71 protein-coding genes, 2 tRNA genes and 1 pseudogene are annotated in these 87,739 nt (G+C 61.7%); 54 read left to right on the top strand and 20 right to left on the bottom strand.

Annotated features, from left to right (window positions below; translation table 11 throughout):
- From COLINT_RS02540 to gltX, 8 genes are all read right to left on the bottom strand, one after another.
- A partial coding sequence (locus tag COLINT_RS02540; protein WP_006722769.1) for a biotin/lipoyl-binding protein occupies positions 1 to 594 on the bottom strand: 594 nt, incomplete at its 3' end.
- 96 nt (positions 595 to 690) lie between these two features.
- Complete coding sequence (locus tag COLINT_RS02535) at positions 691 to 3,858, bottom strand: ABC transporter permease (protein WP_006722768.1); 3,168 nt, start codon at positions 3,856 to 3,858, stop codon at positions 691 to 693.
- 1 nt (position 3,859) lies between these two features.
- Entirely contained in the window at positions 3,860 to 4,540 is a 681-nt protein-coding gene (locus COLINT_RS02530) for an ABC transporter ATP-binding protein (protein ID WP_006722767.1), read from the bottom strand.
- Positions 4,541 to 4,657: 117 nt separating this feature from the next.
- Complete coding sequence (locus tag COLINT_RS02525) at positions 4,658 to 5,812, bottom strand: sensor histidine kinase (RefSeq protein WP_006722766.1); 1,155 nt, start codon at positions 5,810 to 5,812, stop codon at positions 4,658 to 4,660.
- A gap of 3 nt (positions 5,813 to 5,815) precedes the next feature.
- Positions 5,816 to 6,505 carry a response regulator transcription factor gene (locus COLINT_RS08815; RefSeq protein WP_006722765.1) on the bottom strand — a complete coding sequence of 230 codons (690 nt, stop codon included), beginning with the start codon at positions 6,503 to 6,505 and terminating at the stop codon, positions 5,816 to 5,818.
- A 70-nt stretch (positions 6,506 to 6,575) separates the two neighbouring features.
- Positions 6,576 to 8,249, bottom strand: a complete 1,674-nt coding sequence (locus tag COLINT_RS02515; protein ID WP_006722764.1) for a L,D-transpeptidase family protein — start codon at positions 8,247 to 8,249, stop codon at positions 6,576 to 6,578.
- A 199-nt stretch (positions 8,250 to 8,448) separates the two neighbouring features.
- Positions 8,449 to 10,065, bottom strand: coding sequence for an L-serine ammonia-lyase, iron-sulfur-dependent, subunit alpha (sdaAA, locus tag COLINT_RS02510; protein WP_006722763.1), 1,617 nt, complete (start codon positions 10,063 to 10,065; stop codon positions 8,449 to 8,451).
- Positions 10,066 to 10,457: 392 nt separating this feature from the next.
- Positions 10,458 to 11,933, bottom strand: a complete 1,476-nt coding sequence (gltX, locus tag COLINT_RS02505) for a glutamate--tRNA ligase (protein ID WP_039910273.1) — start codon at positions 11,931 to 11,933, stop codon at positions 10,458 to 10,460.
- 233 nt (positions 11,934 to 12,166) lie between these two features.
- Here gltX and COLINT_RS02500 point away from each other — a divergent pair, with 233 nt between their 5' ends.
- The 8 genes from COLINT_RS02500 to COLINT_RS08765 all read left to right on the top strand — a co-directional run bounded on the left by COLINT_RS02500 (position 12,167) and on the right by COLINT_RS08765 (position 20,664).
- Complete coding sequence (locus COLINT_RS02500; protein ID WP_006722761.1) at positions 12,167 to 12,400, top strand: DUF2442 domain-containing protein; 234 nt, start codon at positions 12,167 to 12,169, stop codon at positions 12,398 to 12,400.
- 163 nt (positions 12,401 to 12,563) lie between these two features.
- Positions 12,564 to 13,871 (top strand): methionine adenosyltransferase, encoded by a 1,308-nt coding sequence (gene metK / locus COLINT_RS02495; protein ID WP_006722760.1) that lies wholly within the window; start codon positions 12,564 to 12,566, stop codon positions 13,869 to 13,871.
- Positions 13,872 to 13,881: 10 nt separating this feature from the next.
- Positions 13,882 to 16,407, top strand: coding sequence for a replication restart helicase PriA (gene priA / locus COLINT_RS02490; RefSeq protein WP_006722759.1), 2,526 nt, complete (start codon positions 13,882 to 13,884; stop codon positions 16,405 to 16,407).
- Between the two features lie 254 nt (positions 16,408 to 16,661).
- Positions 16,662 to 17,198: a peptide deformylase gene (gene def / locus COLINT_RS02485; protein WP_006722758.1), complete on the top strand. Its 537-nt coding sequence runs from the start codon at positions 16,662 to 16,664 to the stop codon at positions 17,196 to 17,198.
- Between the two features lie 2 nt (positions 17,199 to 17,200).
- Complete coding sequence (gene fmt, locus COLINT_RS02480; protein ID WP_006722757.1) at positions 17,201 to 18,127, top strand: methionyl-tRNA formyltransferase; 927 nt, start codon at positions 17,201 to 17,203, stop codon at positions 18,125 to 18,127.
- Complete coding sequence (locus COLINT_RS02475; protein WP_039910272.1) at positions 18,120 to 19,535, top strand: RsmB/NOP family class I SAM-dependent RNA methyltransferase; 1,416 nt, start codon at positions 18,120 to 18,122, stop codon at positions 19,533 to 19,535. Before fmt ends, COLINT_RS02475 begins: the two co-directional genes overlap by 8 nt.
- A 115-nt stretch (positions 19,536 to 19,650) precedes the next feature.
- On the top strand, positions 19,651 to 19,938 hold the full coding sequence (locus tag COLINT_RS08770; protein ID WP_006722755.1) for an IS3 family transposase: 288 nt from the start codon (positions 19,651 to 19,653) through the stop codon (positions 19,936 to 19,938).
- 216 nt (positions 19,939 to 20,154) lie between these two features.
- Positions 20,155 to 20,664 carry a DDE-type integrase/transposase/recombinase gene (locus COLINT_RS08765; RefSeq protein ID WP_006722753.1) on the top strand — a complete coding sequence of 170 codons (510 nt, stop codon included), beginning with the start codon at positions 20,155 to 20,157 and terminating at the stop codon, positions 20,662 to 20,664.
- A 66-nt stretch (positions 20,665 to 20,730) separates the two neighbouring features.
- Here the strand turns inward: COLINT_RS08765 and COLINT_RS08465 are convergent, their stop codons facing one another.
- Positions 20,731 to 20,880: a hypothetical protein gene (locus COLINT_RS08465; RefSeq protein ID WP_211203981.1), complete on the bottom strand. Its 150-nt coding sequence runs from the start codon at positions 20,878 to 20,880 to the stop codon at positions 20,731 to 20,733.
- Positions 20,881 to 22,013: 1,133 nt separating this feature from the next.
- Between COLINT_RS08465 and COLINT_RS02460 the strand changes: the two genes are divergently transcribed.
- On the top strand, positions 22,014 to 22,709 hold the full coding sequence (locus COLINT_RS02460) for an ATP-binding cassette domain-containing protein (protein ID WP_006722749.1): 696 nt from the start codon (positions 22,014 to 22,016) through the stop codon (positions 22,707 to 22,709).
- A complete protein-coding gene (locus tag COLINT_RS02455; protein WP_006722748.1) occupies positions 22,706 to 23,509 on the top strand; it encodes an ABC transporter permease in 804 nt (267 codons plus the stop codon). Before COLINT_RS02460 ends, COLINT_RS02455 begins: the two co-directional genes overlap by 4 nt.
- On the opposite strand, the gene COLINT_RS08700 is transcribed toward COLINT_RS02455, so the two are convergent.
- From COLINT_RS08700 to glgB, 8 genes are all read right to left on the bottom strand, one after another.
- On the bottom strand, positions 23,506 to 23,697 hold the full coding sequence (locus tag COLINT_RS08700; RefSeq protein WP_211203980.1) for a hypothetical protein: 192 nt from the start codon (positions 23,695 to 23,697) through the stop codon (positions 23,506 to 23,508). The two genes, COLINT_RS02455 and COLINT_RS08700, sit on opposite strands and share 4 nt — an antisense overlap.
- A 497-nt stretch (positions 23,698 to 24,194) precedes the next feature.
- On the bottom strand, positions 24,195 to 24,425 hold the full coding sequence (locus tag COLINT_RS02445) for an FmdB family zinc ribbon protein (protein WP_006722745.1): 231 nt from the start codon (positions 24,423 to 24,425) through the stop codon (positions 24,195 to 24,197).
- Positions 24,426 to 24,623: 198 nt separating this feature from the next.
- Positions 24,624 to 27,935, bottom strand: coding sequence for a 4-alpha-glucanotransferase (locus COLINT_RS02440; protein ID WP_039910271.1), 3,312 nt, complete (start codon positions 27,933 to 27,935; stop codon positions 24,624 to 24,626).
- A 172-nt stretch (positions 27,936 to 28,107) separates the two neighbouring features.
- Positions 28,108 to 29,997: a glycogen synthase GlgA gene (glgA, locus tag COLINT_RS02435; RefSeq protein ID WP_156780299.1), complete on the bottom strand. Its 1,890-nt coding sequence runs from the start codon at positions 29,995 to 29,997 to the stop codon at positions 28,108 to 28,110.
- Positions 29,998 to 30,147: 150 nt separating this feature from the next.
- Positions 30,148 to 31,257: a glucose-1-phosphate adenylyltransferase subunit GlgD gene (gene glgD, locus COLINT_RS02430; RefSeq protein WP_006722742.1), complete on the bottom strand. Its 1,110-nt coding sequence runs from the start codon at positions 31,255 to 31,257 to the stop codon at positions 30,148 to 30,150.
- A 4-nt stretch (positions 31,258 to 31,261) separates the two neighbouring features.
- A complete protein-coding gene (locus COLINT_RS02425) occupies positions 31,262 to 32,410 on the bottom strand; it encodes a glucose-1-phosphate adenylyltransferase (RefSeq protein WP_006722741.1) in 1,149 nt (382 codons plus the stop codon).
- Positions 32,411 to 32,546: 136 nt separating this feature from the next.
- Positions 32,547 to 34,973, bottom strand: coding sequence for a glycogen/starch/alpha-glucan phosphorylase (locus COLINT_RS02420; protein ID WP_006722740.1), 2,427 nt, complete (start codon positions 34,971 to 34,973; stop codon positions 32,547 to 32,549).
- A gap of 106 nt (positions 34,974 to 35,079) precedes the next feature.
- Complete coding sequence (gene glgB, locus COLINT_RS02415) at positions 35,080 to 37,101, bottom strand: 1,4-alpha-glucan branching protein GlgB (RefSeq protein ID WP_039910513.1); 2,022 nt, start codon at positions 37,099 to 37,101, stop codon at positions 35,080 to 35,082.
- A gap of 484 nt (positions 37,102 to 37,585) precedes the next feature.
- Here glgB and COLINT_RS02410 point away from each other — a divergent pair, with 484 nt between their 5' ends.
- Positions 37,586 to 38,278 (top strand): thiamine diphosphokinase, encoded by a 693-nt coding sequence (locus COLINT_RS02410; RefSeq protein WP_006722738.1) that lies wholly within the window; start codon positions 37,586 to 37,588, stop codon positions 38,276 to 38,278.
- Between the two features lie 95 nt (positions 38,279 to 38,373).
- Here the strand turns inward: COLINT_RS02410 and COLINT_RS02405 are convergent, their stop codons facing one another.
- From COLINT_RS02405 to rpmB, 3 genes are all read right to left on the bottom strand, one after another.
- The gene (locus tag COLINT_RS02405) at positions 38,374 to 39,141 is read right to left on the bottom strand and encodes a phosphotransferase family protein (RefSeq protein ID WP_006722737.1); all 768 of its coding nucleotides are present in this window, start codon (positions 39,139 to 39,141) and stop codon (positions 38,374 to 38,376) included.
- Between the two features lie 122 nt (positions 39,142 to 39,263).
- Entirely contained in the window at positions 39,264 to 41,912 is a 2,649-nt protein-coding gene (adhE, locus tag COLINT_RS02400; RefSeq protein ID WP_006722735.1) for a bifunctional acetaldehyde-CoA/alcohol dehydrogenase, read from the bottom strand.
- A 527-nt stretch (positions 41,913 to 42,439) separates the two neighbouring features.
- Positions 42,440 to 42,628, bottom strand: coding sequence for a 50S ribosomal protein L28 (rpmB, locus tag COLINT_RS02395; RefSeq protein WP_006721280.1), 189 nt, complete (start codon positions 42,626 to 42,628; stop codon positions 42,440 to 42,442).
- 434 nt (positions 42,629 to 43,062) lie between these two features.
- Between rpmB and COLINT_RS02390 the strand changes: the two genes are divergently transcribed.
- The 43 genes and pseudogenes from COLINT_RS02390 to COLINT_RS02185 all read left to right on the top strand — a co-directional run bounded on the left by COLINT_RS02390 (position 43,063) and on the right by COLINT_RS02185 (position 87,636).
- Positions 43,063 to 45,225, top strand: coding sequence for an ABC transporter ATP-binding protein (locus COLINT_RS02390; RefSeq protein WP_233418317.1), 2,163 nt, complete (start codon positions 43,063 to 43,065; stop codon positions 45,223 to 45,225).
- Between the two features lies 1 nt (position 45,226).
- On the top strand, positions 45,227 to 47,044 hold the full coding sequence (locus COLINT_RS02385; protein ID WP_233418316.1) for an ABC transporter ATP-binding protein: 1,818 nt from the start codon (positions 45,227 to 45,229) through the stop codon (positions 47,042 to 47,044).
- 109 nt (positions 47,045 to 47,153) lie between these two features.
- A complete protein-coding gene (locus COLINT_RS02380; protein WP_182281915.1) occupies positions 47,154 to 47,507 on the top strand; it encodes an Asp23/Gls24 family envelope stress response protein in 354 nt (117 codons plus the stop codon).
- A gap of 46 nt (positions 47,508 to 47,553) precedes the next feature.
- Positions 47,554 to 49,218, top strand: a complete 1,665-nt coding sequence (locus COLINT_RS02375; RefSeq protein ID WP_006722728.1) for a DAK2 domain-containing protein — start codon at positions 47,554 to 47,556, stop codon at positions 49,216 to 49,218.
- Between the two features lie 12 nt (positions 49,219 to 49,230).
- Positions 49,231 to 51,414: an ATP-dependent DNA helicase RecG gene (locus COLINT_RS02370; protein ID WP_006722727.1), complete on the top strand. Its 2,184-nt coding sequence runs from the start codon at positions 49,231 to 49,233 to the stop codon at positions 51,412 to 51,414.
- Positions 51,411 to 51,983 (top strand): 16S rRNA (guanine(966)-N(2))-methyltransferase RsmD, encoded by a 573-nt coding sequence (gene rsmD / locus COLINT_RS02365; RefSeq protein ID WP_006722726.1) that lies wholly within the window; start codon positions 51,411 to 51,413, stop codon positions 51,981 to 51,983. Before COLINT_RS02370 ends, rsmD begins: the two co-directional genes overlap by 4 nt.
- Before the next feature lie 8 nt (positions 51,984 to 51,991).
- Complete coding sequence (coaD, locus tag COLINT_RS02360) at positions 51,992 to 52,507, top strand: pantetheine-phosphate adenylyltransferase (RefSeq protein ID WP_006722725.1); 516 nt, start codon at positions 51,992 to 51,994, stop codon at positions 52,505 to 52,507.
- A 58-nt stretch (positions 52,508 to 52,565) separates the two neighbouring features.
- Positions 52,566 to 53,066: an ATP synthase subunit B family protein gene (locus tag COLINT_RS02355; protein WP_006722724.1), complete on the top strand. Its 501-nt coding sequence runs from the start codon at positions 52,566 to 52,568 to the stop codon at positions 53,064 to 53,066.
- A gap of 2 nt (positions 53,067 to 53,068) precedes the next feature.
- Positions 53,069 to 53,635: a YceD family protein gene (locus COLINT_RS02350; protein ID WP_006722723.1), complete on the top strand. Its 567-nt coding sequence runs from the start codon at positions 53,069 to 53,071 to the stop codon at positions 53,633 to 53,635.
- Positions 53,636 to 53,744: 109 nt separating this feature from the next.
- On the top strand, positions 53,745 to 53,924 hold the full coding sequence (gene rpmF, locus COLINT_RS02345; RefSeq protein WP_039910269.1) for a 50S ribosomal protein L32: 180 nt from the start codon (positions 53,745 to 53,747) through the stop codon (positions 53,922 to 53,924).
- Positions 53,925 to 54,000: 76 nt separating this feature from the next.
- The gene (plsX, locus tag COLINT_RS02340; RefSeq protein ID WP_006722722.1) at positions 54,001 to 55,017 is read left to right on the top strand and encodes a phosphate acyltransferase PlsX; all 1,017 of its coding nucleotides are present in this window, start codon (positions 54,001 to 54,003) and stop codon (positions 55,015 to 55,017) included.
- A 210-nt stretch (positions 55,018 to 55,227) separates the two neighbouring features.
- Complete coding sequence (locus tag COLINT_RS02335; protein WP_006722721.1) at positions 55,228 to 55,476, top strand: acyl carrier protein; 249 nt, start codon at positions 55,228 to 55,230, stop codon at positions 55,474 to 55,476.
- Positions 55,477 to 55,479: 3 nt separating this feature from the next.
- Complete coding sequence (gene rnc / locus COLINT_RS02330; RefSeq protein ID WP_006722720.1) at positions 55,480 to 56,205, top strand: ribonuclease III; 726 nt, start codon at positions 55,480 to 55,482, stop codon at positions 56,203 to 56,205.
- Positions 56,206 to 56,216: 11 nt separating this feature from the next.
- Entirely contained in the window at positions 56,217 to 59,753 is a 3,537-nt protein-coding gene (smc, locus tag COLINT_RS02325) for a chromosome segregation protein SMC (protein ID WP_006722719.1), read from the top strand.
- Positions 59,753 to 60,667: a signal recognition particle-docking protein FtsY gene (ftsY, locus tag COLINT_RS02320; protein ID WP_006722718.1), complete on the top strand. Its 915-nt coding sequence runs from the start codon at positions 59,753 to 59,755 to the stop codon at positions 60,665 to 60,667. The genes smc and ftsY overlap by 1 nt, the downstream gene beginning before the upstream one ends.
- A 121-nt stretch (positions 60,668 to 60,788) precedes the next feature.
- The gene (gene ffh, locus COLINT_RS02315) at positions 60,789 to 62,270 is read left to right on the top strand and encodes a signal recognition particle protein (protein WP_006722717.1); all 1,482 of its coding nucleotides are present in this window, start codon (positions 60,789 to 60,791) and stop codon (positions 62,268 to 62,270) included.
- A 6-nt stretch (positions 62,271 to 62,276) separates the two neighbouring features.
- Positions 62,277 to 63,125: a thymidylate synthase gene (gene thyA, locus COLINT_RS02310; RefSeq protein ID WP_006722716.1), complete on the top strand. Its 849-nt coding sequence runs from the start codon at positions 62,277 to 62,279 to the stop codon at positions 63,123 to 63,125.
- Positions 63,126 to 63,134: 9 nt separating this feature from the next.
- Complete coding sequence (locus tag COLINT_RS02305) at positions 63,135 to 63,653, top strand: dihydrofolate reductase (RefSeq protein WP_006722715.1); 519 nt, start codon at positions 63,135 to 63,137, stop codon at positions 63,651 to 63,653.
- On the top strand, positions 63,653 to 64,564 hold the full coding sequence (locus tag COLINT_RS02300; protein ID WP_006722714.1) for a TrmH family RNA methyltransferase: 912 nt from the start codon (positions 63,653 to 63,655) through the stop codon (positions 64,562 to 64,564). Before COLINT_RS02305 ends, COLINT_RS02300 begins: the two co-directional genes overlap by 1 nt.
- Before the next feature lie 143 nt (positions 64,565 to 64,707).
- On the top strand, positions 64,708 to 66,090 hold the full coding sequence (locus tag COLINT_RS02295) for an MATE family efflux transporter (protein ID WP_039910268.1): 1,383 nt from the start codon (positions 64,708 to 64,710) through the stop codon (positions 66,088 to 66,090).
- Positions 66,091 to 66,167: 77 nt separating this feature from the next.
- The gene (gene ftsH / locus COLINT_RS02290; protein WP_006722712.1) at positions 66,168 to 68,075 is read left to right on the top strand and encodes an ATP-dependent zinc metalloprotease FtsH; all 1,908 of its coding nucleotides are present in this window, start codon (positions 66,168 to 66,170) and stop codon (positions 68,073 to 68,075) included.
- A gap of 87 nt (positions 68,076 to 68,162) precedes the next feature.
- Positions 68,163 to 69,068, top strand: coding sequence for an NYN domain-containing protein (locus tag COLINT_RS02285; RefSeq protein ID WP_006722711.1), 906 nt, complete (start codon positions 68,163 to 68,165; stop codon positions 69,066 to 69,068).
- 205 nt (positions 69,069 to 69,273) lie between these two features.
- On the top strand, positions 69,274 to 69,615 hold the full coding sequence (gene rplS / locus COLINT_RS02280; protein ID WP_006721252.1) for a 50S ribosomal protein L19: 342 nt from the start codon (positions 69,274 to 69,276) through the stop codon (positions 69,613 to 69,615).
- A gap of 108 nt (positions 69,616 to 69,723) precedes the next feature.
- Positions 69,724 to 70,512: a ribonuclease HII gene (locus COLINT_RS02275; protein ID WP_006722709.1), complete on the top strand. Its 789-nt coding sequence runs from the start codon at positions 69,724 to 69,726 to the stop codon at positions 70,510 to 70,512.
- 159 nt (positions 70,513 to 70,671) lie between these two features.
- Positions 70,672 to 71,148 carry a YraN family protein gene (locus COLINT_RS02270; protein WP_006722708.1) on the top strand — a complete coding sequence of 159 codons (477 nt, stop codon included), beginning with the start codon at positions 70,672 to 70,674 and terminating at the stop codon, positions 71,146 to 71,148.
- A complete protein-coding gene (locus COLINT_RS02265; RefSeq protein WP_006722707.1) occupies positions 71,148 to 72,680 on the top strand; it encodes a YifB family Mg chelatase-like AAA ATPase in 1,533 nt (510 codons plus the stop codon). Before COLINT_RS02270 ends, COLINT_RS02265 begins: the two co-directional genes overlap by 1 nt.
- Positions 72,664 to 73,590 carry a DNA-processing protein DprA gene (locus COLINT_RS02260; RefSeq protein WP_006722706.1) on the top strand — a complete coding sequence of 309 codons (927 nt, stop codon included), beginning with the start codon at positions 72,664 to 72,666 and terminating at the stop codon, positions 73,588 to 73,590. The genes COLINT_RS02265 and COLINT_RS02260 overlap by 17 nt, the downstream gene beginning before the upstream one ends.
- A gap of 27 nt (positions 73,591 to 73,617) precedes the next feature.
- The gene (gene trmFO / locus COLINT_RS02255) at positions 73,618 to 74,958 is read left to right on the top strand and encodes a methylenetetrahydrofolate--tRNA-(uracil(54)-C(5))-methyltransferase (FADH(2)-oxidizing) TrmFO (RefSeq protein ID WP_039910266.1); all 1,341 of its coding nucleotides are present in this window, start codon (positions 73,618 to 73,620) and stop codon (positions 74,956 to 74,958) included.
- Positions 74,959 to 75,225 (top strand): annotated as a pseudogene (locus tag COLINT_RS08760) (site-specific integrase); the annotation flags it as partial. It lies immediately after the preceding gene.
- 84 nt (positions 75,226 to 75,309) lie between these two features.
- Entirely contained in the window at positions 75,310 to 75,885 is a 576-nt protein-coding gene (locus COLINT_RS08755) for a tyrosine-type recombinase/integrase (RefSeq protein WP_233418359.1), read from the top strand.
- Between the two features lie 178 nt (positions 75,886 to 76,063).
- Positions 76,064 to 76,810, top strand: coding sequence for a 30S ribosomal protein S2 (rpsB, locus tag COLINT_RS02245; RefSeq protein ID WP_039910265.1), 747 nt, complete (start codon positions 76,064 to 76,066; stop codon positions 76,808 to 76,810).
- Between the two features lie 43 nt (positions 76,811 to 76,853).
- Positions 76,854 to 77,723, top strand: coding sequence for a translation elongation factor Ts (gene tsf / locus COLINT_RS02240; protein ID WP_006722702.1), 870 nt, complete (start codon positions 76,854 to 76,856; stop codon positions 77,721 to 77,723).
- Positions 77,724 to 77,857: 134 nt separating this feature from the next.
- Positions 77,858 to 78,580 carry a UMP kinase gene (pyrH, locus tag COLINT_RS02235; protein WP_006722701.1) on the top strand — a complete coding sequence of 241 codons (723 nt, stop codon included), beginning with the start codon at positions 77,858 to 77,860 and terminating at the stop codon, positions 78,578 to 78,580.
- Between the two features lie 3 nt (positions 78,581 to 78,583).
- Positions 78,584 to 79,117, top strand: coding sequence for a ribosome recycling factor (frr, locus tag COLINT_RS02230; RefSeq protein ID WP_006722700.1), 534 nt, complete (start codon positions 78,584 to 78,586; stop codon positions 79,115 to 79,117).
- A gap of 2 nt (positions 79,118 to 79,119) precedes the next feature.
- Positions 79,120 to 79,905 (top strand): isoprenyl transferase, encoded by a 786-nt coding sequence (locus COLINT_RS02225; protein ID WP_006722699.1) that lies wholly within the window; start codon positions 79,120 to 79,122, stop codon positions 79,903 to 79,905.
- A 27-nt stretch (positions 79,906 to 79,932) separates the two neighbouring features.
- Positions 79,933 to 80,793 carry a phosphatidate cytidylyltransferase gene (locus COLINT_RS02220; RefSeq protein WP_233418314.1) on the top strand — a complete coding sequence of 287 codons (861 nt, stop codon included), beginning with the start codon at positions 79,933 to 79,935 and terminating at the stop codon, positions 80,791 to 80,793.
- Positions 80,793 to 81,968, top strand: coding sequence for a 1-deoxy-D-xylulose-5-phosphate reductoisomerase (gene dxr, locus COLINT_RS02215; protein WP_006722697.1), 1,176 nt, complete (start codon positions 80,793 to 80,795; stop codon positions 81,966 to 81,968). Before COLINT_RS02220 ends, dxr begins: the two co-directional genes overlap by 1 nt.
- Positions 81,968 to 83,425 (top strand): M50 family metallopeptidase, encoded by a 1,458-nt coding sequence (locus tag COLINT_RS02210; RefSeq protein WP_006722696.1) that lies wholly within the window; start codon positions 81,968 to 81,970, stop codon positions 83,423 to 83,425. The genes dxr and COLINT_RS02210 overlap by 1 nt, the downstream gene beginning before the upstream one ends.
- Positions 83,426 to 83,449: 24 nt before the next feature.
- A complete protein-coding gene (gene ispG, locus COLINT_RS02205; protein WP_039910263.1) occupies positions 83,450 to 84,511 on the top strand; it encodes a flavodoxin-dependent (E)-4-hydroxy-3-methylbut-2-enyl-diphosphate synthase in 1,062 nt (353 codons plus the stop codon).
- Positions 84,512 to 84,711: 200 nt separating this feature from the next.
- A complete protein-coding gene (locus COLINT_RS02200; protein ID WP_006722694.1) occupies positions 84,712 to 86,421 on the top strand; it encodes a proline--tRNA ligase in 1,710 nt (569 codons plus the stop codon).
- 162 nt (positions 86,422 to 86,583) lie between these two features.
- Positions 86,584 to 86,659 (top strand) — tRNA-Ala (locus COLINT_RS02195).
- 23 nt (positions 86,660 to 86,682) lie between these two features.
- Positions 86,683 to 86,758, top strand: a tRNA-Ala gene (locus COLINT_RS02190).
- Positions 86,759 to 87,141: 383 nt separating this feature from the next.
- A complete protein-coding gene (locus COLINT_RS02185; RefSeq protein WP_006722693.1) occupies positions 87,142 to 87,636 on the top strand; it encodes an RNA polymerase sigma factor in 495 nt (164 codons plus the stop codon).
- The last annotated feature ends 103 nt before the right edge of the window (positions 87,637 to 87,739 follow it).

Genomic DNA, 87,739 nt, shown 5'->3' with positions numbered 1-87,739 from the left:
CGCCTGCTGTGCGGCCGCGAGGTCGGCGCGGGCCTGGCGCAGCGCGCGATCGGCCTCCGCTACGGCGCGGTCAAGCTCGGGGTTCTTGATGGTCATGAGGACGTCGCCCTCTTTGACCGTTTGGCCAGCAACGACGTTGACGCTCTCGATTTGGCCGCCCACCTCGGGTGTGATGACGGTGGCGGAGAGCGGCTGCAACGTTCCCTTGGCGTCGACGATGGTCTCGAAATCTCCCTGGACGGCAAAATCGGTGACGGCCTCCATCGTCTGCTCGGGCTCTTTACCCAGGATGTTGATGGCAATGGCCCCGCCACCGATGACGGCGGCCGCCACGCCGATCACGATGCCGCGGCGCATGAGCTTCTTGCGGCGGCGCTCGGCGCGCTTCGCCTTGAGGGCGGCGTATGCCTCGGCGTCGGAACCCTCAAGCGGGGTTTGGCCGTCGGGCCCGGCGTTGGATTCCGTGTTCGTCGCGTCGCCTTGGATGGTGGGGATGACTTCGGGAACGCGAAGCACCTTTGTCTCCTGCGGTTCGTCGCCGAGCGTGCTCAGGAACTCGTCCATCGGGTCGTTCTCACGGTTGGTATCGGACATGGGTCTTCCTTTCGGGTGGGATGGACCTGATTCGGGAATCTCACCTCAATTTAGGGACTGTCCCTAAATTGAGGTGGGTGGTGAGTCGGATGGCGCCTAGATCGCGTCCTCGCGCAGGGTTTGCACGATGGAGCCGCTGGAGGACTTGCGAAGAGCATACGCGGTTGAGATGGCGAGCACGGCGATCACCACGCCGACGGCGGCGATGACCCAGCCGAACGGCACCACGAAGCCGAGGCCCTCGAAGCTCATCATCATCGCCTGGTAAATGAAGAAGGTGACGACGGCGCCGAGTCCCAGGCCGATGGCTAACCCCCTCCAGGCGTATGAGAAGCACTCGAGGGCGATCATGCGCCAGAACGCACGCTGTCCCATGCCGATGCTCTTGAGCATGGCGAACTCGCGACGGCGCAGGATGATCGAGTTCGTGAGCGTGTTGAACACGTTTGCGACGGCAATCGCACCGGTGATGAGGATGAAGCAGTTGATGAACAGCTGCACGGTCTCGCCTATGAGCCGCTCGGCGCGCGCGTTCTCAGCGTTGTTCGACAGATATGTGCGGTACCACTTGCTGCCGGTGATCTTGTCGGCGATGATCTCGTTCATGCCGATTTCGACGGCGCGTGCGTCTTCGGCGCCGAAGGATAGATACGCGTACATCGTGTTGCCGTATGTGCCCTCTTCGCTGTGGAAGGCGAATGGCGTGGCGAGGCTGCTCACATCCTTGTCATCGATGATGCCCTCGGAGCTCGCGGCGAGTGTGGGCAGCGCGCTTACGGGGAGGACGAGCGTCGGCCAGATGGATGCATATGCTTTGATGGGCGAGGGGAATGTCTTCACAATCGCCCCGACGGGCAGTTCGTACGAGTCCAGGAGCACCTCGTCGAGCGGACGCGCGACCTTGTCGTAGATGGGCTCGCCGTTCTCGTCGAATCGGGCTTCGTCCCCCTCTCCGTATCCCTCATATCGGGCGACGGGCTCCCCGTCATCGACGCCCGCCTCGACGAACATGGCGTTGTCGACGGATGCGATGTTGGTGAGGAGGTTCGCGGTGCCCGTGGAGGAGAACAGGTCGCGCACTGAATAGCGCTTCCCGTCGTTGGACTGGGTTCCGTTGAGCGCCACGGCGACAGGGTTCTTTGGGTCCCCGAAGCGCTTGCGGTCGAGGCCGTTCTCCTCAAGGATCTGATTCCACGATGCGTCATCGAGGAACAGGACGGAGGCGGGGGCGTAGACGGTGCCGTCGTCGGTCATGCCGCGGTCGGGCATGTCGTAGTGCTCGCTTTGGCTTGAGAGCTCGCCGTAATCGATCATGCCGGGCTCGAAGCTCGCGCAGAGGGATGTGAGGAGCATGTACCCCTCTCCAATCGCCCCATCGACTGTTGCGAGCGCCCGATATGCGTCGTCGATCTCCTTCAGTCCGTCGGATGCTGTCTCGTCGAGTTCCAGCCGCCTGTTGAGCGAGACCTCGATATCACTGCCGCCGTTGTCGACGGCCTGCGTGAGATAGTTCAGGTAATGCGAGATGCCGCCCGAGATGATGATGAGCGCGACCGATACGGCCAGGGAAGCGACGGCCACGCGGCCCTTCGCACTGGCGCGCGTGAGGTTGCGGTGGGCGAGAAGGCCGGGCACGCCCGCGGTGCGCAGGCGCAGGTTGTCAAAGATGCGCCCGAAGGACGTGCCGCTTGCTCCCGTGCGGCGGTTTTTCCGCATCTCGCGGCGCTCGCGTCGGGACAGGCGTACGTCGCGGCTTCCGCGGATGGCGTCCACGGCCGAGATGCGGCTCGCGCGCCAGGCGGGGAGCGTCGCGCTGATGAAGACGGTGATGATGGCGAGCATAGCCGATAGGGCGAGCACCGCGGGATTGATGGCGATTGTGCTGAAGCCGGTGTTCGCGAACGCCTCCTGGTCGATGAGCATTCCGACACCCTCGCCGGCGAAGGCGAACACGGCGAAGGTCCCGGCAAGGCCAACCAGGAGGCCGATGGGAATTCCGATGATTGCGAGCATGCTCGCCTCGGCGTATACGGTGCGGCGCAGCTGTCGCTTGCTGGCGCCGAGCGAGGAGAGCAAGCCGAATTGGCGGGTGCGCTCGGAGACGGCGATGGCGAACGAGTTGTATATGAGGGATATGGAGGCGCCGATGACGACGGCGGAGAGAATGAAGGCGAGCGTGTATAGGGTTCCCCAGATGGAACGGTCATCGGTCATGCCCTGATACCGCATGAGGGAATCATGCGAATATGCCGCGGTCTGGCCTTCCATATTCTCGATGTCACCTCGGTTGCCGCCGCCGTTGAAGACGGCGTGGGGGTTGCCGGTGTAGTCCTCGATGAGCCCATCGATCTCGGTGCGGCTCTTCAGGTTCGTGGTGAGGTAGATGCTCGTGGTGCGTACGGGGACATCGGGAGAAGAGACGAACCCGAGGTGCCCGGGCCCCGTTCGTCCCCACACGTCATCCTTCCTGACCCCCTCTGGGGCATAGAAGCCAACTACCTTGTAGGATTTCAACTCGCCGGGGTTCGCGAGGTACTCGCTGATGACGTCGCCCGTCGCGCTTTCCGTTGTGTACAGGGATTCATCGTACAGGCAGGGTGCCTCCTGGCCGGACTCGGCGTCGACAAAGGTTCGCTCGCCAAGCGCGAGGTCGATGACGCTACCGATCTCCAGGCTTCCGTCCCATGATGCGCGCGGGACGTCGTCGTCCTTGCCGCTCGTGGGGAGGCTGTCGTAGAGCCAGCTGCCGTCTTCGACGGTCAGGCCCTTGAGATTGTGGGTGAGCACAATCTCGTCAGGCGCCTGGGGGGCACGCCCTTCGGCGATGTGGGGGAGAGGCTTGAGGCCTTTCACCTTGTCGGCCGTGGGCCATTCCTGGACGCTGAGATAGCGTCCCCAATATCCCTCGAAGCTCTTCGGCATGATCGCGTCGCCGTAGGAGATGCGATCATAGCTGCGCGTGACGCGAGAATCGGCGTGCACGACATCGATTTCATCCTCGGGCACGTTCACGAGTTCGACTTGCCATGCGCCCTCGGTCACGATCTCGGCCTTGAGCAGGCCCTCATAGAGCGTGGCCACGCTCGTGAAGATCGCGGTGATGAGCGCGCAGGAGAGCGCGACGCCGATGATGGACACGATGGTGCGCGAGCGATTGAGTTTGAGGGAGCGTGCGGCGAAGTGCCAGAACACGCCCCTGCGGGGGAGGGCGCCCTGTGCGGCGTTTGCGCCTGCGGGCGTGGCGGTGCGGGTGTCCTCGGCCATCTTATGCCCTCCGCTCGTCACGGACGATGCGACCGTCCTCGATGGCGATCACGCGGTCGGCCATGAGGGCGACGTCCTCGTCGTGGGTGATGACGATGAGGGTCTGCTTGAACTTCTTATTGGATGCGCGCAGCAGGCCCATGATCTCCGCGGAGTTCTTGGAGTCGAGGTTGCCGGTGGGCTCGTCGGCGAGTACGACCGAGGGGGCGTTCATGAGTGCGCGGCCAATGGCGACGCGCTGCTGCTGGCCGCCGGAGAGCTGATTGGGCAGGCAGTGTTCGCGGCCCGTGAGGCCCAGCGCCCGCACGAGGGCCGATAGGCGCTGCTCGTTGACGGAGCGTCCGTCCATCAGGACCGGCAGGGTCATGTTCTCCACCACGTCAAGGACGGGGATGAGGTTGTAGAACTGGTAGATGAGGCCCACTTCGCGGCGGCGGAACACGGCGAGCTGCTCGTCGTTGCGGGCGAAGATGTCCTGCCCCTGCAGTCTTACGGTTCCCGATGTGGGGCGGTCGACACCTCCCATGAGATGCATGAGGGTCGATTTACCCGATCCCGAGCTGCCGATGATGGCGATGAATTCGCCGGCCTCGACGGTGAAGCTCACGTCGTTCAGCGCGGTTACCGCCGTGTCGCCCGTGCCGTACACGCGTGTGAGATGTTCGATGCTGAGGATGTTCATGGCCGTCCTTTCGCCAGCTAGATTCCTATCAACGATACTGGACGAATGACCTTGCCGTGTCATGACCGCAATGTGACAGATGCGTCACGAATCCTCGCGTCCCAGCCAGCGTAGCTGCTACACGACGGTCTTGAAGAACACCAGGTTGAAGGCTGCGCCAGTGATGTTGCCGTTCTCGTCGCGGGGGTTCTCGGCGGTGAGGGTGCCTCCCTGCGCTGTCACGAGGCTCTTGGAGAGGGCGAGCCCGATACCGACTCCGGCGGGGTTGACTTCGTTCGGCGTGGCGTTTGCATCGCGCGAACCGCGGTAGAAGCGCTCGAAGATGTGCGGGAGGTCGGATTCGGCAATGCCCGGTCCGGTGTCCTCGATGCGGATTCGACATGCCAGGACGTCTTCGGTGACGCGCACGCTCACGCATCCTCCGGCCGGGGTGTGCTCCATGCAGTTTTTCAAGATGTTCTCGAGAGCCTCGACGCTCCACGTGAGATCGCCCTCGTAGGAGGCCCCATCCTGCACGTCCGCGCTGAAGCGCACGTCGGCGATGTCGAAGGCGATGGCAAGCGGCTCGAAGCTCTTGCGCACGAGCTCGCGCGTGTCGACAGCTCCGCAAACGAGCTTGATCACGCCGGCGTCGATGCGGGCGAGTTTGAGCAGGGCGGCCACCAGGTCCTCAACGCGGGCCTGCAGCGTTTGGATGAGGCGCAGGCGCTCGACCAGATCTTCGGAATCGCCCCGTGCGGAAAGACGGTCGCGGATGAGCTCGGTGGAAATGGCGATCGAGGTGAGGGGCGTCTTGAGCTGATGGGAGATGTCGGCGAGTGCGTCTGAGAGCGCGAGCTTCTCCGCCTGCAGTTCGTCGACGGTGAGGTTGAGTCGCGCGATGACCTTGTCGATTTCGCTCGAGAGGATGGCGAGCTCGCCTTCGCTCATGTCGCGCAGGCGGATGTCGCGCTCGCCCGCCAGCACGCGGTCGAGGTTGGCTGCCATGTTTGCCAGGGCGCGGTAACGCCGGTTCGTGAGAATTATGAAGATAACGGTGACAATCAATCCGGTGACGAACGTGCATATGGCCGCGAACAGGGTGGCGCTTGCATCAGAGGCTCCCGATGTCACCATCGAAGCTGCCTCGTTGATGGAGGCGGTGACGATGCGCGCGCCGCCGAGAGCGTCGAGCATGATGGAGCGCGTGACCAGGTACGTGGCAACCGTCCCGAGAGCTGTGACGAGCAGGCATGCGATAAGCGCGCGTCGGATTTCGCGATTCCTCAGCATGGGCTATCTCATCGCCTTGTAGCCGAGGCCGCGGACGGTTTGGATGAGTTCGGGTCGGCTCGGGTCGTCTTCGATCTTGTCACGGAGCCGCTTGATGTAGACGGAGAGTGTGTTCTCCTCGATGTAGGTGCCCGCACTGTCCCACAGGGCGTCGCGGATCATATCGCGGGAGACGAGCTTGCCTGGATTTGTGGCAAACAACAGGAGCAAGCGGTATTCGAGCGCCGAGAGCGTGAGCTCGACGCCCTTGCGCTCGACGTAGGCGCGATCGGTGTCGATGCGGATATCGCCCAGGCTGACGATGCGCCTGCTCGGCTGCGAGCGGCGGATGGTCGCGGCGATGCGGGCGAGCAGCTCGCGTGGCCGGAAGGGCTTGGCAACGTAGTCGTCTGCACCCATCGTGAGGCCCGTCACGGTGTTGAATTCGTCATCGGAGGCGGTTAGGAAGATGACCGGGGTGCTCGGCGAAGTTTCCTTCACGGCGGCGCACACCGCGAAGCCGTTTCCCTCGCGCAGGGTGACGTCGAGCAGCACGAGCTGATAGGTGCCGGCAGACCCGGCGCCCGTGGCGAGTTCGATGGCACGCGTCTGGGTGTCGGCGGTGTCGACGCTGTAGCCCGAGCTCGTGAGAAGCTCGGTGAGGGCGTCGACGATGAGCGGATCGTCCTCGACGAGCAGGATGCGGGTGGTCATGTATGCCTCCAGATGGGGTTTCGCCTTGCATACCGGCGTGTGCGGCGCGGGCGGCGCGGGTGTTGCGCGGCTAGTTGTGGACGATCACGCAATCGCCCTTGGAGATGATGTCGAATAGCGCTGCAGCGCGGTCGGGGGGTAGGTTGACGCAGCCGTGGCTTCCCGTCCAGGTGTAGGCCTTGGGATTCGAGAAGCTTGCTGCGGACTGCCAGGTGGCGTCGTGCATGCCGACGGCGTTGCCCACGAACGGCATCCAGTAGGCGACCGGGGTCTTGTAGTCGGGCTCGCCGTCCTTGTCCTCGTCGAGTCCGATGAGGGTCGAGTTGCGTGTTTTGGCATTCAGGCTGAAGACGCCCGTTGGGGTTGCATTTCCGGTGTTCGGGTTGCCCGTGATGCAGCCGCTCTCCCAGACGAGGTTGCCCGCCGCGTCGTAGTAGCGCGCGTGTTGCTCGGTCAGGTCGATGTCGCAATAGGCGCCCCAATCGGGCTTGCCCATGCCGCTCCAGGTTGCGGCGGAACGCTTGAGCGGAATCTCGATATCGCCGACCTGCTTGTTGGATACGGCGTCTTGGAGCAATTGCACGAGTCGCGCCTCATCGCTCATCCAGCCGTAGGTGCCGCCGCTCACGGTGACGGTCTTGCCGTCGGGGCGGGTGTAGGTCCGCTCGCTGCCTACGGTGTCGATATGCGTCTTGGCGAGCTCGTGCACCCACTGCCCCACGGGTTCCGTGTTGAGCGTTGGGTTCAGCGCCTCGTCGAAGGTGATCCACTGAGCGAGTTGCGCGCCGTCGAGCGTGGAGACGACGGAGCCCCCCATCTTGAGGTTGACGTTCGTCCCAATGAGTTCGTTGGCACGGTCGATCGCATGTTGAAGTTCCTGCTCCGTGGCGCCGCCAGCAAGGGGAGTGAAGCTGCGCTCGGTCAACTCGACGCGCGCGGCGAGGGTCGACACGGCCACGAGAGCCGCGCGATCGATGGCGTCCTTGTCCAGCTTGCGGTTGGAGAGGGCCTTTGTGAGGGTGAACGAACCGGCCTCGGGATCGAAAGCGCCGGCCGCATCGAAGGTTCCCACGCGCGCCGAGTTGAACTCATCGATCGCCGCGTCGAGGCTGGCCAGGAAGGCATCGCGATCGAATGTCTTGGGAAGCTCGATTTTGTCGAGCTCCGGTAGTTTGCCGGATTGCGCGTTGGCCGATGTTGCGTTTGCGGGTTTTTCGGGAGAGGCCATGAGGGCTCGGGCCAGCCGCACGGGCCATAGAGCGGGCTCGTTATGGGCCATGACGTTATCGACCGCACGGGCGGCGTCGATCACCTCGTTTGCATGTTCGGCTTCGTAGGTCCAGGTAAAGCCGTCGCCAGAAACCTCGAGGACGTAGTCCTCAGCGGCGTCGCGCACGCGGGCGACCGAGCTGTCCCGGTCAAGCCAAGAGAGGTCGGCCCCCGCGACCTTGGTGTTTGGGTAGCACGTACGGGAGAACACGAAGACGCCGCCGCCATAGAGGGCGATGAGCAGGCAGCAGAGGACGCCGAGCGCCGCGGCGCCCTTGTGGCTGCGGGAGTGTTTGTCGTTATGCTTTTTTGCCGGCTCCTTGGCGTGCTTGGGAGCGTTGTGGGCAGCGTGGGATGACGCTCCGCGCTTTGCTCCGCTGGTCCCCGCCGTCCGACTACCGATGGGCAGGGGGGCGGTGACGTGTCCATTGTTGTTATGCGACTGACTTGCTGGCGTGTTCGGCATCTCCGTCATATGTTGCTCTTTCACAGGTAAATCGGCGTTTCGCCATTATAGCGCGCCGTGCGGACGCGCTGCAGCCCATGACAGATGTGTCATGTCTCAATTGGGGACAGGCACAAATTGAGGCCTTTTCGGCGAAACGCCTCAGGCCTCAAGGTGTGTCTCAATTTGTGCCTGTCCCCAATTGAGGCGAGTCCTCATTTGAGGTGCGCTAGGAGCACATGCCGCAACGTGCGCAGGCGGACAGGGCGCTGGGGGCGGTGGCGATGCCTCCCTTTGCCGTTTCGCGCAGGGTCGTGGGAAGCGCATGTCCTACCTGCAACATGACGGCGGCCATCTCATCGAAGGGAACGAGCGACCGTACTCCAGACAAAGCGAGCTGGGCACCCGTGAATGCGGCGGCAACACCCTGGGCGTTGCGAGCCTGGCAGGGGACCTCCACAAGGCCGCCCACCGGGTCGCATACCAGGCCGAGCATGTTGGAGATGGTTATGGTGGCGGCATCGAGTGCCTGCTCCGGCGTACCGCCGTGCATCTGCACGAGCGCGGCTGCGGCCATGGCTGCAGCGGAGCCGACCTCGGCCTGACAACCGCCCTCGGCGCCGGCGACGCATGCGGTTGTGGAGAGGATGAGGCCCACGGCAGCGGCGCAGTATAGCGCCTCGGCGATTATCTCGTCTATCTCATCCCTACCCTGGGCGAGCAAGGGTGCCACGGCGAGGACGCAGCCGGGGACGACGCCGGCGGAGCCCGCAGTGGGGGCTGCCACGATGACTCCCATGGTGGCGGAGCGCTCGAGAACGGCCATGGCGCGCGCCGCCGCCTCGGTGAGGGTGCAACCAAGAAGGCTCGGCGCATACAGCGCTCTATTTTGGTCCACTCGCCGCGCCTCGCCATTGAGGAATCCGCCGAGGGAGCGTTGCGGCTGGGCGAGCGTGGCGGTGGTCTCGTCGCGCATGACCTCGATTACGCGGCGCATATTCGCGGCGGCTCGTTCGGCACCGACCATCCGCTTCTCGCGCACGCGCATGACGCCGCCGATGTTCATGTTCAGCTCGCGGCATGCGGCGAGTAACTGCTCGGCGTCGTCGAAGAGGTCGGGGACCGAGATTCCGGGTCCGAGCGCGGTCAACGATCCGGGCAGCTCGATGAAGGTCGCGTAATTCACTAGATCGAGCGCGCGCACGATGGGTAGCACGTCGCGTTGGGGAGCACCGTCGGTCTCGAAGACGGAATACGCCTGGCCGCCCGCCTCCGTGCGGTACGTGCGGCAAAAGGCGATGTTCATCTGCGCCTGGGCGAGTGCGCCGGTAAGCGATGCGAGCGCTCCGGGGGCGTCGCGGTGCGCGACGAAGAGCGTGGTGTACAGGCCCGAGATCTCGACGTGTACGCCGTTGATGGCGCTGATACGCATCTTTCCGCCGCCGAGGCTCTCGCCGCGGACGTCCGCCATGGAGCCGGTCTCGCTCTCGAGGTGGATGTCGACGGTGTTGGGGTGGATTGACGCGTCATCTCCGCCGATGACGAACTCATAGGCGAGTCCGCGCTCCTCCGCCAGGGTGAACGCGTCTCGGATGCGCTCGTCGTCGGTGTCGAGTCCGAGCACGCCTGCAACGAGCGCGCGGTTGGTGCCGTGCCCTTTGTAGGTGTGGGCGAAGCTGTTCCACAGGGTGAAGGTGACGCGCATAATGCGCCCGTCGAGCAGCGATGCGGCGACCTGCGCGCAGCGCAGGGCCCCGGCGGTATGCGAGGACGAGGGTCCCACCATGATGGGGCCGAGCACCTCGAACGCGGAGGTGGTGGCAAACGATTGCGGCTTTGCGGGCATGTTGGGCTCCGTTCGAAGAGGCTCTATTCGTTTAAAGAGGCGCTGTTCGTTTACATGGTACCCACTCGTGTCACATGCGGGCCCATCACGAGGGGGTTCACCTGGCTGCCAGAGTCTCGTCGCCCTCACGCCAGGCGCGCCAAAGGCAACAAAGTCACACGACGCCCCCTGAGGGGCAACCAAAGTCACAAAATAGGCCCTCGGAATGTGACTTTGGTTATATCTCGGTGATAATCCGGTGGGATCTCAGTGCATGTTCAACACCGCGGCATCCGCGGCCGCTCGATGGCTTGGGCCGGATAAACGTTGGGCCGGCCCCCATTCCCCCTGAGCGATTTCTGAGCAGCGCAAGGCTGAGCGAAGGGGGATGGGAGCCGGCCCGGTCAGGTCGACTAGAGCGCCATCGGACGGGCGCGGTCGATGCGGGCGAGGCAGTCGTCGCGGCCGATGAGCGCCATGGTCTCGCCCAGCGGCGGGCTCACCATGTTGCCGCACTCGGCCACGCGCACGGCGCCGAAGACGAGACGCTTCTTCACGTCGAGCGCCTCGGGCAGCGGCTCGAGGGCGGCGTCGATGTTCTCTGGCGTCCAGTCCGTTACGGCTTCGAGCGCGGTCTTGGCGGCGTCGAGCACGGCGCCCAGACCCTCCTTGGCGAGGCCCTTGGCCACGGACTTCTCGTCGTACTCGAGCGTCTCGGCGGTCTTGAAGACGGGCGCTGCAACGGTGGCGGCGTCGGCGGGCATCTTGGTGCGCGGGCGAACGATGGCGGCGAGGGCATCCACCCAGGCCTCGTCAGCCTCGAAGCCCTCGTCGATCAGGCCGGCCTCGATGAGCTGGGGCAGCATGATCTCGTCGGCAAAGGTCTTGTCATCCATCGCGTTGATGTACTCGGCGTTCATCCAGTCGAGCTTCTTGGGGTCGAAGGTCGCCGGGTTCTTGGAGATGCGGTCCAGACTGAACTTGCTGGCGAGCACGTCGCGCGGGATGACCGTGGTCTCGCCGTCGAGCGACCAGCCGAGCAGCGCCAGGTAGTTCACAAAGGCGTCGGACAGGTAGCCGGCATCGCGATACTCCTCTACGGAGGTGGCGCCGTGGCGCTTGGAGAGCTTCTTGCCGTCGGCGCCCAAGATCATGGAGATGTGGGCGAAGGTGGGCACCGGCGCGCCCATGGCCTCGTAGACCATGACCTGGCGAGGGGTGTTGGAGAGGTGGTCGTCACCGCGGATGACGTGGGTGATGCCCATGAGCGCGTCGTCCACCACGGTGGCGAAGTTGTAGGTGGGGGTACCGTCGGAGCGGAAGAGGACGAAGTCGTCGAGCTCCTTGGCGTCGAAGGTGACCTCACCATGGACGGCGTCGTTGATCACAACGTTGCCGCGGTTCTCGGGCACCTTGATGCGCAGAACGTAGGGCTCGCCGGCGTCGATGCGGGCCTGGGCCTCCTCCGGCGTGAGGTCGCGGCAACGGCGCTGGTAACCCTGGAACGGGTCCTTGCGGGCCTGGGCGGCCTCGCGGTCGGCGGCCAGTTGCTCGGGCGTGCAGAAGCAGGGATAGGCCTTACCCTCTGCGAGCAGGCGCTCGGCGGTCTGCTTGTAAAGATCCAGTCGCTCGGTCTGGGAGTAGGGGCCAAAATCGCCGCCGACCTCGGGGCCCTCGTCCCAGTCGAGGCCAAGCCAGCGCATGGCGCGCAGGATGATCTGGGTGTTCTCGTCGGTGGAGCGGGTCGGGTCGGTGTCGTCGATGCGCAGGATGAAGGTGCCGCCGTTGGCACGGGCGAAGGCCCAGTTGTAGATGGCGGTGCGGGCGCCGCCGATGTGCAGCTTGCCGGTGGGCGAGGGCGCAAAGCGGACGCGGACGGAATCGCTCATACTCATGCTCCTTGTGATTTGGTCGGGTCAATTTGATTCATTATAGGACATGGCAAGTTGTCTTATCCGGAGCGCGCATTGCTTTCGAGGCGTCTAGGGATGTTGCCACATTCGGGCCTGGGGTCAGGTGTGACAGTGAGCTTCGAGCGAATTGGGAACTTTCGAGCAGGAGGGAGGAACTTTACCGCATTGACCCCCTTCGATAACATGAAGGTCCTGAAAGGAGGGCCATCATGTATTTCGACGTTGCATCGGTCGTCGCCAATAACGATTTCACCCTGAGCCTTGTGTTCGAGGATGGAAAGAGCGGCATCTACGACATGAAGCCTCTGATTGGCAAGGGGCCTTGGGAGCACCTTGCCTCGCTATCTTTTTTCAAGACTGTTTCGATTGACTGTGGTACCGCGGTGTGGCCCGGGGATATCGATATCGCTCCGGAGGAGCTGTACGAGAATTGCATCGCCTAGACGAGTTTCGGTGACGTAGGTGTTCAGGCGCTTGGACTTTCGTCAATTTACAGTGTGCTTTTTCGGCGCGTGGGCGCGATTTGGCACGGAGCGGTACAATCTATCAGCTACATGCCCGGCGGAATGGTAACGGTCGCCGGGTTCAATCATGAAAGGGGCACCTATGCCAACTGAGAATCGTTCCACCACGGAACCGGCTCGCGCCACCGACTTTGGCGCAGATTCCTTCGTCTTCACCTCCGAGTCGGTCACCGAGGGCCATCCCGACAAGATCGCGGACCAGATCTCCGACGCCGTGCTCGACGCCATTCTGGCCAAGGAGGCCGAGCTCGAGGCCAAGGGCTACGTGGCGCCCAACGGCCAGCCCGCCAAGCTCGAGAACGTCCGCTGCGCCTGCGAGACCTTTGTCACCACCGGCACCGTGATCGTTGCCGGCGAGATTCGCACCGAGGCCTATATCGACGTTCAGAACATCGCACGCGAGGTCATCCGCCGCATCGGGTACGACCGCGCCAAGTTCGGCTTTGACTGCGACACCTGCGGCGTGCTCAACCTCATTCACGAGCAGAGCCCCGACATCGCGCAGGGCGTGGACGAGTCCTTCGACGCCCAGGCCGGCCGCACCACCGACCCGCTCGACCTCATCGGCGCGGGCGACCAGGGCATGATGTTCGGCTACGCGTCCAACGAGACCCCCACGCTCATGCCCATGCCGCACTACCTGTCCAGCCGTCTGGCCGAGCGTCTCGCCGCGGTGCGCCACGATGGCACGTTGCCGTACCTGCGCCCCGACGGCAAGACCCAGGTCACCGTGCGCTACGAGGGCGGCAAGCCCGTCGCCGTCGAGACCATCGTCATCTCCACGCAGCATGCGCCCGAGATCGAGGACATGTCCATCATCGAGGCCGACATGCGCGAGCACGTGATTGCGCCCGTCATGGAGGCCGCCGGCATCTCCTGGGAGGGCGCGGACCTCTATGTGAACCCCACCGGTCGCTTCGTGGTAGGCGGCCCTATGGGCGACACCGGCCTCACCGGCCGCAAGATCATCGTCGACACCTACGGCGGCATGGGCCGCCACGGCGGCGGTGCCTTCTCGGGCAAGGACTGCACCAAGGTGGACCGTTCCGCCGCGTACGCCGCCCGTTGGGTGGCCAAAAACGTGGTCGCCGCCGGCTTGGCCGAGCGTTGCGAGATCGAGCTCGCCTACGCCATCGGCGTGAGCTATCCGCTGTCCATCATGGTCGATACGTTCGGCACCGGACGCGTCGATGAGGCCACGATCACCGAGGCCGTCAAGCGCGTGTTCGACCTGCGCCCGGGCGCGATCATCCGCGACCTGGACCTGCGCCGTCCCATCTACGAGAAGACGGCTGCCTACGGTCACTTTGGCCGTGAGGACGCGGACTTCACCTGGGAGCGCACCGACCGTGTGGCGGAGCTCCGCGCCGCCTGCGGGCTGGCCGAGTAGCCAATTTCGCATGAGGGGCCAGGATTCGCTCTTTCCCGAACTGAATACGGCCGATCAGGGGGCGTCTGCGCAAGCGGGCGCCCTTTGCCCCCTGGGAGGGGCGGCGCCCGGGGGAGACGGTGCGCCGGTAGTGTCCGGGCCCGTTTTAGGCTATGTCTCCGTGGTGATCGACATTCCGGCGCGGGCGCTGTCCGAGCCCTTTGCGTATGGGGTGCCCCTCGCTCTTGATGGGGTCTGCCAGGTGGGCGCCACAGTTCTCGTTCCGTTTGGTCGGCGCGTCGAGGCGGGGTACGTTGTCGCGCGCTCCGAGTCGCTGGGAAAGCTCCCGGGCGCGGAAGGTCTCGAGCCATTCCGCATCAAGCCTGTTCGCGAGGTCGTTGCCGCCCCGGCGTTCTCTGCCGCCTCTGCCGAGCTCGCGTTTTGGATGAGCCGCGAATATGTGGCACCGCTTTCCGAGTGCCTGCGCCTGCTGCTGCCCCCGGGCGGTGCCGGCAAGGTCGTGCGGCGGGAAGACGGCTCGTATGCGTATGAACCGCCGACCGTCACGTCCGTTACCGTGCGTTGGGTGAGTCTCACCGAGGAGGGACGGTCGTTCGAACCCGCCGAGCGTGCGGTGCGCCAGCGCCAGCTCATCGATGCGCTTTCCTGCGGTCCGGTCACCACGCGCGAACTCAATCTCATGAACGGCGACCTGTCCGCCACGATCCGCTCGCTCGAGAAGCGCGGCGTGGTGACGGTGGAGGAGCGCCGCAGCTGGCGCGGATGCGAGGGTTCCACCACGCTTTCCTCCGCGAACGCATCCGCGCCCAAAGAGCTCACGGCTGGGCAGCAAAACGCCCTCGACGCGATCGCGCGGGCGACCGAGGCCGCGTCCGGTGACGTGGTCCTGGTGGACGGCGTGACCGGTTCGGGCAAGACCGAGGTGTATCTGACCGCCATCGAGCGCGTTCTGGCACATGGTCGCTCGGCCTGCGTGCTCGTGCCCGAGATCTCGCTCACGGCGCAGACTGTTGGTCGCTTCCGCTCACGTTTCGGCGACGCGGTGGCGGTGTTTCACTCGCGCCTTTCCGCGGGTGAGCGCCTCGACCAGTGGGATATGGTTCGTTCGGGTGCGGCCCGCGTTGTGGTGGGCGCCCGCTCGGCGCTCTTCTGCCCGCTTGCCGATCTCGGCCTCATCGTCATCGATGAGGAGCATGAGCAGAGCTACAAACAAGGAAGTAGCCCGCGCTACCATGCGCGCGAGGTGGCTGCCAAGTTGGCGCAGCTCCATGGGTGCGCCTTGGTGCTGGGGTCCGCCACGCCGTCGGCCGAGGCGCTCGCCCGCTGTGAGGCCGGTGGCCACGGGGGTGCCCGCTGGACCCGGGTCGAGATGCCCGAGCGCCCCGGTACGGCGCGCCTTCCCGAGGTCATCGTTGCCGACCTGAGGCGCGAGTTCGCCTCCGGCAGCCGTTCGATTTTCTCGAAGCCCCTGCTCGATGCGCTCGACGAGGTCGTGGAGAGGCGCCAAAAGGCCGTGCTGCTCCATAACCGACGTGGGTTTGCGAGCTTCCTCATGTGCCGGGAGTGCGGGTGCGTTCCCACGTGCAAACACTGCTCCACGGCGCTCACCTACCATGAGCGCACCCACACGCTCGAGTGTCACACCTGCGGTTCCTCGTATCGCGTGCGGCCGTACCCCGAGTACGGCAGCGCTTGCCCCAAGTGTGGGAGTCGCTACCTCGCCAAAATGGGGCTGGGAACCCAGCAGGTTGAGGACGCCCTGCGAGCGCTGTTGCCCGAGGACGTGGCGGTGATTCGCATGGACGCCGATTCGACGCGCACCAAGGGCGCGCATCAAAAGCTGCTCGAGCAGTTCGACGCCGCCGAGTGCGCGGTTCTGCTCGGCACGCAGATGATCGCCAAGGGCCTTGATTTTCCCGAGGTGACGCTCGTGGGCGTGATCAACGCCGACTACGCCCTCAAGATGCCCGATTTTCGTGCGGGGGAGCGCGCGTTCGATCTGCTCGAACAGGTTGCCGGTCGCGCCGGTCGCGGAGAGGCCCCGGGTCGCGTGATCATCCAGACGTACCTGCCCGATGAGCCGGTCATCCGCGCGGTCAAGACGCACGACCGCTCTGTGTTCACGGAGCACGACCTTGGCATGCGCCGTGAGGCCCTGTACCCGCCGTATGTGCGGCTCGCCAACGTGCTGGTGTGGGGCAAAGATGAGCGCGCGGCTCGAGGTCTGGTCATGCGCATTGCAGAGGAACTGCGTGTCGAGTTTGGCTTGGACGCGGCGCCCATGCTGCGCCCGGTGGTCGAGACGGGGAGTGCCGGCGTTGAGTTTTCGTCTCGCGAGCTGCTGAGCCGCCCGCAGATTTTGGGCCCCACGCCGTGTGTGATCGAGCGGGCCAAGGACCGGTATCGTTTCCACATCGTCGTCAAGGCGCCGCTCAACTGCGACCTATCCGGGGCTCTTTCCGCGGCGGTCTCGCGCGCCGGCACGCGTCCCGGCGTGAGCATCGCCGTCGACGTCGACGCCTACGACCTCATGTAGCGTGTTCCAAATGGGGACAGGTACAAATTGAGACATTTCAAAACGCCGCTCGTCCACGGGGTAGACAGCTGAGCACCACTCGTAAACGGCAGAATGTCTCAATTTGTACCTGTCCCCATTTGCGCAATTCGCGCCTGCGGGGCCGGTGGAGATGCTTCGCGCGCACATATCGCCCATCACCTCGGCGGGCAATGCGGGTACTATAGAACACGGTGAATACGTGCGGGTTTGCGCCCGCGTACGAAAGGAAGACCATGGAGATCAACGGTATCGTTCTGTCGCCGGACCCGCGTCTGCGCCAGGAGTGCGCCGAGGTCGAGGAGATCAATTCCGACCTTCGGGCCCTGGTTGAGCGCATGAAGGTCCAGATGTTCGAGAACGGTGGCTGCGGGCTGGCCGCCCCGCAGGTGGGCGAGACCATCCAGCTCGCCATCGTGGACACCGAGTACACCTCCGAGAAGGATTACGACCCCTACGTCCTCATCAACCCCGTGATCGTGGAGCAGTCCGACAACCTCGTGCCCTACAACGAGGGCTGCCTGTCCATTCCGGGCATCAATTGCGAGATCCGCCGTCCCGATCACGTGGTGGTCGAGGCCTACAACCTCGAGGGCGAGTGCATTCGCTATGAGGCCGCCGGCGACCTGTTCTGCGTGTGTCTGCAGCACGAGATCGACCATCTGCACGGCAAGACGATGTTCGAGCGCCTGCTTCCGCAGCAGCGCATGCACGCTATGAGGCAGTACCAGGACGCGCTCGCCCGCGGCGCCAAGCCCGGCGAGACGGAGTAGCCATGCGCGTCGTCTTTATGGGTACGCCCGCCTTTGCCGTTCCGTCCCTGCGTAGGCTCGCCGCGGCTCACGAGGTCGCCCTGGTGCTCACGCGTCCGGACGCCGTGCGCTCGCGCGGCAAGAAGCTCGAGCCGTCACCGGTGAAGGAGGCCGCACTCGAGTTCGACCTGCCCGTGATGGAGGCCAATCGCATGACGCCCGAGGTTCTCGACGTCCTGCGCGCTGCCGAGGCCGAGATCTTCTGTGTTGCCGCCTACGGCTGCATCCTGCCCGATGAGGTGCTTACCATGGCTCCTCTGGGCTGCGTGAACGTTCATGCCTCGCTGCTGCCGCGTTGGCGTGGTGCGGCTCCCATCCAGCGCTCCATCCTGGAGGGCGATGCCGAGACCGGCGTGTCCATCATGCGTATCGGCCACGGCGTGGACACGGGTGCGTATTGCGCCCAGGCGAGTTGCGCGGTCCCCGGTAAGTCCGCCGACGAGCTGACGGCCGAGCTGGCCGAGCTCGGCGGCGATTTGCTGGTGAGCACGCTGCCTGCCATCGCGGACGGTTCGGCCGTCTGGACCGAGCAGGACGAGTCGCTCGTGACGCATGCCGCCAAGATCGCCAAGGCGGAGCTGCGCCTCGATCCGGCTGCTGGGGCCCTGGAGAACACCCGTCGCGTTATGGCCTCCTCCAACGCGGCACCCGCGCGCTGCGTGATCGCCGGCAAGCCCGTGCGCGTGATGCGCGCCGCAGCCGCTGATGCCGCCTCGCCCAGTGCGGCAGCCGGCTCGTTCACCGTGAAGGGCGGGCGTGTCTATATGGGTTGCGCCGATGGTTCGCTTGAACTCATCTCGATCAAGCCGGATGGTAAGCGCGAGATGGACGCCAAGTCCTGGGCCGCCGGCCAGCGTGAGGATGACGGGGCATGGGGTTGCCTTGAGTAAGACGGCCAAACTGTCTCCGGGGCGCCTTGTTGCCCTGCGCATTTTGATCGCCGCCCGCGAGTCGGGGCGCTATGCTCGCGAGCTCGCCGCCGACGCCTGCGCATCCGCTTCGCTCGACTCGCGCGATGCCGCCTTTGCGCGCCGTCTCGCGCTGGGTGTCACGGGTTGCAGCGGTTGCTTGGACGACGCCCTCAACAGTGTGCTCGACGATCCGCGCTCGCTTACGGCCGACGTGCGCGATGCGCTGCGTATTGGTGCGTATGAGCTGCTCTACCTGGGGACTTCGCCGCAGGTCGCGGTGAGCCAGGCCGTGGAACTCGCGCGCATGTGCGCTCATGGGGCCGCCGGCCTCGCCAATGCGGTGTTGCGGCGCGTAGCGGAAGGGACGGTTTCCTTCCTTGCTGCCGAGGATGTTTCCGAGCAGCATCGCGTGATGGTGTCGTGCGCCCGTCGCGCTGGTCTGCCCACATGGCTCGTGCGCAGGATTGTCGACTCGCTGGGGGAGGAGCGCGCGCAAGCCATGTTTGCGTGCCAGCTCGAGCCTGCTCCCATCGCGGTGCAGGTCAATCCGTTGCGCTCCGAAGCCGTTGAAGATGCCCTTGCCGCCGATGGCGCTCGATCGTTGGAGCTTCCCGGGGCGTATGCGGTCGACCGCGTGAGTGAGCTCGTGCGTTCGAATGCCTTTGCGCATGCAGATGCCGTCGCCTCCGATTATCACGCGCAGCTCATTGCCGCCGCGGTGACGCGTGAGGGGTCTTGCCTCGAGATTGGCGCCGGTCGCGGCACCAAGACGTTCATGGTGCTTGCCCATGCCGAACGCCGAAATCTTGATCACGAGCATGTTGCGCTCGACTTGTATGAGGGTAAATGCCAGGCGAATGCGCAGCGCATCGAGTGCTCGGGGCTGGGGGAGATCTTTACGGCCGCGGGTGATGCCACCGACTTGGACGCGTGTCTTGCCGCGTATGACGAGCAGCTGGGTCGAACTGCGCTGTTCGACACCGTGTTTGTGGATGCGCCGTGTTCGGGTACGGGCACCATGCGCCGCCATGGGGAGATTCCCTGGCGTCTCACGCCACAGGAGTGCGACCGCGACCTGCCCGAGCTTCAGCTTGAGTTGCTGCGTGAGGCCGCGTGCCGCGTCGGTGCAGGCGGGCAGCTCATCTACGCGACGTGTTCGGTGCTGCGTGCCGAGAACAGCCATGTGGTCACCCAGTTCCTCGGGTCGCCGGAAGGGGAGGGCTTTGCCCCCATGCCGCTGTCCGACGCCCTTGCCGCCGCCGGTCCCGCGTACTCGGGTGCGGCCGAGGACATCGCCGCACACGAGATTCCAATCGGGACCTTCCAGAGCTACCCGCACCAGGGCGGCTTCGACGGCCATTTCTGCGCCCGCTTTGTTCGTGTATAAGCTTCCCCTAAATTTAGGGGAAGACTGGAGGGGACTGCGGGCGAAAAGTTGATGTGGCTATACTTAATTGGACAGTCGGATGAGTGTCTGAGGGCCCTTCGAGGAAAGGAGGCCCATGCGGGACCCCAAGCACCCCAGGCAGTTCACCGAGGACTTCAAGAGGCAGATAGTCGCCCTGGTAGACTCCAGCAAGCCGCGCGCCGAGGTGATGCGCGAGTACGACCTCGGCAAATCCACACTGGACCGCCGGATCCAGCGGCTCCATGCATGCGGCTCCACCGCCGCCGCGGACAACCGCACCCCTGAGCAGAACCGCCTCATCGAGCTCGAGCGCGAGAACGCTAGGCTCAAGATGGAGGTCGACGTCTTAAAACAAGCGGCGCTGATATTCGCTCGAAAGTGACGGTGATGGCGGCGAACGCCGGCCGCTGCCCGGTATCAGCGCAGTGCCGCATCCTCGGCGTGCCGCGCTCTACCTGCTACCACATGCTCGCCAACCCGCCCGCACCGAAGGCTCAAGATCGCGCTCGCGAGGTCCGGTATCGCCGTCTCGAGGCGAAGGATATGCAGGATATTGAGCGAGAACGGCCTATTCAGCGCGTATTCCGGGCGCGGGCCGATGGTCTCGCGCCCCGCCGCCCCGCCCGACGCCGCCAACGTCCTCGGGCGGGGCTTCGACGGCCGCAGACCCTGCACACACGTCGCCGCCGACCTCACCTACGTGCGCGCTGGGTCGCGCTGGCGCTGCGCGTGCCTGCTGGTTGACCTGCACGACAGGGAGATAATTGGGTGCTCATGCGGCCGGCGCAAGGATGCCGCGCTGGTCAAGGCCGCGCTCTCGAACATCGAGTTTCCCCTCGATGGGATCGAGGCGTCCCATTCCGAGCGCGGGCCGGAGTTCTGCAACGCCGAGATCGACGCGATCCCGGCCGACTTCGGGATCGCGAGGTCGGTCTCCAGGCCCGGCAACCCGCACGACAACGCCGTGGTGGAGTCGACGAACCGTATCCTGAAAAGGGGCTTGTCGCGGGCAGGAGGTTCGGCTCCGAGGAGGGGCTGCGCACCGCCCTGTTCGATTGGGTCAACTGGTAGAACAACTTCAGGATCCACTCGACCTTGGGCTACATGAGCACCGTCGAGTTCAGGGAGGCGGGCCTGATCATCTCGTGAATCTGTCTAAGAAAACGTTGCCACATTACCTGCGCTCGGCGGGCAGGGGCGGGGCGGGCGACATGTCCTCCATGTCGGCGTACTTCGCGACGGCGTTGCGGCTGGCGTGGATCCTTCGCGCTATCTCGGCGTTCGGCACCCCGTCGGCGTCCATCGACCGTATATCATTCCTCATGTCCAGGGGCACGGTCATCTCCTCCATCCTTCCCGGGCGGGCTCGGCAAAGTCTCCGTCCGGGAACACCATACGGCGAGGGCCGCGCCCCTGGTCCCCGGGGGGGGGCGGCCCTCGTGCTCTTTCTGCTCAATTCTCAATGACCGCGATGCTCAAGAAGCGGTGACCATTCGAACCACTTCTTAGCGAACATCAACACGCGACAAAGCGGTCGATTTGGGAGATCAATGAGTTCGATGCGGATGCAGTGTTGCCGAGGAAGCATGAGCGGAGCGAGTAGACACGGCAGGGGTCCTTCTTGGGCCAAGCTGATAGATCGTTCTGCTCGTGTCTATAAGGAACGTTCGACAAGTCTGTCTGACGTGCGGGTCGGGAGGAGCGCTGAACGCTTGTGCGTGACCCGTCTTTCGATGCCGAACGATTCGCGTCCCCTCAAGGTCAACAAGAGTTCCCATGAGGGAAATTGCGTTTGAAGACACTTCTTTAGGGGCCGGTTGCCCTGTACGACGGATTGTGCAGTGTGGGGGAAACGGATGAGGGTCCGTTTTTCAGCAACAAACTTGTCGGTATTTTAATCATTTTGTAATTAATAAAATCCAAATAGTAATTATCTAAAACAAGAGTAATAATCCACTCAGATAAAGTGCAACTGCGAGATAGGGTTTGCTGGAATTGCTTATGTGATATGGGGTGTTGAACATGAGATGCCGTCATTTGAACGAGAGGGAATACAGGATATTTTGAGGGGGACGAGTTTAATGGGCACTTCGTTACCTCAGATTTGGGTTGTTTGAAAAATGGTCGACTAAGAGTTAGTGGTCGAGCCGACAGCCTGATTGTTCTTGATAACGGAGGGAAGATCGCTCCGGAGGTAGTCGAATCTCAACTCTCCGATTTTCCATCGATTGGAGAGGTTCGCATCATTGGTATCAGGGAGGGAAGCCGGTCGGTAATATGCGCACAGATTGAGGTCGGCGACGGCTTCGATCGCGACGCTGTCATATCGGACGTTGGGAAGTACAACCAAAAAGTAACAACTCAAGAGCGGGTAATGAAAATTGAGTGGATGAGAGGCGGAACGCTCACGCGGACCGCGCTCGGAAAGCTCAAACGTTCGCCCGTCAACGAAGGGAGATGAGCGTCGTGATCGAAGTGGAGAATGTGGTCAGAACATTCAAGACGGAGCGCGTTATCGATAATGCCAGTTTCGTTCTTAGCTCCTGCGGGGTTTCCGCTCTTGTCGCGCCGAACGGAAGCGGAAAGACTACCCTGATGTCAATTATAGCCGGCTTGATGGAGCCAACCGAGGGTCGGGTTTTGTTCTCGGACGGAGAAGGAACGAGCGATGTGGCCCTTCTCCTTGCGGGTGACAAAAACCTGTATATGAAGAACACCGTCATGGAGAACCTGATGTATTTTGCTGCCCTGAATGGGTACGGCCGTGGGGATATCCAGGGGGATATTGACGATGTGGTTTCCTGGTTTCCGGAGTTGAAGGCCCTTTGGCGGAAGACAGCGGAATCGCTTTCTTATGGCCAAAAGAGACTGGTGTCTCTGGCCAGCGCGGTCATTTCTAGGAATCGCTACCTTTTGGTTGATGAGGCTGTTGAGGGTCTTGATGTGGCCAATGTTGAAAGGCTGGTTGAGGTATTGCAAAAGGTGTCGAGCCGGCGGAGCGTGCTTGTGAGTTCCCATGATCTGCGATTCGTCTCTAAAGTAACCGATTCAGTGCTTTTCCTGAGCGGGGGGAAGGTTTTACGTGAGTCCATTCATTCCGAGGATGAGCTTAGAAACCGCTATTCGGAACTATTCGGTGAGGTGGCGCAATGAACTCTTCAAGTGGTTCGCTGGCTTCGGTTGTTCGCCAAGTGAGGGCGTTGCTCTGGACGGCGAGGGTGGAGCTGTCGGGGGCATTTAGGTACCGCGCATCTTTCGTCTCGGATATCGTGGTCTACACCGTGATACTTACGCTGTTCATGATGTCCGGTTCCGGTCATTCTTTATCTGAGAAATATGGTGTTGCGGACTATAGGAGTCTGCTGTTTGCGGGATATATCGCCTGGACGTTTGCGAACTCAGCGTTGGTCAGCAGCGTGAACAACACGAGCGCTGAGCTTTCCAGGGGAACTTTCTATCGGAAGTTGAATGCATGTTGCCCGTTGCCTCTCATACAACTAGGGGAGCTGTTAAGCACTGTGCTGATGAATTGCATCGTTGCGTTTGCGGTGGCGATTATAGGTGGCATCGCGTGGGATTTGCGGCTATATGTCAGCGGAGTCTCCGTGGGTGCGATAGCGATGTGCTCTCTCGGCATGTATGGAATGGGCCTTTTGCTGAATGGCGCCACGATTAAGTACAAAAGGGTAGGCTCCCTGCTATTTCTCTTCCAGCTCGGCTTACTGTTTGTAACCGACACCATTCCCTCAGACTCGATTGTGCTGTCGGTCACGCGGCTGGTTCCGCTTACGGCTTGCAACGATTTGATTAGGCTTTCCATGATTGGTGCCGACTTTGTTGAGCCCGCGGTTCGGCTCTGCGCCTCTTCGCTTGCCTGGTTGGCTCTAGGCTATATTGTCTTCAGATTCTTGCTTTTCAGGGCAAAAAAAGATGGGAATCTATTGCATTACTAGGTGGGATAAGAATGGTCGAAATCGAGATGCAAGAATTCGTCGATATTGTTGAGAGATACAGAGAGCAAGATCGAGAGATCGTGCCGGAATCTCGGCTCTTCTACGATTTGTAGCCCGACTCGTTCGACATCATCGCACTTATTTGCTTGATAGAAGAGACGTTTCACATCTCCATAGACCTTAGCCATGAGGGTGACGTCGAAACCATCGAGGACTTCTATCAATTTGTGCGCCTGCATAGTGAGCAGGATCGAAAGTAGCTGTCCTCATATATTGAGTGCTGTTTGTCGGGTTCGATCCCAAGCGCTCGGCTGGCTCACGCCCGACGAGCACCGCCTCGCGCTGGAATATGCCGTGTAGGCACAAGAAATAGTCCGTAGTCCCAACCTCAATTTAGGGACAGACTCTAAATTGAGGTTGGTGGGGGTACGAGGAACGGTTGCAAAATAGTCAAATCTTCGACTTTTGTAACCGTTATGGGGTCGCTGTGCCCATAAATTGGTCCTACAACGTTCAATGTGGAGGGCGTCGTGAGGCGAGGATGCCCGAATTCTGCAGTTTTGTGGGTTGCTTGTCGTATCGCGTTCTTTCGGCTGTCAGCTTTCACCCTCTTGCGGGCTTGATTGGTCACACAAGTGTCGAATTTGACAATCGGGACCCCGGGGCATGTCGAGATGGCGACTTACTAGGCGTTGGGACAGCAGCCGCAGGAGCCGGTCGCGCTTGCGCAGGAGCTGCTCGCGCGTTGGTCGGTGTTGTAGAAGCCCGAGCCCTCGAACTTGATGCCGCTTGCGCTGAACACCTTTTCGGCTGCGCCGCCGCAGGAGGGGCAGGTGACCTCCGGGCGTTCCGTCATGCTGTGCTCGACCTCGAAAACCTCGCCGCAAGCCGTGCAGCGATAATCATAACGTGCCATGTCGTATCTGCCTTTCTTCCAGGGAGGGGGCGCCGGGCCCAAGACCCGACGCCCCGTTGTGCGTTTTCGTTATTCCGAGGATAACTGTACCCAAAACAGCGCCACGCGATGTGACGGGTTTATGCCGATGGGCGGCACGCGCCGCAGGCTCGTCGCGTGTCCACAGGAGCTTCGCACTCGTGGGCATGTCACTCGCAGCTATGCCGATGCGCCTGCCCTCGATGTGGCACGTCCCGTCTCGTCGAGCACTCCGGCGATCTTGCGTTCGTAATCGCAGATCAAGTCCTCATCGGCCTGCCAGCTCCAGTTGCCCTCGGCCACGCCTGGCACGTTCATGCGAGCATCGTCGCCAAGGCAGAGCAGGTCTTGCAGCTGTATCATGACGAGCGTCGCCGGGCTGTCAAGCGCATGGCGCATGATTTCGCCTGCCAGGTAACGCGCGCCCTGCTCGTCGCCATTGGAGCAGAACGACCGCTGGCAGAACCCGACGAGCGTCGAGGTGTCGTGCGTCGAGGTGTAGAGGACCTTCTCATTGTGCGGCCAGATTTGCTCGCGGATGTCATAGTCCGCGAACTCCAGAACATCCATTCCGGAAAAACCGCAGCTTGCAAGCAGGGCGCGCACACCGGGAGTGAGAATGCCCAGGTCCTCGGCGATAAGCGGCAGCGGTCCGAACTCCTCGAATGCACGCTGGAACAACTCGATGCCCGGTCCCGGCATCCAGGTGCCATCTGCTCCGGTGCCTCCTGCGGGAATCGCAAAGTAGTTATGGAAGCCCAGGAAGTGATCGAGGCGCACGCGGTCGTACAGCTTGAATGAGCGGCGCAGGCGGGCAAGCCACCATACGTATCCGTCTTTGCGCATATGATCCCAGTCGTAGGTGGGATTGCCCCAAACCTGTCCGGTGGCTGAGAAGCGATCCGGCGGGACTCCCGCGATCTCGTAGGGCATGCCGTCCTTGCCGAGTGAGAACATCTCGGGTTCGCTCCACGCGTCGGCTGAATCGTCCGAGACGTACATCGGGATGTCGCCGACGATCTCAATGCCCTTCTCGTGCGCGTAAGCGAGCATCTCGGTCCATTCGCGCTCAAAGCGGAACTGGACAAAGGCATGGTAACGGGCGCGATCGGCGAAGCGTGCATCGGCGAAGATGTCGACGTGGTAGCGACGCAGCTCGTCAGGCCAGCTATGACGGCTGGTGCCGTTCATGGCGTCTTTGACGGCCATGAACGCGCAGTACGGGTCGAGCCAGCCCTCATTCTCACGGGCGAACTCGAAGAACTCTCGGCTGGTAAAGCCCCCTTCCGCCTTGAAGCGCTCGAAGGCGTGTTTGAGCTCGGTGCTCGTTTCCTCCAGCAGATTGGGGTTGCCCGCGAAGGCGGACGGTCCGGCGTAGGGGGATCCAAAGGAGTCTGTGGGATTGACCGGCAAGACCTGCCAATAGCGCAGGCCGGTGGCAGCGAGATGATCGATAAAGCGGCGAGCGGGTGCGCCGAGGGTGCCCGCACGACCCGTATTGGGCAGTGAAGTGATATGTGCGATGACGCCGGCGCCGCGCTCGAGCGGCTTTTGCAGGCGCTGCTCCTTGCTGGAATACACCACGGCCGATCCGAGTGGCCATAGACGTACCTCCGCGCAGCCATCGGCCCCTCGCTTGAGATCGGTGCCCGAGACGAGATCGAGGGCAAAATCCCCCTCGATGGGAACGCGCACGGAGCGCGCATCGGACAGACTGTGATTGATGAGGACGCTCGCGACCTGGCCATCCGATCCGCGACGGCGGTAGCACAGCACATCGTCGTTGTACGCGAACGCATCGAGTGTCCCGTCAACGAGGAAGGGGAGTGCACGGCGCAACATGATGGTGTTGCGAACCATGTTGAGCATGTCGCGGTCATGCACGGCGTCGGGTGTGGGCAGCGTGCGGCGGTTTCCGGGATCGGAGAGGCCCTCGAGGGCGTATTCGTCGCCGTAATAGATGGAGGGGACGCCTGGAAGCGTCATCTGCATGAGTGTGGCGAGCCAGAAGCGTCCCTTGGCCAGGCCCATCGAGTTCTCGTCGAGGCGGAAGCGCCCGCGTTCCTCCTCGGGCAGCTGACTCTCGTCGGGGCCGCCCCCGAGCACGGAGGCGATGCGTGGCTTGTCGTGGCTGCCGAGCAGGTTGAGGCAGCAGGCCAGCGCCTCGGGAGGGTAGTTTTCACGCAGCGTCTCGATGCGCTCGGCGCACTGATAGGCGTTCTCCCCGTAAACGAGAAAACCCAGTATGGCATCGCGCAGCGGGTAGTTCATGGCGGAGTCGAGCTCGTTGCCCAGCAGATATTTGCGCAGCTTGCCGTAGGCGAGTTTGTTGGATGCATCCTCCCAGACCTCGCCGAGCAGCAGGCCGTCGGGGCGCTCCTCGAGCACCGCTGCTTTGATGTCCTCAATAAGCTCGTCCGAGAGCTCATCGGCCACGTCGAGGCGCCAGCCGCGTGCTCCGGCGCGCAGCCAGGTGCGGACCACGCCGTTTTCACCGAGCAGCAGTTCGCGAACGCGATCGGACTTCTCGTTGAGGTCGGGCATGTTCTCGATGCCCCACCAGGAGTTGTACGTCCCGTCTTCGTTCCAGCAATACGCGTCATACCAGGGAGATTCCTCGCCCTGCCATGCGCCCTTGCCAGGGTAGTTCCCAAAGCGGTTGAAATAGATGGAGTCGTCTCCCGTGTGGTTGAACACGCCGTCGAGGATGAGCGAGATGCCCAATTTGTCGGCGTCTTGAGCGAGGCGACGGAAGTCCTCCTCGGTTCCGAGCATGGGGTCGATCGTGAGGTAATCGGCCGTGTCGTAGCGGTGATTACTCTGCGCTTCGAAGATGGGGTTGAGGTAGATCGTCGTGACGCCCATGGCGTGCAGGCGGGGGAGGTCCTGGCGGATCCCCTCGAGCGATCCGCCGTAGAAGTCCCAGCTCTTGATGGATTTGTCCTCGTTGCGCTCGTATACCGGCGGTTTGTCCCAGTCCATCACCAGGTGCTTGCCAGGGCCCTTGCGGGGCTTGTCGACGACGGCCTGGGCGCGCTCGAGCCAGTGCTCGTCGCGCGCGTAACGATCGGGGAAAATCTGGTATACGATGCCGCGCTCGTACCAAGCGGGACGGGTTTTGCGGTGCTTATACACGGTGATTTGGAACGAGGGGACGTCTGCGCGGTCGGTATAGGTGACCGACTCTCCGCCCGTGGCGCCATCGCGCGCGCCGACCTTGAGCATCGACCCATCGGTGCATGTCACGCGGAAGCTGTACCATAAGATGCACGGTTCGGAGCAGTCGATGGACGCTACCAGGGTGTTGGATTCACCGAGGGTCATTGGGATGAGCTCTTCGCCGCGATCGTCGACCCATGTGCGAACTTCACCTTTGAGGAATCTGGCATCGGCGTCTTCGACACGCAATGTGAGATGAACGGTGGTTCCGGCAACAACAGCGCCAAACGGCACGCGATATTCCGATCGGCGGGAATTATGAAAAAGCCTCATGAGACAGCTAACTAAACGAACGGATAATGCCTGTTCATTATACAGGTTGCAGTGGGTTGGTTCACTTCCGGCGGTCGGGTGTCCTTTGGGGATTCGAGGCGCCTGTACATGAAAATGGCCGAGGGCATATCGCCCTCGGCCCGTATAGCGCGGCTGGATGTGCGCGCGTCTCTTATTTGCGCTTGCCCCTGCGGGTTGCCTTGGGAACGACCTTGGTCGTCGAGGTGGCGGGCTTGGGCTCGGCCGCGGGGGTTGCGGCGGGCTTGGGATCGATGGTGGGGAGCACGGCATCCAGGTCGATCTTGGCCTGGGCCGGGTTGGCCGTTGCGGGTTTTGCGGCGGCTGCAGGCGCCGAGGTCGCGGTCTTGGCGGCCGTGGTGGTTGCCTTTGTGGTGGCAGTCTTGGGGGCCGTGGCCTTGGCGACCGTCGTCTTGCGCGCGGTCGTCTTGCGTGCGGCGGGCTTCTTCACTGCTGTCGCTGCGGGCTCGTCAGCAGGCGCGACCTCGGGCTCGGTTGCCTTTTCCTGCTCGACGGGCTTCGTCTTCTCCGTCGGCTTAACTTCAACCTCGGGCTGCGGCAGTGGGATGTCGGGGCGCAGGTTGTGATACATCGCCATGTAGACGTCGGCCGAACGAGTCCAGCTGAAGTCTGCGGCCATGGCGTTGTCCACGAGCTTGTTGAATGCGTCGCGATCATCCCAGAACAAGCGCGTGGCGCGGAAGACGGTGTCGGCCATCTCGTCGCCGTTGAAGTTGGCGAACGAGAATCCAGTGCCCTCGCCTGTGAACTGGTTGTACGGCGCGACGGTGTCCTTCAGGCCGCCGGTTTCGCGCACGATGGGCAGGGTGCCGTAGCGCATGGCGATCATCTGCGACAGGCCGCAGGGCTCGAACAAGGACGGCATGAGGAACAGGTCGGCGCCCGCGTACATGCGCTGGGACAGCGCGGGGTCGAACTGGATGCGCGCGGCCATGGTTCCGGGGTACTTGCCCTCGAAGTAGCGCAGCGCGTTCTCATAGTCGGTATCGCCGGTGCCGAGCACGGCCACCTGGACACCGCTGGAAAGGATCCGGTCGAGCGCGTACGTGACCAGGTCCATGCCTTTCTGGCGGGTGAGTCGCGTGACCATGACCATGAGGGGACGGTCATCGCGGACCTCCAGACCGAGCTCCTCCTGCAGGCGGGCCTTGCAAACGGCCTTGCCGGAACGGTCGCTGGCGGTGAACTGCGCGGGGATGCGCTGGTCGGTGGCGGGGTCGAAGCCCACGGTATCGATGCCGTTGACGATGCCCTGCAGAATCGGTGCGCGGCGGCGCAGAATCCCATCGAGGCCCTCACCGAACTCGCCCGTCTTGATCTCCTCGGCGTACGTGGGGGAGACGGTTGTGATGGCGTCGGTGTAGTTGAGGGCGCCCTGCATGTAGTTGACGGCGTCGGGACCGCAGGTGAGCTGGAAGGCAGCTGCGGGAATATGCGCCAGGCCCAGAATGTCGTTCAGCACCTTGGCGCTGTACTGACCCTGGAACGCTATGTTGTGGATGGAGAACACCGTCTTGATGCTCTGGTAGAACGGCGAGGCCTGGTAGAACTCGCGCAGGAACACGGGGGCCATGGCGGTGTGCCAGTCGTTGCAGTGCAGGACATCGCACGTGAACCCGTTCAGAACCCCGGGCAGGTACTGGAGGGTCTCGACGATGGCCTTGGAGAAGAAGGCGAAGCGCTCTCCGTCGTCGAAGAACCCGTACGGATAGCCACGGCTGAAGTAACGCTCGTTGTCGATGAACAGGTAGTCGACGCCGAGGTGGTTGAGGCGCTCGATGCCGCAGTACTCATTGCGCCAGCCGAGTGGGACATAGAAGTCGCACAGGTGCTCCATGCGGTCCTTGTACTCCTGGGCGATGGTGTCGTACTTGGGAACGAGGACGACGACCTCGGCGCCCGCGGCTTTGAGGGCCTGGGGCAGGGAGCCCGCCACGTCGCCGAGGCCGCCGGTCTTCACGAAGGGCGCGGCTTCGGCGCTGGCAAATGCGACATGGAGTTTCTGCTGGGGGGATTCGGTCATATGGATGCCAATCTCTTGATGCGCGCGTTGCTTCGCGGCGTCGAGTTCAGTGATTCGTGCGGATACGCCGCCTGAGTCGTGTGCTCGAGGCGGCGTATCCATCATATGCGCGCCTGGTGTGCCTCGGGCGCGTCGGCTGCGCGTGCGGCCCTAATTCTCGATCGCGACCTTGGGCACCACGAGCACGTTGTCGGGCGTACCGGTGAGGACGGTCCCGGCTTCCACGACGTTGTTCTTGTCCACGATGGCGTTCTCTACGCGCGCGCCGCGCTTGATGACACAACCCTGCATGATGATGGAGTTGGCCACGTAGGCGCCGCTCTCGACGATGACGTCGCGCGAGAGGGTGGAGCCGCGCACGGTGCCGTCGATGCGGCAGCCTGCGGAGATGAACGAGTTGGTGGCGTTGGAGCCGGAGCTGTACTTCGCGGGCGGCGTGTCGTGAGCCTTGGTCATGATCGGGCGGCTGTGCGTGAACAGCTGGTGCATGACGTCGGGGTTGAGCATTTCCATGCTCCGCTGGTAATAGCTCTCCTCGTTGAACATGCCGACGGCGAGGCCCTTGAACTCGTAGGTGCACACGTCGATGCGACCGAAGTCGGGGCGGATGGCGTCGAACAGGTCGAGGTAGTCGAGCGTCTCGTACTGCTCACACAGCTCGAGGAGCAGGTCGCGGTTGATGATGAAGCAGTCGAGGAATTGGTTATCGCCGTAGGCGCAGCCGCTCTTAAGGTCGGTGACGCGGCCGTTCTCGTTGATGTCGAGCTTGGTGACGTCCTCGAGCTGGCGGTCGCCCTTTTTGTAGATCATCGTCACGCCGGAGCCGCTGCGCTCGTGCGCATCGATGACGGCGGAGAGGTCCATGTTGAAGACGATGTTGGTCGCGCTCATGACCACGTAGGGCTCGCTGGCGCGCTGGAACAGCATCTTGTTGGTGTTGATGTCGCGCAGCAGGAAGCGGATGCCCTTTTTGGCGGTGCCGTAAGCGCTGCCCTGGAGTAGGAACAGACCGCCCTTCTTGCGATCGAGCTCCCACTCGCGTCCGCTGCCGAGGTGGTCGACGAGCGAGCGGTAATTGCCCGGAAGCACCACGCCGACGGTGCGGATGCCCGCGTTCATCATGTTGGACAGCGGGAAGTCGATGAGGCGGTAGCGGCCCATGAACGGGATGGAAGCGAGCGGACGGCATTCAAGCAGGTGGCTGTGCTCTTTGCTGGTGTAGTTGGCAGTGATGTAGCCGATGGCCTTGCGGTTGATCATCGGATCATTCCCCCTTCCCGATGACGACGTCGTTTCCAACGACGGCGGTATCTTTGGTCATATCGACGCTTCCGAGCTTGACGCCCTCTTCCACGACGGCGTTCTCGCCCAGGATGGCGCGCACGACGTGCGCCCCATCCTTCACGATGGCTCCCGGCAGCAACACGGAATCCTCGACGATGGCGCGCTCGCCCACCACGCAGTCTGTGGAGAGAATCGAGTGGCGCGCGGTGCCGTAGACGCGGCAGCCGTTGGAGACGAGGCGGTCGTCAACGCGACCCTCGGGTCCGATGAAGTGGGGAGGACGGGTCGAGTCGTTGCTCATGACTGGGAAGGACTTGTCGAACAGGTCGAACTCGGGGTTGTCGCCGAGCAGGTCCATCGAGGTCTCGTGGAAGCTCGCGATGGTGCCGACGTCCTTCCAAAAGCCATGGAACTCGTACGTGTGCAGGCGTTTTCCCTCGGCGAGCAGCTTGGGGATGATGTCGTTGCCAAAGTCGTGGCTGGAGCGCTGGTCGACGGCGTCCTCCTCGAGTGCCCTCACGAGCACGTCGGTGGAGAAGATGTAGATGCCCATGGAGGCGAGGTTCGAATCGGGCTTCTCCGGCTTCTCGGTGAACTTCACGATGCGACCGTCTTCGGGGTCGGCGGTGATGATGCCGAAGCGGCTGGCCTCCTCCCACGGTACGGGCATGACCGAGACGGTGAGGTCGGCGTTGTGCTCGATGTGGCTCTCGAGCATCTTGCGGTAGTCCATGCGATACAGGTGATCGCCGGACAGGATGAGCACGTACTTGGGGTCGTGGTTCTTGATGTAATTGAGGTTCTGCGTGATCGCGTCGGCGGTGCCGGCATACCATGCGCCGCCGTCCTGCGTGGCGTAGGGCGGCAGGATGGAAACGCCGCTGCCGTGCTCGGCGAGGTCCCACGCGCGGCCGGAGCCGATGTACTCATGGAGCTGGTACGGACGGTACTGGGTCAGCACGCCCACGGTGTCGATGCCGGAGTTTGCGCAGTTCGACAGCGAGAAGTCGATGATGCGGAACTTGCCGCCGAAGCTGACGGCCGGTTTTGCGATCTTAGAGGTGAGGGCCATCAGTCGGCTGCCTTGGCCTCCCGCGAGGAGCATCGCGATGCATTCTTTGCTTGCCATCAATCTCTCCCTTTATCCGTTGGATGGTTGCGGATGTCTTGTGCGGGATATCCGTGTCCGGAGGCGGCTCCCCCGTCTTCGCCGCTTCCGTCGCCTTATTGGTGCGCCGGCCGTTTCCCAGCGCGCCGCACCTCCTTTATGCGTGCCAAATCTCGTCGCGGTATTCGCGGATGGTTCGGTCGGAGGAGAACCAGCCGGACATCGCGGTGTTGTGCAGCGCGCGGCGGTTCCAGTCCTGGGTCTCGGGATAGGTCGCGGTGAGCTTTTCCCAAGCGTCCACGTAGGAGTGGAAGTCCTTGAGCACCAGGTCGTAGTCGTTGTTGAACATGAGCTCATGATGGATGCTCTCGAAGTTGCCGGATTGAGCGGCGAAGGTGCCATCGACGAGTTTGTCGATGATGCGGCCGAGGCGCGCGCGATCGGAGTTGACGACATCCCAGGCGAAGTACTGGCCGGAGGCGCGCAGGGCGTCGACCTCGGGCGTGGTGAGGCCGAAGATCGCCTCGTTCTCGCGGCCTGCCAGATCGACGATCTCGATGTTCGCGCCGTCCATGGTGCCGAGCGTGAGGGCGCCGTTCATCATGAGCTTCATGTTCGAAGTGCCGGAGGCCTCCTTGCCGGCCGTGGAGATCTGCTCGGAGATTTCGGCGGCAGGGTAGATGAGCTGGGCGTTCGAGACGCGGAAGTTCGGGATGAAGCAGACCTTCATGACGTCGTTGACGCGCGGGTCGTTGTTGACGACCTCGGCCACACCGTTGATCAGGCGGATGACTTCCTTGGCGAAGGTGTAGCTCGAGGCGGCTTTGCCGGAGAAGATGAAGGTGGTGGGCTGAATCTTGAAATTCGGATCGGCGAGGCGACGGTTATAGAGGTCCATGACCTTCATGATGTTCAGGAGCTGGCGCTTGTAGGCGTGGAAGCGCTTGACCTGGACGTCGAAGACCGTGTTCGGGTCGATGGTGAGCCCGCACTCGCGCTTGACGTAGTCGGCCAGGCGCTGCTTGTTGGCGAGCTTTGAGGCGCCGACGCGCTCAAGGAAAGAGGCATCGCCTTCGAAGGCGGTGAGCTTCTCGAGTTCGCGGGCGTCGTCGAGCCAGCCGTCGCCGATTGCCTCGGTCACGAGTTTGGCGTAGGTGGGGTTGGCCTCAGCGAAGAAGCGACGATGGCTGATGCCGTTGGTCTTGTTGTTGAACATCTCCGGGCGCATGGCCGCGAAGTCCTTGAGCGTGCTCGTCTTGAGGATGTCGGAGTGGATCTTTGCGACGCCGTTGACGGAGTGGCTGCAGATTACGGACAGGTTGGCCATACGGACCTCGCCATCCCACAGGACGGCGGTCGCGCGCAGTCGTTCGGCGCTCTCGGGCTTGCTCATGTCGAAGCTCTCGCGCCAGCGACGGTTGATCTCGTCGATGATCTGGTACACGCGGGGCAGCAGGGTGGAGAAGGTGGAGATGGGCCACTTCTCGAGAGCCTCGGGCAGGATGGTGTGGTTGGTGTAGGACACCGTGTTCGTCACGATCTCCCAAGCGTCGTCCCAGGTCAGGCGCTCTTCGTCCATGAGGATGCGCATGAGCTCGGGTCCGCACATCGCCGGGTGCGTATCGTTGGTATGGATGGCCACATAGCGGGGCAGCTCGTTCCAGGCCTTGCCGTGCTCGCGCACAAAGGTGTCGAGGAGGGTGCGGATGCCCGCGGCAACGAATAGGTACTCCTGCTTGAGGCGAAGCAGGCGGCCGTGCTCGCCGGCGTCGTTGGGATACAGGATGGCGGAGATGGCCTCGGCATTGGCGCGGTCGCGGTCGGCGCCGGTGTAGTCCCCGGCGTTGAAGGCGTCGAGATCGAAATGGTCGTCGATGGGTTCGGCGCTCCAGCAGCGCAGCTTGTTGACGGTCTCGCCGCCGTAACCGACGATCGGAATGTCGTAAGGCACGGCCAGGACGTCATCGGTCCCCTCAACGGAGTAGAAGGTGCGGTCGCCCTCCTGGCGTGAGACGACGTAGCCGCCGAAGCCGATGCGAACGGCCTTGTCGGGGCGCTTGACCTCCCAGGGATAGCCCTTGGAGAGCCATTCATCGGCTACTTCGACCTGACGGCCATCGACGATTTCCTGCTTGAAGAGGCCGTAGCGATAGCGCATGCCGTTGCCGTAGCCCGCGATGCCCTCGTGGGCCATCGAGTCGAGGAAGCATGCGGCGAGGCGACCGAGGCCGCCGTTGCCCAGGGCCGGATCGGGCTCTTGGCGCTCGATCTCGTCGAGATCGCCGCCCATGTCGGTGATGGCGTCGGCCACGAGGTCACGAATGCCGAGGTTCAGCAGGTAGTTGTCGAGCAGGCGACCGATGAGGAACTCGATGGAGAAGTAGTAGACACGCTTCTTGCCCTCGGTGCGGTTGCGCTCGTCGGTTTTGGCGGCAATGACGCGGGCATCGCCGGCGACCATGTTGGCCAGCGCGGTGAAGCGGTCGATATCGCTCGTATCCTCGAACTCCTTACCGGACAGTGCGCGCACGTGCTGGCGGTACTGCTCGATGAACTGCTCTTTGTTCTCGTAGATCTTATCCATGGTTTCCTTTCGAGAAGGGGCCGGGTTGGTGATAGTCGCAAGCGCGCGCGATCGGCCCGGCGTGCGGTTGCGTCATCGTGGGCGCGAGGTGCTCCGAAGTCGGTGCTTACTTCGCGCGGGATGTCCTGGTTTTGGACGCGGCCTTTGTCTTTGGCGTCTTTGCCTTGGGAGGCTTGTAGGAGGAGGCGCGGCGACGGCGGTAGACCAGGCCGGCGAGGCCGGGAACGGCGATCTCGATTGAGTTGTCTCGCATGTTCCAGGGCTCGGGTTTGGAGGAGGCCATGTCGACCACCGGAAAGCCGGATCCGCCAAAGGTCGGTTCGTCCGTATTGAAGACGAGCTCCCAATCGCCCTCGCGCGGGGTTCCCACGCGATAGGTCTCGTAGGATGCCGGGTCGAAGTTGATCAGGATGAGCAGGTCGTCGGCCGGCTTATCGCCGTGGCGCACGAAGCTCACAATGGACTGCTCGGAGTTGTTGGCGTCGATCCATTCGAAGCCCTGCTCGGTATAGGCGTTTTGCCACAGTCCGCGCTGCTTGGTGTAGAAGTGGTTGAGTGCCTCGATAAAGCGCTGTTGAGCGCCGTGGGTGGCGTCGAAATCCTTGGCGAGGAACCACTCGATGGACTCGTAGTAGCGCCATTCGATCTGCTGGCCGATCTCGTCACCCATGAAGGTGAGCTTGGCGCCGGGGTGGGTCATCTGGTAGAAGGCGAGCGTACGCAGACCGGCGAAGCGGCGCCAGTCGTCGCCCGGCATGCGTCCGATCAGGGAGCACTTGCCGTTCACGACCTCATCGTGCGACAGCGGCAGGATAAAGTTCTCCGAGAAGGCGTACATGATGGAGAAGGTGAGCAGGCTGTGGTTGCCCGGGCGCCAAGGGAAGTCGCACTGCATGTAGTGCAGGGTGTCGTTCATCCAGCCCATATCCCATTTGAGGTGGAATCCCAGGCCGCCGTCCTCTGCGGGATAGGTGACCAGGGGCCATGCGGTGGACTCCTCGGCGATCATCATGACATCGGGGAATTCCTTGCCCACAGCGCAGTTGACCTGGCGGATAAACGCGGAGGCGTCGAGGTCCTCCTCGGTGCCGTATTTGTTGAACTTCTTGTCCGCTGGGTTGCCCACGCCGAAGTTGAGATAGAGCATGCTCGATACGCCATCCATGCGGATGCCGTCGACATGGAACTGTTCGATCCAGAAGAGGGCGTTGGACACGAGGAAGCTGCGAACCTCGGGGCGGGAGAAATCGAACTTGTGCGTGCCCCAGTTGGGGTGAATCTCGCGTTCGAAGAGCATGCGGCCGTTGAAGGTCGCAAGTCCCTCGGCGTTGGCGCAAAAGCCCCCGGGAACCCAGTCCAGAATCACTCCGATACCGGCCTTGTGGCAGGCGTCGACGAAGTGCATGAGCTGTTGGGGGGTGCCGTAACGAGAGGTTGCTGCGAAGTATCCCGTAGCCTGATATCCCCAAGATCCGTCGAAGGGGTGCTCGGAGAGGGGCATGACCTCGATATGGGTATAGCCCATCTTCTTGACGTAAGCCACGAGCTCATCAGAGAGGTCGTCGTAGGTGTAGTACGTTCCGCGTTGCGCCGGGAACGGATCGCCGGGGCCGGGCCAGGTGCCGTCTTCGCGTGGCTCGCCCTGCGGTTCGTTGCCATGGCGCTTCCAGGAGCCAAGGTGCACCTCATAAATGTTGAGCGGGCTCTTCATGATGTCGCGCTCGGCGCGGCGATTCAGCCATGTGGTATCTTTCCAGGTGTATCCACCGAGGTCCCAGAGCTTGGATGCTGTTCCAGGGCAAGTCTCAGCGTAGAAACCGAACGGGTCGGCCTTCCAGAGGAGCTCCCCCGCATCGGTTTCGATCACGTATTTGTAAAGCGATCCCTGCTCAAGGCCGGGGACGAAGGTCTCCCATATATCGCTATTGGCGGCACGTGTGAGCGGCGTTGCCTTGGGGTCCCAGCCGTTGAAATCGCCGACGACGTGCACGCTTGAGACCTGAGGGGCCCAAACGCGGAAAAGCCAGCCTTCGGAGTTGCCTTGAACGTCTTTGTGGGCGCCCATCTTTTCCCACGCCCGCTGCCACATGCCGGTTCCGAACAGGTGGATGTCGTCATCCGTGAGCATGAGGTTGGGTTGTGCAGCGGCAACGGGCCCCTTGGCGAGTCCTTGGGCCTTGCGCTCTGTCTTATTGGCGGTCTTCGATGTGATGGCCATCTCAACCTTCCGATCGTATGCGCGGCGTTCTGCCGTAAACCAACGATACGTCTCGGGCTCGGCATGCGTACTTAGACGGAAGGGGACGCAGATGTGCTGCGTTCGTTCCACTCGCATCGACGCATGTGGAACCAGTGACGATACTTACCGTATCACTCGTTCATCACAAAATAGACAAGAATGCGGCAATCGGTATAAATCGCCCCATGGGTGAAACAATCACATTTTAGCTTGACATGCTGGGCTTTTTGGTAAATACCCCGTAAGCAAGGGGTTTGATAAGCAACCTACTGTAAGGGCCTGTTTTGAGCTGCGTTTGCCGCGCCCATGATCGCGAAATATTGGGTAAGATGGCGATTTGTCCGTAATTGTGCTATGCGTCAGGTGGTCTTATATGAAAGGCATGAGCAGCGTCCTCGAAACCCAAGCGGATGCGTTGCGCGTCCTTCTTGTCGGAGGCTCACCGCAGACCTGCGATGCCGTGTTTCTCAAGCATCTGTATGCCGACTGCGATTTGGTCGTGGCAGTGGATCGGGGTCTCGATGCGGTGCTGGATGCCGGACTGCCATGTGACTTGTTCTGCGGCGACGCGGACTCGGTGGGCGCTCGCGGCCTGTTGGCGGTTCGTCGTTGCGAAGAGGGAGAGCCCTCTGAAGTTTTGGCCGTCGAACGTTACGACCCGTATAAGGATTTTACCGACCTTTCGCTCGCCCTCCGCGCGATCGATTCGCGTTGGGGGAGCGTCGAGCTGGTGTGCACGTGCCTGACGGGGGGGCGGCCCGATCACGCCCTCGCAGCACTTGGCTGCATCTTGAGATGGGACGGCCCGGTTTGCCTCGAGGAACAGGGCTTTTCCGGTCGCCTGCTCAGGGCGGGCGCGTCATGGCAGATGACGGGCTTTCAGGGTTCGACGTTCTCGTTCGTATGCCTGAGTCCCGTCGGTGTCGTATCCGAGCGGGGGATGGAGTGGGAGCTCGATCACAAACGCGTCGAGCTGTTGAGTGATTTGGGCATCTCGAATATCGTCACGGATGATGCCGAAGTGACTTGCCATGAAGGCGCCATTGCGGCGTATCTCATTCGCTGACGCGTGCAAGTAGTTTTGAAAAGCTAACGGCCCCGGAGATCGTCTGTCTCCGGGGCCGTTGCCATGAACGCGTTCTCGCGCGGATTGCCAGGCTGTTAGCCCATGTAGTCCACGACGTCGATCCAGCTCATGAGGAATTCATCGTTGACGTCGGTGCGCTTACGGGAGAGCTCGGCGGCGGCGACGATGGACATCCACTGGCGGACGACCTGCATCGGGACGTCGGCGCGGTCGCAGTACAGCTCGAGATAGGCATCGGCCTGCTGCTTGTCGTTAAGGGCGAACAGCAGGTAGGTCATGGCTGCGTCGGCGGCAGGGGAGCCCTGAGTCGCGTGGGCCCAGTCGCAGACGTAGAGCTGGCCGTCCTCGGCCACGATGACGTTGCTCGGGTTGAAGTCGCCGTGGCAGATCTGGAACTCCTTCTTCATACCGTCCAGACGCTCCATGAGGTTGTAGCGGGTGGTGGCGTTGATGTGCTGGAGGCCGTTGATCATACGGGCGTACTTGTCACGCTGACGGTTGAGCAGCGGGGAGCGCTCGGCGTGAATCTCGACCTGCAGGTCGACGAACTGCTCGAGGTACTCGTAGAACTTGGCGGGTTCGGCTGCCATCTTGTCGGCGAGCGTCACACCCGGGACCTTCTCGGTGAGCAGGCCCCAACCCTCACCGGCGACCTCGGAGACCTCGAGGGCCTTCGGGGCGCGGATGCCGGACTCGGAGATGCGGGCGAGGTTCAGGGCCTCGTTGAAGACATCGGAAGCCGGCTTGTTGGAGTTGAAGACCTTGGCGATCTTGTCGCCAAGGTCGTAGACCTTCTTGTTGGAGTGCTCGACGATAACGGTCTTGGACTCGGGGAGATTCATGGTGTGCCTTCCTTTCTGAATGGGTCTACGCCATCAATGGATCTACACCATCTTAGGACGCCCGCGCCGCCGCTCGCGATGAGTTGGGTGAGCGGCGGCAAACGGGCGGGAAGCGGATGCGCTTACAGGACGGCGTAGTCCTGGGGCTCACGGCCGTAGTAGGCGTCGAGGTAGAGCTCCTTGATCTCGCTCATCAGCGGGTAGCGCGGGTTGGCACCGGTGCACTGGTCGTTGAACGCCTGCTCGACCATCTCGTCGAGGGACTCGAGGAAGTAGGCCTCGTCCACGCCGTAGTCGGCGATGGTCTCCTTGATGCCGATGGTGGCCTTGAGCTCCTCGAGCTTGGCGCAGAAGTTCTCAAAGACCTCACGGTCGTCCTTGCCCTCGACGCCGCAGTAGCGGGCCATCTCGGCGTACGCGGCGAGCGCGTTGGGGTAGGGGTACTGGGAGAAGGTGCCCATCTTGACCGGGGCCTCGGCGGCGTTGTAGCGCATGACGCGGGTCAGGATGACGGCGTTGGCGATGCCGTGAGGCAGGTGGTGGAAGGCGCCGAGCTTGTGGGCCATGGAGTGGTTGAGGCCAAGGAAGGCGTTGGCGAAGGCCATGCCGGCCATGCAGGAGGCGTTGTGCATCTCCTCACGGGCGTGCGGGTCGTTGGCGCCGTTCTCGTAGGAGCTGGGAAGGTTCTCGAAGACGAGCTTCGCGGCCTTCATGGACAGGCCCTTGGTGTAGTCGGACGCCATGATGGAGACGTAGGACTCGATGGCGTGGGTCATCACGTCGATGCCGGAGGCGCTCGTGAGGCCCTTGGGGGCGGTCATGGCGTTGTCGACGTCGACGATGGCCATGTTCGGCAGCAGCGCGTAGTCGGCGAGCGGCCACTTGATGCCGGTGTCCTTGTCGGTAATGATCGCGAACGGGGTCACCTCGGAGCCGGTACCGGAGGAGGTGGGGACGGCCACGAAGTAGGCCTTCTTGCCCATCTCGGGGAAGGTGAAGATACGCTTGCGGATGTCCATGAAGTCCATGGCCATATCCTCGAAGTTGCACTCCGGGTGCTCGTACATCATCCACATGATCTTGCCGGCGTCCATGGCGGAGCCGCCGCCGACGGCGATGATGACGTCAGGCTCGAAGAGGGCCATCTGGGCGGCACCGCGGCGAGCGCACTGCAGGGACGGATCGGGCTCGACGTCGTAGAAGCAGTCGTGCGCGATGCCCATGGAGTCGAGCTTGGCCTCGATGGCGCGGGTGTTGCCGTTCTTGAAGAGGAACTGGTCGGTGACGATGAAGGCGCGCTTCTTGCCCATCACGGTGCCGAGCTCGTCGAGGGCGACCGGCGTGGAGCCCTTCTTGAAGTAGACCTTCTCGGGAGCGCGGAACCACAGCATGTTCTCGCGGCGCTCGGCCACGGTCTTGACGTTGATCAAGTGCTTCACCCCAACATTCTCGGAGACGGAGTTGCCACCCCAGGAGCCGCAGCCCAGGGTGAGGGAGGGCTTCATGCCGAAGTTGTACAGGTCACCGATGCCGCCCTGGGAGGAGGGGGTGTTGATGACGATACGGCAGGCCTTCATGGTGTGCTCGAAGAGGGAGATCTTCTCGGCCTGGGCCGGATGCACGTAGAGGGAGGCGGTGTGACCGGGGCCACCGGCGAGCACCAGGTGCTCGGCCATGTCGACGGCGGTCTGGAAATCGGGGGCCTTGTACATGGCCAGGACGGGGGAGAGCTTCTCGTGAGCGAACTCCTCCTTCTCCAGATCGACGGAAGTGACCTCGGCGATCAGGATCTTGGTCTTGGCAGGGACCTCGATGCCGGCGAGCTCGGCGATCTTGGCGGCGGGCATGCCGGGGATGCGGTGGTCGAGCGCGCCGTTCTTGAACATGGCGGAGCGCAGGGCCTCCATCTCGGCGCCCTTCTTCACGAAGTAGCAACCGCGGTGGGCGAACTCGGACTTGACCTCGTCATACACGGACTCGAGGACGGTCACGGACTGCTCGGAGGCGCAGATCATGCCGTTGTCGAAGGTCTTGGAGTGGATGATGGAGTTGACCGAGAGCTTGATGTCGGCGGTATCGTCGATGATGACGGGGGTGTTGCCGGCACCGACGCCCAGGGCGGGCTTGCCGGAGGAGTAGGCGGCCTTGACCATGCCGGGGCCACCGGTGGCCAGGATGATGTCGACGTCGGCCATGACCTTGTTGGTGAGGTCGATGGAGGGGACGTCCACCCAGCCGATGATACCCTCGGGAGCGCCGGCCTTGACGGCGGCGTCGAGCACGAGCTTGGCGGCAGCGATGGTGCACTTGGCGGCAGCCGGGTGCGGGGAGATGATGATGGCGTTGCGGGTCTTCAGAGAGATGAGGCACTTGAAGATCGCGGTGGAGGTGGGGTTGGTGGTCGGGATGACCGCGCCCACGATGCCGATGGGCTCGGCGATCTTGGTGATGCCGTAGGCATCGTCGCGCTCGATCACGCCGCAGGTCTTGGTGTCCTTATACGCGTTGTAGATGTACTCGGCGGCATAGTGGTTCTTGATGACCTTGTCCTCGAGCACGCCGCGGCCGGTCTCCTCGACGGCCATCTTGGCCAGGGGGATGCGGGCCTTGTTGGCTGCCATAGCGGCCTCGTAGAAGATCTTGTCGACCTGCTCCTGGGAGTAGGTAGCAAAAATCCCCTGGGCCTCACGCATGTGCGCGAGCTTGGCCTCAAGGGATTCGATCGAATCTACGATTTCGGGGGCGGCGGCAACGGTAGGTTTCTTCGCCATTCTGCTCTCCTTTGCGAGAAGCGGGTTTTCCCAACAAGTCGTACTCTATAGTAATGAAACGCTTCACTAAGGCGAATGGCGGATATTCAGCCGTAAACGGTCGAATGGAGCGCTTCAATAGCATGAAACATCACTATTTGTGTTCAAACCGTGGCGTATTCCCATCAACTGAAACGTTTCACTCATTTCATTGGAGATCTCAAAATGGGATCTCAATTGGGGACAGGTTCAAATTGGGACTCTGGTGTCTGTATTCCACAGGGCTTCCTTCAATTACATCTATATCTTGGTTTGTTCTGGCTATGTCGGTCAGATTTGGATCAGATGCATGCGCAGACGGGTGGTCATGAAATTGTATTCTCGGCGCCATCGAGCCTATGTCAGCAAGAATGAAGTTGACCTTGCAGTCGTCATCGATGGCGCCAGGCGGTTTAGTTCGACAGGAGTGGTACATTGACACAAAAAACGCCCCGGCGATGCCGGGGCGCTGCGTATGCAAGCAAACGTTTGTCCAAAGAGGGGAGTGCTTAGGAGCGGGCCACCTTCTGGGCCTTGAGGCAGCTGGTGCACACGTTCATCTTGCGACGGACGCCGTTCACGACGACGTACACGCGCTGGATGTTCGGACGGAACTTACGGTTGGAGACGCGGTGGGAGTGGCTGATGGAGCGACCAGCAACGGGGTGCTTACCGCAGATTTCGCAAACTTTGGACATGTCAGTGACCCTTCTTAGGCGACCGAAAATGAGGTCGCGTGAACAAACAGCAATGAACTATACCATAGAAGCCCATTCATGTGCGGAATCTCCACAATGAACGAGAAGTGTGCGCTCCGCGGCGTGGGATGCAGCGCGCGGACCACATTATACGGCCGTCATGTGCGTGCGCAAGTGGTTTGACCTCCACCTTTGACAGATAGTTATGAGGTACCTAAATTGTTGAGCTTTTATGGAATGGGGCTCTTACGGTTTCAGGGCGCATGAGATGGAGAAAATACCGTTCGCAAATTTCGTCGTCTGAGTTGTAAGTGCGTTTGGGGGAGGCACCGGTGAAGATATTCAGGTTCCTGAGACATCACAAGGCCAATCTCGCGTTGGCGCTCGCGCTACTTATGGTGCAAGCATATTGCGAGCTCACGTTACCTTCGGTTATGAGTGAGATCGTCGACACCGGCATCAGCCGGGGAGGCATCGAGGATGTGGTGCCCAACCGCATCACCTCCGACGACCTTGGCGATGTCGAACTCTTGCTGACGCCCGGTGAGGTCAATCGCGTCGAGGCGCTCTATTCGAGTCCCGATGCCGATGGCGTCCGCATATTCGAAGGGGATCTTCGGGACCGTGATGAGATCAAGGGCTTTTTGGGAGAGGCCGAGATGATCGCATTCATGCTCGAGCGCGGTGTGCCGGTCGACTCCGTGGTCGAAGATGCACGCGAGGCGGCCGCGCTTAAGGCCGCGGTGGGCGATACCATAACCATCGATACGGTCAGGGCGCTTGCTGGGGCACAGGCAGATGGGTCGCCTGATTCCACGCTGTTCGATCCGTCGGCCATTCGGGCTGGCCTGCATCGCGCACTCGGCGCGGACGGCGGGGCCGTTGTCGCCTCCCAGGCCATCGAGTTCGTCAAATTCGCTTATGAACACGCCGGCGTCGATCTTGCCGGCGTTCAGACCGATTTTCTCGTTCGCGAGGGTGCGCGCATGTTGACGTACGCGGTCGTCGCGGCGCTGTGCGCCATCGCGGCCGCGTATAACGCATCGCGTACCGCCGCTCGTATCGCTCGCGATCTTCGGCATGATGTGTACGAGCGCGTCCTGTCCTTCTCGCCCGCGGAGATGGGGCGTTTTTCGGAGGCCTCGCTCATCACGCGCGCCACGAATGATATTCAGCAGGTGCAGATGGTGTTGGTCATGTGCATGCGCATGGTGCTGTTCGCCCCCTGCATGGGCGTTGGTGCGGTTGTGAAGGTCATAGGGTTCGGCAGCACGGGGCTTCAGTGGATCATCTTAGTCGGTCTTGCCGCCATCATGGTGGTCATCGGCGTTCTCATGGGCCTCACCATGCCGCGTTTTCGCAGGATGCAAGAGCTCGTGGACCGCAACAACCTCATCGCGCGCGAAATCATCACCGGTGTCATGCCGATCCGGGCTTTTGGGCGCAGCGACAGCGAGCGTAAGCGTTACGACGAGGCCAATCGCGAGCTCACCGGTACTTATATATTCACGAATCGAGCGATGTCCTTCATGATGCCCGTGCTGATGATGCTCATGAACATCATCTCGGTGGCCATCGTCTGGTTCGGCGGCCACGCCGTGGACGCGGGCGGTATGCAGGTTGGCGACCTCATGGCGTATATGAATTACACGATGCAGGTGATTATGTCCTTCATGATCATCACGATGGTCGCCGTTATGCTGCCGCGCGCCGACATTGCCTCTGAACGCATCATGGAAGTGCTTTCAACCGAATCGAGCATCGTGGATCCCGCACATACGCTCGAGGGCCCGCAGGGTCATATAACCGCCGACGGTGAGCGCATCGACTGGAGCGGCGTGCTGAGCTTCGATGACGTCTCGTTCACCTATCCGGACGCCGAGGCTCCGACGCTAGAGCATGTCAGCTTCACCGTGAAACCGGGGCAGACGCTCGGCATCATCGGATCAACGGGGTCGGGCAAGACCACGCTCGCCCAGATGATCCCTCGTTTGTATGATGCGACCGCGGGGTCCATCACGGTCGACGGGGTCGATGTGCGTCGTATGTCTCTGCATGAACTTCGCTCGCTCATCGGCTATGTCCCGCAGAAGGGCATGCTCTTCTCGGGCGATATCGAGGGCAACATCGCCTACGGCGACCCCGATATGGCTCATGCGGATGTCGCGCGCGCCGCGCGGATCGCCCAGGCCTCCGAGTTCATCGATGCCAAACCGGATGGCTATGGCTCCGCGATCGCTCAGGGCGGCTCAAACGTTTCCGGGGGTCAGCGGCAGCGCCTATCGATTGCGCGTGCGCTTGCGATCGATCCGAAGATCCTCGTCTTTGATGACAGTTTCTCCGCGCTCGATTACAAGACCGATGCCGCGCTGCGCGCGGGACTGTCCCATGAGCTGCACGACGCCTCCGTCGTGATCGTCGCCCAGCGCATCGCGACCATCATGCACGCCGATCAGATCTTGGTGCTCGATGATGGTCGCGTCGTGGGGCAGGGCACCCATGAGGAGCTGCTCCGTGCATGTGAGTCGTATCGCGAGATCGCGATGAGCCAGCTTTCCTCAGAAGAGCTCGGCCTGGATGAAGGGGAGGTGCGCTAGCATGCCCGCACATATGCGTCACGGCCATGGTCCCACGACCGAAAAGGCTAAAGATTTCAAGGGCGCCGTTGTAAAGGTCGTGCGCTATATCGCGCACGATAAGCTGGAGTTGTTCGTCGCCATTGCGTGCGCGGTGGGCTCGGTTGCGTTCAATGTCATGGGACCGCGCGTGCTCGGTGAGGCGACTACGGAGCTGTTCCGCGGCATCGCCGCGAAGGTCGGCGGTACGGGCGGGGTCGATTTCACGCTTATCGGCCGCATCTTGGCCACTGTTCTGTGCATCTACATCACTTCCTCCGCCCTCAGCTTGGTGCAGGGCTGGCTCATGACGGGCGTCACGCAGCGCGTTTGCTATCGCTTGCGTCGCCAGATCATCGAGAAAATCGATCGCATGCCCTTGGCCTATTTTGAGCGGGTCAGCACGGGTGATGTGATGAGCCGCGTGACGAATGACGTCGATACGCTCGGCCAGTCGCTCAACCAAAGTGTCACGCAGCTGATTACCTCGGTGGCGCAGCTGATTGGCGTGAGCGTTCAGATGCTCTCCATCTCCGTCGCCTTGGCGGGCGTCACGTTCCTGACCATACCGCTGTCGCTGCTCGGCGTTGTGCTGGTCGTCCGCACGTCGCAGCGCCATTTCCGCCGTCAGCAGGTGTTCCTCGGTTCGGCGAATGGCATTATCGAGGAGAGCTTCGCTGGCCAGACCCTTATCCAGGCTTACAACAGGGCCGAGCGGGCGCTCGGGGAGTTTGATGAGGTGAACGAAAAGCTGTACGAGTCGGGTTGGCGCGCACAGTTCCTCTCCGGCGTCATGCAGCCGATCATGAGCCTCGTCGGCAACCTCGGCTATGTCGCCGTGGTCATGATGAGCGCCTTCCTCATGATCTCCGGCCGCATCACGGTTGGCAATGCGCAGGCGTTCTTCCAGTACATCCGCAACTTCACGCAGCCCATCACACAGCTTTCCCAGGTATCCAATATGCTGCAGATGCTGGCCGCCGCCGCTGAGCGAATCTTTGAGTTCCTGGACGAGGAAGAGGAAGATGACCCCGCGCCCCTTTCCGAGTCTCTTCGCGCTACGGGTTCTGTTGAGTTCGATCATGTAAGGTTCGGCTACATCCCGGAAAAGACCGTCATTCATGATTTCAACTGCTCGGTCGAGCCCGGGCAGACGGTCGCCATCGTCGGTCCCACGGGTGCCGGAAAGACGACGCTCATGAAGCTCCTCATGCGCTTTTACGATGTGAACGCCGGCTCGATTCGCGTGAACGGCGCCGATGTCCGTTCGCTGCCGCGCGAGGACCTGCGATCGAATTTCGCGATGGTCCTGCAGGACACGTGGCTGTTCAAGGGCAGCATCCGGGAGAACATTCGCTACGGCAACATCGAGGCCGATGACGCCATGGTTGAGGCGGCGGCCCGCACTGCGCTCGCAGACCATTTCATCCGCACCCTTCCCGGAGGGTATGACTTCGAGCTGAACGAGGACGCCTCCAATGTCAGCCAGGGGCAGCGCCAGTTGATCACCATCGCCCGCGCCCTGCTTGCAGACCGCCCGATCCTCATTCTCGACGAGGCGACCTCCAACGTCGACACGCGTACCGAGGAGCGCATTCAGCGCGCCATGGACATCCTCATGGCCGGCCGCACGAGCTTCGTCATCGCACACCGCCTTTCCACCATCCGCTCGGCGGACGTGATCTTGGTGCTGCGCGACGGCGATATCGTCGAATCCGGCTCGCATGAGGAGCTGCTCGCGAGGGGTGGTTTTTACGCCGAGCTGTATAACAGCCAGTTCGATGAGGGGGCGGATGAGTAGGCGTTCCTCGTGTGCGCCGTCTGTTTTGTCTGTGCCGGAGCGCGCGGAGTTGTAGAATACTCGGATGTATGCTCGATACGCCGACGCGCTCGCGCGGAAGGAGAACCTCATGACTGAACCGATCGCCGGGACCCTGAGCGTCTCGAACGAGGTCATCGCCGATATCGCCGGCTACGCCGCCATGTCTTGCTATGGCGTCGTCGGCATGGCCGAGCAGATGCAGGGTGCTGAGAGCGTCCGCCTGCTTCCCGGGCAGCGCCTGCGCAAGGGCGTGCTCGTCACCACCACCGAGTCCGGCCTGACTGTCGACCTGCACGTCGTGCTTGAGGCGGGCGTCAACATGCGCTCCGTGTCCGACAACCTCTCCAGCTCCGTGGCATTCACGCTTTCCGAGATCGCCCAGATCGATCCTGCGAGCCTCAAGATCGCCATCCACATCGACGGGATGAAGTCCCGCTTCTAGGCGCCCCGCGCCCTCCTGCATTCACGAGACGAAAGTGCCAGAACAGATGATTGCAAAGACCATTCGAACCTGTTTTCCCATCGCCGTCGCGGCCGTTGCCGACAAGGCTGAGGAGATCAACAAGCTCAACGTGTTCCCGGTTCCCGATGGAGACACCGGCACCAATATGTCCCTCACGCTCCAGTCCGTCGTGAAGGAGCTCGCCGCACTTTCGGTCGATGCGGACATGGACGGTATTGCCGCCGCCATCACCCACGGTTCCCTTATGGGCGCCCGCGGAAACTCCGGTGTCATTACCTCGCAGATTCTGCGCGGTGTAGCCGAGGGCCTGCGTGAGGCCGGGGAGCCCATCTCATCCGCCGATATCGCCTCTGCGTTCCGTCGAGCCGTCAAGGTCGCCTTCCAGGCGGTCCGTAAGCCCATCGAGGGCACCATCCTGACCGTCCTGCGCGACGTGTCCACCAAGGCCGACGAGTGTGAGAAGCGCCGCATGAGCGTTGAGGAGACGCTGGACGCCCTTGTGGTCGAGGCATATCAGTCCGTCGCCCGCACGCCCGACCTGCTGCCCGTCCTTAAGGAGAACGGCGTCGTCGATTCGGGCGCTTTCGGCTTCGCCATCTTCCTCGAGAATTTCGTGGCTGCCGCTCTCGGCCGTACCTCCAAGGTCGAGAACTTCTCCGCCACCTTCGAGGCCGACACCAACTCCGCCAAGGCCGGCGCGCTCGACCGCGTGAAGATCGAGGCGAACGACGACTGGGAGGGCTCCGAGTTCCGTTACTGCAACGAGTTCCTCTTCAAGGCTGAGAAGCCCTTCGACGAGGACGAGGCCCTGAAGTTCCTCGGCTCTATGGGCGATTGCGAGCTGCTCGTTGGCGCGTATCCCGACTACAAGGTTCACGTTCACTCCAACACTCCCAACCTGGTGCTCGAGCACATGCTTCAGTTCGGTCAGGTCTACGAGGTGTTCATTCACAACATGGATCTCGAGGTCGCCGAGCGCACCGCCAAGATTCACGCCGATCAGGAGGCTTCCACCGAGCCCGCCAAGCCCCTGGGCTTCGTGGCCGTCGCCGCCGGTTCCGGTGAGGCCGAGATCCTCGAGTCCCTTGGGGTCGACGTCGTCGTTTCCGGCGGTCAGACCATGAACCCCTCCACCGCCGACCTTCTCGAGGCCGTTTCTCGCGTGAACGCCGAGTCCGTTATCATCCTGCCCAACAACGGCAATATCCGCATGGCAGCCGAGGCCGCTGCGAGCGCGTGTGAGGACAAGCATGTTTACGTTGTGCCCACCAAGACCGTTCCGCAGGCGTTCTCTGCGCTCTTCGCCGTCATGCCCGACATGCCCGTCGAGGATCTCGTCGAGGCGATGACCGAGGCCAAGGCCTCCGTCCGCGACGGCGAGGTCACCCGCGCCGTCCGTGATTCCCAGGCCTCCGATGGCACCCCCATCCATGACGGTGACGTTATGGGCATCATCTGCGATTCGATTGATATCGTGGGCTCCGACGTGCATCAGGTCACGCTCGATTGCATCAATCGCATGATGGATGAGGAAGAGGGCGATGCTCTCACCATTCTCGCCGGCCAGGACATGTTCGACGAGGATTTCGAGAAGCTCATCGAGGCCATTGAGGAGGCCCAGCCCGATCTGGAGATCGACGCCCATCGTGGCGAGCAGCCCCTGTATCCCGTCATCTTCTCCATCGAATAGGTTTTCGATCGCATGGCCGCAGACCTGAGTGTCCCGCGCGCTTCTGCCCGCCTGTCGCGGGCCTGCGCGCTGTATGAGGATGTAGCGCGGCTCAAATATGTGTCAGGCGCACGTGAGGAGGCCCTCCGCCGGCTCGGTATCGAGCGGGTGGGGGACCTCCTTTCCCATATCCCGTTTCGCTATCTCGATTTCACGCGGGCGTATACGATTGAGAGCGCTCCGTTGGGAGAGGTCTGCACCATCGTCGGTACGGTCGATAAGGTTTCAAACCGTCCGACTTCTAAGCCCGGCATGACACTCACCGAGGTGTTTCTCGTCGACGAATCGGGTGTGCTGAAAGTTGCTTTTTTCAAGCAGCCCTGGTTGGCTCGCGAGTTTGCCCGTGGCGACCGCCTTGCGTTGATTGGCAAGATGGAGTTTGCCTATGGGTTCAAGCAAATGGCATCACCTCACTTCGAGAAGCTCGATGGTGGGGGAGCGCGTGCGGGAATCCAGCCGGTTCACCGGGTGACAGACGGCATATCCCAGGCCTGGATGCGTCGCATAGCGTCGGTTGCACTGGAACAAGTCGGTGTGTTCTGTGATCCCGTGCCCGCCCCACTGCGCGCCCGTAGGCAGCTTATGAGCCTTTCGCGGGCCCTGCGTACCATCCACTTCCCGCGACTTATGAACGAGGTGCAGCTCGCTCGTCGTCGCTTGGCATATGACGAGCTCATGTACCTGCAGCTCGCGCTGCGCCTTCGAAACGACGGCGACCTTCTCGACGTCGCGCCGCTTGCGCACAGAGTGGGCGCTCGAGTGCGTGCCATGCGCGAGGCGCTGCCTTTTGCGCTCTCGGATGAGCAGGAGGCCGCGGTCTCCGATATTCTCGGCGATATGTGCGATGCCGGGCATGTGATGAACCGACTGCTCCTCGGCGATGTTGGCACGGGCAAGACCGCCGTGGCCTGCGTCGCGCTCGCCTGCGCGGCGGATTCGGGTAATCAGGCGTGCGTTATGGCGCCCACCGGCGTCCTTGCGCGTCAATATGCCGTCAAGAGCGGCCCGCTCCTCGATGCCGCAGGGATATCGTGGGCACTGCTCACCGGCTCGACGGCCGCCTCGGAGCGCTCGTCCATACTCGAGCGCGTCGCATCCGGCGCGCTCGACGTGGTGTTCGGCACCCATGCCGTCCTCAACGACGACTTGCGCTTCAGGCGCCTATCGCTCGTGGTCATTGACGAGCAACATCGCTTTGGAGTGGGTCAACGCAATGTCCTGCGAGGTAAGGGGCCTGGTGCTGACCTACTTGTCATGACGGCCACGCCGATCCCGCGTACGCTGGCGTTGTCGGTCTACGGTGACCTTGATACGAGCATCATTCGCCATCGCCCCGTGCCGGGTGCGGGTGTTTCGACGGTCGCGCTCGAGAGCGGCAGCCGCGACATCGCGTATGGGGCAGTTCGAGATGCCCTGGCCCAGGGCCGGCAGGCCTACATCATCTGCCCGATGGTCTCCCCGCAAGATGCGCCCGAGCAGCTCGACGACGTTCCCGGGCTCGACATCGGCGAGAGCGGCCGCGCACGACAGGCCGTAACCCTGCACGATGTCGAGACGGAGGCGAGCGATATTCGCCGCCTCATACCCGGTGCACGCGTCGAGGTGATGCATGGCAAGATGGCGCCAAAGGCGAAGGACGATGTCATCGACAGATTTGGAAAAGGCGAGATCGATATTCTCGTCTCGACGACCGTCGTCGAGGTCGGCGTCGACGTGCCCAACGCCACCGTCATGCTCATCGAGAACGGCGAGCGGTTTGGTTTGGCCACCTTGCATCAGCTGCGCGGTCGCGTGGGACGAGGGTCGAATCCCGGCACCTGCTATGTCTTGACCGAGGTTAGGCCCAAACGCGGATCTAAGTCGCCCGCGTGGGAGCGCCTCCAGGCGCTGGCAAAGACCGATGACGGGTTCGAGCTCGCCGAGATGGACCTCAGGCTCAGGCATGAGGGCGAGATCCTCGGCCTGCGCCAGCACGGCGGCGTCGCGCTGTGCTTCGTCGACCTCGATGCCGACACCGACCTTATCGAAGCCGCCCATGAGGACGCTGAGGAATTGTTGCGATACTCCCGCGATTTGACTGCTTGCGCTACCATGCCCATGCGCCATGAAGTCATTGCGCGCTATGGAGATGTTTTCAAGGAGGTAAGCGGCGGATGAGGATCGTTGGAGGGGAGTGGCGCGGTCGTCCCATCGATAGCCCCAAGGGGCGCGATGTGAGCCGCCCCACGACCGATCGCGTGCGCGAGGCCATCGCCTCGATGCTCGAGAGTGCGCTGTCCGAAGGTATCGAGGGCTCCCGCGTGCTCGATGCGTTTGCCGGTTCGGGTGCGCTCGGCCTTGAGGTGCTTTCTCGCGGTGCAGAGCATGCCGTCTTTTTCGATCTCGATCGGTCGGCCGCTGCTCTTGTGAAGCGAAACCTGGCCAAGCTCTCATGTGCCCCCGCTCGCTTTCAGGTAATTTGCGGTGACGTGATTGCATCTGCCCGCCGCGGACGCGTCCCAGGCGGGCCGTTCGATGCGGTTCTCATCGACCCGCCGTATGCACTCGGTTCGCAGCCGGCCATCGATCTTGTCGAGGCCTTGCGTGGACACGGCCTGCTCGCCGATGGGGCAGTTGTGATGTTCGAGCGCACCTCCTCGACCCCCGCCCTATCGATCGTAGGGTTCGAGACGGTCAAGGAGAAGCGCTACGGGCAGACGTGCATCGACCTGCTGCGCATGGAATAGGAAAAGGTATGACCAAGAAGATTTCGCACGTGTTGGTGCCCGGCACCTTCGACCCGATCACCTTCGGCCATATGGACGTGGTTCGCAGGGCCCTGCGCATTTGCCCGCGAGTGACGGTTGCCGTGGCCGAGAGCCTGGGGAAGAACGGCGTGGGCACGACGTTCACGCTCGATGAGCGCGTCGAGCTCGCGCGCCGCGCCCTGGACGGCATGGGCGGCGTCGACGTGATGCCGTTTACGGGGCTGTTGGTCGATTTTGCGCGGGAGGTGCAAGCCGACGCGGTGGTCAAGGGCCTGCGCGCCATGACCGACTTCGAGTACGAGCTGCAGCAGGCCGACCTCAACTATCGACTGGATGCCGGCCTCGAGTCCATTTTCGTCATGAGCTCGCCTGAGTACGGGTATCTGTCCAGTTCGGTGGTCCGTCAGATCGCCTCGTTCGGGGGAGAGGTGGACACGTTCGTCCCGCCCTGCGTGGCGGCGGCCCTCAAAGAGCGATTTTGTGGTCTACCAGCCGCAATCTGAAATTTACACAGATGTGGTACCATGAATCGTTAGAGTAATCAGCAGAAAGGAGACCCTCATGCCGGTCGATAACCTCCCGGGTGAGCGCATCGAGAGCTTGGTCGATGAGCTCGAGGGCATTATCGAGGAGGCACGTCCGCCGTTCGGCAAGGGCGCGCAGCAGAAGATCATCGAGACAGACGTGTTCTTCAACATCCTCGATGAGATTCGCATGAGCTATCCGGAGGAGTGGCAGAAGTCTCGCCGCATCATCAAGGAGCGCGAGGAGCTGCTCGCAAGCGCCGCCGCCCAGGCGGACTCCATCATCGCCGATGCCCAGCAGCAGGCGCTCACCATCGCCTCTGAGCAGGAGATTGTGCGTCTTGCCCAGCAGCAGGCCGACGATATCCGCGATCGTGCCAACCAGTATGAGCGCGAGACCCGTTACGCTGCCGAGGACTATGCCGAGCAGGTCTTCACGCATCTGGAGGAGAATCTCAAGAGCTTGACGGGCACCGTTTCCCGCTGCCGTCAGCAGCTCAACGATAGCGCCTCCCAGAACCAGGGTCAGGGCTGGTAGCCATGAGTTGCCTGGGTTCCGTGACGGTCGACCTGTCTGACAAGCTCGAAAACCCCGGTGAGTCGTTGCCGGTTTCCGGTCACATCGATGTCGATGCGTATATGGTGGGCGATAAGGAGCTCGCTCTGCCCCACGGTGCGAACTATGATGTCGTTTTGACCAACGCCGGCGATGGTATCCTCGTCACCGGTATCGTGCGTGCGGATGTGACGGGGGAGTGCGACCGCTGCCTCGAGACCGCCGCGTTCGAAGTCTCCGGTGAGATCGAGGAGTACTACCTCTTCGAGGAGCCCTCGGATCCGGAGGAATATGAGGACGGATTCGAGCTCGTGAGCCCCGACCGCGTGATCGATCTTGGCGAGGCTATCTCGGATGCCGTTGTGATGGACACGCCGTTCGTCGTTCTGTGTCGTCCCGATTGCGAGGGTCTGTGCCCGACGTGCGGTGCGAACCTCAATGACGGCGACTGCGGGTGCGAGAAGCAGTCCGAGCAGGCTTGGGTCGATTCCGAAGAGAATCCCTTCGCGGCCCTTAAGGCCCTGAAGTTCGATGACTCGAATGATGAGTAACCGTAATTTCTAGGGATTGTTTTTAATATTTTGTGTGTAACGGTGATTTCTGCTACTATCAATGCTTGCGCGTAATCGCCGCCAGTTATGAGTTGTAAGGAAGGTCAACATGCCAGTACCTAAGCAAAAAAAGGGTCGTGCTAAGACGCACTCTCGTCGTTCGACGAACATGAAGATCAACGCTGCCTCCCAGTCCACCTGCCCTCGTTGCGGTGCCGTGAAGCTCCCGCACCACGTGTGCGGCAACTGCGGTTTCTACAAGGACCGCGAGGTCATCGTCGTCGAGTAAACTCGACTGGCGGTTACGTTGAGTTTCATAATGGCCGGCTCGTTGAGTCGGCCATTTCTGTTTAGAGAGGCTACGTATGAGCGATGTTCGCATCTGCGTCGACGCCATGGGCGGAGATGAGCCGGCAGAGGTTGTTCTCGCGGGTATCGAGGCCGCCCTTGAGGCTGATCGTTCCTTGACGGTACTCGTCGCGGGCCCCGAGGATGTCGTTGTTCCGTTCTGTGATTCCCATGAACGCGCCGAGTCCCTCGTCGCGCCCGATGTGATCACCATGGAGGACGATCCGATCAACGCGGTCATGACAAAGCGCAAATCGTCTATCGTTCTGGGGTGCCGCGCGGTCAAGAAGGGCGCGGCCGACGGCTTCTTCTCCGCCGGGTCCACCGGCGCTATCACCGCGGCGGGCACCGCCTACGTCACCCCGTTCAAGGCCGAGCGCGACGGCAAGAAGACTGCCATTCGTCCCTGCCTCACAAACGCTCTACCCAACCGCCGCGGCGGTTTGACTGTCATGTGCGACATGGGCGCCAATCCGGATGTCGAGCCGTGGGATATGGTTCGGTTCGCCCAGATGGGCGCTGCATATGCGGCCTGTGTCCTCGGCGTCGATGAGCCGAGCGTCGGTTTGCTGTCCAATGGCACGGAGGAGCACAAGGGCAGTGTCTTCACACAGTCCTGTTATCCGCTCATGGCGGAGCACGTTCCCGGTTTTGCTGGCAACTGCGAGGGCGGGGATATCACCAGCGGTTCGGTCGACGTCGTCGTATGCAACGGTTTCGACGGCAATATCGCCCTCAAGTCCATTGAGGGTGCGGCCAAGTTCATGATGGGCGAGCTCAAAGCCGGCATGACCGCGAATCTCAAGGGAAAGGTCGCGGCCTTGCTCATGAGGAACATGCTGCGCGCTCTCAAGCACAAGCTCTCCGGCGATGCCGAGGGCGGGGCGATCCTGCTCGGTCTGCGCGGCGTGGTCATGATCGGCCATGGCGCAACGAGCGCAGAGGCGGTAAAGAACGGCACGCTTGCCTGCGCGGAGGCGGTGCGCGCACGCCTTGTCGAACGCGTCCGGGAGTCCATGGGGCTCGAGGCGTAGCGTCATTACACCCAACGTACATTCCCCGGCTCTTCGCTTGTTCGAGGGCCGGGGTTTTTCATACGCAGCTCTTGTGGAGGCGCATGCTTCGTTGAAATGCGAACCTTGCGACGCTTTCCGTGTGCGCGGGCCGAGGGCGTTGCTTGGGGTAGAATGAGCACCATATGTGCAAGGTCGGCACTGCGCCGGCCAATCGGAAGGGAGCTATTCATGGCACTCGATCGTAATGATATTTTCGCCAAGGTGTGCGATATCGCGTCCGATGTCCTCGGCGTTGAGGCGGACGAGCTGTCCGAGGCGACCACCTTCGATGACCTCGATGCGAATTCCCTCGATCGCCTGCAGCTCGTCACCGCTATGGAGGATGAGTTCGACATCGAGATCGACGACGACAAACTGATGTCCATCAACTCCGTGGCCGAGGCCATCGACGCCATCGCTCAGACCCTGGGGGAGTAGGTTTTGTCCATCGCGGATAAGCTCGCGCTCGCTCAGGAGATCTGCGGTCACGAGTTCACTGACGTACAACTGCTTCGCAGCGCCATCACGCACCCCTCGGCTGTTGAGGGGGAGCCCGTCTCGGCCTCTTACGAGCGCCTTGAGTTCTTGGGCGACTCGATTCTCGGTTCGATCGTCGCGCTCTCGCTCTTCAAGACCTATGGGGCGTTCGACGAGGGCAAACTCACCCGTCTCAAGGTATCGCTCGTCTCGGGCGCCACGCTTTCCGAAGTCGGACTCGAGCTGGGGATCGACAAGATCATCATCCTGGGCGCCTCCGAGCAGGGGACTGGTGCTCGCGGCATGCACTCCGCTCTCGAGAACGTCTACGAGGCCCTGATCGGCGCCCTGTATCTGGACGGCGGTTGGGATGTCGCCGAGGCCTTCATCACGCGCACGCTCAAGCCCCATCTGGCCGATGAGCGCGCCGAGCACCCGTCCAATCCCAAGAGCTATCTGCAGGAGTGCGTTCAGTCCGACCGCATGGACCCTCCTGCCTACAAGGTGATCGGCGAGGATGGACCGGCACATCAGCCGACCTTCACCGCCGTCGCACTCGTGGACGGCATCCGTCGCGGGCGCGGCACCGGTTCCTCCAAAAAGGAGGCCGAGGCGGCTGCCGCTCTTGATGCCCTCGAGCGCATGGGCTACACCACCAACGGTGTCATCTTGAAAAAGAAACTCGGGTAGCAGGGGGTCGCGTGTATCTGAAGTCGCTGACCCTCAAGGGGTTCAAATCCTTCGCGGACCGCGCTCACATGACGTTCGAGCCGGGTCTGACGGTCATCGTCGGCCCTAACGGATCGGGTAAATCCAATGTTTCCGATGCCATCCTGTGGGTCTTGGGCGAGCAGAGCGCCAAGCAGCTGCGTGGTCAGGCCATGGAGGACGTCATCTTCTCCGGTTCTTCCGCACGCAAGCCGGTTGGCGTCGCGGAGGTCACGCTCGTACTCGACAATTCCGATCACATGTTGCCCGTCGATTTCGACGAGGTCGCGATCACGCGTCGCATGTATCGTTCGGGCGAAAGCGAATACCTCATCAACTCGAGCCCCTGCCGCCTGATGGACATTCAGGACATCCTGCATGATTCGGGCCTGGGCAAGGACACGCACTCCATCATCTCCCAGGGCAAGCTCGATGCGATCCTTCAGAGTCGCCCCGAGGAACGTCGCAGCCTCATCGAGGAGGCCGCTGGCATCTCCAAGCATAAGCGCCGCAAGGAGCGTGCGCTGCGCAAAATCAAGAGCATGGACGAGCACCTTACCCGTGCCCGTGACATTAATCGTGAGATTTCGCGTCAGCTCAAGCCCCTCGAGCGCCAGGTCGATCGTGCCCGCAAGTACAAGGACCTGTCCGCGCGCGCCAACGAGCTGACTCAGATCCTCGCCGTCGATGAGCTCCGTCAGTTGCAAGCCCAGTGGGTTGACCTCGAATCCGCCTCGCGTGAGAGCGCGGCGGCGTTCGAGCTTGCGCGCTACCGCCTCTCCGAAAAGGAGCGAGAGCTTGAGAAGCTCCAGGTCATGCTTGAGGAGAAGGGTCTGTTCGTAGGCGATCTGGGTGAGCAGCGCCGCCATATGCAGGACGTCGTTGGGCGCATCGGCTCCGATATGCGCCTGCTCGAGGAGAAGGGCCGCAACATGGTCGCGCGCCTTTCTGAGATGCGCGGCACCCTCTCGGCCTCGGAGCATCAGCGCAAGCGCACGCTTGAGGAACTGTCCGATATCAATCGCCAGCTCGATGAGGAGCGTGCCGCGGCAGAGGTTGCCGGGGTCGACGTCTCCTCCCTCGAGCCCGCAGCCGACGAGCTGCATGCTCGCCGCGTCGAACTCGATGAGCTCATCTCCACGCTCACGCGTTCCGTGCGCGACGCCCAGCGCAATGCCGACAACGCCGCGCTCGAACTCGTGAAGGTCCGGGAGACCCTTTCCAACGCCGAGATCGAGGACGGCATGTATGCCAAGCGTCTCGAACAAGTTGACGACGAGGTCGATGAGCTCCGAGCCTCTCTCGAGCATCGCCGCGATCGCTCCGTCGAGCTCGAGGCGGAGTTGGAAGATGCTCGCAAGGACCGCCAGGAAGCCAAAGACGCGCTCGATGTCGCGATCTCGGCACTCGCCCAACTCCGCGAACAGGAGGGAAATGCCCGCACCAAACTGGCGGACGTCCGCTCCGAGCTTTCCGGCCTGCGCAAACTCGACGCAAGCCTCGCCGATTCTTCGCCGCTCGCCGCGCGTGTGGTGAGCAATCGGCCACAGGCGATCGCTGCCCGATTGGGCGACCTCATCGAGGCTCCGCTCGAGCTCGAGGACCTTGTCGAGCAGCTCTTGGCCGAGGACATCGATGCCCTGGTGTGCATGGACTCCGCCGCGCTCACGTCCGCCGCGCAGTTCGCGCTTTCCATGGACGACGCCTCCGGGGAAACGTTGATGGTCTCTCGCGACATCGTTCCCGCCGATGCTCTGCCTGAAGCTGCGGGCCGTCGCTTGGTCGAGCTCTTGCAGGTGCGTGACGGGTACGCGCACGTTGTTTGTGCTTTGCTTGGCGGCATCTACCTCGTGGACTCCCTCGAAGATGCTCTCCAGGCGCCGGTTTGCCCGGGTGTTTTGTATGTCACGTCCGACGGTGCTCGCGTCCGCGATGGCGGCGTCGTGCGCGTCGGCCGTTCTTCCGGCGCGGCTTCCGGCGCTCTCGAGCGTAAGCGCCGCATTCGCGAACTCGAAGGGCTCGAGCCCGATTTGTGTGCCGTGTTCGACGCCGCCGAGCGCCGTGTGGCCGAGGCAAACGACGCCATCGAGGATGCACGAAGCCGTGATGGCGAGATTGCGGGGGAGATCTCGCGCCTTGAGGGCGAGCGCACGTCCCTGCTTTCCGAAATCGGCCGTATGGAGCACTCTCTCTCCACGAAGCTCGCGGAGCGCGCCAATTTGGCTCGGCGCCGCGAGGACGCCGCTGCGGCAGTTCGGGCCGCCCAGCCGCGTGTGGACGAACTTGAGATCCAGCGCGATGAGGCCCGCGGCGTCGTCGATGAGGCGACCCGTCGCCTGGCCGACGCCCAGGACGACCTCGAGCGTGTCCGCCGCGATGATTCCGAGGCGGGTTCAAAGCTCGCCGACGCCAAGGTTCGGCTCGCTCGCGCGAACGAGCGCGTGCGCAGCCTTTCCGCCCGCGTTCCCGAGCTTGAGAAGCGCCTTGACGGCATCGACCGCCGTATTCGCGGCACCGAGCAGTCCGCCCGCTCCCTCGAGGTTCTTCGCCTGCGTGTAGACCCGCTGCATGATCGCTATGAGGCCCTGTCCGAGCGTGCGCTTGATTGGGCCGCTCGCTTGAGGGACCGCGCTTCGCTCGAGGAGGCCGACTCGGCTTCGCTCAAGCGCACGATCGAGGATGCAAAGGCCGAGGTCGCGCGTGCCAAAGTCGAGGTGGATATGGCCTCTTCGTCGGTCAATGAGCACAAGATCACCCGCGGCAAGCTTGAGGTTCAGGTGGATGCCGCCGTCAAGGCGATCACCGCCGACGGCTCGACCGTTCTCGAGGACGCCCTCAGGCTCCCCGCGCCGACCGACCGCGCCGCCGCAGAGCGTGAGCTCAACAGCCTCGTCCGCCAGATCAACAACCTGGGCCCCGTGAACCAGGTTGCCATGGAGGAGTACGAGACGCTCAAGAACCGCGCGGACTATATCGCGGGGCAGCTGGCCGACCTCGAGAACGCGCGTAAGGCGCTCACCAAGATCACTGCCGCCATCGACCGCAAGATGCGCGCGAGCTTCCTCACCACCTTTGAGAAGGTCGACGAGAACTTCCGTGAGGTGTTCCAGATGCTGTTCCCGGGCGGTCAGGCCCATCTCGAGATGACCGACCCCGAGCATCCGGCGGACACCGGCATCGAGGTCGTGGCGCAGCCGCGTGGCAAGCGCATCACCAAGATGATGCTCATGAGCGGTGGCGAGAAGAGCCTCACGGCGCTCGCGTTGCTGTTCGCGGTGTATCGCACGCGCACGGTGCCCTTCTACGTGCTCGACGAGGTCGAGGCCGCGTTGGACGACTCAAACCTGTCCAAGCTCATCGGCGCCATCGATTACCTGCGTCAGTCGACGCAGCTTCTCGTTATCTCCCATCAACGCCGCACCATGGAGGATGCGGACGTTTTGTACGGCGTATCTATGCAGGCCGACGGAGTCAGCCGCGTGGTCAGCCAGAAACTCGATCGTGAAACCGGAAAGGTCGTGAATGCCTAATGGGTCTGTTCGATTCCCTCAAGCGCGGACTGGAGCGCAGCCGCGAGGCTTTGAACGAGGTCTTCTACTTCGGTGGTGAGGTGGATGAGGGCTTCTGGGAGGATCTGGAGGACACTCTCGTCATGGGAGACATGGGTGGCGAGATCGCCATGCGCGTCACCGACGACCTGCGTGAGACCGCGGCCCGTAAGAACCTCAAGACCGCCGATCAGCTGCGCGGCGCCCTTGCCGAGCGCCTGTGCGAGTTCTTCGTCGAGTCTGAGTCCGACATCTTCGACGATACGCCGAGCTGCGTGCTATTCGTGGGTATCAACGGCGCTGGCAAGACCACCACGGTCGGCAAGATCGCGAGCGCTGAGGCGGGCGCCGGCAAGAACGTCGTGATTGGCAGTGCCGACACGTTCCGCGCCGCGGCCATCGAGCAACTCGATGTGTGGGGTGAGCGCGCCGGTGTGCCCGTCATCAAGCGCGATCGCGGGTCCGATCCTGCGAGTGTTTGCTACGACGTGCTCGACCAGGCCGATAAGCTGGCTAGCGACCTCGTTCTCATTGACACGGCGGGTCGTTTGCATTCGAGCCCCGAGCTCATGCGCGAGCTCGCCAAGGTCGTGAAGGTCACCCGCAAGCGCGCCGAGTCGTGCGCCGCGGGTCCCATGCCCGTGCACGTCGTGCTCGTCATCGATTCCGCCACCGGTCAAAACGGCCTGGCCCAGGCCCAGGAGTTCAACGAGGCTCTCGGTTTGGACGGTATCATCATGACCAAGCTCGACGGCACGGCCAAGGGCGGTATCGCGTTGGCGGTGGCCGAGCAGCTCAAATTGCCGATTTACCGTATCGGTGTCGGTGAGCAAGTCGAGGACCTGCAGCGTTTCGATGCCTCGTCCTTCTGTCGCGCGCTCGTCGGTCTGAATTAGCTCGCATCTTCATACACCTCGGCCCGAAGGCAGGTTTCACGTCGAGGTTTCATCAGTCCTGTTCCGATCTCAGTTTCGCGCCTGCCCCGATTTGAGACGCATCTGATTGTTGGGAGAATCCATGGCAGCTTTCGGCTCGCTTTCCGATCGCCTGAACGATACCTTCGACCGCCTGCGCGGCAAAGGCAAGCTCACCGAGGCGGACATCAACGCCGCTATGCGCGAGATTCGCATGGCCCTGCTCGAGGCGGACGTCAACTATCGCGTCGTGAAGGACTTCGTCACGCGCACCAAGGAGCGCTGCCTCGCCTCCGAGGTCATGGAGTCCCTCACTCCGGCGCAAAACGTTGTCAAGATCGTCCTCGACGAGCTCACCGAGCTGCTCGGCGGAACCGAGAGCAAGCTCGTTCTCTCAAGCCGCATTCCCAATGTGATCATGCTCGTGGGCCTGCAGGGTTCCGGTAAGACCACGGCAGCCGTCAAGCTCGCCTATATGCTCAAGAAACAGGGCAAAAGCCCGCTTCTCGCCGCGTGCGACGTCTATCGTCCCGCCGCTGCCGATCAGCTCGCCACCCTCGGCGGCGAGATCGGCGTGCCGGTGTTCCGCGGCGATGGCGCGCATCCGGTCGATATCGCCCGCGCATCCATCCGCGAGGCAGTCGACAACATGCGCGACGTGGTCATCGTCGACACCGCCGGTCGTTTGCAGATCGATGAGCAGATGATGCAGGAGGCCGTTGACATCAAGAAGGCGGTCAAGCCCGATCAGGTCCTCATGGTCGTCGACGCGATGACCGGTCAGGATATCGTCAACGTGGTGTCCACCTTCGCCGAGCGCACCGACTTCGACGGTGTGATCATCTCTAAGCTCGACGGCGACGCCCGCGGTGGCGGCGCGCTGTCCGTCCGCGAGGTCACGGGTAAGCCCATCAAGTTCGTCTCCATGGGCGAGAAACCCGATTCCCTTGAGGTCTTCAATCCCGAGCGCATGGCCAAACGCATCCTCGGTATGGGCGATGTCATCGGCATCATCGAGAAGGCTCAGGAGGCCGCGACCGCCGAGCAGCTCGCCTCTGCCGAGCGCATGCTGCGCGATGGCTTCACGATGGACGACATGCTCGAGCAGATGAAGGCCGTCAAGAAGATGGGCGGCATGAAGGGCATCCTCGGCATGCTCCCCGGTGGCCAGCGCGCTCTCAACCAGATGGGCGGCAACCTCGATGAGAAGATCTTCGATCGCAACGAGGCCATTATCCTGTCCATGACGGCCGAGGAGCGCCGCCGCCCCTCCATCATCAACGGTCAGCGCCGCGCCCGTATCGCTCGCGGCTGCGGTCTCACGCCGACCGACGTGAACGCCCTGATGAAGCAGTGGGGCGAGATGAACAAGATGATGGGCAAGATGCGCGCCATGACCCAGCAGCAGATGTCCGGCAAAAAGGGCAAGAAGGGGAAGAAGGGCAAGAAGATGCGCATGCCCGGTATCCCCGGTATGGGTGGCGTGAATATGAACCAGCTCATGAATCAGATGGGCGGCATGGGCGGAGGCATGTCCGATATGGACAAGCTCATGCAGATGAACGATCAGTTCAAGCGGAAGTAGGATCTTGTGAGCAAGGCAGACAAGCTATTCGTGTCCATGTGCCGAGACATTCTCGATCACGGTACGACCACGGAGGGGGAGAAGGTCCGCCCGGTTTGGGAGGACGGCACCCCTGCCTACACCATCAAGAACTTTGGTGTCACCAACCGCTACGACCTGCGCGAGGAGTTCCCTGCGCTGACGCTGCGCCGCACCGCTCTCAAGTCCGCGATGGACGAGATCTTGTGGATCTACCAGAAGAAGTCCAACAACATCAACGACCTCAATTCCCATATCTGGGATCAGTGGGCCGATGAAACGGGTTCGATTGGCAAGGCGTACGGGTATCAGATCGCGCAGAAGTCGCACTACAAGGAGGGCGACTTCGACCAGATGGACCGTGTCCTGTACGATCTCACCCACACGCCGTACTCGCGTCGCATCATGACGAATATGTATACCTTCTCCGATCTTTCGGAGATGCATCTGTATCCGTGTGCCTACAGCGTCACGTACAACGTGACCTCCGAGCCCGGTTGCGACAAGCCTGTGCTCAATATGGTCCTCATGCAGCGTAGCCAGGACATTCTCGCTGCGAACAACTGGAACGTTTGCCAGTACGCCATCCTGCTCATGATGGTCGCGCGTCACTGCGACATGATTGCAGGCGAGCTTCTGCACGTGATCGTCGATGCGCACATCTACGACCGCCATGTCAACATCGTGCGCGAGCTCATCGAGCGTCCGCAGTATCCGGCGCCCAAGGTCTCGCTTAACCCCGAGGTCACGAATTTCTATGATTTCACGACGGAAGATTTGATCGTCGAGGACTATAACCATGGTCCTCAGGTCAAGAACATTCCGATTGCGGTCTAGGCGGGCATCATGACGTGTGAACTCAAGGCCATCGTCGCGGTGTGCGACGACTGGGGGATTGGGCGCGATGGGGACATGGTCGTGTCCAATCGTGCGGATATGAGGCACTTCGTCAATAAGACGAAGGGACATCCGGTCATTATGGGCCGCAAGACGCTCGAGAGCTTTCCGGGCGGCCGTCCGCTCAAGGACCGCCGCAATATCGTGTTGACGCGCGACGAGGCGTTCTCCCGTGAGGGTGTCGAGGTCGTTCATTCGGTCGACGAGGCGCTTGCCGCGGTTGCGGATGAGGACGTTGCCTGGGTTATCGGCGGGGGGGCGGTGTATGGGCAGTTCCTGCCGTATTGTTCAGAGGCCGAGATCACCCATAATCATGTGGCGCATGAGGTTGATACGCATTTCCCCGATCTCTCGCAGGATCCCGCCTGGTATGTCGCGGGGCGATCTGATGTCCAGACGGTCCAGCCCGGACAGGGTGATGAGGGGATCATGTTTGAGTTTGTCACGTATCGCCGTGGGGACTGCTGATGGCAGACGTGCAGATCATTCGTATCGAGACACTCGACGACCCGCGTCTCGAGGCGTACACCAAACTCACCGAGCGCCAGCTGCGTTCTGTGTTGGAGCCCGAGAAGGGGATCTTCATCGCGGAGAGCGGCAAAGTCATTGAGCGCGCGGTTGAGGCGGGGCTCGAGCCGGTGAGCTTTCTGTTGGGGGAGCGTTGGCTCGAGCAACTGACACCGTTGCTCGACAAGGTCGCCGATGCGCATCCTGAGCTTGAGATCCCTGTGTTTGTGGGGGCGATGGACCTGCTGGAGCAGCTCACGGGCTTCTCCGTCACGCGTGGAGCCCTTGCGGCGTTTCGCCGACCGCCACTTGCCGATCCGGGCGCTTTTCTCGACGGGCTCGTCGAGCGTGCCGATGGTCGCCCGGTGCGCGTGTGCGTGCTCGAGGGCATCGTCGACCATTCCAATGTCGGTGCGATCTTTCGCTCCGCCGCCGCGCTCAATGTCGACGGCATCCTGGTAAGCCCCACGTGCGTCGATCCGCTGTATCGTCGCTCCGCGCGTGTGTCCATGGGCACGGTGTTCCAGGTACCTTGGACGCGCATCGGCAGCGAGGCACGCGCGTGGCCGTATGACGGCTTCGAGGTCCTCAAGGGTGCGGGGTTCACGTGCTCTGCCATGGCTCTTTCCGATGATTCCGTCTCACTCGACGATCCGTCGCTTCTGGATATCGAGCGCCATGCCATCTTCATGGGCACCGAAGGTACGGGACTGCAAGCCAGGACTATAGCGGGGTGCGACAAGACCATCCGCATCCCCATGGCACATGGCGTGGACTCCCTCAATGTGGCTGCGGCAAGTGCCGTGGCGTTCTGGCAGCTTTGCCCCCATGTCGACAACGGCTATCACTACCGTCCGGGCATGTTTGCCTAGTCGACCTCTGCACCTTTCATTTTCGTGCTTTAACGCCGCGTTGTTTGGGGACTGCGACCTGCCGATAATTGGCGAAGGGTTGCGGTCCCCATGTTGTTGCCGTAGGCTCGTATGGCTGCAGTTGAACGGGGATGGGGGAGCATATGGTAAAACGTGCCGGGAATGGTTCGATCGACGTCACACAGGGTGTCATTTGGCGTCAGCTTCTTGCCCTATGTGTGCCCATTTTCTTCAGCTCCTTCTTCCAGCAGGCCTATGCCCTCATCAACACGTATATCGTCGGGCAGTTCGGTGGCAAGATCGCACTTGGCGGCATTCAGTCCACGCTGTCCCTCTCTGAGCTTGCAATTGGTTTTTGCGTCGGCCTTGGTGCCGGTTGCGCTGTGATTACCGGTCAGTTTTTCGGCCAGCGCGACGACGACCGGCTCTCTCGTTCCGTCCACACCGCCATGACGCTCGCGCTCATCATCGGTGCTTGCATATCGGTGTTCGGAGTCATATTCTTGCCGAGCATCCTCACGCTTATGGGGACGCCCGACGAGCTCATGTGGGAGGCCGTGGCTTATTCTCGCTGCTATTTTGGGGCCATGGTGTTCTCGCTTGTCCTCAACATGGGTACCGCTCTTCTGCGTGCCGTGGGCGATACGCGTGCGCCCGCGCTCATTATCGCGAGCGGCTGCATTTTCAACGTGGTCTTCGACCTGATTTTCGTCGCCTGGTTCAAGATGGAGGCTCTGGGCTGCGGCATCGCGACGGCTCTCACTATTGCGATCAACGCCTCTATGGTGCTTTTGCGCCTTATGCGCGCCGATGGACCGTGGCACCTCGAGTTCTCCCGGCTGCGCATCGACCCCGTCATCTGCAAGAGTATGGTCGCCACCGGCCTGCCGTTGGGGATCCAAGCCTCACTCTATTCGATCTCTAACATCATCGTGCAGTCTACGGTGAATTCTTTCGGAGCGGACGCCGTGACTGGCTGGGGCCTTGCCGCCCGCCTGGACGGCATCGTGTGGATGGTCACCGAGGCGCTCGGCGTGGCCATGACCACGTTCTCCGCGCAGAACTTCGGCGCGCGGAATTACGAACGCATGCGCCGCGGTTACCATACCTCGCTCGTCATCACGGTGACCCTCATTGGCTCGATGGCACTGTTCCTCATCACGTTCGTCGATCCGCTGGCCCGATTCTTCATTGATGATTCCACGGTGGTGGGCTATACCTCGACCATGATTCATTTCATCGCGCCGTTCTATCTGTTCTATTCGATTGTCGACAACACATCGGGCGCCATCCGCGGCTCCGGCGAGAGCCTGCGCCCCATGTTGCTGACGGTTGTGGGCACCGTGGTGTTCCGTGTCATCTGGCTGCTCGTCGTGGTGCCGATGCACCATATGCTTCAGACCATGCTGATGGTGTATCCGGTTACATGGATTCTCACGGCCTGCCTGTTCGTCGCCTATCATCACTTCGGTCATTGGCTCAGCCATGCCGAGCGCCGTCGGGATAAGCTCGAGCTCTCCATCTAGCGCCTCGCTCATCCGTTTAGATTGCGCCCCGCGGGGTATCCTGAACCAGATACTGAACGTACGGACGGAGTCTTTCCATGGAAATGGACGATCACAAGCGTAGACGCAACATGATCCTCTACGTGCTCATCGCCTTCGCGGTGTACCTCGTTCTCAGCAATGTGCTGTTCCCGAGCTTCCAAAACGGCGGTATGCAGGTCGAGGATGTCACGTATTCCCAGCTGCTTGATGACCTTAAGGACAAAAAGGTCAAGGAGATCAGCTATACAACCGATGACGCGCAGGCCATGTACACGCGCAAGGGCGAGAAGGACAAGGCCTATCGCACCACCACCATGCCTACCGACGTCGATTTGACGAACCGCATCGAGGAGGCAGGTGCCGAGCTCAAGGTCACCATCCCCAAGCAGGATTCCGGTATGTGGACCTACCTGATGGTGACCGTGTTCGCACCCATGCTCATCTTCTTCCTGCTCGGCTGGTGGCTCAACCGTCGCATGAAGAAGGCCATGGGAGACGACAACCCCTCCATGGATTTCTCCGGCGGCGGCTTCGGCGGCCTGGGCGGCGGCAACCTCGGTAAGTCCGGTGCGCGCATCGTCGCATCCAAGGATGTCGGTGTGACCTTCAAGGATGTTGCCGGCCAGGAGGAGGCAAAGGAATCTCTCAAGGAGGTCGTGGACTTCCTTGAGAACCCGCAGCGCTACGAGGAGATCGGTGCCAAGTTGCCGCGCGGTGCCCTGCTCGTGGGTCCTCCCGGCACGGGCAAGACCCTGCTCGCCAAGGCCGTTGCCGGCGAGGCCGGTGTACCGTTCTTCTCCATTTCGGGTTCCGAGTTCGTCGAGATGTTCGTTGGCCGCGGCGCCGCCAAGGTTCGCGACCTGTTCAAGCAGGCCAAGGAAAAGGCCCCCTGCATCGTCTTCATCGATGAGATCGATACCATCGGCAAGAAGCGCGACGGTGGCGGTTTCTCTGGAAACGACGAGCGCGAGCAGACGCTCAACCAGCTCCTCACCGAGATGGACGGCTTCGACAACCAAAAGGGCATCGTCGTCCTTGCGGCCACCAACCGCCCCGACTCGCTCGACGCCGCATTGCTGCGTCCTGGTCGCTTCGACCGCCGCGTGCCCGTCGAGCTGCCTGACCTGGCCGGTCGTAAGGCCATCCTCGAGCTTCATACCAAGGATGTGAAGACCGAGCCCGGCATCGACTTGACCACGATCGCCCGCGCCACACCCGGTGCTTCCGGTGCCGATCTGGCCAATATCATTAACGAGGGCGCCCTTCGCGCCGTCCGCCTCGGTCGCAAGCGTGCGACCCAGGAGGACTTCGAGGAGAGCGTCGAGGTGGTCATCGCCGGCCAGCAGCGCAAGTCCACCGTTTTGTCCGATCACGAGAAGCAGGTCGTCGCGTACCACGAGATCGGCCACGCCATCGTGGCGGCTCGTCAGAAGGGCTCGGCTCCGGTCACCAAGATCACCATCGTGCCCCGCACGTCGGGCGCCCTCGGCTATACCATGCAGGTGGAGGAAGATGAGCGTTTCCTCACCACCAAGCAAGAGGTTTTGGACAAGCTCGCCGTCTATTGCGGCGGCCGTGCTGCTGAGGAGCTCATCTTCGGCGAGATGACCACCGGTGCCGCGAACGATATCGAGCAGGCGACCAAGCTCGCGCGCAACATGATTACGCGGTTCGGTATGTCCGAGGAGTTTGGCATGATGGCGCTCGGCACCGTTCAGAACGCCTACCTCAACCAGGACACGTCGCTTACTTGCGCCCCCGGCACCGCGGAGCGCGTTGACGCGGCCGTCCTCAAGCTCATTACCGAGGCGCATGAGCGCGCCATGCAGATCCTGAAGGAAAACAAGTTCAAGCTGCATGAGCTCGCCCATTACCTCTACAAGAAGGAGACCATCACGGGCGATGAGTTCATGAGCCTTCTCACTCGCGAGAATCCGCTCATGCCCAAGGGCCCCCAGGAGTAACAGTGGCTATCGCTCGCGGCTGAAATCCGACCCCGCCCGCCCATGTGCGAGCGGGGTCTCTGCGTGCGAATGGCCTGAAAGGACAAGATGTTTGAGACGACTTCCGAGCTGAGATTCGCCGTCTTGATCGATGCCGACAACGTTAGCGAGAAGTACATCAAGGTAATCCTCGATGAGATTTCCAACGCGGGCGTTGCGACGTACAAGCGCATCTATGGCGATTGGACGAGTCCGCGATTGGCGAGCTGGAAGAGTTGCCTGCTCGACCATTCGATCATTCCCATGCAGCAGTACAGCTACACGTATGGCAAGAATGCCACCGACTCCGCGATGATCATCGACGCGATGGACATCCTGTATTCGGGAACGGTCGACGGATTCGCCATCGTCAGTTCCGATTCCGATTTCACGCGACTCGTCGCCCGTTTGCGCGAAAGCGGCATGATCGTTATCGGCATGGGCGAGCAAAAGACCCCCAAGCCGTTCATCTCTGCCTGTAACCAGTTCAAATACCTCGATCTGCTCTACGCCCAGCGACAGGACGAGGAATCTGAAGACGCGCAGGATGCCCGTGATGACACCGATATGGCGGCCTCGACGGGAAAGACGCCCTCCCGTCGACGTCGCCGTCGACCTGGCGATGCCGGCGGCAATACGTCCGAGTCTTTCGATTGCGCCTGTGAGGATGTCGATGATGAGCTTGAGGGGGAAGTGACGTTCGGCGAGATGAGCCGAGCCGATAAGCGCCGCCATCTGCGTGCGATTCGCTGCGCCATCAACGCCGTCATCGATTCCTTCGGCGATGAAGACGGCTGGATCTCCCTGGGGCTGCTTGGCGATCAGCTTGGGAAGCGTCTTCCCGATTTCGACGTTCGCAACTACGGGTATAAGCGCCTGCGCCCGTTTTTGAAGTCCTTGGGTGTCTACGAGTTTGATGAGCCGGTGGGCGAGCAGGGAAAGCGCCAGATCAACCTTCGCCAACGTGATGTGTGATGACCTGCCGGTCTTCGTTTCGTCCCGGTGAGGGCATCGTGGGGGAGTACGGGTGTTTTCAAGGGTTCTCGGTGCGGGGATTCCCGTGGAGGAGTTGAGGTTTTCCTTGGGTTCGACCTGCATCTTGTGTATACTACCAAGCTGTTTGTTCAACCTATGTGCCGGCGTACGCGTGCGGCACCTCTAGAAGAGTAAGGAATCTGTCATGGATTACATCCGCGCAATCGAGCGTCAGCAGATCCGCGAGGACATGCCTCGCATCCTGGTCGGCGACAACGTCAAGGTGCACTACCGCATCAAGGAGGGTGACCGCGAGCGCGTCCAGGTCTTCCAGGGCGACGTCATCCGTCTCCAGGGTGCCGGTTCTCGCGAGACCTTCACGGTCCGCAAGGTCTCCTATGGCGTCGGCGTCGAGCGTACCTTCCCGGTTCACTCCCCGAAGATCGCCAAGCTCGAGGTCGTGCGTCACGGTAAGGTCCGTCGCGCCAAGCTCTACTACCTGCGCGACAAGGTGGGCAAGGCTGCCCGCATCCCCGAGAAGCGCTAAGTCGCTTTTCGCGGAGTACAGATCCGCAACAGGAAACGGGCCGCTCTTTGGGCGGCCCGTTTTCGTGTACATCGAAGGTGCGTCCAAGCGTTGAGAGGAAGAGCCGGTATGGCCAATATGACGAGTTCCGCGTCGGCAGCCCAGGTCGCCGCCGAGTTGAGCAGTGCGTCCATCGACCAGATCGAGGCTTTGGTCGATCGGTATTCCGAGGATCCGCGGGCGCAGGTTCAAAAGGCGTGCGAGCGCGCCTTGAAGCGGCTTTCAAAGGAGCGTGCGGAGCGCGAGCGCGTCGATGCGATGTACGAAACCATGGCACAGCTTGGCGGCGAGGGGGTCGTCGTCGGTGTCGATGAGGTCGGACGCGGGTCAGTTGCCGGCCCTCTGACCGTTTGCGCCGTAAGCCTTCCCTCCGAGCCGCGCATTTGGGGAATCAATGATTCCAAACAGTTGACTCCCGCAAAGCGAGAGATGCTCGCCGTTCGAATCGCGGAGGTTGCAACGGCTGTCGGCATCTGTCATATCGCTCCTTCCCGCATCGACGAGATCGGCATGGCCCGCGCCCTTCGTGAGGCGGTCGCCGGTGCCGTTGCCGACACGGGCCTGGAGCCCGACTGCGTGCTCATGGACGGCAATCCGTTGGGTGCCGTTCCCAATGAGCGCGATGTTGTGAAGGGTGACGCCAAGGTCGCCTGCATTGCCGCTGCCTCCATCGTCGCCAAGGTGACTCGTGACGAGCTTATGGTTGAGCTCGATACGGAATATCCCGAGTACCATCTCGCTCAATCGAAAGGCTATGCCTCGGCCGAACACATCCAGGCAATCAAGGATCACGGTCTGTCTCCCGTCCATCGCGTGAGCTTTTGCGGTAATTTCCTGGAGACCGCCCGTCTTTTTTAACGTTTTCCATCCCCTCTCGACCAAACCACCGCACGGTCTCTCGTGTTTTCTCTTTTGGGCAGATTGGTTCCAAAGTGCTTTGGAATCGCGTTCGTATTGCCCTGAGGCCATTCAAAAGCTCGGGTCCATACTTCGACTCACCCGATGTGAGGAGGCGCTATGGGAACGAACAGGCAAAGGGATCTCGCGCGAGAACTGGTCGACCGCATGCTTTCGGGCGATGATATCGTGTTTGGACATCAGGATGCCGATGGCATGTCGAACAAGCTCCTGGGGTCCCTGGGTGAAGAGCTCGCTGCGCGATATCTTGAGCAACGAGGCTATGACATCATCGATCGGAATTATCGTTGCCCTGAGGGGGAGGCCGATCTTGTCGCCTATGATCAGGATGACGACGGAGTCGTGTTGGTTGAGGTTAAGACGAGACGTTCACGTTCTGAGCGAGGCGGCGCGTATCCCGAAGAAGCGGTTACCCCTGAGAAGCAGCGTAGGTATCGTCGGATCGCCCTGTGCTACGCGGCGGATCATTATCCGGTTCCATCCATCCGATTTGATGTCATAGGGGTGACCCTCAGGCCCGCCAACATCGGTGAGATAAGGCATCTATGCGGCGCGTTTGATTGGTCGGGTCGCTGATGCCCGGGTCTCGCAGGGTGTACGCCGTCCACGCTGCATGCATTCGCGGCGTGGAGGCGTTTCCCGTAACAGTGGAAGTATCCGCATCGGGCACGATTCCCGGTCTTACTATCGTTGGCATGGCCGACGCGGCGGTGCAGGAGGCGCGGGTTCGCATCCGCTGCGCCTTGCGTGCGAGCGATTTTGAGATTCCGCGATGTGCGTTAACGGTGAGCTTGGCGCCTGGAGACGTGAGGAAGACGGGTTCGGGATTTGACCTTCCCATTGCGGTGGCCATTCTGGCTTTAACCAATCAAATCCCAGTTTCCGGACTCGATGACTATCTTTTTGCGGGAGAACTCGGGCTCGATGGTTCGGTCAACGCCGTCAGTGGAGAAGTCGCATATCAGCTCCTCGCGCGGGACAACGCCCTTTCCTTCGCCGGCGGACAGGGCGGCACGCATGTTCCGGTTCAGGGCGTGGCCTGTGGCATCTTGTCTCATATCGGCCATTTGAGACTCGGTATCGATGCGGCGCTTGGTATGCCTGTTTCGACAGAGTCCCCTGCCGATCCTTTGGTTCCGCCACTAGATTACGGCGATGTGGTTGGGCAGGAGATCGCGAAGAGAGGGATTGCCGTTGCGGCCGCTGGCGGCCTCGGAATGCTCATGGTCGGGGCTCCCGGATCGGGTAAGACAATGCTCGCGAAGAGGATGACGACCATTCTGCCGCCCCTTGATGAGGATGAGCGCCAGGAGGCGCTATGTATCCACTCGGTATTGGGAGAGCCGGTAGATTCCTTGCTCCGGGGTGAGAGACCTTTTAGGAGCCCGCACCACTCGGTTTCCGTAGCCGGTTTGGTTGGCGGTGGCAGGCCCGTGCATCCGGGTGAGATCAGCTTGGCGCATGGCGGCGTTCTGTATCTGGATGAGCTCGGCGAGTTTCCCTCGACCTCGCTTCAGATGTTGCGGCAGCCAATTGAGGAGGGAAGTATCCGCGTTGTACGCGTCGATGGCACCTTCACGTTCCCCGCGCGGTTTCAGCTCATAGCCGCGAGCAATCCTTGTCCGTGTGGATACCTCGGCGATCGTGATATCGCTTGTCGTTGCTCGGATGCCGCAATCGAGCGATATCGGACGAAGCTCGGAGGTCCGCTCGCCGATCGAATCGACTTGATTGTGGACGTTGCACGACCGGATCCCGACCTGATTGTCCGGGGTGCGGAGGGGAAAACAAGCTCGGAATTGCTCGAAGACGTGATGCGAGGCCGAGAGTTCCGTTCGTGGAGGGTCGCCAGCCGAAGGGACGGCGATGGCCATGATGGGCTGACAAGTATCGATGCGGCTATCGCTTCGCAGGCTCTTAGCAACGAGGGAAAAACCGCCCTTCTAGAAATCGCGAGAAGAAAGCACCTGACTGGTCGCGGGATCGTACGACTTTCAAGGGTTGCCCGAGCCATTGCCGACATGGCCGAGTCGCAGACCATTGAGCCTGCCCATCTTATGGAGGCATCGCTGCTGCAAGGAAGGAGGGGAGATGGGGAAGCCTGCTGACGGTATCGAGCTTCATAGAGGTGATGAACGCTACCCAAAGACTGTCGAGGAGCTTGCAAATCCGCCACAGACCCTTTACGTGAGGGGTGATCCCAGCATTTTGGATGCACCGTCTCTGTCGATCATCGGCGCACGCAAATCAACTCCTTATGGTCGGGCCATCGCGGAGATGGCCGGTCGAATCGCAGCAGAGTCTGGGATCGTTGTGGTTTCGGGCGGGGCTCGAGGATGCGATCAGGCTGGAGGGATGGGCGCGCTGAATGCCGGCGGACGGCATGTCGTGGTTTTGGGTACGGGTGCAGACGTCGTGTATCCGTCGAGTGCCGGCCGATTGATCGATCGTTCATTGCTTCAGGGAGGATGTGTGCTGTCGCTCGAGCCGTGGGGTACGCAGCCCATGAAATGGGCCTTTCCCAAAAGGAACCAGGTGATAGCGGCTCTTTCCGGGGCGACGTTCGTTGCAGAGGCCGGCATGCCATCGGGCACGTTCAGCACCGCCGAGGCGGCGAATGCGCTGGGTCGCGAGCTATTGGCCGCCCCAGGTTCGATATTCTCCCCCGAGTCTCGGGGTGCGAATTACCTCATAGCCAACGGGGCGTGTTGCATTGCGGATGAGGAGGCCCTCGAGGTCGCCATTTCGAGAATATACGGGACTCTGCGGTTTTCTCGTCCCGATGCACGTGGGTTGGACGGTTTGGATACGAATGGTCGTCGCATGGTGGACATGCTGCTGGCCAATCCGATGCGCGTCGATGATCTTGCGTCCGCCCTTGGGGTCGATCCTCTTGCGTGCTTGCAGCTTATTGGAGACCTCGAGGTTCATGGCGTCGTTGAGCGATTGGTTGATGGAAGGTTGGCGCTGAGCGGCATTGCGCTTCACGCGCTTACGCGCTTGGGGCAGAATGGTTGAGATGCATTCGACGTAAGGGAGATGAATATGAGCTTTGAACGCGTGACGGTTATCGGCGGAGGTCTATCGGGCAGCGAGTGCGCCTGCCAGCTCGCCGATCGCGGCGTACCCGTTCGCCTGTATGAGATGCGGCCCGATCATTCTTCTCCTGCGCATCATACCGGCTCGCTTGCTGAGCTCGTTTGCTCTAATTCGTTCAAGTCGACTCGCGTGGACTCCGCCGCCGGGCTTCTCAAGGAGGAGCTCCGTAGGATGGGATCAGTTCTCATCGATTGCGCCGAGCGCGCTGCGGTCCCCGCTGGAGGGGCGCTCGCCGTCGATCGCGAGCGCTTCTCCGCCCTCGTTGAGGAAGAGGTGGCTCGCCGTTCCCTTATCGAGGTCATTCGCGAGGAGGTTGTGGATATCCCCGAGGGTCCCTGCGTCATCGCCGCGGGTCCGTTGTGCTCTCCCGCCCTTTCCGACAAGGTGCTCGAGCTCGTGGGCGGGGATGCCCTGTCATTCTTTGATGCCGCCGCTCCGATTGTCGATGCGACGACGATCGACAGGTCAATCGTGTTCACCCAGTCTCGCTATGACGAGCAAGGGGGCGGGGATTATCTCAATGCCCCCTTCACTAAGGATGAATACGACGCATTCATCGATGCGCTCGTTGGTGCCGAACGTGTTGTGTTGAAAGATTTCGAGCGCCGTGATTTGTTCCAGGCCTGTCAGCCGGCCGAGGAAGTTGCGCGAACCGGCCACGATGCCATCAGATTCGGCGCTATGAAGCCCGTGGGTTTGACGGATCCGCGTACGGGCAGGCGTCCTTGGGCCGCCGTTCAGCTGCGTTCTGAAAATGCGGAAGGCACCGCATACAATCTTGTTGGGTTCCAGACGAACCTCACGTTCGGCGAGCAAAAGCGGGTGTTCCGCATGATTCCCGGTCTGGAGAATGCCGAGTTCTTCCGTTACGGTGTCATGCACCGAAACACGTTCGTCGATGCACCGCGCGTGCTGGATGGGTCTTTTGCCGTTCCGGGAACTCGGGTTCGTCTTGCCGGTCAGATCACCGGCACTGAGGGTTATACCGAGGCGGTTGCGTCTGGCCTGTTCGCCGCGCTCAACACGTTTGCAGATTTGAGCTCCACCGACCGCGTGTCGCTTCCGCTCACGGGCGCCTTTGGTTCACTTGTCGCGTACGCGACCTCGAAGGATACGGTCGACTACCAGCCGATGCACGTCAACTTCGGTGTGGTTCCCCCGCTTGAGGACGGCAAACGCCGCAGCAAGCGTGATCGCTATGCCGCTTATTCGGCTCGCGCACTCGCTGATCTCGACGCTTACATCTCAACCCGACCGGATTTGTTCGGCGAGCGCGGGCGGGCTTAGGTGGCGCCCTCCAGTCTTCAAAGCGAGCTGCTTGCCCAGATTGATGATTTCATCGTATTCATCTCGTGCGTTGAAGGGCTGTCTCCCGAGACGGTCAGGGCCTACGGTCAGCATTTGGAAGCGTACGCCGATTGGTGCGAATCACACGCGGTCGATGGACTGGATCCTTCATCTCGGGACTTGAGATCTTATCTTGCCGAATTTCGTCGCGATGGCCGGGCTTCGACTACGGTCGCAGCACACCTTTCCGCGCTCCGATCGTTCTTTCGCTGGTTGGAATATTCGGGACATAGGGCGGGAGCGGTCCCTCTTGCGACGGTTGCCCCGAAGCAGCGTAGGGAACTTCCTCATGTGCTGACTGCTGAGGAGCTGGCGGCTTTGTTCGATGCCCCCGATCTTTCATGTCCTGTCGGCTTGAGGGATGCCGCCATGCTCGAGCTATTTATCGCCACAGGCGCTCGCATCTCCGAGCTTTCCAGGCTCGAGCTCGGTGATGTCTGCGTGGCTGAGAGACAAGTGTGCCTTCTGGGCAAAGGCTCCAAGGAGCGAATCGTCCCCCTATACGCGAGGGCGATCGAGGTTTACGAGAGGTATCTTGAAAACGGAAGGCCCAATCTGCTTCGGGCGCCCGCGCTCGGCGGCGACGCGTGCCGTGCGGTGTTCGTCTCAGACCGGGGAAGGGCGATGAACAGCGATGCGCTGCGATATCGTTTTGACGTATTAAAAAGAAAAGCCGGTATCTCATCTGACATAACGCCCCATGCGATGCGCCATACGTTTGCGACTGAATTGCTCGGCGGGGGAGCGGATCTTCGTAGCGTGCAGGAGCTCCTTGGGCATGCAAGTCTCTCTACGACCCAGATTTACACGCATTTGACGCCGGATCGACTTAAATCTGCTGTCGCGCGGGCGCATCCTCGTGGATAGAGTTTGTGGGCCCTTGGCAATGGCGGTCGGACCTGCTACCATGCATCAGGTTGCGAATACGCAACGTTCCATCACACACGCACGGCTACACGCCGGCCGCGGTGCTCGGGCTAAGGTAGCACAGGCTCGAGTGGTCGGAGTGGTCGACACCGTGCGAAAGAAAAACCGGGAGGTAAACATGGCTACCAAGATTAACATCCGTACCCTGCTCGAGGCTGGCTGCCACTTCGGTCACCAGACCCGTCGTTGGAACCCCAAGATGAAGCCGTTCATCTTCGGTGAGCGCAACAACATCTACATCCTCGACCTCAAGCAAACCATCGTCGAGGCCGACAAGGCTTACACCTTCCTGAAGGAGACCGCTGCCAAGGGTGGCAAGGTCCTCTTCGTCGGCACCAAGAAGCAGGCTCAGGAGGCCGTGAAGGCCGCCGCCGAGCGCGCCAACATGCCTTACATCAACCAGCGCTGGCTCGGCGGTATGCTCACCAACTTCGTGACCATCCGCTCCCGCATCAACCGCCTCGAGGAGCTCGAGGGCATGGTCGCCGACGGCTCCATGGCCCTGCGCGGCAAGAAGGAGCAGGCTGTCCTGGGTAAGGAGCTCGCCAAGCTGCAGGCCAACCTCGGTGGCGCCCGTGAGCTCAAGAGCACCCCGGCTGCTCTCTTCGTCATCGACACCAAGCGCGAGGAGAACGCCATCAAGGAGGCTAAGCGCCTCGGCATCCCGGTGGTCGCCCTCATCGACACCAACTCCGATCCCGACGTCGTCGACTACGGCATTCCCTGCAACGACGACGCCATCTCCGCGATCCAGCTCATGAGCGAGCTGTTCGCCGACGCTTGCCTCGCCGGTTCCGGCAAGGAGCAGATCTCCGAGGCCGAGATGGCCGCTGAGGCTCCTGCCACCGAGGCCGCTGCCGAGTAGGCAACCGTACCCCGTTAGGTAACTTCCTTCGAAAGGAACGAACATGGCTCAGATCACCGCCGCTATGGTCAAGGAGCTCCGCGAGATGACCGACTCTCCGATGATGGAGTGCAAGAAGGCTCTCGTTCAGGCTGAGGGCGATATGGACGCCGCTGTCGACATCCTCCGTAAGAACGGCCTCGCCGCTGCCGCCAAGAAGGCCGGTCGCGACACCAACGAGGGCGCTGTCGCCGCTTACATCTCCGAGGACGGCACCAAGGGCGCTCTCGCTGAGATCGCTTGCGAGACTGACTTCGTCGCCTCCAACCCCAAGTTCACTGGCTTTGCCGCTGAGGTCGCCAAGGTCGTTTGCGACAACGAGCCCGCTGATGTCGAGGCCCTCATGGCCTGCGACATGAACGGTGAGACTGTCGAGGCCGCCCTCACCGAGATGATTCACGTCATCGGTGAGAACATGAAGGTCTCTCGCACCACCGTTCGCAAGCCCGCCGCCGGTGGCGTTGCCTCTTACATCCACATGGGTGGCAAGATCGGCGTTCTCGTCGAGTTCTCCTTCGACAAGCCCGAGACCGCTACCGACGAGGCCTTCAAGGCCTTCGCTCATGACGTGGCCATGCAGGTCGCCGCTACCGCTCCTATCGCCGCTGTCCGCGAGGACGTGGCTCAGGACGTCATCGACCACGAGGTCGAGATCTACAAGGCTCAGGCTGCCGAGTCCGGCAAGCCCGAGGCCATCCAGGAGAAGATGGCCATTGGCCGTCTCGAGAAGTTCTTCAAGGGCATCGTCCTGAACGAGCAGGAGTTCATCAAGGATTCCAGCCTCACCATCAAGGCCTATGCCGAGAAAGTCTCCAAGGAGCTCGGTGACACCGTCAAGGTCGTCGCCTTCGATCGTCTGGTTTGCGGCGAGTAATTTCGCAATGAGCTAGTTTATGCAGGTCGTGGGAGCACTCCCGCGGCCTGCTTTTTCATGTGCCGCCAAGCGAAGGCGACGCGTGTTCTTCATCCCTGCTAGAATGGGAACAATTCCGTACTAAGGAGGCATCCTTGTCCGATTACCAGTACAAACGCGTTCTTCTCAAGATTTCCGGCGAGGCGCTGATGGGCAGCGCCGATTACGGCATCGATCCCGCTATCGTCGAGCGCATGGCCGCCCAGGTCAAGCAGCTGCATGACGAGGGCATTGAGGTCGCCGTCGTCGTCGGCGGCGGCAACATCTTCCGTGGTGTCGCAGGTTCCGCCAAGGGTATGGAGCGCGCCCAGGCCGACTACATGGGCATGCTCGCCACGGTCATGAACGCTCTCGCCCTGCAGGACGCCATCGAGCGCATCGACTGCCCCTGCCGCGTCATGAGCGGTATCCAGATGAACGAGGTCTGCGAACCCTACATCCGCCGTCGCGCGATGCGCAGCCTTGAGAAGGGCGACGTCGTCATCTTCGCCGCCGGTTCGGGTAACCCCTATTTCACCACCGATACTGCGGCCGCTCTGCGCGCCTGCGAGATCGGCGCGGACTGTCTGCTTAAGGCCACCAAGGTCGACGGCGTGTATGATATGGACCCCGTCAAGAACGAGGATGCCGTTCGATTCGACAGCATCAGCTATCATGAGGTGCTCGTTCGCGGCCTTCAGGTCATGGACGCCACCGCGACCGCCCTGTGCCAGGACAACCACATGCCGATTATCGTCCTCAACATCGATGGGGATGACAACATCAAGCGCGCGCTGGCGGGCGAGCCCGTCGGTACCGTCGTCATGGAAGAGGAGTAAGTCATGTCCGATATCCGCGAGAACATGGACAAGGCCATCGATAGCCTGAAGCACAACTTTGCCAAGGTCCGCACCGGCCGCGCTAACGCCAACGTGCTGTCCGATATCACGGTCGACTACTACGGCGTGGCCACCCCGATCACCCAAGTCGCCGCTATCAAGGTCCCCGAGGCCCACATGCTTGTCATCGAGCCCTGGGACAAGGCCCTCGTCAACGCGATCGTCAAGGCGGTCACCGCCTCCGATCTTGGCATTACCCCGAACTCCGACGGCATTGTCGTTCGCCTGCCTTTCCCGGCCCCCACGGAGGAGCGCCGTCGCGAGCTCGTCAAGGAGTGCCGCGATCTCGCTGAGCACGCCAAGATCGCCATTCGCAACATTCGTCGCGACGCTAATAACAAGCTCGAGCGCGATGAGGAGCTCACCGAGGACGACGTCCGTCGCGAGCAGGCGAAGGTCCAGAAGGCGACCGATGAATATGTCGCTCGTGTCGAGGAGCTTCTGAAGGCCAAAGAGGCCGAGGTCATGGAGATCTAGTCATGAACTATGACATCGAAAAGCTCAACGAGTTCTTCGCCGAGCATCCCGATGACATCTCGATCGCAGATATCGATATGGCGCGTATTCCGCGCCATATCTCCTGCATCATGGACGGCAACGGCCGATGGGCGACCTCCCGTGGTCTCGGTAGGGGAGAGGGCCATAAGGCCGGTATCGTGGCGCTGCAAGACGTCATCACCGCTTGCGTTCGTATGGGCGTTGACGTTTTGTCCGCTTACGCCTTTTCCACGGAGAATTGGAATCGCCCTCAGGCTGAGGTCGATCTGCTCATGTACCTCTTCGCCAAGACGTTCGTCGATGAGCTGCCTTTGCTCAAACGTGAGAACGTGCGCGTCGAGTTTCTCGGTGACATCTCTGCGCTCCCCAAGAAGACCCGCGACGTCTTTGAGCGCGGTCTTGCCGAGACGCGCGATCATACGGGCATGACGCTCGCCCTCGCCGTCAATTACGGCGGGCGGGCCGAGATCACCCGTGCCGTCAGGCATATCGCTGAGGCCGTTTCGACAGGCGATATTGCCGTCGAACAGATCGACGACGCCCTCGTTGCCGATCACCTCTATACGGCGGGTCTGCCTGATCCCGAGCTCGTCATCCGCACGTCGGGTGAGCTGCGTGTCTCGAACTACCTGTTGTGGCAGATCGCCTATTCCGAGTTTTATATCACCGATACGTATTGGCCCGATTTCGATCGATGGGGGCTTGTCCGCGCCATTGCCTCGTTCCAGGGCCGTGACCGCCGATTCGGCGGTCTTTCCCAGGCTTAAGGCCGGGGGAGTCTCAAGGAGTTCATCTTGGATTCTAAGGAAGCTACCTCTAAAGCTGCGGCGACCGAGAAATCCGGCGGTCGCCTTCATTCGTTTATGGTGCGAGCCGGGGCCGGCATCGTGTATGCGGCGCTATTCATCGGGTCTTTGTTGTTCGGTGTCGTACCCACTGCCGTTTTTACCTCGGTTATGTCGGTGCTTTGCTGCTATGAGTTTTATCGCATAATGCGACTGGACGGTAAGGTTCCCAATGAATTCGTGGGACTCGTCGCCTCGGTGCTTTTCCCGCTGTCCGTCCTGGTCGACCCCGTGTGGCTCACCGTCATCAACTTCCTGCTCGTGTTGCTCTTGGGCCTGTGGTATGTGAAGAACCCCCGCACGCGCATCGCCGATGTGGCGGTGACGGCTTTCGGCGCCATCTACACCGGCTACATGCTATCCGCCATCGTTTTGCTTCGCGAGGCCATTCCCGGCTGGGAGGGCGCGTTGCTGTCCATCGGCGTCTGTGCTTCCCTGTGGCTCTCAGATTCCTTTGCCTACATGGTCGGTAGTCGCTTTGGTAGGCACAAGATGGTTCCCAAGATCTCTCCCAAGAAAAGCTGGGAGGGTTTCTTCGGCGGTCTTTTTGGTTCCGTCGTCGTTTGGATCATCATCTGGTGGACGGGCCTGTATGAGATCAACCTCTGGTTCTCCATTCTCTGCGGCGTGGTGGTATCCATCATGGGCGTGTTCGGCGATCTGCTCGAGAGCCGTATCAAACGAGGTGTCGGTGTCAAGGATTCGGGCAATCTCATTCCCGGGCATGGCGGCATGCTCGATCGGTCCGACTCTTTGATCGTCGGAGTCATCACAGCCTATCTTATGCTTCACCTTGGGGGTGTCCTGTAATGTCTGTCGTCGACACCCCTTCACGTACGCGCATTGCCATCCTCGGCTGTACGGGCTCTATCGGCACGCAGGCGCTCGATGTTTGCAAGCAGCACTCCGACAAGCTTGAGGTCGTTGCGCTGAGCGCGCATTCGCGCACCGAGAATCTGGTTCATTTTGCACACGAGTTTGCTGTGCGACATGTGGCGGTTACGTCTGAGGCGCATCGTGGCGACGCGGTCCTCTCGGAGCTACCCTCCGCGTGCGAACTGCATATCGGCTCTCGTTGTGCCGAGGAGCTCGTCGAGCTCGAGGATGTAGACGTGGTCCTCGTCGCAATCGTGGGCGCCGCGGGCCTTTCTGCCAGCCATGCCGTTCTCAAGAGCGGCAAGCGACTGGCGCTTGCCAACAAGGAGTCCCTGGTCGTGGGTGGCGATTTGCTGTTGCCCATGGTCCAGCCGGGTCAGATGCTTCCCGTTGATTCGGAACACGGGGCCATTTTCCAATGCCTGCTCGGCGAGAATCCGCGCGAGGCGCATTGCATCTGGCTCACGTGTTCGGGCGGCCCGTTCTATGGGCGCGCTCTCGATGAACTTGCCGATGTTACTCGTCATGATGCCTTGGCCCATCCAACGTGGAACATGGGTGCGAAGATCACCATCGATTCCGCCACCCTCATGAACAAGGGTCTTGAACGCATCGAGGCCATGCATCTGTTCGGTATGGATATCGATCGCATCAAGGTGCTCATCCAGCGTGAGTCCAAGATTCATTCCATGGTCGAATTCGAGGACGGCTCGGTCATGGCGCATCTCGGTGCCTCCGATATGCGCATTCCCATCCAGTATGCGTTTTCGTATCCCGAGCGCTGGTCCACTCCCGCCCCGCGTGTCGATTTCCGCGAAATTGCGCAACTTACATTTGGTGCGCCGGATATGGAATCCTTCCGCTGCCTCAAGCTCGCCGAAATCGCCGGCAAGCAAGGGGGTACGCTTCCCTGCGTGCTTAACGCCGCTAACGAGGTCGCCGTCGACGCATTCTTGCATGACGCCTGCACGTTTACCGGCATCGCCGATGTCGTTGAGGCGTGCATGGACGAGCACGACTGTCAGAAGGTCGTTTCCTTCGAGCAGCTGGCCGATGTCGACGCATGGGCTCGTGAGCAGGCGCGAGGTATCATCTCGTCCCGTTTCTGATGAGTTTGGATTATATGGACGCTCTATTTGGAATTCTCGGCCCCATCTTTTGGGGCCTTCTGCTTCTGTCGGTCCTCGTGTTCGTGCACGAGGGTGGACATTTTCTCGCCGCGCGGGCGTGCGGCGTTCGCGTGCTCGAGTTTTTCCTCGGCATGCCCTGTCGTTTCAACATCCACCACGTTTCCAAGCGCATCGGCACGAAGTTCGGTGTGACCCCGATTCTTCTCGGCGGGTACGCTGAGATTTGTGGCATGGATCCGACCGAGGTCCCCTGCGCCCCGCAGGTCCTCGCTTGCATTCATCGCCATGGTACGGTCGAGCTCGAGATTGTTGCCGAGGAGCTTGGTCTGTCGTTGGATGACGTTCAGGATGCCTGCTCGCTGCTCTATGGCTGGGGCTCCATCATCCCCGTCGAGGTTGAGCTCGAGGATGTCGAGAAATACCACGGCGGCGACTTTCCGCAGGCGTTTGCCGCGGTCTCTCGCGATCGGTCCGGCAATACGGTTTATGACGGTCGCACGTTCGATCGCGAGCATGCCACTGACGAGGGCGATCCCTGGGTCCCTCCCATGACTGATGTCGAATTCTTCGAGCTTGAGCGTTCTCATACGTACATTGGCAAGGGATTTTGGAAGCGTGCCTTCATGCTGGTTGCGGGTATCGCCGTCAATATCCTGACTGGTTTTCTGCTCGTAATCGCGGTCTATTCCGCGCTCGGTGTCTCAACACCCATGGACCTCAACGTCCTAGGCGATATCGTCGTTGACTCTCCCGCTCAGCAAGCTGGTCTTCAGAAGGGCGACCGTGTGATTGCCGTCAATGGGGAGCAGGTCGCCTCTTGGATCGAAATGACTGATGCCTTGAACGCCACCGGCAAGAAGGACCCGGTCGAGCTTGAGCTGTGGCGTCCCAACAACCAGAGCGATGCGTTCGAGCATCTTCCCTCTGACGAGAATTCGGGAGACGATTCCTGGGCTCGCGAGAACGGCTCGTTCATGAGTGTCGAGGTGTCGTTCGACCCCGACGGGATGTTGGGAATCAACGCACCTGTAAAGGTGATTCGCCTCAACCCGTTGCAGTCTTGCCAGATCGCCATCGACAACATCGTCACTACTGCCCAGTCTGTCGCCAGCCTTCTCAATCCGCGTCACACGATGGAGGTGCTCGACAACTCAACGTCCGTCGTCGGCATTTCCGTGATGTCTGCTCAGGCAGCTGCGGCCGGTCCTGCTACGTTCCTCAACTGGGCGGCGCTCATCTCGTTCTCCCTTGGTTTCATGAACCTGCTGCCCATCCCGCCTCTCGACGGAGGCAAACTGTTGATCGAGGCGATCCAGGCCGTTATGCGTCGAAAAGTTCCGGTCAAAGTTCAGACGGTCATTTCCATGATCGGTATTGGTCTGTTCGGCTTGCTGTTCGTCTACATGTTGGGCTCGGATATCCTCCGCTTCTTCTAGCGGTGGCAATGAAAGGGGAGTGCCATGCAAGGTCTCGCTCGTGAGCGCACGCGTCGTGTGATGGTGGGTTCCGTGCCCTTAGGCGGCGGGTCTCCGGTCGTGGTGCAATCCATGACCTGCACCCCCACCGTGGATGCCGATGCAACGCTTGCCCAGGTCAACGCATTGGTTGACGCGGGATGCGATCTAGTTCGGGTCACCGTGCCCTCTAGGGAGGCACTGGGGCCCTTCGAGCGCATCTGTCGCGAGTCTCCCGTGCCGATCGTGGCTGACATTCATTTCGATTACCGCCTTGCAATCGGGGCTGTTCGGGCTGGAGCGGCCAAGCTGCGCATCAACCCTGGCAACATCGGTGACTGGGAGCGCGTCGACGCCGTGATCGATGCGGCTGGTGAGGCGGGTGCGGCCATTCGCATCGGCGTCAATGCCGGCTCGCTCGACAAGCGCATCGCTGAGCGTGACGGCCTGACGCAGCCGGAGAAGCTTGTTGCCTCGTCGCTCGAGTTTGTAGAGCATTTCGAGAAGCGTGGATTCGACGACATCGTGCTTTCTGCTAAGGCGCATAGCGTGCCCACCACGATCGAGACGTATCGCGCGCTTTCGCGCGAACTGCCCCATGTCCCGTTGCATCTCGGCGTGACTGAGGCGGGCACCGTACAGCAAGGTACGATCAAGAGCGCCGTGGGTCTTGGTGTGTTACTCGCCGAGGGCATCGGTGACACGATGCGCGTGAGCCTCACGGCCGATCCCGTTGAGGAGCCGCCTGTGTGCTGGGGGATCCTGCAATCGCTTGGTCTGCGCCGCCGCGGTCCGGAGCTCGTGAGCTGCCCCACGTGCGGCCGTACTCAGGTGGATCTCATCGGCCTGGCGGAAGAGGTAGGGGAGCGGTTGAAGGGTTGCTCCAAGCCTATCTCCGTCGCCGTCATGGGTTGCGTGGTCAACGGACCCGGAGAGGCGAGCGATGCCGACGTGGGCGTTGCCTGTGGGCGCGGTGTCGGCATGGTGTTTCGCCATGGCGAGGTTATCCGCAAGGTGCCCGAGGACCAGATCGTGGATGCGCTCATGGAGGAAATCGATAGGCTTTGATCAATCCCACCGCTCTGGTCCAGACATAATTCCTTCAGGCGTGGTTTGCCTTCGGCATCACAAAAACGCCTTGCGGAAATATGTCTGGACCGGAGCTGTGATTACTCTACAGCCAGACAAGATTTCCGCGCATTAGCTGGTATTATCGAAGCGTTTGACGCAATTGATATAAGGAGGTCGCTGTGTCTAAGACCCGAGCGATGAAGATGTCCAATCTGTATGCCCCCACGCTTAAAGAGGATCCCGCGGAGGCCGAGCTCGCGAGCCATCGCCTCATGTTGCGTGCGGGTATGATCCGCAAGCAGGCGGCGGGTCTTTACAGCTACCTGCCCCTCGCATGGCGTTCTCTGCGCAAGATCGAGGATATCGTCCGCGATGAGATGGACGCCGCCGGCGCCCAGGAGCTGCTCATGCCCATCATGGTCGATGCCCAGGTGTGGCGCGAGTCCGGTCGCTACAACGTGTACGGCCCCGAGCTCATGCGTATCTCCGATCGTCATGAGCGCGAGTTCGTTCTCGGCCCCACCCATGAGGAGACTGTCACCGACCTCATCAAGAACGAGCTCAAGAGCTACAAGCAGCTTCCCGTGAACCTGTACCAGATTCAGGACAAGTTCCGCGACGAGATGCGCCCCCGCTTTGGCCTCATGCGCGGTCGCGAGTTCATCATGAAGGACGGCTACTCCTTCAACGCCACGCAGGAGTCCCTGCAGGAGACCTATGACGATATGAAGCAGGCCTATGCGAACATCTGCGAGCGCTGCGGTCTCAAGGCGCTGCCCGTCGTGGCCGATTCCGGTCAGATCGGTGGCGACACCTCCGTCGAGTTCATGGCTCTCGCCGACGCCGGTGAGGCCGCGCTCGTGTACTGCGACGCTTGCGGTTACGCTGCGGACGACGAGGCCGCTTCCACCCAGGTCGCAGTTACTGAGGGTCCCGGCGACGGCACCCTGCAGAAGGTTCACACTCCCGGACTCACGACCATCAAGGAGGTCGCGGAGTTCTTTGAGTTCCCCGAGGACGGCACACGCAAGGCGCTCGCCCTCATCGACGTCGAGGGCAATCCGGTTGTCGCCATCGTCCCCGGCGATCATGAGCTCAACGATTGCAAGGCCGAGCATCTCTTTGGCGAGGGCTTCCACCTCATGACCGACGAGGAGCTTGAGCAGTATGGCCTGTGCAAGGGCTTTATCGGGCCGGTCAACCTGCCCGAGGGCATTCGCCTTGTCTGCGATGTCACCCTGCGCGATTCCAAGCAGTGGGCATGCGGTGCCAACGAGGTCGATTACCACTTTACCGGCGCCTGCCCCGGTCGCGATTTCGAGCCCGATGCATGGGAGGATCTCATCACGGTCGTTGCCGGCGACCCCTGCCCGCATTGCGGCGCCCCGCTCGCCGGTGCCCGTGGCATCGAGGTGTCCCAGGTCTTCCAGCTCGGCACCAAGTACTCCGAGGCCATGGGGGCGACCTTCGCCGATGAGAACGGCGAGGAGAAGCCTTTCCTGATGGGTTGCTACGGTGTTGGCGTTTCGCGCACTCTCGCCGCTTCCGTCGAGCAGCATCACGACGAGAACGGCATTATCTGGCCCGTGTCGATTGCCCCGTACGAGGTTTCCATCATGCCGCTCGATCCGACGATCCCGGAGTGCGCCGAGGTTTGCGACCGCCTGACTGCCGAGCTGTGCGAGGCGGGCATCGAGGTCATCGTCGATGATCGCGACATTCGTCCCGGCGTCAAGTTCGCCGACAACGACCTTATGGGCTTCCCGTACCAGATCGTGCTGGGCAAGCGCGGTCTCAAGAACGGCACGGTCGAGCTTAAGGATCGCGCTACGGGCGAGCGCGAGGACGTTGCGATCGATGAGGTTGCCTCCAAGGTCGCAGATCTTGTGATCTCGCAGCGCCGTTAGAGTTTGTCCTTCATGGGCGCACGTGCTCAAAGCATCGTGCGCCCATGTTGTTGTGCAGTATTTACCTGGGAGAACCTCCAATATCAGACTTCTTTTCAAAAAAAGTCTGAAAAAGTGCTTGCACAGCTTTCGAGGTTCCCGTATAGTACTTCTTCGTTGCAAGGGGGCGTAGCTCAGCTGGGAGAGCGCTTGACTGGCAGTCAAGAGGTCAGGGGTTCGATCCCCCTCGTCTCCACCACTTGCTTCTTTCTTTCTCTTCATGGGGGCGTAGCTCAGCTGGGAGAGCGCTTGACTGGCAGTCAAGAGGTCAGGGGTTCGATCCCCCTCGTCTCCACCATGAGATTTAAGGCCAGGGCTTTTGCCATGGCCTTTTTATTTTCGATTTTCAAGATTCTGTATATATCTTATTCCGAAATGCATGTCAGGATCCTTTGACTAGATTCGTGGAATCTGATCCGATTGTGTGCTTTTTGGGACCCTGCCCCCACCTGAGGGAGGTCCTTCATCAGCTCATCTAATAAACCGGGTGTCGCGTTATTCGCGGAACACGGTGTCTCGTTGCCCGGGGACTGCGACCTTCCGCAAATGGGACACCCCGCCGGGAATTCAGCCGAATGGGAGCTTAATATGTAGAAACCGTGTGCGGGCGCTCATCGGGGGCGCCCGCTCCGTTATCTATTGCGAGAGGGGGTGGTGCGCGTGGCGCACGAAAGTCGCGGGATGGAACCTGCAGGAGTCAGGCGGCTCGTCGAGGCCCATTATTCCGACGTCTACGCGTACTGCCGCAGGCACACCGAGTCGGTTGACGAGGCGGAGGACGCCGTTCAGGAGGTGTTCCTCAGGTTCGTTGGAGCATCCGGGCGCTATCGGGACGACGGCAGGCCGCTGGCCTACCTGCTCACGATCGCGCGCAACGTCTGCGCCGACTCGCACCGCCGTGGCGCGATGCGCGCCGACGAGCTGCCCTGCGACGAGGTCCTCGCCGACCCGTCGCCCGGGTCCGGCTCGGCCGACAGGCTGTCCGCCGTTCGTCGCGCGGTCCGGGCCCTGCCAAACGAGGCCCGCGAGATCGTGGAGCTCAAGTTCGACCAGGGGCTCACTGCGGTGGAGATCGCGCGCGTCACGGGCCTCAGCCGCTTCGCGGTGGCGCGCCGGATCGGCTCCGCCCTGTCGGACATCAGGGAGGCCCTGGCCTCCGAGGAAGGGGACGCATGATGGATCACATTCCTGACCGATCGCCGGAGCGGGAGCTCGCCCGCCTGTTCCGGGAGGAGCGCGAGGGCTGGGACCGGGAGGCGGGCCGCGCCCGTCTCGTCGA

This window comes from Collinsella intestinalis DSM 13280 (assembly GCF_000156175.1).
GTDB lineage: Bacteria > Actinomycetota > Coriobacteriia > Coriobacteriales > Coriobacteriaceae > Collinsella > Collinsella intestinalis.
The sequence above is the reverse complement of the archived record's forward strand: the minus strand, read 5'-3'. Positions and strand labels throughout refer to the sequence as shown.

What these genes read in the sequence shown, in the direction of transcription:
- COLINT_RS02265 (WP_006722707.1), top strand. Translation starts at nt 71,148, where the DNA reads ATGCCCGGGTCTCGCAGGGTGTACGCCGTCCACGCTGCATGCATTCGC.
- COLINT_RS02275 (WP_006722709.1), top strand. Translation starts at nt 69,724, where the DNA reads ATGGCCAATATGACGAGTTCCGCGTCGGCAGCCCAGGTCGCCGCCGAG.
- COLINT_RS02355 (WP_006722724.1), top strand. Translation starts at nt 52,566, where the DNA reads ATGCCGGTCGATAACCTCCCGGGTGAGCGCATCGAGAGCTTGGTCGAT.
- COLINT_RS02440 (WP_039910271.1), bottom strand. Translation starts at nt 27,935, where the DNA reads ATGAGGCTTTTTCATAATTCCCGCCGATCGGAATATCGCGTGCCGTTT.
- COLINT_RS02370 (WP_006722727.1), top strand. Translation starts at nt 49,231, where the DNA reads ATGGCCGCAGACCTGAGTGTCCCGCGCGCTTCTGCCCGCCTGTCGCGG.
- COLINT_RS02185 (WP_006722693.1), top strand. Translation starts at nt 87,142, where the DNA reads ATGGAACCTGCAGGAGTCAGGCGGCTCGTCGAGGCCCATTATTCCGAC.
- fmt (WP_006722757.1), top strand. Translation starts at nt 17,201, where the DNA reads ATGCGCGTCGTCTTTATGGGTACGCCCGCCTTTGCCGTTCCGTCCCTG.
- COLINT_RS02525 (WP_006722766.1), bottom strand. Translation starts at nt 5,812, where the DNA reads ATGCTGAGGAATCGCGAAATCCGACGCGCGCTTATCGCATGCCTGCTC.
- rplS (WP_006721252.1), top strand. Translation starts at nt 69,274, where the DNA reads ATGGATTACATCCGCGCAATCGAGCGTCAGCAGATCCGCGAGGACATG.
- rpmF (WP_039910269.1), top strand. Translation starts at nt 53,745, where the DNA reads ATGCCAGTACCTAAGCAAAAAAAGGGTCGTGCTAAGACGCACTCTCGT.
- COLINT_RS02210 (WP_006722696.1), top strand. Translation starts at nt 81,968, where the DNA reads ATGAGTTTGGATTATATGGACGCTCTATTTGGAATTCTCGGCCCCATC.
- glgA (WP_156780299.1), bottom strand. Translation starts at nt 29,997, where the DNA reads ATGACCGAATCCCCCCAGCAGAAACTCCATGTCGCATTTGCCAGCGCC.
- COLINT_RS02445 (WP_006722745.1), bottom strand. Translation starts at nt 24,425, where the DNA reads ATGGCACGTTATGATTATCGCTGCACGGCTTGCGGCGAGGTTTTCGAG.
- COLINT_RS02305 (WP_006722715.1), top strand. Translation starts at nt 63,135, where the DNA reads ATGACGTGTGAACTCAAGGCCATCGTCGCGGTGTGCGACGACTGGGGG.
- glgD (WP_006722742.1), bottom strand. Translation starts at nt 31,257, where the DNA reads ATGATCAACCGCAAGGCCATCGGCTACATCACTGCCAACTACACCAGC.
- ftsY (WP_006722718.1), top strand. Translation starts at nt 59,753, where the DNA reads ATGGGTCTGTTCGATTCCCTCAAGCGCGGACTGGAGCGCAGCCGCGAG.
- dxr (WP_006722697.1), top strand. Translation starts at nt 80,793, where the DNA reads ATGTCTGTCGTCGACACCCCTTCACGTACGCGCATTGCCATCCTCGGC.
- rsmD (WP_006722726.1), top strand. Translation starts at nt 51,411, where the DNA reads ATGAGGATCGTTGGAGGGGAGTGGCGCGGTCGTCCCATCGATAGCCCC.
- COLINT_RS08700 (WP_211203980.1), bottom strand. Translation starts at nt 23,697, where the DNA reads ATGGCTAAGGTCTATGGAGATGTGAAACGTCTCTTCTATCAAGCAAAT.
- COLINT_RS02260 (WP_006722706.1), top strand. Translation starts at nt 72,664, where the DNA reads ATGGGGAAGCCTGCTGACGGTATCGAGCTTCATAGAGGTGATGAACGC.
- COLINT_RS02500 (WP_006722761.1), top strand. Translation starts at nt 12,167, where the DNA reads ATGTATTTCGACGTTGCATCGGTCGTCGCCAATAACGATTTCACCCTG.
- tsf (WP_006722702.1), top strand. Translation starts at nt 76,854, where the DNA reads ATGGCTCAGATCACCGCCGCTATGGTCAAGGAGCTCCGCGAGATGACC.
- COLINT_RS02410 (WP_006722738.1), top strand. Translation starts at nt 37,586, where the DNA reads ATGAAAGGCATGAGCAGCGTCCTCGAAACCCAAGCGGATGCGTTGCGC.
- COLINT_RS02425 (WP_006722741.1), bottom strand. Translation starts at nt 32,410, where the DNA reads ATGGCAAGCAAAGAATGCATCGCGATGCTCCTCGCGGGAGGCCAAGGC.
- COLINT_RS02390 (WP_233418317.1), top strand. Translation starts at nt 43,063, where the DNA reads ATGAGTGAGATCGTCGACACCGGCATCAGCCGGGGAGGCATCGAGGAT.
- COLINT_RS08765 (WP_006722753.1), top strand. Translation starts at nt 20,155, where the DNA reads ATGGTCTCGCGCCCCGCCGCCCCGCCCGACGCCGCCAACGTCCTCGGG.
- COLINT_RS02350 (WP_006722723.1), top strand. Translation starts at nt 53,069, where the DNA reads ATGAGTTGCCTGGGTTCCGTGACGGTCGACCTGTCTGACAAGCTCGAA.
- COLINT_RS02335 (WP_006722721.1), top strand. Translation starts at nt 55,228, where the DNA reads ATGGCACTCGATCGTAATGATATTTTCGCCAAGGTGTGCGATATCGCG.
- ffh (WP_006722717.1), top strand. Translation starts at nt 60,789, where the DNA reads ATGGCAGCTTTCGGCTCGCTTTCCGATCGCCTGAACGATACCTTCGAC.
- adhE (WP_006722735.1), bottom strand. Translation starts at nt 41,912, where the DNA reads ATGGCGAAGAAACCTACCGTTGCCGCCGCCCCCGAAATCGTAGATTCG.
- plsX (WP_006722722.1), top strand. Translation starts at nt 54,001, where the DNA reads ATGAGCGATGTTCGCATCTGCGTCGACGCCATGGGCGGAGATGAGCCG.
- def (WP_006722758.1), top strand. Translation starts at nt 16,662, where the DNA reads ATGGAGATCAACGGTATCGTTCTGTCGCCGGACCCGCGTCTGCGCCAG.
- frr (WP_006722700.1), top strand. Translation starts at nt 78,584, where the DNA reads ATGTCCGATATCCGCGAGAACATGGACAAGGCCATCGATAGCCTGAAG.
- trmFO (WP_039910266.1), top strand. Translation starts at nt 73,618, where the DNA reads ATGAGCTTTGAACGCGTGACGGTTATCGGCGGAGGTCTATCGGGCAGC.
- priA (WP_006722759.1), top strand. Translation starts at nt 13,882, where the DNA reads ATGAGGGGCCAGGATTCGCTCTTTCCCGAACTGAATACGGCCGATCAG.
- COLINT_RS02375 (WP_006722728.1), top strand. Translation starts at nt 47,554, where the DNA reads ATGATTGCAAAGACCATTCGAACCTGTTTTCCCATCGCCGTCGCGGCC.
- COLINT_RS02515 (WP_006722764.1), bottom strand. Translation starts at nt 8,249, where the DNA reads ATGACGGAGATGCCGAACACGCCAGCAAGTCAGTCGCATAACAACAAT.
- rpmB (WP_006721280.1), bottom strand. Translation starts at nt 42,628, where the DNA reads ATGTCCAAAGTTTGCGAAATCTGCGGTAAGCACCCCGTTGCTGGTCGC.
- COLINT_RS02455 (WP_006722748.1), top strand. Translation starts at nt 22,706, where the DNA reads ATGAACTCTTCAAGTGGTTCGCTGGCTTCGGTTGTTCGCCAAGTGAGG.
- COLINT_RS02300 (WP_006722714.1), top strand. Translation starts at nt 63,653, where the DNA reads ATGGCAGACGTGCAGATCATTCGTATCGAGACACTCGACGACCCGCGT.
- COLINT_RS02200 (WP_006722694.1), top strand. Translation starts at nt 84,712, where the DNA reads ATGAAGATGTCCAATCTGTATGCCCCCACGCTTAAAGAGGATCCCGCG.
- COLINT_RS02285 (WP_006722711.1), top strand. Translation starts at nt 68,163, where the DNA reads ATGTTTGAGACGACTTCCGAGCTGAGATTCGCCGTCTTGATCGATGCC.
- COLINT_RS02460 (WP_006722749.1), top strand. Translation starts at nt 22,014, where the DNA reads ATGAGCGTCGTGATCGAAGTGGAGAATGTGGTCAGAACATTCAAGACG.
- COLINT_RS02530 (WP_006722767.1), bottom strand. Translation starts at nt 4,540, where the DNA reads ATGAACATCCTCAGCATCGAACATCTCACACGCGTGTACGGCACGGGC.
- COLINT_RS08770 (WP_006722755.1), top strand. Translation starts at nt 19,651, where the DNA reads ATGCGGGACCCCAAGCACCCCAGGCAGTTCACCGAGGACTTCAAGAGG.
- coaD (WP_006722725.1), top strand. Translation starts at nt 51,992, where the DNA reads ATGACCAAGAAGATTTCGCACGTGTTGGTGCCCGGCACCTTCGACCCG.
- gltX (WP_039910273.1), bottom strand. Translation starts at nt 11,933, where the DNA reads ATGAGCGATTCCGTCCGCGTCCGCTTTGCGCCCTCGCCCACCGGCAAG.
- COLINT_RS02225 (WP_006722699.1), top strand. Translation starts at nt 79,120, where the DNA reads ATGAACTATGACATCGAAAAGCTCAACGAGTTCTTCGCCGAGCATCCC.
- glgB (WP_039910513.1), bottom strand. Translation starts at nt 37,101, where the DNA reads ATGCTCACGGATGACGACATCCACCTGTTCGGAACCGGCATGTGGCAG.
- rpsB (WP_039910265.1), top strand. Translation starts at nt 76,064, where the DNA reads ATGGCTACCAAGATTAACATCCGTACCCTGCTCGAGGCTGGCTGCCAC.
- COLINT_RS02380 (WP_182281915.1), top strand. Translation starts at nt 47,154, where the DNA reads ATGACTGAACCGATCGCCGGGACCCTGAGCGTCTCGAACGAGGTCATC.
- ispG (WP_039910263.1), top strand. Translation starts at nt 83,450, where the DNA reads ATGCAAGGTCTCGCTCGTGAGCGCACGCGTCGTGTGATGGTGGGTTCC.
- COLINT_RS02405 (WP_006722737.1), bottom strand. Translation starts at nt 39,141, where the DNA reads ATGAATCTCCCCGAGTCCAAGACCGTTATCGTCGAGCACTCCAACAAG.
- sdaAA (WP_006722763.1), bottom strand. Translation starts at nt 10,065, where the DNA reads ATGCCCGCAAAGCCGCAATCGTTTGCCACCACCTCCGCGTTCGAGGTG.
- COLINT_RS08465 (WP_211203981.1), bottom strand. Translation starts at nt 20,880, where the DNA reads ATGAGGAATGATATACGGTCGATGGACGCCGACGGGGTGCCGAACGCC.
- COLINT_RS02535 (WP_006722768.1), bottom strand. Translation starts at nt 3,858, where the DNA reads ATGGCCGAGGACACCCGCACCGCCACGCCCGCAGGCGCAAACGCCGCA.
- COLINT_RS02270 (WP_006722708.1), top strand. Translation starts at nt 70,672, where the DNA reads ATGGGAACGAACAGGCAAAGGGATCTCGCGCGAGAACTGGTCGACCGC.
- metK (WP_006722760.1), top strand. Translation starts at nt 12,564, where the DNA reads ATGCCAACTGAGAATCGTTCCACCACGGAACCGGCTCGCGCCACCGAC.
- COLINT_RS02420 (WP_006722740.1), bottom strand. Translation starts at nt 34,973, where the DNA reads ATGGATAAGATCTACGAGAACAAAGAGCAGTTCATCGAGCAGTACCGC.
- ftsH (WP_006722712.1), top strand. Translation starts at nt 66,168, where the DNA reads ATGGAAATGGACGATCACAAGCGTAGACGCAACATGATCCTCTACGTG.
- COLINT_RS02295 (WP_039910268.1), top strand. Translation starts at nt 64,708, where the DNA reads ATGGTAAAACGTGCCGGGAATGGTTCGATCGACGTCACACAGGGTGTC.
- COLINT_RS08815 (WP_006722765.1), bottom strand. Translation starts at nt 6,505, where the DNA reads ATGACCACCCGCATCCTGCTCGTCGAGGACGATCCGCTCATCGTCGAC.
- COLINT_RS02385 (WP_233418316.1), top strand. Translation starts at nt 45,227, where the DNA reads ATGCCCGCACATATGCGTCACGGCCATGGTCCCACGACCGAAAAGGCT.